Annotated in this window: 99 protein-coding genes (2 of these 99 cut by a window edge); 44 read left to right on the top strand and 55 right to left on the bottom strand. The window is 63.4% G+C overall.

Annotation, left to right across the window (positions count from 1 at the left end; all coding sequences use genetic code 11):
• Together JF545_RS16445 and JF545_RS16440 are read left to right on the top strand one after the other, a co-directional pair.
• Window positions 1–472, top strand: the 3' portion of a protein-coding gene (locus JF545_RS16445) for a branched-chain amino acid ABC transporter permease (RefSeq protein WP_206943855.1). Its footprint begins 533 nt before the window's first position; the window shows 472 of its 1,005 coding nt (coding positions 534–1,005); the start codon falls outside the window, past its left edge; the stop codon is at window positions 470–472.
• On the top strand, window positions 472–1,788 hold the full coding sequence (locus JF545_RS16440) for a branched-chain amino acid ABC transporter permease (RefSeq protein ID WP_206943854.1): 1,317 nt from the start codon (window positions 472–474) through the stop codon (window positions 1,786–1,788). The genes JF545_RS16445 and JF545_RS16440 overlap by 1 nt, the downstream gene beginning before the upstream one ends.
• A gap of 305 nt (window positions 1,789–2,093) precedes the next feature.
• Here the strand turns inward: JF545_RS16440 and JF545_RS16435 are convergent, their stop codons facing one another.
• Complete coding sequence (locus JF545_RS16435) at window positions 2,094–3,299, bottom strand: ABC transporter substrate-binding protein (protein ID WP_206943959.1); 1,206 nt, start codon at window positions 3,297–3,299, stop codon at window positions 2,094–2,096.
• Between the two features lie 273 nt (window positions 3,300–3,572).
• Here JF545_RS16435 and JF545_RS16430 point away from each other — a divergent pair, with 273 nt between their 5' ends.
• The 3 genes from JF545_RS16430 to JF545_RS16420 all read left to right on the top strand — a co-directional run bounded on the left by JF545_RS16430 (window position 3,573) and on the right by JF545_RS16420 (window position 6,989).
• Window positions 3,573–4,364, top strand: a complete 792-nt coding sequence (locus tag JF545_RS16430) for a dienelactone hydrolase family protein (protein WP_206943853.1) — start codon at window positions 3,573–3,575, stop codon at window positions 4,362–4,364.
• 242 nt (window positions 4,365–4,606) lie between these two features.
• The gene (locus tag JF545_RS16425; protein ID WP_206943851.1) at window positions 4,607–5,860 is read left to right on the top strand and encodes a dicarboxylate/amino acid:cation symporter; all 1,254 of its coding nucleotides are present in this window, start codon (window positions 4,607–4,609) and stop codon (window positions 5,858–5,860) included.
• Window positions 5,861–5,915: 55 nt separating this feature from the next.
• A complete protein-coding gene (locus JF545_RS16420; protein ID WP_206943849.1) occupies window positions 5,916–6,989 on the top strand; it encodes a C45 family autoproteolytic acyltransferase/hydolase in 1,074 nt (357 codons plus the stop codon).
• Window positions 6,990–7,035: 46 nt separating this feature from the next.
• On the opposite strand, the gene JF545_RS16415 is transcribed toward JF545_RS16420, so the two are convergent.
• The gene (locus tag JF545_RS16415) at window positions 7,036–7,281 is read right to left on the bottom strand and encodes a hypothetical protein (protein WP_206943848.1); all 246 of its coding nucleotides are present in this window, start codon (window positions 7,279–7,281) and stop codon (window positions 7,036–7,038) included.
• Between the two features lie 360 nt (window positions 7,282–7,641).
• Between JF545_RS16415 and hemP the strand changes: the two genes are divergently transcribed.
• The 6 genes from hemP (at window position 7,642) to JF545_RS16385 (ending at window position 13,803) form a co-directional block, all read left to right on the top strand.
• Window positions 7,642–7,830: a hemin uptake protein HemP gene (gene hemP / locus JF545_RS16410; RefSeq protein WP_206943846.1), complete on the top strand. Its 189-nt coding sequence runs from the start codon at window positions 7,642–7,644 to the stop codon at window positions 7,828–7,830.
• 116 nt (window positions 7,831–7,946) lie between these two features.
• Window positions 7,947–10,004 (top strand): TonB-dependent receptor domain-containing protein, encoded by a 2,058-nt coding sequence (locus JF545_RS16405; protein ID WP_242520922.1) that lies wholly within the window; start codon window positions 7,947–7,949, stop codon window positions 10,002–10,004.
• 10 nt (window positions 10,005–10,014) lie between these two features.
• Window positions 10,015–11,055 (top strand): ChuX/HutX family heme-like substrate-binding protein, encoded by a 1,041-nt coding sequence (locus JF545_RS16400; protein WP_206943844.1) that lies wholly within the window; start codon window positions 10,015–10,017, stop codon window positions 11,053–11,055.
• A gap of 11 nt (window positions 11,056–11,066) precedes the next feature.
• Complete coding sequence (locus JF545_RS16395) at window positions 11,067–11,945, top strand: heme/hemin ABC transporter substrate-binding protein (protein ID WP_206943842.1); 879 nt, start codon at window positions 11,067–11,069, stop codon at window positions 11,943–11,945.
• On the top strand, window positions 11,942–13,066 hold the full coding sequence (locus JF545_RS16390; protein ID WP_206943841.1) for a FecCD family ABC transporter permease: 1,125 nt from the start codon (window positions 11,942–11,944) through the stop codon (window positions 13,064–13,066). Before JF545_RS16395 ends, JF545_RS16390 begins: the two co-directional genes overlap by 4 nt.
• Entirely contained in the window at window positions 13,060–13,803 is a 744-nt protein-coding gene (locus JF545_RS16385) for an ABC transporter ATP-binding protein (protein WP_206943840.1), read from the top strand. Before JF545_RS16390 ends, JF545_RS16385 begins: the two co-directional genes overlap by 7 nt.
• Before the next feature lie 15 nt (window positions 13,804–13,818).
• Here JF545_RS16385 and JF545_RS16380 read toward each other — a convergent pair whose 3' ends face one another.
• From JF545_RS16380 to JF545_RS16355, 6 genes are all read right to left on the bottom strand, one after another.
• Window positions 13,819–14,526 (bottom strand): GntR family transcriptional regulator, encoded by a 708-nt coding sequence (locus JF545_RS16380; RefSeq protein ID WP_206943839.1) that lies wholly within the window; start codon window positions 14,524–14,526, stop codon window positions 13,819–13,821.
• Window positions 14,527–14,663: 137 nt separating this feature from the next.
• Window positions 14,664–15,422 carry an aspartate/glutamate racemase family protein gene (locus tag JF545_RS16375; RefSeq protein ID WP_206943838.1) on the bottom strand — a complete coding sequence of 253 codons (759 nt, stop codon included), beginning with the start codon at window positions 15,420–15,422 and terminating at the stop codon, window positions 14,664–14,666.
• Between the two features lie 80 nt (window positions 15,423–15,502).
• Window positions 15,503–16,783, bottom strand: a complete 1,281-nt coding sequence (locus tag JF545_RS16370; RefSeq protein WP_206943837.1) for a TRAP transporter large permease — start codon at window positions 16,781–16,783, stop codon at window positions 15,503–15,505.
• Window positions 16,780–17,388, bottom strand: a complete 609-nt coding sequence (locus JF545_RS16365) for a TRAP transporter small permease (protein WP_206943836.1) — start codon at window positions 17,386–17,388, stop codon at window positions 16,780–16,782. Before JF545_RS16365 ends, JF545_RS16370 begins: the two co-directional genes overlap by 4 nt.
• Complete coding sequence (locus tag JF545_RS16360; RefSeq protein ID WP_206943835.1) at window positions 17,385–18,380, bottom strand: TRAP transporter substrate-binding protein; 996 nt, start codon at window positions 18,378–18,380, stop codon at window positions 17,385–17,387. Before JF545_RS16360 ends, JF545_RS16365 begins: the two co-directional genes overlap by 4 nt.
• A 407-nt stretch (window positions 18,381–18,787) precedes the next feature.
• Window positions 18,788–19,486 carry a GntR family transcriptional regulator gene (locus tag JF545_RS16355; protein WP_206943834.1) on the bottom strand — a complete coding sequence of 233 codons (699 nt, stop codon included), beginning with the start codon at window positions 19,484–19,486 and terminating at the stop codon, window positions 18,788–18,790.
• Between the two features lie 254 nt (window positions 19,487–19,740).
• On the opposite strand from JF545_RS16355, the gene JF545_RS16350 reads away from it, so the two are divergent.
• From JF545_RS16350 to hydA, 5 genes are all read left to right on the top strand, one after another.
• Window positions 19,741–20,475: a maleate cis-trans isomerase family protein gene (locus JF545_RS16350; RefSeq protein WP_206943833.1), complete on the top strand. Its 735-nt coding sequence runs from the start codon at window positions 19,741–19,743 to the stop codon at window positions 20,473–20,475.
• A 56-nt stretch (window positions 20,476–20,531) separates the two neighbouring features.
• A complete protein-coding gene (locus tag JF545_RS16345) occupies window positions 20,532–21,605 on the top strand; it encodes a TRAP transporter substrate-binding protein (RefSeq protein WP_206943831.1) in 1,074 nt (357 codons plus the stop codon).
• Between the two features lie 62 nt (window positions 21,606–21,667).
• On the top strand, window positions 21,668–22,369 hold the full coding sequence (locus JF545_RS16340) for a TRAP transporter small permease subunit (protein WP_206943830.1): 702 nt from the start codon (window positions 21,668–21,670) through the stop codon (window positions 22,367–22,369).
• Window positions 22,366–23,667 (top strand): TRAP transporter large permease, encoded by a 1,302-nt coding sequence (locus JF545_RS16335; RefSeq protein ID WP_206943828.1) that lies wholly within the window; start codon window positions 22,366–22,368, stop codon window positions 23,665–23,667. Before JF545_RS16340 ends, JF545_RS16335 begins: the two co-directional genes overlap by 4 nt.
• Before the next feature lie 58 nt (window positions 23,668–23,725).
• Complete coding sequence (gene hydA, locus JF545_RS16330; protein WP_206943826.1) at window positions 23,726–25,168, top strand: dihydropyrimidinase; 1,443 nt, start codon at window positions 23,726–23,728, stop codon at window positions 25,166–25,168.
• Window positions 25,169–25,256: 88 nt separating this feature from the next.
• On the opposite strand, the gene JF545_RS16325 is transcribed toward hydA, so the two are convergent.
• The 3 genes from JF545_RS16325 to JF545_RS16315 all read right to left on the bottom strand — a co-directional run bounded on the left by JF545_RS16325 (window position 25,257) and on the right by JF545_RS16315 (window position 27,073).
• Window positions 25,257–25,841 carry a DUF4202 domain-containing protein gene (locus tag JF545_RS16325; RefSeq protein WP_206943824.1) on the bottom strand — a complete coding sequence of 195 codons (585 nt, stop codon included), beginning with the start codon at window positions 25,839–25,841 and terminating at the stop codon, window positions 25,257–25,259.
• Window positions 25,842–25,897: 56 nt separating this feature from the next.
• Window positions 25,898–26,269, bottom strand: coding sequence for a hypothetical protein (locus tag JF545_RS16320; protein WP_206943822.1), 372 nt, complete (start codon window positions 26,267–26,269; stop codon window positions 25,898–25,900).
• 255 nt (window positions 26,270–26,524) lie between these two features.
• Window positions 26,525–27,073 carry a porin family protein gene (locus JF545_RS16315; RefSeq protein ID WP_206943820.1) on the bottom strand — a complete coding sequence of 183 codons (549 nt, stop codon included), beginning with the start codon at window positions 27,071–27,073 and terminating at the stop codon, window positions 26,525–26,527.
• 287 nt (window positions 27,074–27,360) lie between these two features.
• Here JF545_RS16315 and JF545_RS16310 point away from each other — a divergent pair, with 287 nt between their 5' ends.
• The 4 genes from JF545_RS16310 to JF545_RS16295 are packed head-to-tail and all read left to right on the top strand — an operon-like array spanning window position 27,361 to window position 30,409.
• Window positions 27,361–27,501, top strand: coding sequence for a hypothetical protein (locus JF545_RS16310; protein ID WP_206943818.1), 141 nt, complete (start codon window positions 27,361–27,363; stop codon window positions 27,499–27,501).
• Window positions 27,501–28,220, top strand: a complete 720-nt coding sequence (locus tag JF545_RS16305; RefSeq protein WP_206943816.1) for a metal ABC transporter ATP-binding protein — start codon at window positions 27,501–27,503, stop codon at window positions 28,218–28,220. Before JF545_RS16310 ends, JF545_RS16305 begins: the two co-directional genes overlap by 1 nt.
• Window positions 28,221–29,123, top strand: a complete 903-nt coding sequence (locus tag JF545_RS16300) for a metal ABC transporter permease (protein ID WP_206943814.1) — start codon at window positions 28,221–28,223, stop codon at window positions 29,121–29,123. It begins immediately after the preceding gene.
• Between the two features lie 41 nt (window positions 29,124–29,164).
• Window positions 29,165–30,409: a metal ABC transporter solute-binding protein, Zn/Mn family gene (locus JF545_RS16295; protein ID WP_206943812.1), complete on the top strand. Its 1,245-nt coding sequence runs from the start codon at window positions 29,165–29,167 to the stop codon at window positions 30,407–30,409.
• A gap of 139 nt (window positions 30,410–30,548) precedes the next feature.
• On the opposite strand, the gene JF545_RS16290 is transcribed toward JF545_RS16295, so the two are convergent.
• Window positions 30,549–31,526, bottom strand: a complete 978-nt coding sequence (locus JF545_RS16290; protein ID WP_206943810.1) for an ABC transporter substrate-binding protein — start codon at window positions 31,524–31,526, stop codon at window positions 30,549–30,551.
• 205 nt (window positions 31,527–31,731) lie between these two features.
• Between JF545_RS16290 and JF545_RS16285 the strand changes: the two genes are divergently transcribed.
• The 5 genes from JF545_RS16285 to thiE all read left to right on the top strand — a co-directional run bounded on the left by JF545_RS16285 (window position 31,732) and on the right by thiE (window position 34,986).
• A complete protein-coding gene (locus JF545_RS16285; RefSeq protein ID WP_206943808.1) occupies window positions 31,732–32,076 on the top strand; it encodes a hypothetical protein in 345 nt (114 codons plus the stop codon).
• Between the two features lie 215 nt (window positions 32,077–32,291).
• Window positions 32,292–32,777, top strand: a complete 486-nt coding sequence (locus JF545_RS16280; protein ID WP_206943806.1) for a C40 family peptidase — start codon at window positions 32,292–32,294, stop codon at window positions 32,775–32,777.
• Window positions 32,778–33,026: 249 nt separating this feature from the next.
• Window positions 33,027–33,341 (top strand): hypothetical protein, encoded by a 315-nt coding sequence (locus JF545_RS16275; RefSeq protein ID WP_206943804.1) that lies wholly within the window; start codon window positions 33,027–33,029, stop codon window positions 33,339–33,341.
• A 132-nt stretch (window positions 33,342–33,473) separates the two neighbouring features.
• On the top strand, window positions 33,474–34,292 hold the full coding sequence (gene thiM, locus JF545_RS16270) for a hydroxyethylthiazole kinase (protein ID WP_206943802.1): 819 nt from the start codon (window positions 33,474–33,476) through the stop codon (window positions 34,290–34,292).
• Between the two features lie 46 nt (window positions 34,293–34,338).
• Entirely contained in the window at window positions 34,339–34,986 is a 648-nt protein-coding gene (gene thiE, locus JF545_RS16265; RefSeq protein ID WP_224907971.1) for a thiamine phosphate synthase, read from the top strand.
• 30 nt (window positions 34,987–35,016) lie between these two features.
• Here thiE and JF545_RS16260 read toward each other — a convergent pair whose 3' ends face one another.
• The 7 genes from JF545_RS16260 to hglS all read right to left on the bottom strand — a co-directional run bounded on the left by JF545_RS16260 (window position 35,017) and on the right by hglS (window position 47,045).
• Entirely contained in the window at window positions 35,017–35,550 is a 534-nt protein-coding gene (locus JF545_RS16260) for a cytochrome b/b6 domain-containing protein (protein WP_206943800.1), read from the bottom strand.
• Between the two features lie 122 nt (window positions 35,551–35,672).
• Window positions 35,673–36,548 (bottom strand): DMT family transporter, encoded by an 876-nt coding sequence (locus tag JF545_RS16255; RefSeq protein ID WP_206943799.1) that lies wholly within the window; start codon window positions 36,546–36,548, stop codon window positions 35,673–35,675.
• Between the two features lie 402 nt (window positions 36,549–36,950).
• A complete protein-coding gene (locus JF545_RS16250; protein WP_206943798.1) occupies window positions 36,951–38,411 on the bottom strand; it encodes a serine hydrolase in 1,461 nt (486 codons plus the stop codon).
• Between the two features lie 142 nt (window positions 38,412–38,553).
• Window positions 38,554–41,592, bottom strand: coding sequence for an HD domain-containing phosphohydrolase (locus tag JF545_RS19995; protein ID WP_242520921.1), 3,039 nt, complete (start codon window positions 41,590–41,592; stop codon window positions 38,554–38,556).
• Between the two features lie 135 nt (window positions 41,593–41,727).
• The gene (locus JF545_RS16240; protein ID WP_206943797.1) at window positions 41,728–44,625 is read right to left on the bottom strand and encodes an HD domain-containing phosphohydrolase; all 2,898 of its coding nucleotides are present in this window, start codon (window positions 44,623–44,625) and stop codon (window positions 41,728–41,730) included.
• 172 nt (window positions 44,626–44,797) lie between these two features.
• Window positions 44,798–45,559, bottom strand: coding sequence for a sulfite exporter TauE/SafE family protein (locus JF545_RS16235; RefSeq protein ID WP_206943796.1), 762 nt, complete (start codon window positions 45,557–45,559; stop codon window positions 44,798–44,800).
• 148 nt (window positions 45,560–45,707) lie between these two features.
• A complete protein-coding gene (gene hglS, locus JF545_RS16230; protein ID WP_206943795.1) occupies window positions 45,708–47,045 on the bottom strand; it encodes a 2-oxoadipate dioxygenase/decarboxylase HglS in 1,338 nt (445 codons plus the stop codon).
• Window positions 47,046–47,239: 194 nt separating this feature from the next.
• Here hglS and JF545_RS16225 point away from each other — a divergent pair, with 194 nt between their 5' ends.
• Window positions 47,240–48,163, top strand: a complete 924-nt coding sequence (locus tag JF545_RS16225) for a LysR substrate-binding domain-containing protein (protein WP_206943794.1) — start codon at window positions 47,240–47,242, stop codon at window positions 48,161–48,163.
• Here JF545_RS16225 and JF545_RS16220 read toward each other — a convergent pair.
• The 12 genes from JF545_RS16220 to JF545_RS16165 form a co-directional block, all read right to left on the bottom strand.
• Window positions 48,141–48,869, bottom strand: coding sequence for an amino acid ABC transporter ATP-binding protein (locus JF545_RS16220; RefSeq protein WP_206943953.1), 729 nt, complete (start codon window positions 48,867–48,869; stop codon window positions 48,141–48,143). The two genes, JF545_RS16225 and JF545_RS16220, sit on opposite strands and share 23 nt — an antisense overlap.
• Window positions 48,870–48,983: 114 nt before the next feature.
• A complete protein-coding gene (locus JF545_RS16215; protein WP_206943951.1) occupies window positions 48,984–50,060 on the bottom strand; it encodes an amino acid ABC transporter permease in 1,077 nt (358 codons plus the stop codon).
• A 94-nt stretch (window positions 50,061–50,154) separates the two neighbouring features.
• Entirely contained in the window at window positions 50,155–51,330 is a 1,176-nt protein-coding gene (locus tag JF545_RS16210; protein ID WP_206943792.1) for an amino acid ABC transporter permease, read from the bottom strand.
• A gap of 153 nt (window positions 51,331–51,483) precedes the next feature.
• A complete protein-coding gene (locus JF545_RS16205; protein ID WP_206943790.1) occupies window positions 51,484–52,521 on the bottom strand; it encodes an amino acid ABC transporter substrate-binding protein in 1,038 nt (345 codons plus the stop codon).
• A gap of 237 nt (window positions 52,522–52,758) precedes the next feature.
• Entirely contained in the window at window positions 52,759–54,327 is a 1,569-nt protein-coding gene (locus JF545_RS16200) for a nitrite reductase (protein WP_206943788.1), read from the bottom strand.
• The gene (gene cobA / locus JF545_RS16195) at window positions 54,324–55,127 is read right to left on the bottom strand and encodes a uroporphyrinogen-III C-methyltransferase (RefSeq protein ID WP_206943786.1); all 804 of its coding nucleotides are present in this window, start codon (window positions 55,125–55,127) and stop codon (window positions 54,324–54,326) included. Before cobA ends, JF545_RS16200 begins: the two co-directional genes overlap by 4 nt.
• 13 nt (window positions 55,128–55,140) lie before the next feature.
• Window positions 55,141–56,316 carry a heme d1 biosynthesis radical SAM protein NirJ gene (nirJ, locus tag JF545_RS16190; RefSeq protein WP_206943785.1) on the bottom strand — a complete coding sequence of 392 codons (1,176 nt, stop codon included), beginning with the start codon at window positions 56,314–56,316 and terminating at the stop codon, window positions 55,141–55,143.
• Window positions 56,304–56,861, bottom strand: coding sequence for a siroheme decarboxylase subunit beta (gene ahbB / locus JF545_RS16185; RefSeq protein ID WP_206943784.1), 558 nt, complete (start codon window positions 56,859–56,861; stop codon window positions 56,304–56,306). Before ahbB (JF545_RS16185) ends, nirJ begins: the two co-directional genes overlap by 13 nt.
• Entirely contained in the window at window positions 56,836–57,345 is a 510-nt protein-coding gene (locus JF545_RS16180) for an Lrp/AsnC family transcriptional regulator (protein ID WP_242520920.1), read from the bottom strand. The genes ahbB (JF545_RS16185) and JF545_RS16180 overlap by 26 nt, the downstream gene beginning before the upstream one ends.
• 38 nt (window positions 57,346–57,383) lie before the next feature.
• Entirely contained in the window at window positions 57,384–57,992 is a 609-nt protein-coding gene (gene ahbB / locus JF545_RS16175; protein ID WP_206943783.1) for a siroheme decarboxylase subunit beta, read from the bottom strand.
• Complete coding sequence (locus tag JF545_RS16170; protein WP_242520919.1) at window positions 57,989–58,480, bottom strand: Lrp/AsnC family transcriptional regulator; 492 nt, start codon at window positions 58,478–58,480, stop codon at window positions 57,989–57,991. Before JF545_RS16170 ends, ahbB (JF545_RS16175) begins: the two co-directional genes overlap by 4 nt.
• A gap of 62 nt (window positions 58,481–58,542) precedes the next feature.
• Complete coding sequence (locus tag JF545_RS16165) at window positions 58,543–60,267, bottom strand: nitrite reductase (RefSeq protein WP_206943782.1); 1,725 nt, start codon at window positions 60,265–60,267, stop codon at window positions 58,543–58,545.
• 688 nt (window positions 60,268–60,955) lie between these two features.
• Between JF545_RS16165 and JF545_RS16160 the strand changes: the two genes are divergently transcribed.
• The 6 genes from JF545_RS16160 (at window position 60,956) to JF545_RS16135 (ending at window position 64,711) form a co-directional block, all read left to right on the top strand.
• Entirely contained in the window at window positions 60,956–61,312 is a 357-nt protein-coding gene (locus tag JF545_RS16160; protein WP_224851948.1) for a c-type cytochrome, read from the top strand.
• Window positions 61,309–62,775, top strand: a complete 1,467-nt coding sequence (locus JF545_RS16155) for a cytochrome D1 domain-containing protein (RefSeq protein WP_277987400.1) — start codon at window positions 61,309–61,311, stop codon at window positions 62,773–62,775. Before JF545_RS16160 ends, JF545_RS16155 begins: the two co-directional genes overlap by 4 nt.
• A gap of 16 nt (window positions 62,776–62,791) precedes the next feature.
• A complete protein-coding gene (locus tag JF545_RS16150) occupies window positions 62,792–63,271 on the top strand; it encodes a hypothetical protein (RefSeq protein ID WP_206943781.1) in 480 nt (159 codons plus the stop codon).
• Between the two features lie 6 nt (window positions 63,272–63,277).
• Window positions 63,278–63,931: a cytochrome c oxidase subunit 3 gene (locus tag JF545_RS16145; RefSeq protein WP_242520918.1), complete on the top strand. Its 654-nt coding sequence runs from the start codon at window positions 63,278–63,280 to the stop codon at window positions 63,929–63,931.
• Window positions 63,932–63,965: 34 nt separating this feature from the next.
• Window positions 63,966–64,253, top strand: a complete 288-nt coding sequence (locus JF545_RS16140) for a cytochrome C oxidase subunit IV family protein (RefSeq protein ID WP_206943780.1) — start codon at window positions 63,966–63,968, stop codon at window positions 64,251–64,253.
• Between the two features lie 110 nt (window positions 64,254–64,363).
• Window positions 64,364–64,711: a hypothetical protein gene (locus tag JF545_RS16135; RefSeq protein ID WP_206943778.1), complete on the top strand. Its 348-nt coding sequence runs from the start codon at window positions 64,364–64,366 to the stop codon at window positions 64,709–64,711.
• On the opposite strand, the gene JF545_RS16130 is transcribed toward JF545_RS16135, so the two are convergent.
• The 8 genes from JF545_RS16130 to norR all read right to left on the bottom strand — a co-directional run bounded on the left by JF545_RS16130 (window position 64,708) and on the right by norR (window position 73,262).
• The gene (locus tag JF545_RS16130; RefSeq protein ID WP_206943776.1) at window positions 64,708–64,944 is read right to left on the bottom strand and encodes a hypothetical protein; all 237 of its coding nucleotides are present in this window, start codon (window positions 64,942–64,944) and stop codon (window positions 64,708–64,710) included. The genes JF545_RS16135 and JF545_RS16130 overlap by 4 nt on opposite strands.
• Window positions 64,941–66,890: a nitric oxide reductase activation protein NorD gene (locus JF545_RS16125; protein ID WP_206943774.1), complete on the bottom strand. Its 1,950-nt coding sequence runs from the start codon at window positions 66,888–66,890 to the stop codon at window positions 64,941–64,943. Before JF545_RS16125 ends, JF545_RS16130 begins: the two co-directional genes overlap by 4 nt.
• An 8-nt stretch (window positions 66,891–66,898) precedes the next feature.
• Complete coding sequence (locus tag JF545_RS16120; protein WP_206943772.1) at window positions 66,899–67,744, bottom strand: CbbQ/NirQ/NorQ/GpvN family protein; 846 nt, start codon at window positions 67,742–67,744, stop codon at window positions 66,899–66,901.
• Between the two features lie 52 nt (window positions 67,745–67,796).
• Window positions 67,797–69,137 carry a cbb3-type cytochrome c oxidase subunit I gene (locus tag JF545_RS16115; protein ID WP_206943770.1) on the bottom strand — a complete coding sequence of 447 codons (1,341 nt, stop codon included), beginning with the start codon at window positions 69,135–69,137 and terminating at the stop codon, window positions 67,797–67,799.
• An 80-nt stretch (window positions 69,138–69,217) separates the two neighbouring features.
• A complete protein-coding gene (locus JF545_RS16110; RefSeq protein WP_206943768.1) occupies window positions 69,218–69,670 on the bottom strand; it encodes a c-type cytochrome in 453 nt (150 codons plus the stop codon).
• Window positions 69,671–69,955: 285 nt separating this feature from the next.
• Entirely contained in the window at window positions 69,956–70,357 is a 402-nt protein-coding gene (locus tag JF545_RS16105; RefSeq protein WP_206943766.1) for a SirB2 family protein, read from the bottom strand.
• A 4-nt stretch (window positions 70,358–70,361) separates the two neighbouring features.
• Window positions 70,362–71,546 (bottom strand): NnrS family protein, encoded by a 1,185-nt coding sequence (locus tag JF545_RS16100; RefSeq protein ID WP_206943764.1) that lies wholly within the window; start codon window positions 71,544–71,546, stop codon window positions 70,362–70,364.
• A 156-nt stretch (window positions 71,547–71,702) separates the two neighbouring features.
• Entirely contained in the window at window positions 71,703–73,262 is a 1,560-nt protein-coding gene (norR, locus tag JF545_RS16095) for a nitric oxide reductase transcriptional regulator NorR (RefSeq protein ID WP_206943760.1), read from the bottom strand.
• Window positions 73,263–73,733: 471 nt separating this feature from the next.
• On the opposite strand from norR, the gene hmpA reads away from it, so the two are divergent.
• Window positions 73,734–74,906, top strand: a complete 1,173-nt coding sequence (hmpA, locus tag JF545_RS16090) for an NO-inducible flavohemoprotein (RefSeq protein WP_206943758.1) — start codon at window positions 73,734–73,736, stop codon at window positions 74,904–74,906.
• A gap of 167 nt (window positions 74,907–75,073) precedes the next feature.
• On the opposite strand, the gene JF545_RS16085 is transcribed toward hmpA, so the two are convergent.
• From JF545_RS16085 to yiaK, 4 genes are all read right to left on the bottom strand, one after another.
• A complete protein-coding gene (locus JF545_RS16085) occupies window positions 75,074–76,588 on the bottom strand; it encodes a tripartite tricarboxylate transporter permease (protein ID WP_206943756.1) in 1,515 nt (504 codons plus the stop codon).
• A 4-nt stretch (window positions 76,589–76,592) separates the two neighbouring features.
• Window positions 76,593–77,153: a tripartite tricarboxylate transporter TctB family protein gene (locus JF545_RS16080; protein WP_206943754.1), complete on the bottom strand. Its 561-nt coding sequence runs from the start codon at window positions 77,151–77,153 to the stop codon at window positions 76,593–76,595.
• Between the two features lie 49 nt (window positions 77,154–77,202).
• Entirely contained in the window at window positions 77,203–78,174 is a 972-nt protein-coding gene (locus tag JF545_RS16075; RefSeq protein ID WP_206943752.1) for a Bug family tripartite tricarboxylate transporter substrate binding protein, read from the bottom strand.
• Window positions 78,175–78,358: 184 nt separating this feature from the next.
• Entirely contained in the window at window positions 78,359–79,372 is a 1,014-nt protein-coding gene (gene yiaK, locus JF545_RS16070; protein WP_206943750.1) for a 3-dehydro-L-gulonate 2-dehydrogenase, read from the bottom strand.
• Between the two features lie 383 nt (window positions 79,373–79,755).
• Here yiaK and JF545_RS16065 point away from each other — a divergent pair, with 383 nt between their 5' ends.
• On the top strand, window positions 79,756–80,073 hold the full coding sequence (locus tag JF545_RS16065) for an NIPSNAP family protein (protein ID WP_206943748.1): 318 nt from the start codon (window positions 79,756–79,758) through the stop codon (window positions 80,071–80,073).
• Between the two features lie 13 nt (window positions 80,074–80,086).
• On the top strand, window positions 80,087–81,745 hold the full coding sequence (locus JF545_RS16060; RefSeq protein WP_206943746.1) for a thiamine pyrophosphate-binding protein: 1,659 nt from the start codon (window positions 80,087–80,089) through the stop codon (window positions 81,743–81,745).
• 198 nt (window positions 81,746–81,943) lie between these two features.
• Here the strand turns inward: JF545_RS16060 and JF545_RS16055 are convergent, their stop codons facing one another.
• From JF545_RS16055 to JF545_RS16020, 8 genes are all read right to left on the bottom strand, one after another.
• Window positions 81,944–83,371: an amidase gene (locus JF545_RS16055; protein ID WP_206943744.1), complete on the bottom strand. Its 1,428-nt coding sequence runs from the start codon at window positions 83,369–83,371 to the stop codon at window positions 81,944–81,946.
• The gene (locus JF545_RS16050; protein WP_206943742.1) at window positions 83,368–84,669 is read right to left on the bottom strand and encodes a Zn-dependent hydrolase; all 1,302 of its coding nucleotides are present in this window, start codon (window positions 84,667–84,669) and stop codon (window positions 83,368–83,370) included. The genes JF545_RS16055 and JF545_RS16050 overlap by 4 nt, the downstream gene beginning before the upstream one ends.
• 110 nt (window positions 84,670–84,779) lie before the next feature.
• Complete coding sequence (locus JF545_RS16045; protein ID WP_206943740.1) at window positions 84,780–85,475, bottom strand: ABC transporter ATP-binding protein; 696 nt, start codon at window positions 85,473–85,475, stop codon at window positions 84,780–84,782.
• Window positions 85,475–86,251 carry an ABC transporter ATP-binding protein gene (locus JF545_RS16040; protein ID WP_206943738.1) on the bottom strand — a complete coding sequence of 259 codons (777 nt, stop codon included), beginning with the start codon at window positions 86,249–86,251 and terminating at the stop codon, window positions 85,475–85,477. The genes JF545_RS16045 and JF545_RS16040 overlap by 1 nt, the downstream gene beginning before the upstream one ends.
• Window positions 86,248–87,273, bottom strand: a complete 1,026-nt coding sequence (locus tag JF545_RS16035; RefSeq protein WP_224851947.1) for a branched-chain amino acid ABC transporter permease — start codon at window positions 87,271–87,273, stop codon at window positions 86,248–86,250. Before JF545_RS16035 ends, JF545_RS16040 begins: the two co-directional genes overlap by 4 nt.
• Window position 87,274: 1 nt before the next feature.
• Complete coding sequence (locus tag JF545_RS16030; RefSeq protein ID WP_206943736.1) at window positions 87,275–88,135, bottom strand: branched-chain amino acid ABC transporter permease; 861 nt, start codon at window positions 88,133–88,135, stop codon at window positions 87,275–87,277.
• 57 nt (window positions 88,136–88,192) lie between these two features.
• Window positions 88,193–89,386: an ABC transporter substrate-binding protein gene (locus tag JF545_RS16025; RefSeq protein ID WP_206943734.1), complete on the bottom strand. Its 1,194-nt coding sequence runs from the start codon at window positions 89,384–89,386 to the stop codon at window positions 88,193–88,195.
• A 131-nt stretch (window positions 89,387–89,517) separates the two neighbouring features.
• Window positions 89,518–90,294, bottom strand: a complete 777-nt coding sequence (locus JF545_RS16020; protein WP_409995511.1) for a FadR/GntR family transcriptional regulator — start codon at window positions 90,292–90,294, stop codon at window positions 89,518–89,520.
• A gap of 428 nt (window positions 90,295–90,722) precedes the next feature.
• Here JF545_RS16020 and JF545_RS16015 point away from each other — a divergent pair, with 428 nt between their 5' ends.
• Window positions 90,723–92,003 (top strand): aminotransferase class III-fold pyridoxal phosphate-dependent enzyme, encoded by a 1,281-nt coding sequence (locus JF545_RS16015; protein ID WP_277987401.1) that lies wholly within the window; start codon window positions 90,723–90,725, stop codon window positions 92,001–92,003.
• Window positions 92,004–92,220: 217 nt separating this feature from the next.
• On the top strand, window positions 92,221–93,717 hold the full coding sequence (locus tag JF545_RS16010; protein WP_206943728.1) for a CoA-acylating methylmalonate-semialdehyde dehydrogenase: 1,497 nt from the start codon (window positions 92,221–92,223) through the stop codon (window positions 93,715–93,717).
• Window positions 93,718–94,067: 350 nt separating this feature from the next.
• On the opposite strand, the gene JF545_RS16005 is transcribed toward JF545_RS16010, so the two are convergent.
• The 3 genes from JF545_RS16005 to hemN all read right to left on the bottom strand — a co-directional run bounded on the left by JF545_RS16005 (window position 94,068) and on the right by hemN (window position 98,666).
• A complete protein-coding gene (locus tag JF545_RS16005) occupies window positions 94,068–94,853 on the bottom strand; it encodes a ribonucleoside-diphosphate reductase (RefSeq protein ID WP_206943727.1) in 786 nt (261 codons plus the stop codon).
• A gap of 81 nt (window positions 94,854–94,934) precedes the next feature.
• Window positions 94,935–97,046, bottom strand: coding sequence for an adenosylcobalamin-dependent ribonucleoside-diphosphate reductase (locus tag JF545_RS16000; RefSeq protein WP_206943725.1), 2,112 nt, complete (start codon window positions 97,044–97,046; stop codon window positions 94,935–94,937).
• A 234-nt stretch (window positions 97,047–97,280) separates the two neighbouring features.
• Window positions 97,281–98,666: an oxygen-independent coproporphyrinogen III oxidase gene (gene hemN / locus JF545_RS15995; RefSeq protein WP_206943723.1), complete on the bottom strand. Its 1,386-nt coding sequence runs from the start codon at window positions 98,664–98,666 to the stop codon at window positions 97,281–97,283.
• Window positions 98,667–99,083: 417 nt separating this feature from the next.
• Here hemN and JF545_RS15990 point away from each other — a divergent pair, with 417 nt between their 5' ends.
• The 3 genes from JF545_RS15990 (at window position 99,084) to JF545_RS15980 (ending at window position 101,761) form a co-directional block, all read left to right on the top strand.
• A complete protein-coding gene (locus JF545_RS15990; protein WP_206943721.1) occupies window positions 99,084–99,401 on the top strand; it encodes a c-type cytochrome in 318 nt (105 codons plus the stop codon).
• A gap of 1,181 nt (window positions 99,402–100,582) precedes the next feature.
• The gene (locus tag JF545_RS15985) at window positions 100,583–101,044 is read left to right on the top strand and encodes an Rrf2 family transcriptional regulator (RefSeq protein WP_206943719.1); all 462 of its coding nucleotides are present in this window, start codon (window positions 100,583–100,585) and stop codon (window positions 101,042–101,044) included.
• Between the two features lie 81 nt (window positions 101,045–101,125).
• A complete protein-coding gene (locus JF545_RS15980; protein WP_242520917.1) occupies window positions 101,126–101,761 on the top strand; it encodes a hypothetical protein in 636 nt (211 codons plus the stop codon).
• A 32-nt stretch (window positions 101,762–101,793) separates the two neighbouring features.
• Here the strand turns inward: JF545_RS15980 and JF545_RS15975 are convergent, their stop codons facing one another.
• On the bottom strand, window positions 101,794–104,682 hold the full coding sequence (locus JF545_RS15975; RefSeq protein WP_206943717.1) for a sensor domain-containing phosphodiesterase: 2,889 nt from the start codon (window positions 104,680–104,682) through the stop codon (window positions 101,794–101,796).
• A gap of 226 nt (window positions 104,683–104,908) precedes the next feature.
• Between JF545_RS15975 and JF545_RS15970 the strand changes: the two genes are divergently transcribed.
• The 4 genes from JF545_RS15970 to JF545_RS15955 form a co-directional block, all read left to right on the top strand.
• Window positions 104,909–105,532, top strand: a complete 624-nt coding sequence (locus JF545_RS15970; RefSeq protein WP_242520916.1) for a histidine phosphatase family protein — start codon at window positions 104,909–104,911, stop codon at window positions 105,530–105,532.
• A gap of 587 nt (window positions 105,533–106,119) precedes the next feature.
• Window positions 106,120–107,382, top strand: coding sequence for a capsule biosynthesis protein (locus JF545_RS15965; protein WP_206943715.1), 1,263 nt, complete (start codon window positions 106,120–106,122; stop codon window positions 107,380–107,382).
• Between the two features lie 49 nt (window positions 107,383–107,431).
• The gene (locus JF545_RS15960) at window positions 107,432–109,138 is read left to right on the top strand and encodes an LTA synthase family protein (RefSeq protein ID WP_206943713.1); all 1,707 of its coding nucleotides are present in this window, start codon (window positions 107,432–107,434) and stop codon (window positions 109,136–109,138) included.
• On the top strand, window positions 109,135–115,343 hold the 5' portion of the coding sequence (locus JF545_RS15955; RefSeq protein WP_206943711.1) for a type I polyketide synthase. 1,462 nt of this gene lie beyond the right edge of the window; the window shows 6,209 of its 7,671 coding nt (coding positions 1–6,209); the start codon lies at window positions 109,135–109,137; the stop codon falls past the right edge of the window. The genes JF545_RS15960 and JF545_RS15955 overlap by 4 nt, the downstream gene beginning before the upstream one ends.

Below are 115,343 nucleotides of genomic sequence, written 5' to 3'. Positions count from 1 at the left end.
GCTGTTTCTGTCGCGTACTCGCCTGGGCAAGGCCATGCGCGCGATGTCAGACAACCCCGACCTGGCCCGCGCCTCTGGCATCAATACCAACACCATCGTGGCCGTGACCTGGGTCATCGCCGGTGGTCTGGCGGCCATCGCCGGCACGCTTTTGTCGATGGACGTCACCTTCAAGCCTGATCTGAGTTTCCATCTGCTGCTGCCCATCTTTGCCGCAGCCATCGTCGGCGGCGTGGGCCACCCCTTCGGCGCGATCGCAGGCGGTTTCGTGGTGGGGTTCGCCGAAACCCTGGCGGTATTCAACTGGAACGTGCTGCTCAGACCCTTCCGCGACAGCCTTCCCGAGTGGCTGGAGTTGCCGAACAACCTGGCCTTCGTCGGCACTGAATACAAGATCGTGGTGCCCTTCTTCATCCTCGTTGCCATCCTGGTATGGCGTCCTACCGGCATCTTCAAGGGCAAGGTGATCTGATGACGACCAACGACTTTCATCATCGTGATGACACCAATAGCGCGCCCCAGAGCCGCTTTCCGGTACGCGAGCTCAGCCTGCTGGTGGTGCTGGCCATTGCCGTGAGCGCGGTGTTCATGGTCATGGGCTCCGCTTACTCGACACGCATGCTGGTCGAGGCCAGCTGCTATGCCATCCTGGCCCTGGGGCTGACCATTCAGTGGGGCTACGCGGGCCAGTTCAACGCTGGCGTGATGGGTTTCGTGGCTCTTGGCGGCTTCTGCGCAATGACCTTCAGCGTGCCGGTCAATCCCGCCTTCTGGGACAGCTCCCTGCCGGGAGAACTGGCGCGAGTACTGGCCTATGTGGTCGCCGGCATTGCCCTGGTGTTCGGCCTGTCGCGCCTGACCCGACTGGGCTTGCCCTCCTGGCTCAGGACCGTGATCACCCTGGTGGTCGGTATGGTCGTCTACATGGTGGTCATCAGCGAATTCCGCGAGGTCACCGACGCCATCGAGAGCCAGATGGGCTTTGTCGGCGGACTGGGCCTGCCGGTCTGGGTCGGCTGGATCGTCGGCGGCGCGCTGGCCGGTGGGGTGGGCTATTTCATTGGCCACGTCTGCCTCGGCCTGCGCAGTGACTACCTGGCCATCGCGACGCTAGGGATCGCCGAGATCATCAAGGCATTCCTGAAGAACTCCGACTGGCTGACCCGAGGCACCGCCACTGTGTCGCCGCTGCCCTGGCCGGTGCCTGCCCCAGGCGAGGTCGGCTTCACCCTGGCCAGGGCGATGTACCTGTCGGTCACCGCGGTGATGATCCTGGCCATCTTCTTTCTGCTCAACCGCGCCTACAACGCCCCCTGGGGCCGCATGATCCGCGCCATCCGGGACAACGAGGTATCGTCTGCGGCCATGGGCAAGGACATCAACCGCCGCCGCCTCGAGATCTTCGTGCTCGGCTGTGTGCTGATGGGTATCGGGGGGGCGGCGCTGGGCAGCTTCAACAGCATCTTTGACCCCAACGGCTACCTGCCGCTCAACCATACCTTCCTGGTGCTGGTCATGGTCATTCTTGGTGGGCCGGGCAACAACCTGGGAACGCTGTTTGGGGCGGTGGCGGTCTACATCATCTGGATCATGTCGGAGCCGCTGGCGCTCTACGTGATGGAGCTTGCCGCGCATTTCGGTCAGGCCAGCTTCGGCTGGGAGGTCCCCAGTAGCCTCGAAAGTCGCGCCCTGCAGGCACGAGTGTTCGTCATCGGGCTGCTTATCACCATCGTGCTGCGGGTGGCCCCGAAAGGCCTGCTGCCCGAGAAGGTCAAGCACCACGACTGATAGCGCCACGACGACAGCTTGGCGTTACAGCACCTGACATGGGCGGCCTGCGGGCCGCCCTTGTCGTGTTATCTGTTTCGCTGGCAGGTGACGGTCCCTGAAGGAGGAGGCTCCCACCACACTGCTACAGGAGACCATGCAGGCCCAGGAGGCTAACGCCCCATAATGATAAAGCCCCCAACCAGATGGCCGGGGGCTTTCCTTAAGCGCCTCAGTTGCGAGCATTGGCGCGGTCATAGGGCGGAGGCGACCGCCCGGATGCAGCGTCGTCCGTCGACGACTCGCCTTACTTTACGTCAAGGCGGCTACTGAACAAAGCCCTTGCCGGTGAAAGTCCCGTTTTCCACGGTCATTTCCTGGACCACGCCAGGCACGTCACCGTTATCGTCAAAGTCCTGGGTGCCAGAAGCACCTTCATAGTTAATCTCGGTGCCGGCGGCGATCAGCTCCACCGCTTTCTCCCACTCACCCGGCAGGATGACTTCGCCTGGAGGCGACGACACGCTGCGCAGCGCGGCCGATACGCCCTCGCGCTCGGCGCTGCCATTCTGCTGAATCGCAAGCCCCAGCAGGAAGGCGGCGTCGTAGGCCTGGGCGGCAAATACCGCGGTGGGGTCAATGCCGGCGTTATTGGCCAATTCGGTGAAGATCTCGGTGCCAGGCAGGTCAGGACTTCCTGGCCGCGTCGCGATCATACCGTCGAGTACATCGGCACCGATGGCCTCGACCAGGCTGTCGCCCACCATGCCGTCGGCCCCGACGTACTGTGTGAACATGCCGCTCTCGTAGGCCTGACGCACCACGGTCTGACCCGACGTATCGGCGTAGGCCAGCACGACCAGAGTCTGTGCACCTGTCGCCGACAGCGTGCCCAGTTCGCTGCGATAGTCTGCCCGGTTGTCTTCATGGGCCAGGTTTTCCAGCACGCTGCCGCCGCCATCTTCAAATGCGGAGCTGAACGCATCGGAAAGACCACGACCGTAGTCGTTGTTGACGTAGGTGACCGCTACTTCCTCGATTCCCTTGTCGAGCAGCAGCTTGGCCAGCATTTCTCCCTGGAAGGCGTCGGACGGCACGGTGCGGAACACCAGGTCGTTGTCGTCCAGGTCGGTGACTGCTGGCGCCGTGGAGGCCGGCGATACCATGGTCACCCCGCCGGGGATACCGGCATTATTGGCCGCGGCAATCGTCGCCCCGGTGCACAGAGCACCGACAATGGCGGTCACCTGCTCGGTGTTGACCATGCGGTCCGCTGCGTTGGAGGCGGCCGATGCATCACCACAGGTGGTATCACCGGTCGGCATGACCACTTCCTGGCCATCGAGGATGCCGCCCTGGTTGTTGATGTGGTCCACGGCGAGCTGGGCACCGTCATAGATGGGGGGCGTCAGACTCTCGATACCGCCGGTGAAACCACCGAGAAATCCGATCTTGACCTCTGCGTGGGCCATGGAACCGACCGCCAGGGTGGTAGCGGCCACCGCGGTCGCCAGTACGCGCTTTTTCATGATTGTTGGTCTCGCTCTGGTTGTCCTGAGATGAAGCTGGAAGCGCAGCGACATGGATTGCACGCCTGGCCCCAGAGTCTTCATACCTCCAATCTGGAAGGAAGGCATTAAAAACTCAAGTCTGCCTTGCCAACGCTGTGGATGGATGACGACCCAGCCAGCGTCACCACACTGGCATCTTGGCGATCACTTCTATACTCATGAGTCGTGCGCCCTAGGCTCGACAGGCACCAAGCACGCAGCCAGGCGCGCTATTCCGACCACAAGGAGTCCGTCATGCCTCGAATTTCCCGTCTCACCCCACCCTTGATCAGCGTTTCCATGCTCCTGGCGGCGACGTCAGTTGTCGCGGGGGAAAACGTTGACTATCAGGTCGACGGAGAGTCCTTTCAGGGGTACTTCGCCCCCGCCAGCCCTGACTCGTCCAGCGCCAAGGGCAGCGTGCTGATCATCCACGACTGGGATGGCCTGACCGACTATGAGAAGCGCCGCGCCGACATGCTGGCCGAGGACGGCTATGACGCCTTCGCCATCGACCTTTACGGCAAGGGCAACCGTCCCGCCGAGATCGACGCCCGCAAGGCCGAGATGGCAGCGCTGTATGACGACCGCGAGCGCATGCGGGGCCTGACCCTGGCGGGGCTGGCCAAGGCGCGGGACGAAGGTGCGGCAACCGATACCGTGGTCATGGGCTACTGCTTCGGTGGTGCCGTGGTGCTCGAGATGGCCCGCGCTAATCCCGATGACGCCATTCACGGTTTTGCCAGCTTTCATGGCGGTCTCGACACCCCCGAGGGCCAGGGCTACTCCGCCGACACCCCGCCGCTGCTGATCGCCCATGGCGGCGCCGATGCCTCCATCAGCATGGATCAGGTGGCCGCCCTATCGCAGGAACTGGAAGCCGCCGGCGCCCCTTACGAGATTCAGGTGTATTCCGGTGCACCCCATGCCTTCACCGTGTTCGACAGCGAGCGTTACCAGCAGCGGGCTGACGAGGCATCCTGGGCCGCCTTCCACGACCTGCTCTCGCGGACATTGAGCAATGGCCAAGGCAACAGCGAAGGGTAAGGCGCACAGGGTAAGGTTCAGCAGCGAAAAACGGGGCTGCCCAATTCACGTCGCCGAGCGCTTGGGGTCCCAGGGATGAAAACGCGGCAGACGTTTTTTCGATAGAATCCGCATCCATCATGTCGATCGCCTGATAGGAACGGCCCAACGAGACTATCTTGCTAGGCCGTTCCGGGCGCCGATGCTCGATTCACCTTGAGGAGGCAGGCGGGTGTAGCCTCCCCCTTCCCTGGAGACGTTTCATGTCCCACACCAGCAGCTCCCCCGGCCTCTGGCGGCGCATTCCGCTGTGGCAGAAGATCCTTGTTGGTCTCGCCCTGGGCGTCCTCGTCGGCACCCTGATGGGCGAAAGTGCCAGCGTGTTCAAGCCCATCGGCGATATCTTCATCAGCGCCATCAAGATGCTGATCGTTCCGCTGGTGTTCTCCACCCTGGTGGTCGGGATCACCGCCATGCGTGATCCCCAGAAGATGGGACGCATTGGCGCCCGGACCATTGGCCTGTATCTGCTGACGACAGCCTTCGCCATCGCCATCGGCCTGGCTGCCTCCTGGCTGTTCGAGCCTGGGGTCGGCCTGGACATGTCCTTCGAGGCGAACCCTGAAGCGGCCAAGGAAGCGCCCAGCCTGATCCAGATTCTGGTCGGTCTGGTGCCCCAGAATCCCGTTGACGCCCTGGCCAGCGGCAATATTCTGCAGATCATCGTATTTGCCATCGGCCTCGGTGTGTCGCTGACCCTGATAGGGGAAAAAGGCGAGCCGGTGGTCAAGGTGTTCGAAAGCTTCGCCGAGGCCATGGTCAAGCTGACCAGCCTGGTGATGGCGCTGGCGCCCTTCGGCGTGTTCGGCCTGATCGCCCACGTCGCCGGCAGCTACGGCGCTGAGGTCCTGCTGCCGCTGGTCAAGGTGATCGGCGTGGCTTACCTTGCCAGCGTGGTCCATGTGCTGGTGGTCTACTCGGGACTGCTGTCGCTGCTGGGCCGTCTCAACCCGATGCGCTATCTGCAGGGCATACTCGACGCCCTGGTGGTGGCCTATTCCTCGGCGTCTTCTTCCGGCACGCTGCCGGTGTCGCTGCGCTGTGCGACCAAGAACCTGGGGGTCTCGGAGGGGGTTGCCGGCTTCGTACTGCCGGTGGGCGCGACCATCAACATGGACGGTACCGCCATCTATCAAGGGGTGGTCGCGGTGTTCATCGCTCAGCTGATCGGCGTGGACTTGAGCCTGGCAGACTACGGCATGATCATCGTCACCGGCACCCTGGCCTCCATTGGCACCGCCGGCGTGCCTGGCGCTGGCCTGGTCATGCTGTCCATCGTCATGGCCCAGATCGGCCTGCCCCTAGAGGCTCTGGCAGTGGTGGCAGGCGTCGACCGAATCCTCGACATGGCCCGTACCAGCGTCAATGTGGCGGGGGACCTGATGGTCACCACCCTGGTCGGCAAGAGCGAAGGCGAGCTCGACGAGGACGTCTACAACGCCGCCAACAAGACCTGAGCGTCGCCATAACCTGCTACGCTGACAGTAACCACACAGCGTCAGGACAGGGACGATGCAGCTCACTCGACTATCCGGCAGTCGGCTCGAGATCGGGCGAGAACATGGCCGTCAGCATCGCGAGGCGATCCTCGCCAGTATCGATGTGTATGATCGCCTGTTCCACGATCTGGCAGGACTGAGATGGCATGAAGCCCGGCGCGATGCCGAGCGCTTCATGCCGATGATCGAGTCACGCTTTCCCGCGATCCTCGAGGAAATGGATGGCATTGCCCAGGGGATCGGGGGAGAGCTGACAGATGTCCTGACCCTCAACTGTCGCAGCGAGATTTCGCTGACCCGTGCCAGCGGCGGCTGTTCGGCCTTCAGCCTGGCCCGGGGGGGACATCAATGGCTGGCCCAGAACTGGGACTGGCGCGCTGACCAACTCGACCACCTGGTCGTGCTGGATGTTCAGGCGCCGGGGGTACCTGCCTTCATCAGCATTGGTGAAGCTGGCATGGTCGCCAAGATCGGTCTCAACACTCAGGGCATCGGCGTCGGCCTCAATGCCATTCGCTCAGCCACCTGTGGCGAGGGACTGCCCATCCACCTGGCGCTGCGCAAGATGCTCGAGAGCGAAGACTTCGACAATGCCCTGGCCGTGGCCCAGGACGGCGTCTGCGCCCCGGCTCACCTGCTGCTGGCCGACGGCGATGGTCGCGCCCTGGGGCTTGAAGTTCATCCGGGCCCGCCGGGGCAGCTGTCTCCTCGCCGCGGTGCCATCACCCACACCAATCACCTGGTCAGCGATGCCGCGACCCACTGGGTCGAGGACTTTCCCAAGCCCGACTCCTGGTCCCGCTTGACCCGCCTTGATCAGCAGATCGACCACCTGGTAGCAGCGCAGCCGTCTGCCGATGACGATGCGCCAGGGCTCGATCCCGATCGTCTGTTTGACCTGCTGGGCGACCACTCCCCGGGGGAAGAAAGCCTGTGTCGCCACTTCGACCCCAGCGTGCCCGAGGCCGAGCGAATGGAAACCCTGTTCAGCGTGGTCATGGACCTGACCGACAAGGTGCTGTGGCTTCGTCATGGCAAGCCATGTCAGCCGCTGGCGTCCATGCAGTTGGCACCCCGTTCGCACTGAGCCGCTGCGATACTGCGCCGGGCAGACACTTCACGAAACAGATGCCTCACTTACCAGAAGCCCCCTTGCCAAGCTCACCCTTCAGATACTGTTCGGTGGTCAGCAGAAACAGTCGCCGAAATAGCTCGTGAATGGCCTCTTCGCGGCGCATGGCGGCGAGCTCTGGATCGGTGTCTGCGTTCGCCATCTCCTTAGGGTACTCCCAGGCCATACGCATGGAGCCGGAGCTGACGTCGAAGATTTCCAGCGTCGGATTGGCGCCGTGAAGTGCAGTCTTGATGCGATAGGACATGACGACCTCCTGCAGACGGACAACTCAAAACAATGAGAATCATTACCGTTTGCAATATGGTCGTGTTCTCAAAGACTGTCAAGAAAGCCATGATCTCCGTCCTGCCCACCGCCAGCAGTGAGCGATCACAACCCCCTCGCTGCTGATGGCCCCGCCATCCAAAGTCAACGCCATCCAAGGACAACGTCATCTAACGCCGCCATCCTGGGTCTCTCCCCCGGCTCTGCCATCGCCCACTCCAGCTGTGCTGAACCCACTGCCAGCTAACAGGCAAGGGAGATAGGCTTGTGCAAGGGAATGAGCATTGATATCTTATGCGAAGAATTATCATTTACAACGTATGAGATGATGAAACACCCCTTGAGACCCAGTACCACGCCCAGCCCCGCCCGGGAGTCTGCCGCCACGTCACGTCAGGTGACCGTGACCGACGACTATGTCTCGGCTGAGCGCCTGCTTGGTGCTGATGGTCGGTTGTTTATCGTTCTGGACGGGCGCCACTACCAGCTCACCAGGACACGTAACAACAAGTTGATCCTGACCTTGTAACGACCGAAGCCGCCAAGGCGGCGTAGTACCGTTCACACATCGACTCACCCATTTCTCTATCCGCTATCTGCCAGCCAGGGCCATCGCCCAAGCCAGCAAACTGACCAGGAAAGCCCATGAAACTTGTCTCGACGGGCGCTGGCTGGCTCCCCGTGCTCTTGCTGGCACCTACGCTTGCCCTCGCCGACAGCGCCGACGCGCCCACGCCGACCCGATCACCGCTATCGGCTCAGCCTCTCGTTTCCCCAACGAGTGGCAACGGGGAGGATCACCCTGCCTTCGATCCCATGGTAGTCACCGGTACGCGCCTGCCTGGCGACGTCCACCGGGCGCCGATGATCATTGACGTGATCGAGCGCGATGACCCGGCACTGTCGACGGCAACCCGCTGGGAAGACGTCATTGCACAGCAGCCGGGCGTTCATGTTGCCGGGAGCGGCCGCCGCAACGGCCAGTTCCTGACCATGCGAGGCTTCGATGAAAACGGCGTTCAGATCCGGCTGGATGGGGTGCGCCAGGACATCGATACCGGCCATATTGGCAACGTCTTTCTCGATCCCGGGCTGATCCAGCAGGTACAGATTGCCCGTGGCTCACTGTCCAGCCTGTATGGGGGCAACGCCATGGGGGGTGTGGTCAGCGTCACCACCGTCGACGCCGAGGACCTGCTCGCACCAGGGGAGGACAGCGGCGCTCGGCTGTCGGTCTCCGGCGCCACGGCCTCCCATGAGCTGGGCTCTCAGCTAACCCTGTTTGGACGGCAGGGTAGTGGTACAGGAGCGCGTCAGGGGCTGGTAGCCATCGGCTATTCCGACTCTGGCGACATTCGCCGTGCCGGCGGCCAGCAGGCAGAAGAAGATGCCGACTTGACCAGCCTGTTGGCCAAGGGCAGTTGGCAGTTTGCCGACCACCAGGAGCTGTCCGCCAGCTGGCAGCATTACGACGAGGACAGCCGCCAGCCATCGAATCCGCAGGTCATCGATCCTGACCCCAGCAATCCACTGATCGACCGTGAGGTCACCAGTGACAACGCCCAGCTGGCCCACCGCTGGACACCCAGCGAGACAAGCTTCCTCGAAACACGCCTCAGCCTCAGCCGCCAGGACATCGATGACGAAAGTGATCGTACCCTTGAGCGCTATGGCATCCAGAGCGATGGCGTGCACCACCTGAGCCATGGATGGCTCGATCAAACCCTGGCCTTTGGCATCGAGTTCGAGCGCGCCGAACAGGACCCGTCAGGCGGTGCGACGGGCTTCCCCGATGCCGATATCGATACGTCGGCGGTCTATCTCGACGATACCTTGACGGTCGGGCGCTATGTGCACGACGGCGGCATAGGACAGTTCGATCTGGGCCTGGGCCTGCGCTACGACAGCTATGACGCCGAGGATAATGCTGGCCGAGATAGCGACGAAGACGAGCTTTCCCCCAAGGTTCGTCTGTCCTGGCGTCCGACCGACGCCTGGGTGATCTATACCGGCTATGCCGAGGCCTTCCGCGCCCCGACACTCAATGAGCTATATGCCAACGATCGCCACTTCGCGGGCTTTTGCGGTGGTCCTTTCTTCTGCGTACCCGACAATTTCTGGATTCCCAACCCCGACCTGGACCCTGAGACCAGCGATACCTGGGAGACCGGCTTTGGCTGGCAGCAGGGTGACTGGTCGGTGCGCGGCAGCTATTTCGATATCAAGGCCGACGACTTCATCGATACCAGCGTCGACCTGTTCGCCGGGACTACCCAGGCCGTCAACGTCTCCCGCGCGCACCTGTGGGGCTACGACCTGAGACTGGGCTATCAGCCCAGCGCCCTGCCGCCCCTGGACACCTTTGTGTCGGTATCACGCGTTTCGGGCAAGGACCGTGATAGCGGCGAAGACCTGGAGCGCCAGACGCCGCTGGAGGCCACCCTCGGCGCCGACTGGCACTTTTCCGATGCTGACCTGACGGTCGGCTGGCGAGGCCGCTTTGCCCGCGACTTCGATGACACCGGAGACGGCAGTCGCCTGCCTGGCTATGGACTCAACGACCTGCAGCTGGCCTGGCAGCCAAGTCACGCGATATCGACCTCGCTGCGTCTGGCCAACGTCGCCGACCAGCAGTGGTATCGCCCCGACGGCAGTCTCGGCGACGGCCGCAGCCTGCTCGCCAATATCAGCTATCAGTGGTAGGAGATGCGAAATGAGTGATGATCAACGCAACGCCATTCTCGATGCCTTCCGCGCACTGCGAGAGACCAACCCACGCACCCCGGCGATCAGTATGGCGGAGTGTATCGGCGTCAGCGAAGGCGCCCTGCAAGCCTCGCGTTTGGGCGAGGACGTCATGACCCTGCCCTACGCTGCGACCACCGTCGCCGGAATGCTGCACACCCTGGGCCCGGTCAAGGCGTTGACCCGCTCCCGTCTCGCGGTACTGGAACAGACCGGCGAGTACCCCCGCTTGCAGGGCGGCCCCCATGCGGGACTGCTGTTGGCGCCGCGTGGCCTCGACCTGCGCTTGATCTTCTCCCGCTGGCACTGGGCCTGCCTGATTCGTGATGAACTGCCGGAGGGTGAGCGCTGGAGCCTGCAGGTATTCGACCAATCCGGCCACGCCGTGCACAAGGCCTTCTCGGTCAGCGAACGTCATCTCTCGCGCTGGCAGGAGATATGGGAAGAAGGCACCAGCGACGCTCCCTGCTTCGTCGACGAAGCGACACCCAGCGCGAGCGAGATCCCGGCGGCCGCGCGCGAGGGCCTCAAGCAGGACTGGGGCAGCATGACCGATGTGCACCAGTTCTTTGCCTTGTTGCGTCGTCACCACCTCAGCCGCCTTGATGCCAACCGCCTGATGGAAGGGGAATTTACCCAGGCGCTGCCAACATCCAGCGTCGCTAGCCTGCTCGACCTGGCAGCGGCTGAAGCGCTGCCGCTCATGCTGTTCGTCAGCAGCCGTGGCTGTGTGCAGATTCGCACCGGCGATATTGTGCCCCCCCAACGCATGCGAGGCTGGCTGAACCTGTTCATGGATGACGCCACCCTGCACCTGAACGACACCTGCATCGACCAGGTCTGGACGGTGCACAAGCCCAACCGGGACGGCGGTGTGACGAGTCTCGAAGCCTTTGACCAGCACGGTGAGCTGGCCCTGCAGATCTACGCCGAGCGCAGTGAAGGTGAGCCCGAATCTCGCCTGTGGCGCACCCTGCTCGATCGCCTTGTCCATCACCAGGCCGCCTGAAGGAGCGCATCATGTTGACGCTTGTCCTGCCCCGGCGATTCTGCACCCTGTTGAGCGCAGCCCTGGTGTGTTGGCTTGGCGCCTTCAGCCAGGCCAAGGCGGAGGCCCCCGCCACCTTGGTGCTGGGAGGTGATGTGGCGGAGATCGTGGCGGCGCTGGGTGCCGGGGCGTCGATCATCGCTCGGGACGACACTGTCAGCTACCCACCCGCCCTCGCCGACCTGCCATCGGTGGGCTACCTGCGCAGGCTATCGGCGGAGAGCGTGCTCGGTCTTGGCGCCCAGCGCATCATCGCGGCACATGCCGCCGGCCCCGAGCAGGCCCTGGCTCAGCTCGACGCCAGCGGTGTCGAACTGATCCGCGTACCCGGCGAGCAGGGACTTGCCGGTATCGCCCACAAGGTAGACACCATCGCCACGGCGCTGTCCCGGGAGGAGCAGGGTCAACAGCTGACCCAGCAACTCGACAAGGACCTTGAACAACTGGCGGCGCTGCCGCCATTAAGTGGTCTCAAGGTGATGTTTGTACTGCATCACGGCGGCATGACACCCATGGTCGGTGGCCACGATACCCTGGCCCAGACACTGATCGAGGCGCTCGGCGCCACCAATGCCTTCGCCGCCATGTCCGGCTACAAGCCGGTCTCGGCGGAAGGCATCATCCCTGCCGCGCCGGATGTGGTCATCGTGCCCCAGGCGGGGCTCGATGCGCTGGGCGGCGACGAAGGACTATGGCAACTGCCGGGGCTCGCACAGACACCGGCCGGGCGTCAGCACCACCTCGTCGCCATCGACAGCAGTGCGCTGCTGTCGATGGGGCCGCGCACCCCTGCGGCGCTAGTGCAACTGCACGGCGCGCTTGAGTCACTCACGCCAGACCACCAGCCATGAGATCCATACCCTGGCGTACCGTCACCGGTGGTCATCGCAAGTCAGCGGTGACATCGGCCAGGAGCACCGCTGCCGTCACCCCGGCCCCGGCCGCCAGCGCGCCTCAACCAGGACCCCATAGAAACCCGCACCGGGCCATCACCGGCCTGGCCCTGGCCGTGCTGCTGGCCTTGGTGATCTTCTCCTGTACCGGCCCACTGGGGCTGTCACTGGACCAGCTGATACCTGCCGTCGATCAGCAGGCCCTGACCATCTGGTGGCAGCTACGGCTACCCCGGCTGCTGCTCGGGCTGGGGGTGGGCATGCTGCTGGCGGGAAGCGGCGCGGCGATGCAGGGCCTGTTTCGCAACCCCTTGGCAGATCCGACATTGCTCGGCATGGCCAGCGGCGCGGGGCTGGCGGTGTCGCTATGGATCGTGTTGCTGGAGGCTGAAGGCTCGCCCTTTGGCCTCTATAGCCATTGCATCGCGGGCTTTGTCGGTGCCTTCACCGTCGGCCTTCTGGTCTTCGCCATCAGTCAGCGTGGGTTGATGGGCGCGGCCTCCAGCAGTGCCCTGTTCACCCTGCTGCTGGCGGGCCTGGCGATCAACACCCTGGCCGCCGCCGGAGGCGGCGTGCTGGCCTTTATCGCCAACGATGAACAGCTTCGGCAGTTGAGCCTGTGGGGCATGGGCAGTCTGGCCAATGCCCTGTGGCCAGCGGTCATTGGCCTGTGGCTGGTGGCGCCGGTCGTCATCATCATACTTCTCAGAAGCGCCCGTGATCTGGACCTGTTGCAGCTGGGGGATATCACCGCCCACGCCGCTGGACTCGACAGTTCGCGCCTGCGTCGGCGGGTGGTGGTGGCCACCGCGCTGGGCGTCGGAGCCAGCGTGGCGCTGGCCGGCATCATCGGCTTCATCGGCCTGTTGATCCCCCACTGCCTGCGGCTGTGGCTGGGCCCAGGCCACCGGCTGTTGATTCCGGCCTCGATGCTGGGGGGCGCGCTGCTGCTTATCGTGTCCGACGGACTCGCGCGGGGACTGGCCAATCCGGCCGAAATTCCGGTAGGCCTGCTGACCAGCCTGATCGGCGGCCCTTACTTTCTCTGGCTACTGATCCGGGAGCGCCCCTCATGCTGACACTGCATGCTGCCAGCCTGACCACACCGCCACTGGTGGAACGCCTCAGTGACAGCGTCGCCAGCGGTGACTTTCTGGCCATTCTTGGGCCCAATGGCGCGGGCAAGAGTACCCTGCTGGGGCTGTTAAGCGGTTTTCGCAAGCCTGCCCAGGGCAGCGTGACACTGGATCAGCGCCCGCTAGATGACTGGCACCCCCACGACTTGGCCCAGCGTCGCGCCCTGGTGGCCCAGCAGGAAAGCCCGGTGTTTGCCTGGCGGGTGGATCAGCTGGCCGGCCTTGGCGCCCAATGTGACGAAGATGAGGTCGCGCGATGGCTCGAACGACTCGAGCTGAGCGACCTGGCACAGCGCAATGTGCAGACGCTGTCTGGCGGGGAGCGGCAGAGAGTGATGATTGCCCGCGCCCTGTGCCAGTTGGCGGGCCCCAGTCAGGGCACTCGCTACCTGCTGCTGGATGAACCCACCAGCGCATTGGACATTGGCCAGAGCCAGGCGCTGATGCGCTGCCTGGAGCGGCTGACGCAACAGCAGGACCTGGCAGTGATCTGCGTGCTGCACGACCTCAACCTGGCCAATGCCTACGCCGACCGGGTGTGGCTGATGGACAGGGGCACTCGCATTGCCGGTGGCGCACCGTCGGAGGTGTTGCGGGCAGACGCCCTGTCAGAGCTCTACCACGCCGAGCTGGATGAACTGGACCATAGTGGGGGCCACTGGCTGGCGCTCAAGCACTGACGTTGCACCCGGCACTCAGGGAGCCAGCAGGGCGCTGATGGCCACCCCGGTATGCATCACGTGATCGTGCATGCGCCGTCGCGCAAGATCCGGATCACGTGCGTGAAGCGCGTCGAGGATCGCGCGGTGCTCGTCGGTGGATTCCTGCCAGCGGCCAAGCTTATCCAGGGCGAGGTAGCGCGCCCGCTCCAGGCGACCGAGCAGGCGCTGATGGGTCTCCACCAGCACCGGGTTACGCGCCGCCGCGACCAGCAGTGCATGGATGCGGGTGTTGGTCGCGAAGTAGCCGTCCCGGTCCCCCTTGGCATGCTGCTTTTCGAGACGCTCCTGCAGGTTGGTCAGGCGCTTGAGCTCGGTCGCCGTCATCCGCAGGGCGGCCAGCTCGACGGCCATGGCTTCAAGCCCGGCTTCGACCTCGAACAGATGACGTAACTCGGCGCCGTCCAGCCGGGTCACCAGCGCATTACGATTACGCCGCAAGGTCACCAGTCCCTCACCGGCCAGCTGGTTCAAGGCATCGCGCAGCGGCGTGCGCGAGATACCCAGGCGACGGCACAGCGCAGGCTCCAGCAGGCGCTCACCCGGCGCCAGCTCGCCCTGAACAATCATCCCCTTGAGCAGTTCGTAGGCTTCATCCGCCAACGATGGCGCCTGTATCCTGCGCCGGTGAAGCGCGCTTGAGCGTGCTGGCGCGGTGGAGCTGTCATCCTGGGTCGCATCCATTGACCGATGTCCGAAGCAGGTGGAGAGATTGGCCGAGCGAGGAGTATAGCGAGCGACCCGACGCCAAGGCGAATGACGTCAGGACGCCCGAGGGGCTGCTGGAAGGCAGCCGCAGTGCTGCGCGCCCAGTCGGGCTGTCACGTCGGCTGCCGTCCGATCAGAGCCGTCATCGCGTCACCGAGCCCGAGGCTCGCCTTGCTCGGCGGCGGGGCATAGCTACCTGCCTTGGCGACACCACCCTTGCCCCGACCAAGCTCGACCAGCGCCTGGGCCTGGACGATGGCACAGCTCACTCCATCCAGGGCCGGCACAGGCAGTCGGTCGGCGACGTCGCGGGCCAGTCCGGCCAGCGGGGCGCCCGCCAGTATCAGGACATCGGCACCGTCGTCCCTGACCGCCCGTTCTGCCAGCTCGATCAGGCGCGTGCCCTGATCCAGCTGCACGTTGCCGATATCCGGCAGCGGCTGGTCCAGGGCGCGGATGCTGGCCAGCCGCGAAGACAGGCCGTGGCTCTCCACGGTCTCGCGATACCAGGCCTGAATGCGCTGGGAAATGGCGATGATGGAGAAGCGTCCCCCCAGCTGGCAGGCGCTCATCAATGCCGCCTCGGTCAATCCCACCACGGGCACTGGCAGCGCTTCACGCAAGGCGGCAAGCCCCGGATCACCAAAGGCCGCCACCACCACGGCGTCGTGGCCAGGGTAGCGCTCGGCGGCAACTCCCAGGGTCGCATAGCCGCCAATCAAGGCCTCTGCACGGGTTTCGATATAGGCCACGCCGAAGGGCGCGGTGGCCATGCTGAGCTGGGCGCCAGCCCGCAGGCTGAGGCGTGCTTCTCGCTCGATCAGCGTCGTGACGCTTTCGGAGATGTTGGGGTTGATGACCAGCAGTTTCATAGCAGTCTCTTGTTGTTGTCACGCATGGCCATGGCCACAGCGATCACCGGCAAGGGTGACCCAGCGTGGCCGTAGGCCGGTCAATAGCCCAGCGTTCGCGGCAGCCAGGTCACCAGGGAGGGGAAGGCGATGCAGGCCACCAGGACGACGTATTGAAAGACGATGAAAGGCCAGGCGCTCTTCATCAGCTCGTGCAGACTGATCTTGGAAATGCCGCACATCACGAACAGCAGCACGCCCACCGGTGGCGTCATCATGCCTACCACCAGGTTCATCACGAACAGAAAGCCGAACAGCAGCGGGTCGATACCGTAGGACAGGGCGATGGGCGCCAGCAGCGGTACCAGCATGATGTAGGCGGCGTTGGACTCGACGAACATGCCGACCAGGATCAATAGCCCCATCACCAGCAGCAGGAACATCAGCGGGTCGCTAGTCAGCCCCTGCAGCGCGCTGGTCAGGCGCATCGGCACCAGATCAATGGTGAAGGCAAAGGTCATGGTCGAGGCAAAGGCGATCAGCGCTCCCACCATGGCTGCCGTTACCGCGGCGTTGAACATGGCCTTGGGCAGATGCGACAGGCGTAGCTGTCGGGTGACGAAGAAGCCGATGAGCAAGGCGTAGAGCACCGCGATGCCGGCCCCTTCGGTGGGAGTGAAGGCGCCGGCCACGATGCCGCCCACCACCACGATTGGCATCAACAGGATGGGCAGCGCCCGCCAGGTCTGCACCAGCACATGTCGCAGGCCGATGACTCCCCCCGCCAACGGATAGCCCCGTCGCATCGACAGCCAGCTGGCCAGGCCCATGAACCCCAGCGCCAGCACGACGCCAGGCACGATACCTGCCATGAACAGCCCGCCCACCGAGACGCTGGAGCCCGCCATCAAGGCGTAGACGATCATCGCGTTGCTGGGGGGAATGATGGCGCCGAGATTGGCCGCCGAGGCGACCACCGCACTGCTGTAGCCCGTGTCGTACTGCTGACGCATGGACGGCACCAGCGAGCTGCCCAGGGCGCTGGCACTGGCGACCGCGGCGCCACTGACCGCTGCCAGTACCATACCGGCCACGATGGCCACATGGGCCAGACCGCCGTGCACCCGGCCGATCAGGGAGTTGGCGAAATCGACCAGGCGCTGGAGGATGCCTGCAGCAACCATCAGCTCCCCTGCCAGCATGAACAGCGGAATCGCCATCAGCGGAAAGCTGTCCACCGAATGCATCATGCGCTGGGGCAGCACCGCCAGGTCCATACCGCCCACCAGCAGTCCCACCAGCGAGGCCAGCCCCAGGGCAAAGGCCAGCGGCATCCGCAGTAGCGCGAGCAGCGCAAAACTCACCAGAATCGCTGTCGTCATGGGCGCGTCTCCTGATTCGGATCAGCCGATGAGCGCTGCCCATCGATCACCTGCGAGGGCTGCTCCGGCGACTCCCCTGGCAGCGCCTGCAGGGGCGTCAGTTCCAGTACCTGAGCCAGCAGGTGCAAGGCACAGTGGATCGCCGAGACCAGCACCGCGACGTAGAACACGGCTGCCGTGACCGGCATGGTGGGCATCAGCTGAGGCCACTTGTCGATCACGGCTCCCAGACTGACCACCCCCAGCACCACCATCAGCAGCACGCCGAGGGCGGCCATAAGCCGGCCCAGCCGGCGCTGTGCGCCGGTGGGGAGGTGGCTGACCAGGGCATCGATGCCGACATGCACGCCGCGCGGGATTCCATGGGGTATGGCCAGAAAGATCGCCCAGACAAAACACAGTCGCGACAGTTCATCGGCGGAGTCGATACTGGTGCCCAGCAGGTAGCGTGCCACCACCTGGGCACACACCAGGATCGTCATCAGCCCCATGGTCAACAGGATGGCGTAGTAGGAGCCCCGATCCATCCAGGCCAGCAGTTGCAGCAAGTGGCGACGGCCGGATGCATGGGCGTGGGCCTCCGGACGTTGCCAGGCCCGTGTCATGCCCCCAGCTCCTCGATGACCTTGTCGACCAGCTCGGCGCCGATCTTGTCTCTCAACTCGTCGACTACGCCCTGGCTCGCTTCGCGCAATTGCTCACGGGTCTCGTCGCTGATGGGAGTGAACTGCATGCCCCGCTCGATCAAGGTCTCACGGGCCTGGTCGTCTTCTGCCGCGGCGGTTTCACGCTGCCAGGCGACCGCCTCGTCCATGGCGCTCATCAGCATCTCGCGCTGGTCGTCGCTGAGGCCCTCGACCTTGTCACGGTTGGCGACCACCACGATGTAGTCATAGAAGTGTCCGGTGTCGGACAGGTAGGACTGGACCTCGTCCAGACGCTTGGTCTCGATAATGCTGTAGGGGTTTTCCTGACCGTCGAGCACGCCCTGCTGCAGGGCACCGTAGACTTCCTTGATGTCCATCGACACCGGGTTGGCCCCGATAGCACGGAAGGTATCCAGATGCGTCTGATTGGGCTGCAGGCGAATCTTCAGCTCGGCAAAGTCATCGATAGAGGTCAGTGGGTGCGCGTTGTTGGTGACATGTCGAAAACCAAGCTCCATGTAACCCAGCGCCACGAATCCCGCCTCAGCCAACTTCTCGTTGAGCAGGTCTCCGACCTCACCGTCGATCAGGGCAAAGGCATCCTCGCGGCTGTCGAAGGCAAAGGGCAGGCTCAGAGCCTCAAGTTCCGGCACAGTCCGTGACAGATACGAGATACCGATCCAGCTGCCCATGATGGCGCCGGAGCTGACCTGATCAAGGTTCTCTCCGGCACCCCCTAGCTGCATGTTGGGAAACAGCTGGGCCGTCAATTCGCCATCGCTCTGCTCAGCCAGGTTTTCGGCAAAGCGCTCCATGGCGCGGCTACTGGAGTGGTCGGTGGCAAAGTTACCGCCGAAACGCAGGTTGTCGGCCTGGGCCAGCAAGGGTGTGCACAGTCCCAGCGCGAGTGCGCCAGCGGTCATCAGGGGGGAGCGGAAGATCATCGACATCAGGCAATCCTTTTTATTGGCGTTATTGGCGTTATTGGCGTCATGCAGAAGCACGCTAGCGAAGCAGAGCCACCAGGCAGGCCCACCATGGAGCCTCCCGAGCGACCATGCTTTGACCTTAGTCGAATGTTTTTGAAAATTCCAAATCTTGAATACTATTTTTTTATATTTCTATATTTTTCAATTAATTACTGTTTTAAAAAATTAACCACTACACAGAACGACCCGGTTCACGGACGCCAAAGGGCCGCCATCCCGCAGACCGAAGAGACTGTCTGCAGGAGGCAGGGCGAACGGAGGGGGCGAACGGAGCTGGCCGTGAGGAGCTGGCCGTGAGGAACCAGGAGAGGAACCAGGAAATAGGAGCAGAAAGAGACAAGAAAACAGCGGACGCGCGACGACCGCGCTCAGGGGCTGGCGGGCAGACCTTGCAGGATGGCCTGGCCTGTCTTGCGCATATGCAGGCTCAGCGCCTCCGACAGTGCCTGGGCGTCCCGCGCTTCAAGGGCCTCGACAAAGTAGGTGTGCTCCCTGGCGGATTCTTCCCAGCGGGCCGAATCCAGATTGGCCACGTAGCGTGCGCGGGTGATGCGCAGCGTCAGCGACTGCTCAAGATCCTTCAGCACGCGGTTACCCGACAGCTCGGCCAGGCGAGCGTGGATCTGCTGGTTCAGGGCAAAGTACTGCGGACGACGGTTGGCGTTGAAGTGTTCCATCATCTCATCATGCAGCGCACGCACCTGTGCGATGTCCGTATCGCTGGCGCGCACCACCAGCAGGTTGCCCGCCAGGGATTCCAGCGCCGCCATCACTTCGAACAGGTCCCTCACTTCCTCCCTGTCCACCGTGGTCACCCGGGCGCCTCGATGGGGCAGCATCTCGACCAGTCCTTCACTTGCCAGCACCTTGAGCGCCTGTCGCAGTGGGGTTGGTGACACCCCGAACGCCTCGCACAAGGACTTCTCGGCAATGCGACTGCCCGGCGCCAGCTCGCCTTCCATGACCATGTCACGCAGGCGTTCTGCAACGGCCTCGTACAGGCTGGAACGCTTGAGTGGTGCGGCTCTTGGCGCCGACAGCACCTCCTTTTTCGCGGGCTCGTTCATGCTTACTCCTTGCATTGACAGCGGTCGACGTCACACATCACTTACGCCAGGACATCGCAGTGTACTTGCAAAAACTTGGCGTTGTGCAATGCTGAAAAGGTCGTAGAAATTTGGAATTCCGAATTCCTTAATGACTCTGAGTGTAGCATGTCGCGTCCTGACGGGAGCGCAACGCCAGATGCCAGACCGCATCCGCTGCTGCACGACAATAACAACACCTGGCAATCGCCACTCCCGGCAAGGAACCACCGCCCATGCACCGCACACTCCTGGGGATGCTGACCCCGTCGTCGAATACCGTACTGGAACCCTATACCAGCGCGATTCTTCACGACCTGATGCCCCATGTCAGCGCGCACTTTCAGCGCTTCACGGTCAAGGAAATCTCGCTGAGCGAAGCGGCCCTCGCTCAGTTCGACCCACAGCCGCAGCTGGACGCCGCCCGCCTTCTGCATGACGCCCACATGGACGTCATCGCCTGGAACGGCACGTCATCGAGCTGGCTGGGCTTCGACGCCGATCGTCGGCTATGCGAGGCCATCACCCATGCCACCGGCGTTGCGGCAACGAGCAGCGTGCTGGCACTCAACGAGGTGCTCAAGCGCACCGGCGTCACGCGGCTAGGCCTCGTCACCCCCTACCTGGACGATATCCAGGCGGCGATCGTCGCCAACTATCAGCAGGAAGGCATCGAGGTGGTCGCCGAGCGCCACTTGAACGATCGCGGCAACTTCTCGTTTTCCGAGTACAGCGAAGACACCCTTGCCGACATGGTGCGCGACGTCGCCAGGGCCAAGCCCGATGCCATCACCATTCTCTGCACCAATCTGCGTGGTGCCGGCATTGTCGAAGCGCTGGAGGCCGAGATCGGCATTCCGATCTATGACTCGGTCAGCGTCACGGTATGGAAATGCCTGGCGCTGGCTGGCCGCAACCCCGCCGACATCCGCGGCTGGGGCCAGCTGTTCCACGACCCTCGACTGCGCTGACGCCCGTCCTGCGAACCACCCAACACCCTATCCAACAACAACATTGAGGTGCTCCGATGATGACATTTCCCCTGGCAACACGAACCGGCCGGTTGGCGCTTGGTGCGCTCGTCGCTGCCCCCCTATGGATCGCCACCAGTCAGGCTCAGGCTGACACCCTGCTGCGTGTCGCCGGCAACTTTTCCGGCAACAAGCTTCACGTCGACAGCGTGGAACGCCCCTTCTTCGCCGAGCTGGACGCGCGTGACGACCTGACGGTCAGCTACAACCCGATGGATGCCATCGGAGTGGAGGCCGCCGACGCCCTGCGCAACATCCGCTCAGGCGCCTTTGACGTGATGTCGGTGCAGATCGGTATGGCCTCACGAGACGAGCCTTTCTTCGAAGGTATCGACCTGGCCGGCGTCACCGCCGATCTGGACCAGCAACGCGAGGCGGTGGACGCCTTCCGTGCCGACTTCGACGCCCGCCTGCAGGAACGCTTCAACGCCAAGCTGATGACATTGTGGCCATTCGGCCCGCAGATGATGTTCTGCAATGGCGACATCGACAGCGCCGACGACCTGGCTGGCAAGAAGGTGCGGGTATTCACCCCGTCGATGTCACGCCTGGTGGAAGGGCTCGGCGCGGTGCCGGTGACGCTGCAATTCAGCGAGGTCTACCTGGCCCTCCAGCGCGGCGTGGCCGACTGTGGCGTCACCGCACCCTCCGCCGGGAGCAATGGCAAATGGCCAGAGGTGACCGACCACTTCGTGCCGCTGCCGCTGTCCTACTCGGTCCAGGGGCATTTCATGAACCTGGATACCTGGAACGGCTTCGACGCCGAGCAGCAGGCTTCCCTGACCGAGGCCTTCGCCCGCCTGGAGGACCAGATGTGGGAGCTGGCCTATAGCGTCAATGACGATGCCATCGCCTGCAACACCGGCCAGCCGAGCTGCGAGAATCACACCGCCTACGACATGACCCTGGTGGAGATCGACGAGGACTCCCGCACGCGTATCGAGCAGATCACCACCGAGGCGGTACTGCCGGTGTGGGCGGACACCTGTGATGCGCGCTACCCCGAATGTACTGCGCTCTGGAACGCAAGCGTTGGCGAGGTCACCGGACTGACCGCTGAAGCCCCCTGACGCCGTCTCGTCATTGTCCTTTCCTGGTGGTGGGGCCGCCTGGCGGCCCCCAAGGAGCTCCCATGCCTCACCTTCGTCATGCTGATGCGCCAGCGTCGGACAGGTCCCAGGGCCTCGATGCACGCCTTGCCCGCCTGTCTCGTGGTGCCGCCCTGGCGGCCGGATACGGTGCCTTGGTGTTATCCGGACTGATCACCTTCGAGGTGCTGGCCCGCAAGTTCTTCGCCTTCTCGCTACAAGGGGTCGATGAGATAGGCGGCTATGTGCTGGCCATCGGCGTCGCCGCCAGTTTCGCCTTTGCCCTGACCCAGCGTGCTCACACCCGGGTCGACGTGCTGTTGACCCGGCTGCCCCAGGGCATGCGGGCGCTGCTCAACGCCGTCGCGCAGCTACTGTTATGTGGCTTTTCGCTGTTCATGCTGTGGCGCGGGGCCGCTACCCTGGGCGAAACCATCGAGTTCTCGAGCCTCGCCAGTACACCGCTGCAGACGCCGCTGTGGATTCCGCAGTCGCTGTGGCTCATCGGGCTCTCGATCTTCGCCCTGGTCACGCTGCGAGCCGCCGGAAAGGCGCTGTCCCAGCTGTGTCGCGGACGCTTCTCTCAGCTGAATGCGGACTGCGACCCGCCCAGCGCCGATGACGAGCTCGACCAGGCAAAGCGCCACTACGTGGACGCTGGGTCCGCAAGCAGTGTCGCCGCAGCAGGACAGGCTCAGCACAAAGGGCATTCCCCCCAGATCCATGACCGGGGGACACCGTCATGATATCCATCAGCGAAGTGCTGCTGGGCTTTGCCCTGATGATCACCATGATGGCAGTAGGTATCCATGTCGCCGTGGCCATCTTTGTCACCGCTGCCCTCGGTGCCCTGCTCTACCTGGGCACCCCGCTCCTCTATTCCTTCGGCGATCTGCTCTGGGGCACCCTCAACGACTTTATTCTTACCGCGATTCCGCTGTTCATCCTGCTGGGAGAACTGTTGTTGCGTGCGGGCATTACCGAACGCATGTACTCGGCCTTGTCGGTATGGCTCAACCGTCTGCCCGGAGGCCTGCTCCACACCAATATCGGCGCCTCTTCCGTGTTTGCCGCGATGTCCGGCTCGTCGGTGGCGACCGCAGCCACCATCGGCACCGTGGCGCTACCGGCCTTCAATGAGCGCGGCTACAGCGAGCGACTAGCGCTGGGCACCCTGGCGGCCGGGGCAACGCTGGGCATCCTGATTCCTCCCAGCATCAACATGATCATCTACGGGGCCATCACCAATACCTCCATCGGCGCCCTGTTCATTGCCGGTATCGTGCCGGGACTCGCCCTGGCCGCCGCCTTCATGCTGGTGATCATGGCCATCAGCCTGCTGCGTCCTGGCGTGGCAGGCAGCCGCGAAGAACGGGTGCCGCTGGCCCAGCGGCTACGCTCGCTGGTCGACCTACTGCCGCCGGCCTTCGTCTTTGCCATCGTCATCGGCAGCATCTACAGCGGCTGGGCGACCCCTACCGAGGCGGCGGCCCTGGGGGTCATCGCGGCCCTCGTACTGGCAGCGATCAATCGCAAGCTATCGCTCACCATGCTGCACGAGTGCTTTCTCTCGATGGCCCGTACCACCGCCATGATCATGCTGATCATCGCTGCGGCCTTCTTTCTCAACTACATCGTCGGCATCCTGGGCATTCCCTTCGCCCTGACCCAATGGGTGTCTGAGCTAGGTCTGACCTCGCTGGGGCTGATCCTGGCCCTGGTGGTGTTCTACCTGGTACTGGGCTGCTTCCTCGAGACGCTATCGATGATGATCGCCACCGTGCCCATCGTGGTGCCCATGGTGGTGCAGTTCGGGATCGACCCGGTGTGGTTTGGCGTCTTTCTGGTGATCATGATGGAAATCTCGCTGATCACTCCGCCCATCGGCATGAACCTCTACGTGGTGCAGGGAGTGCGCGGGCGCGGCTCCATCGTCGACGTGATGCTGGGCAGCCTGCCTTTCCTGGCCGTCATGCTCTGCTTTGTTGCCCTGATCACCGCCTGGCCGGCCATCGTACTGTGGTTGCCAGGGGTAATGGGGTAGCGATTTACACCAACAACAATGACCTTTGCCGACCCCGTCGGCCTCGGGAGAACGCAAGATGCAACGCCTCGATACCTTGATCACCAATGCCAACGTGATCACCGCCGCCGACCGTTTCAGCGCCGATATCGGCATTCGCGACGGACGCATCGTCGCCCTGGGCGAAGGGCTCGCCGCCACCGCTGAGGTGACCGGTGACACCATCGATGCTGCCGGGCTGTGGGTCATGCCTGGCGGCATCGACGCCCACTGCCACCTGGCCCAGCCCCTGGGCGACGGCGCGGTAATGGCCGATGGCTTCGCGTCGGGAACTCGCTCGGCCGCGGCGGGCGGGACCACCACGGTGATTCCCTTCGCCGCCCAGTTCAAGGGCCAGTCGCTGCGTGCCGCGGTGGACGACTATCACCGAGAGAGCGATGGCCAGGCGATGATCGACTACGCCTTTCACATGATCGTCACCGACCCCAGCGAGACAGTACTGCGCGACGAGCTGCCGGCGCTGATCAAGGAAGGCTACAGCTCCTTCAAGATCTACCTGACCTACGATGATCTGAAGCTCAACGACCGCGAAGTGCTGGAAGTGCTGGCGCTGGCCCGTCGCGAGGGCGCCATGGTGATGGTGCATGCCGAGAATGCCGACTGCATCGCCTATCTGACCGAGCTGCTGGAGACCCAGGGCCACACCGCCCCGCGCTATCATGCCGAGGCCCACTCTTCCATTGCCGAGCGTGAGGCCACCCACCGTGCGATTTCCCTGGCGGAGCTGATCGACGTCCCGGTGCTGATCGTGCACGTCTCCGGCCCCCAGGCCATCGAGCAGATCCGCTGGGCCCAGAGCCGAGGCCTCAGGGTCTATGGCGAGACCTGCCCCCAGTATCTGATGTTGACCGCCGACGACCTGGACCAGGATGGCTTCGAGGGCGCCAAGTGCGTGTGCAGCCCACCACCGCGCGACCCAGCCGCACAGCAGGCGGTGTGGGAGGCGCTGGAAAGCGGGGTCTTTCAGGTCTTTTCCTCGGACCACGCGCCCTTCCGCTACGAAGACGACAAAGGCAAGAAGCTGAACGGCGAGGATGCCAGCTTTTCCTGCATCCCCAACGGTATTCCCGGGCTCGAGACGCGCCTGTCTATCCTGTTTTCCGAGGGCGTCATCAAGCAGCGCATCGACGCCACCCGCTTCGTCGCGCTGACCGCCACCAACCCGGCCAAGATCTATGGACTGTATCCGCGCAAGGGCACCATCGCCGTGGGCAGTGACGCCGACCTGACCCTGTGGGATCCCGATGCCCGCGTCACCGTTCGCAACGCCGACCTGCACCACGCCGTGGACTACACCCCTTACGAAGGGCTCGAGCTCACCGGCAAGGTCGTCATGACATTGAACCGAGGCCGGATCGTAGCCCGCGATGGCAAACCCTGCGGCCCACCGGATGGCGGCGAGTTCCTGCGCTGCGACACCCCCACCCCGGCGCGCCCCAGAGGCCAGGCCAAGGGGTTTTGAGGGGGACGCGAAGCAACAGCCCTGGGCGTGTAGATGCGCTCCCGGGGCCTGTCACCGCTGCCGCACGTCGGCACGAGTCATCCGCCTCTTAGCCTAGCGCTTCCTCGACGATGGCGCGGGCTTCGTCGCTCATGGGCAGGCCCAGCGCCAGCTGATGGGCGGCGGGGGACATCTTCTTCCAGGTCATCTGGACGATGCGGATCAGGTGGTCGTGGTCGACCTGGCGGGAAAAGTCTGCGAAGTAATTCTCGAGAAAGACCAGGCAGGCGCAGTCCTCTACTGCCTGGGTACCAGGATCACGTCCCAGCCCCTGCTTGCGGATCATCCGCGCCACTTCGTCGGCATCGGCGTCGCTGTAGCCACTGCTGCGCATAACCTCGGCCGCCAGCAGACCTGCACGCTTGCCCTGGTCGCGGCGCCAGGTCAGGTAGCCGATACGACCTTCTTCGTAGTCGCTGCGCGGGACTTCCCAGCGTTTGAGGTGCTGGTTGCGAACCGCTAGCCGGACCAGCTCGGGGGCTTTGGGATCGAGGCGCTCGAGCCACGCCGACATGCGACCGGCGTGCCACAGCTCCTGCGGCTGCTGCTGACCGTCGACCTCGATGCGGCGAGAATCATCGGCATGCATGGCATCGAGTCTGGAACAGGCTAGGTCAAAGGGTGCAGGGCTCATGGGCTACCTCGGGTGACGTCACGACATTGCCCTATGGTAACGACGATGTGCCGATCTCAGTAGCCCTTGTGGCAGGACTGACCGCGCAAGTGGCGGCAGGCCAGCGCCAGTGGCAGCAGGAAGATGGCAAATACCCACATGACCACGGCTACCATCACCGCCAGCAAGGTCCGTAGCCATGACCGTTCCGTCACCGCCGACGAGATACCCAGGCTCTCCAGCAACAGCCCCAGCACCGCATCCATGCCGAACAGCAGCATGGCATTGCAAATCCCTACCCAGATCGCCACATCGACGACCTCTCCATGGGGGATCAGACCGATGATCGCCAGCAGCAAGAGAGCGCCGAGAGCCACCCGCACACAGACGGCGCGCAGCCGAGGCGCCCCAGTAAAGGAAGAGGGTGAGACAAGAAGCAGGCTAGCCATAAGGACACCAAGTGTGACGAGATACACACTGTATACTGAACGCTACCTACCCCTTTTGACTTAGACATTTGTGCGCGATCACCTACGCGGCTGTCAGCTTGATCCAGATCAAGGTTTTTTGCTGCTTGCTGCTTCCCCAACGCTCTCGCTGCGCCGTACAAGGCCCCCAGTGACGACCAACTACGGCGAAGGGCCGACGCTTTCGCGCCGGCCCTTCGTCAATTTACCGCTCGCCAGGCAGACAAGATGTGTCTGTCAGAACGTGTAGACCACGCTTCCGGTCAGCGTATCCACATGCCCGATACGATCCGCGTCGATGCGTTCCACCTCGAGTCGACCGGTCACATCGAACAGTTGAACCCTGGCGCCAAACCCATACACAGGGTCAGTACCGGAGTAATCCTTGCTCACCCCGCGGCCATTACGGTCGGCATCCCAGTCGGCCATGCCTGCCTTGCCGTAGACGCCGAAGGGGCCAAAGCTGAAGCCTGCGATACCCATGGCCTGCAGGCTTTCAATATCCAACGTGGCGGAGGTGCCATCGACATCGCCGTCGAGCTCGCTGCCGTTCAGGTACGACAGCTCCGCACCAAGGTCCAGGAAAGGCAGCCAGCCAAAGTTGTAGCCCGCAAATACCTTTGCCGCTGACGCTTCATCGTCAAAATCATCGTCGCCCTGAATCTGGCCTGCACCTATCCCCACGTAGAGGCCTGTACTGCCGCCCGCTACACAGTGAGTCGATGCCATCAGTGCCAGTCCCATGACCACCCCTGCCAGCATCATTCGCCGCATGATCCGTGACATGTCATACACTCCCTGGAACCCTCGCCACCCCAGGAGCACAGCGCGTGCGTGCTCGACCAGGTCTGCAGTGCGTCCTTTGTGCGAGGTCTCTCGCACATGACACCTTGTACAAGTTTATCGTGAGACGACATTCTTTGCAGTATCGATTCAGGGAAAGTTCCCTGCGCGGGTGTCGTCGAGGTGCCGGCATCCGGCGATCCAACGCGGTGAAGTCATGGAAACCGCGGTAGTGTTATGTTATACCCTCCAGCCGATTCCGCACGCCCGTCACCACTCCGGAGTTCCGCATGTCCCATCGCCATCGTCCCGAGGGGCCTTGCCATTTCTCATTGATGTCGCTGTCCATGAAGCGTCGCCTCGGCCTGGTCGCCATCCCCTTGCTGCCGCTGTGGCTGGCCGTTAGCTGGTCAGCAGGGTGGTGGCACTGATGTCGCGCCTGACCCTCCATGACCTGCAGCTGGCACGCGGCGGCCGAACGGTGCTCGAGCACCTGGAAGGCCGCTTCCAAGACGGTGCCATCACCGCGCTGATAGGCGCCAACGGTGCCGGCAAGAGCACCCTGATTCAGGCCATCATGGGCACACTGACGCCGGTCGCCGGACGAGTGGAATGTGACGTGCCCGCCGCCCGGCGCGCCTGGCTGCCCCAGCAGCTGGCACTGGACCTCAGCTTCCCGATGAGTGTCGAAGAACTGATCATGACCGGCACCTGGCCGAGCCACGGGGCCTTCAAGGGCTACTGTGGTGCGCACTACCGCAGGGGCCGGGACATCATGGAGCGACTGGGCATCTCTCACCTCGCACACCGTCCCCTCGGCGAGCTATCCGGCGGTCAGCGCCAGCGCGCCTTGATCGGGCGCACGCTGATGCAGGAAGCCGAGCTGCTGCTGCTCGACGAGCCGTTTGCCAACGTCGACGTCGACACCGTGGAAATGCTGATGACGGTGCTTCGCGAAATGGCCGATGCGGGAGCCACGCTAGTCATCGTCCTGCACGACATGACGCAGCTATCGCGCCTGGCCGATGACGTGCTGGTGCTGACCGAGGGACATGGCCGCTGGGCCACCCCCGACGCTCTGGTCGAGCGCCACACCGGCCAGCTGACGCGCCCACCGCGCCTGCCCCTGACGTTTCCTGGATCTGTCTGAATGTTTGACGCACTTGTATCGACCCTGCACACCTGGCTGATTGCGCCGTTTGACTATGCCTTCATGGGCCGCGCCTTGGTCGCCAGCCTGGCCCTGTCGCTGGCCGCACCGCCACTGGGGGTCTTCCTGATGCTGCGGGGCATGAGCCTGATCGGCGACGCCATGTCCCACGCCATTCTTCCCGGCGTTGCCCTGGGCTTTCTCATGGCGGGTTTCTCGCTGCCGATCATGAGCCTTGGCGGCATGCTGTCAGGATTGTTGATAGCACTGCTGGCGGGCAGCGTGTCTCAATTGACCGGCCATCGCGAAGACTCAGCCATGGCCAGCTTCTTCCTTATCTCCCTGGCAGCAGGGGTCATGCTGGTCGCCATGGGCGGCAGCAGCGTCGACCTCACCCATGTCCTGTTCGGCTCCATCCTGGCGGTGGACACCACCGCTCTGGTGCTGATCGCCAGTATCAGTAGCCTGATCGTGATCACCCTGGCCGTCATCTTTCGTGCGCTGGTGGTGGAATGCCTCGACCCGCTGTTTCTTCGCAGCCAGGGAGTCAAGGGCGGCCTGGTGCACGGGATCTTCCTGGGCCTGGTGGTGCTCAATCTCACCGCCGGGTTCCAGACCCTGGGCACTCTGATGGCGGTTGGCCTGATGATGCTGCCGGCCACCACGGCGCGCTTCTGGAGCACTCGCCTGGAAGGCCTGATGGGCCTGTCGGTGATCATTGCACTGGCTGCAAGCCTTGGTGGATTGCTGCTGTCGTACCACCTCAGCCTACCTTCAGGCCCTGCCATCATACTGCTGGCGGGGGTCGCCTACCTGCTGTCTGCGGTGTTTGGACGCCAGCACAGCCTTGCCGCGCGACTGCGACGCCGCGCCATGCCGCTGGGTGCCGACGAACGCGCCTGACCTGACCACGCCCATCCAACCGCCACCGGAGAACGACACTCATGCCCCTGTCACTGCCTCACGCTCTCATCAAACGCCACGCCTGGATGGCGTTGGCGGGACTCGCCCTCGGCCCCCAGGCCTTGGCGGCCGAACCTACGCAGGTGGTCACCAGCTTCAGTGTACTGGCCGATATGGTTCGCAACGTCGGTGGTGACAGGGTTGAGGTCACCTCCCTGGTCGGGACAGATAGCGACCCCCACGTCTACTCTCCTCGCCCCACCGATGCCAGAGCCCTGGCAGAGGCCGACCTTGTGGTGCTCAACGGCCTGCAGTTCGAGGGTTGGATGACACGCCTGCTGGACGCCAGTGGCTACCAAGGCACAACCGTTGTCGCCACTGAGGGCGTACCAGTGCTGGCCTATGGCGGCCAGTCGCTGCATCAACAGAGCGACCACGGCGAACACCAGGGTCATGACGACCACGCTGAGCATGCAGGCCATGACGAGCATGACCACGCAGAGCACGCTGGCCATGACAACCACGACGAGCATGACCACGCGGATCACGACGACCACGCTGGCCATGACAGCCACGACGAGCATGACCACGCGGATCACGACGACCACGCTGGCCATGACAGCCACGACGAGCATGACCACGCGGATCATGACGGCCACGCTGGCCATGACCATGGACAGTATGATCCCCACGCCTGGCTCGACTTGTCGGCAGGGCTGATCTACGTCGCCAATATCCGCGATGGCCTGATCGCCGTAGATCCCGACAACAGCGCCCACTACACCGCCAGGGCCGATAGCTACATGGCGGACATCAAGGCGGCGCACCAACAGGTGCTGACGCTGCTGGACGACCTGCCAGACCATGCTCAGGTCATTGTCGGCCACGACGCCTTCGGTCACTTTTCGCGTGCCTACGGGATCGACTTCCTGTCGCCGGTGGGCCTTTCCACCGAAGCGGAACCATCAGCCGCCGATATCGCCCAGATGGTGGACATCATTCGCGAGCGCCAGATCCCCGCGCTGTTCATTGAAAACATGTCCAGCCCGGCGCTGATGGAACAGCTGTCCGAGGAAACAGGGGTGCCCATCGCCGGTACGCTGTATAACGGAGCGCTGTCGGAAGACGGCATGACCTCCCACTACGTGGGGATGATCCTGCACAACGCCGAGGTGCTGCACCAAGGCCTGCTGCACCAGGATGCCTCCGAATCATCAGACCATGACCATGACCATGACCATGACCACGATCATGATCATGCAGCGCATGACGACCATCAGCACTGATCACTCTTGCGCATCCGCCAGCATGCAAAGGACCGCCCGAGGGCGGTCCTTTAGCGAGGCACTGAACGCATCAGCGAAGCGCTGAACACATCAGCCGGGCTTGCCGAGACGCCAGGCGCCCGCAGTCCAGCCAGCGCTATCAGGCGTCAGGAATCTCCAGCGCCTGCTGAATCACCGGCCAGGCTTCTTCGCCATCTCGCGTGGTCACTCCCTCGACGAACGACCGGGTCTGCTCGGGATGTTGCTGTAGCCACTCCAGCGCCACCTGCTCCGGCTCACGCTCTTCGTAGCTGAATCCACGAATCATCGCGCTCTGGTCATCGGCGCTGAAGACCAGTTGGTCCAGCAGGCGTGTGGCATTGGGATGGCTCTGCGCGAACTCGCGACGGACCAGTGTCCGCACGTCGCTGCGACCGCCCTCCGGCCCCCACATGTCGTTCGGATCATCGAGGTAGCGAACGTCGAACTCAATGTTCATCCAGTGCGGCGTCCAGCCCGCGAACACAATCCACTCTTCACGATCGATGGCCGCATCCACGGCACTGAGCATGCCGGGGGTGGAGGTTTCCGACAGCTCCCAGTCGCCCAGACCATAGCTGTCGTCGTCCACTGCGGCATTCAGCGAGTCGCTCATGCCGGAGCCGACCTCGATGGAGTAGATCGTGCGATCCAGACGCTCGGCAAACTCTTCCTTGTCCAGGTCTTCTGCCGATGTCAGACCCGCGTCGTACACATACGCAGGAACGGCGAACCCCAGCCGGGCGCCATCAACGTTGTTGCCGAGATCCTCAAGGGTGGGCTCGTCGCCCTCGAAGCTGGCGTCGTACATCCCCTGCTGGGCAGGCAGCCAGGCCGCCAGAAAGGCATCCAGCTCGCCTTGGCGCAGGGCCTGGTAGGTAATGGTGGAGCCAAGCTCTTCCTGTACGGGTTGATAGCCGAGCGTCTCCAGCAGGGTGGATGCCAGGGCCGTCTTGACCGTCACTCCCGGCCAGGCGGGAACGGAAAAACGAACCTGGGCATCTTCCTGAGTCGAGCGCTCTGCTTCCGCCTGGGCGGCCAATGGTGTAGCGGCCATCAAGGCAGCCAGCACAGCAGCAGACATCGTGTAATACGGCATGAAGCACCTGTAGATTGCGATAGAGGTCTCTACCATACCCTCTCAGCGCTGTGCCTCAAGGCGGCGCCTTCAACGGCCCCTTTGCTGGAGTTTGCCAAGAATGCCGGGCTGATCCAGTCTTAAGAGGAAACGGCACACTGGTGAAACGCCCCTCACCAAGAGCCCCGCCGGTCCCCTATATCCCCCCGTGGGAGGAGGCAAGTAGATGGCTGATATCGACTACACTCTCGAGCGCCAGATCACCATCAAGGCGCTAGCCAGGGCGCTGGCCCACGGTTTTTCTCCGATCGTCGAAGTCGAGTCCATGGATGGCATCTACACGGTGCGCTTCCACCATGCCAACGGAGCATCGGAGCTGGCCGACGACAAGGGCCGCACACGCACCTTCCTCGGCACCGGAGAAATTCGTGAGCTGCTGGGCGGCGTCGGCCTTACCCACGGCGTGCTGACCTGGTCGGATCAATGCGGCGATGAAATGATCGGGGTGGAAGGCAAGGCCATGACACCGGATGAGATGCTGGCCAACGGCACTCGTATTGCCTTCCGCTGAGGCGAGGCGTTGTCCGAGACGTCGAAGAGCGACGGTGAGGCAAGGAAAAAATCGTTGAGAAATAGCAGCTTACGCTATGCCAATGAGCACGTTAAGCCGATATTAAACGCCGGATCACCAGGTGCAGGCCCTTTTCAGACCAGCCCTGGACTATTGGCCTGCACGTCATGACAGAGTACCGTAAGCCTCATCATGTCTGTGCAGAGCACGCCGCAATGAGCGCATTGACGCCTTACCTGGCCAGATGGTCCCTGATGTGCACGCTGCTGTTGATACTGGCCGGCTGTGCGTCGCCACAGCTGGATACCAGCGGCGGCAACAAGGGGCTGTCCATGGAGCGTGCCCTGATCCTGTCGGAAGCCAGGGGCTCCCTGGGCACCCCCTATCGCTTTGGCGGCAATGACCCTCGCGGACTCGACTGTTCCGGCCTGGTGCAGATGGCTTACTCCCGGGCCGGCATCAGTGTCCCCCGGTCCTCACGGGAGCAATATCACCAATTGCCGGCGATTGACCAGCCACGCCCGGGCGACCTGCTGTTCTTCGCCACCGGCAAGGGCTCCGAGGTCAGCCATGTCGGCATCTTCGCCGGTAACGACGTCATGATTCATGCGCCGGGCCGGGGCCGCCAGGTCACCACGACATCGCTGACCCTCGACTACTGGCAAGAGCGTTTCGTCGGCGCCGCCGCCGCCGCGCCTTGAACGGGGCGCTGCGCTGACCTCTCTCTTCCTCTCCTTCTCGCGTTCTCCCGTTCTGCGCCGTCCGCCGCTCTGTTGCATGCGCCACCGTCCGACTTTATCGACCAAGGTCGCATCAAGACGAATGAACGCTATGCTGTTTCGAGCATCAGAAGATGTCACATAGTCGTCAACAAAGCTTAAGCACTCGTTAAGGTGGCGCCGCTACGATGGCATCGATCCTTTACCCAGCAACGATAAGGAACCGTCTTTATGCCTTTCCTGCAACAGGTCAGCAGATCCCACGCCCGCCTCTCTCTGCGCGGATGGCTGTCGGTCAGCGTTGCCATACTCGGCGGCATGGCCCTGATGGCATTCTGGTCGCCGATCAGCCTGTCGCTTGGCACGCTCAGTCTGATTCTGGGCAGCATGGCGCTGTGGCCGCGTTCCAGCGCCGCCCACACAGAGGCAGACCTGGATCGTGAGGCTCACGTTGCCGAGACAGCCCACGCCAAGACGACATTCTCGCTGACGCACCTGGCCCTCGCGGCGGTGGGTGTACTGGTCGCCCTGCAACTGCTGGCCTGATGACACTCCATCCAGCGGCGTAAGAACATCGTGGCTTTACAGCTGCGCGCCATGCCCGGATCATGAGGCCCTGGTTATCTGATTGCCGCAGCGTGCCCTGCATGCGCTGCGCAGCCGAAACAAAGGCCTCACATGACATCCGCCCTTGCCGGCGCCGATATTGGCGCCACGCTGACGCGACTGCGCCAGTCCACGCCACTGGTACATAGCATTACCAACTACGTGGCCATGAACCCCGCCGCCAATGTGCTGCTGGCCCTGGGCGCATCGCCCGCCATGGTGCACGCCGCCGAAGAGGCGGCCGAGTTCGCGGCGCTCGCCGATGCTCTGGTCATCAACATCGGTACCCTTTCCGCCCCCTGGGTCGATGCCATGTTGAGCGCTGCCGAATCCGCTCAACAACAACAGACCCCCTGGGTGCTGGATCCTGTGGCGATTGGCGCTACACGCTTTCGACGTGACGCCTGTGCCCGCCTGCTCGAGTTTTCTCCGACCATCATCCGCGGCAACGCCTCAGAGATCATCGCCCTCGCCGGCGACGCCCTGGGCGGGCGAGGCGTCGATTCCACCGCAGCCAGTGACGAGGCGCTCACGGCGGCGGTGGCCCTGGCCAGACGTCAGCAGGCAGTGGTCGCCGTCACCGGCGAGGTCGACCTGGTCACGGATGGCCAGCGATGTGTCCGCATTGCGGGAGGTCATGCCCTGATGCCGCGAGTCACGGCCCTTGGCTGCGCTCTTTCCGGAGTGGTAGCGGCCTTCGCGGCCTGTGAGAAGGACCCACTATTGGCTACGGCCTGCGCCCTTACCTACTACGCTGAGGCGGGTGCTCAGGCCGGGCAGACGGCGCCGGGGCCTGGTAGTTTTGCGGTGGCCTTCATTGACGCGCTGCACCAACTGTCTGCCGATGCTCTGGCCAACCGCACGCCCCTGGAGATCAGCACTCTCCCATGACCCGCTTTTCCCGCCTGCCACTTCACTCTTTTCAAGGATGCTGCACGTGACGCGATCTCCCCGCCGATTCGACCGACAGGCCCTGCGCCTCTATCTGGTGACAGACCCCGAGCTGTGCGCTGAGAGGGGAATCGAGGACACCGTGATACAGGCCGTCAACGGCGGCGTGACCCTGGTCCAGCTGCGCGACAAGGGGGCCAGCGATGAGGAACTGGTGGCCCTGGCACTGCGCTTGAAACCTCTGCTTGCCGAGCACCGCATCCCCCTGGTCATCAATGATCGGGTTCAGGTCGCCGTGGACGCCGAGGTCGACGGCGTACACCTTGGCCAGGACGATGGCGACGTGAGCGAGGCTCGCCGCCTGCTGGGCGACGAGGCGATCATTGGGCTGTCGGTTCAGCGTCCCGAACAGCTGACACAGCTGGATTTGCGGGCGCTGGACTATCTCGGCCTGGGCCCGGTATTCGCTACCTCCACGAAGCGCGACCACGCGACCCCGCTAGGCGTTGATGGCCTGTCCTCGCTGGTGGCGGCCAGCCCGCTGCCCAGCGTGGCGATTGGAGGGCTGAAGCGAGAACATGCCGCCGCCATACGGGCAAGCGGTGCCGATGGCATGGCCGTGGTCTCCGCCATCTGCGGCCAACCCGACCCGAGCCAGGCCGCCCAGGACCTGCTGGCGGCCTGGCAAGGGTAAGTCGCCCAGGGATCCGGCACGCCGCAACCACTAAGGTTGCGGTCGCCGACGCCCATGGACCATCGCCGCGATCAGGTTATCGCCTTGTTTGCGGCCTTCCAGCACCGCACCAAGCACATGCACAGGCACCAGGCAGAGAACGGCGGTCGCCAGCCCTTCATGCAGCTCCTCCATCCAATGCAGGTCGTGGAAGCGTTCGGTGTGCACCATCAGCATGCCCGTCGTTCCCAGCCCCAACAGCAAGGCGAGCAGGCTGATCATCATCAGCGCCCCCAGCGGCGTGTGGGTGATGCGACCGCCTTCTGCCGCGTGACCGCGAATCGCTGCCTTGAGTCGCGCTGGCGTCGGCCAGAAACTCGTCCAGCGCACTGACCAGGGGCCCACCAGGCCCCACAGGATACGAAGGCCGATCAACCCCATCAGGGTATAGCCGATATAGCGGTGAGGGCCTATCTCTGCGTAGTTGAGCGCAAATCCGAGCACCAGCGCCCAATGAAAGACTCGCACCAGCGGATCCCACACCATGATGCGCTGTGGGGTCGGGGACCTTGCTGCCGTTGTCATCTCGCTACTCCCGTCGAAGGTACGCGACATCGCGCGGAAGTAGGCTGGCATTCAACCCTTAAGCCTCGCTTACGCGGTGCGCCCTCGCGCGAGTGGGAGCAGACGAGTCGCTACCGATCGTTTTATGCCGTTGGGCGGCGCTTGAGGCTGGTGCGTCCTTCCTGGTAGGCAATCGCCAGGCCGCTGGCGATGATCAAGGTGCCGCCGACCCATACGCCCCAATCCGGCAGCTCTCCCCAGAACAGCCAGCCCAGCAGCACCGCCCATAGCATGGCGGTGTAGTCGAAGGGCGCGGCGATGGCCGCAGGGGCGTGACGAAATGCCAGCGTGATGAACGCCGTGGCACCCACCCCAAGCACACCCGCCATCAGAAAGGCCGGCCAGTGCGCCGCTTCCGGCGCCTGCCAAACCAACGGCAATGCGAGCCCGGTGATCACAAAAGGCACCAGGGTCATGTAGAACACCATCGCCCAGAGATGCTCACGAGCGCCGTAGCGACGTGCGGTGATCATCATCAGGGCGTAGAACACCGCTGCCCCCAACATGGCCAGCGCGCCCAGAGAGATGCCGTCGCTACCTGGCCGGACCACCACCAGAACGCCGACAAAACCCACCAGAGAGGCACACAATACGGGCATGCTGACCTTCTCACCCAGCAGCGGCACCGACAGTAGACTCACGAACAGCGGAGCCGCGAAGGCAATGGCGGTACCTTCCGCCAGCGGCATCAGGGTGAGCCCCAGCACAAAGCAACCCATCGTGCCGGTATAGATCAGCCCTCGCACCAGGTGCACACCAGGGCGACGGGTGGCCAGCGTGCGAAGTCCGCTTCCCCTCCACGCCAGCAGCATGATCATCGGCAGCGATACCAGGGTTCGGAAGAAGATGATCTGGACCGGCGAATGCACCTCTCCCAGCCACTTCGAGATGGCATCCCCCAATGCCAGGCACAATACCCCCAGGCACATGAACCCGATTCCCTTCACTGACGATGCCATTCGACCTCCCTGCTGGACTGAAAATGCGACGCTTGGATACCCGCCTGGATAGCACCCGTCACTCGTCACAAGCCGCCGGTCAGTCATCGCCAGTCACTCGCTGTCCGTCACCAACTGTCCGGTGCTCACTTTCCGGTACTGGCTTTCCGGTGCTGACTTTTTGTTACTACGGCGGCCCCCGACCCGGTGGCCGGCGGAGTGCTTATGGAAGAACGGGTAGAAGAACGGACAACAGTACGTAACGCCGTTCAGGCAGTGCTCATTAACGTTAGGGGGATAACGCTTTTGAGGCAAGCATCTTGCACCATGACTGTGCAAGTGCGTAGACACCGGGGTCACGCGCCATGCAAAAGGCCCGCCGAAGCGGGCCTCACTGGACAGGCGGGGCTTACACCAAGGTGCTTACAGACTCGCCTGCACCACCATGCAGTCCATGCCCTGCTCCATCAGGCGACGGCAGGCCGAACGCGCCTGCCCCTCCTGAAGGTCCAGGACCTGCGCGCGATAGATGTTGGCGTTATCCGCCCTGGCGACAGCCACGCGAGCATGAGACATCTCGCTTGCCAGGCGATTGGCCGCCTGGCTGGCCTGGCTGCGGGCGCTGTCCATGTCGCTGAACGCGCCCACCTGAACCCCCCAGTCGCCGGTCTGCGCAACGCTGGGTGCCGACGACGCCGTTGCCCTGGGCTCTGGGCGAGTCGCGGTCGGCACCGAGGCGGCGACAGGAATGGACGCCACCGCAGGAGCCGAGCTAGGGGCATCATCCATCAGTCGACGCAGCGGGTCCGTCTGGGGCCGGGTGCCAGAGATCACCGGCGTCGACGACTCGAAGCGCACGGGCGTCCCTGCACTCTGGCGACTGGCAACCTGGGCAGGCGGCACGATGGTCTCGACCCGCGACGGCTGCACCGCATTGGACGAGGTCTGGGCCAGGCGTGATGACGTTGGCACAGGGGCTGAGATCAATCCGCGCTGACGTGGTGCCATCAACTCGCCGCCAGATACATCGGTGCTGGCAAGAAAGCCGCGGCCATCCGACAGGGAAGCACGCAGAAAGCCACGATCCAGCACGCTCATCATCTGTTCATCCCGGGACGCGGCGGTATACCCCCCCATGACCACGGCCACCATGCGGCGTCCGTTGCGGGTCGCCGACGTCGCCACATTGAAGCCTGACGCACGGATGAAACCGGTCTTCAGGCCATCGGTTCCGGGGTACTTGGTCAACAGCCGGTTATGGCCGGTATGCCGTGTGCCGCGCCAGGTAAATTCCGTCAGCGAGAAGTAGGGGTAGTACTGGGGGAAGTCCAGCATCAAGCGCCGGGCCAGGATCACCATGTCCCGGGCGGTAGTCACCTGCCCTGAATCCGGCAGGCCCGAGGCGTTGCGGAAGGTGGTGTTGTTCATCCCGAGACTACGCGCCTTGCGCGTCATCATTTCCGCAAAGTGGGACTCGGTGCCGCCCAGCGACTCCGCCACCACCACGGCCACGTCATTGGCCGAGCGCACGATCAGCGCCTGGATGGCCTTTTCCACGGGAATGGTATCCCCGGGCTTGAGCCATAGCTTGGTCGCTGGCATCGACGCCGCATGGGACGACACGGGCAGCGGTTGCCCCAGACTCATGGACCGCCCCTCGAGCGACTCGAACAGCATGTAGAGCGTCATCATCTTGGTCAGCGAGGCGGGGTAACGCGACTCGTCGGCATGTTCTGCATAGAGGATCTCATGCGTCTCGGCGTCTACCACGATACCGGCGTAGCGCGGATTGCCGGCGTGAGCCGACTGTACCATCAGGCACGTCACCACCAGCGCTATCAGCATGGTCAGCGACCGCCACACGGAATACCTTGTGGTCACCATTATCCAAAACCCCTGCGATTTATCCGACTGCACTGACGGCATTATGACCCACTTACACCGACTGTACAGGCCCAATTAACGTGGCTTTGCCATCAATAGCGGTATGACATTGCCGATTTTGTGCAGGCGCCTTCGCCAGCCCTCAATCCGCAGCGTCTCCCTCGAGGCCCGCACGCACCAGCAGCGCCTGTGGATCCACCTTGTCCCACTGCCCCGGCTTGAGGAAACGCTTGGCAAAATCCCGATAGACTCGCTGCTCCAGCAGCAGCCGGTACAGGTCGGGGTCCAGATGGCCATCGCGCACCATGTCCGCCAGCAGCGCCAACGCCCGCGACAGCGTCATGGCGGCCTTGTAGGGACGGTCTGCTGCGGTCAGCGCCTCGAACACATCGGCCATCACCATCACTTTTTCCTCGAGGCTCGCTTCCTTCAGCTTCAGGCGCCGAGGATACCCTGTACCATCCATGCGCTCATGATGATTGCCGGCAATCGAGGGCACCTGGCGCAGATGCGCCGGCCACGGCAGCGCCTCGAGCATCATGATCGTCTGGATCACATGCTCCTGAATGCGAAAGCGTTCGACATCATTGAGCGTACCGCGGCGAACCGACAGGTTGTAAAGCTCGCCGTGATGACCCGCCAGCGGACAGGGTGACATGTCAAACTGCCAACGATTGTCCGGATCGCCGCGTTCCACCGCGGGCCGCGAGCGATGCCAGGGAATCTCGTGGCGCGGCAGATCAGCAAGCAGGCGCTCCTCAGCGGGCAGACGACGTACGGGCTCCCGCGCCATGCGTGCCAGCTCATCCCGAGACAGGCCCAGGCGATCGTCAAAGTGGCGCCACCAGCGCCACTCGGCGATCGTGGCCAGTTGCTCGAGCAAGGCGTCACTGATGGCTTCGCCGCCACGATTGGCCTCGGCTACGCACTCGAAGGCGGCGGTAAGCTCTTGCTGGCGGGCATGCCGCCGACGTTCGAGAATGACCGGATCACCACCGTGAGCCCGGCCCTGCCAATAGGCCACGTCGGCATCTCGCCACAACACGTCGAAGCGAGTGCGGATTTCATGAATGCGATCATGTCGGGCTTCCAGCTTGGTGGCCTTTTCCATCACCTCATCGGGAATGGCCAGCTTGCCGCAATCATGCAGCCATGCGGCCAGATGAAAGGCACTGCGCTGGCGCTGATCAAAGTGGACCTCGGCAAAGGCCCCCGAATCCGCTCGCTCTATGGCATTGACGATCAACTCCGCCAGGGCGGGGACCCGCGAGCAATGACTGCCGGTATGCGGTGACTTGGCATCGATGGCACGGGCCACCAGCTTGACGATGCCGTCCAGTAGACGCGCCTCGCCCTGGAGCAACCTGCGCAGGTCGATGGCCACCGCCGCCGCGGACGACACCTCCTTCACAAAGGCGCGCCAGTGCAGGTCATCGTCGTCGGTCGAACGCAAGGCCACCGCCAGCAGTCCCAGAATCGCCCCCTCTCGATTGCACAGCGGCTGCAGCAGATAGCCGTGCCGATCAAAGTCAGCCTCAAGCCGCGCCAGGGCACCTTCGGGGGACCCTTCAAGTGCCAGTGCAGGTGCCCTGGGGTCGCTGTCCGGGTCACGGGCCTCACCCGACTGCGCCACGCGTTCAAAGTGCCTCTCGTTATGTTCATCGGCCAGATAGATGGCGCCGGAGCGGCTGCCAGCACCCTGCAGCAAGTCTTCGAGGATACTGGTCAGCATCGGTGCCAGCTGCGGCTCGCTGTTGAGTACGCGGGTGATGCGCCCAAACCCTTCCACGCCCCGGGACAAGCGCCCCAGGGCCAGACTCAGCCCCCTGACCTCCGACACTCGCGAGCTCACTCCGTGGCAACCGGCGAAGTCGTAGCGGCCCAGCGCTTCCACCTGCTCGGACAAGCGCTGCAGCGGCCGCCCAAGACGCCGTCCCAGGACCAGCCCCAGCGGCAGTAGCGCTAGCGTCACCATGCCGGCCAGTACCGAGCTTTCGATGATCATCTGCCCCGCACCGGCGGACAGCTCCTCCTCAGGCACCACCGCCAATAGCTGGGTGGGCTGGTTCCCCAGACGCGCAAACGGCAGCACCAGCCCCCACCAATGACGCCCTTCGTGCTCTAGTCGCACAGGGCTTTGCTCGCCCGACGGTAGGTGCTCTCTCGTGTGTTCCAGCGCTCTCAACTTTCGTAGCACGGGAAAATTCAGCTCGTCGATCGATGCCAGGCGGCCATCCGAGACCGCCCTGCTCGACCCTGGCTGATCGAGCGGGGCAATGCCAGGCGTCGCGATCAAGGGCGAGCTGGAGGTCGTGGATGCGCTGGAGGAGGAGTTGGCTGGGTTGCTGGCTGTGTTGCTGGCAGGGTTGCTGGCTGAGGCACTGAGAGTGTCGTCTTCAGCGCTGTGGGTGGTGGTCGCCAGCGCCTGCCCCGTGTCCGTCACGATCGCCATGCGGGTGCCCGGAGTCAGGCGCAGGCTGTCCATTCCCAGGCCGAGGTCCTGGGAAGCCACATCGAGCCCCACCACCACCTCGCCATGACGTCGTGCCATGCTGATGCCGATCTCGCCGGTGTAGTAGAACGCGTAGGGCGCCGTCAGGTAAGACGTGCCTTCCCTGCTGGCCCGCTGAAACCAGGGACGTGTACGCGGATCAAAGAAGTACTGAGCCAGAGGCTCTCGTCCAAGCGGACTCAGCCGCTGATCGTACAGTCGCCATTCGCTGGCGTCCGCGGCGCTGGCATCCCCCGGCACGACCAACGCCAGGTAAGCGGCGTCGGGGTGATGGGCAAGCTCCGGCCGCACGCTCTCCATCATCCGCTCCACGGACCGAAACATCACGAAGTCGCCGTCACCATTGGCCATGTAGACGGCGTCAATCAGGCGGTGGGCGGCCAGCGCAGACGCCATCAGCGGACGTTGCTCCAGCCAGTCGCTGGCGCTACCGGTGGCGCCACTTGCCAGCATGTCGATGGCGACCTGGGACGGCCTGACCAGCGCCTGGGTATGTGCCTCCAGGGTGCTGACCAGCTGATGCGACGTTTCTTCCAGGGTCGCGCCCAGGGTGCGCTGGGACTGATGCCAGGAAAACCACAGCAGCGCGACCGCCATGACCGTCATGACGGCCGCGATGACGACGCCGATCAGCCACTGCATCGAGACGACGAAACGCTGACGGTGCATGATCGAGCCTCGTATGTACGCCGGGGCGGCTGCCTAGGGGGGATCCTCGCGCGCAAGGGCGCAACGGGCTCCTACAACTATATGCAGCATCGATACTTTTTGCCTGCTTACACCGCCATGAAGGGGGGCTGGGGGTCAGCACCCCAGGTGGGAGGACGCCGGTCGTGTGGCACGCGCCTTGATCGCCGCCAGATCGACATCATCGCGCTGTCGGCTCGCGACAAAGCTGTCGGCGTAGCGACGCCATACGCCGCTATCCAGCAGCAGCAGGAAGAGCTGGGCATCCAGGTGTCCCTCGCTGACCATGTCCGCCAGGATCTCCAGCGCGCGGGACAGGGAGAGCCCGACCTTGTAGGGACGATCAGAGGCGGTCAGCGCCTCGAACACGTCGGCCAGCGCCATGACGCGCTCTTCAATGCTGGCCTCGCTGAGCTTGACCTGGCGCGGGTAGCCGCGGCCGTCCATGCGCTCATGATGATTGCCGGCGATTTCCGGCACCCGCCGCAGGTGGGCCGGCCACGGCAGCGACTCGAGCATGATGATGGTCTGGATCACATGCTCCTGCATGCGAAAGCGTTCGACATCATTGAGGGTGCCGCGAGGCACGCTCAGGTTGTACAGCTCGCCCTGGTGCTCGGCCAGGGCTGGGGGCTGCATGGCAAAGCCCCAGCGGTTGAGGGGATCTTCCGGGTGCACCGGCGGACAGGCGCGCTGCCAGGCCAGGCGATGACGGGGCTGATCAGCGAGCAGCTGCTCCTGGGCTGGCAGCGGGTGCACCGGCTCATCGACCAGCTGGGCCAGCTCGGCCTTGGACAGCCCCAGCCGATCATCGAAATGCCGCTGCCAGCACCAGCTGCCGATCTCCACCAGGCGCTGCTGCAACGCTTCTCCCATCGTCTCGCCGCCCTGGTTGGCCCTGGCGACACAGGCGAAGGCATCGCTAAGCTCCTGGCGGCGCTGTAAACGCGTCGCTGCCAGGGTTGTCGCATCACGGCCCTCGGCCAGCCCCCGCCAATAGTCCACATCGGCGTCCCGCCACAGCACTTCAAAGCGGGTCCGCACTTCATGAATCCGGTTATAGCGGGTCTCCAGCTTGGTGGCTTTTTCCATGATGTGGTCAGGGGTGGTCAGCTTGCCACAGTCATGCAGCCAGGCGGCCAGATGAAAGGTCGCCCGCTGGTCATCGCTCAGACTGATGGCGGCGAAAGGCCCCTGGGTGGCCTTGTCCACCTCGTCGATCAGCATCTCGGCCAGCTGCGGCACTCGTGAACAGTGGCCTCCCGTATGGGGAGACTTGGCATCCGTGGCCTTGGCCACCAGCTGGATCATCGCATCCAACAGGCGAGCCTCGGCTTCCAGCAGGCGCCGCATATCGATCGCCACCGCCGCTACCGAGGAGACTTCGGCGACAAAGTTGCGCCAGCGACCATCGTTGTGATCGCGCCGTGGGCGAGCCAGCAACAGCACGCCCAGGCGCTTGTCGGCACGATCACGCAGCGACTGCACCAGATACCCCCTCGCCTCCAGCTGTTCGCGCACCTCGGCCAGTGGGCCACTGGCAGTGGCAATCTCGAGGGCCTCGGGCAGCGGCTCCGATGCGTCAGCGCATCCTGCTTCGGCGGTGGCCACGAAGCGATCAGCCCGAACCTCGTCGGCCAGATAGATCATCCCATGGTGGCTACCGGTCACGCTGAGCAGCTCCCCGAGTATCGCTTCGAGCATGGCATCAAGGCCCTGCTCGCGCCCCAGTATCCGGTTGATCTGCTGAAACTTGCCGGCCCGGTGCACCAGGGTGTCCAGAGCCCGGGACAGGTGCGATACCTCACTCACCCATGACTCCACGCCACGATAGGCCTCCAGGTTGAAATCCGAGATAGTGCGCACCTGCTGGGCCAGGGCCCGTAGCGGTCGTCCCAGGCGATGAGCCAACAGGATGCCCATCGGCACCATCAGCGTGACCAGACCAAGAGACAGCAACAGGCGATGCCACAGTGATTCCCGCATGCTGGCCATCAGCTCGGCCTCTGGAGTGGCCACCAGCAGCCAGGCCAGGCGACTGCCCAGCATGTCGAATGACAGCGCCAGCCCCCACCATTGCTGGTCGCCGTGAGCAAAGCGCACTGGCCGCTCAATGACATTCAGCGATCTCAGCGTCACCAACGGGGTATCGCCAAGATCGCTGAGCGTGGTACCCGGCAGCGGCGCCTGGCCCTGGTCGATGTCATGCGCCAACAAGAGCCCATCCGGCGTGGTGATGGCCAGACGAGACCCGGGCTCGGTGGAAAATCGCTGAATCTCGTGGCCCAGGTCCTCTGAGGTCATGTCGATACCCAGCACGGCCCGGCCACTGTGGGAACGTTGCGACAGGGTGACTCCCTGCTCGCCGTTGGTGAAGAAGGTATAAGGGTCCGACAGGTGCGGCAGAAAATCGGTTTCCGCGTCGCGATACCAGGGGCGCGTCCTCGGGTCGAAGCCGTAGTCGACCACCGGATACCGACGCATCTCACGCAGCTGGCCATCCAGCACCTGCCAGTAGCCCTCCTCCTGCCGGCGACTGGCCAACCCCTGCGGGGCCCCGGAGTCGCCGTGCAGGACCAGGGTCAGGTAGATACCGCCGGTCAGGTCAACCTCGGCAGGAATGGCCGTGGGAGAAATACGCTCGATCAGCCGCACCATCAAGAAGTCGCCGGTGTCGCTGCCGATGTAGGCGCTGCCGAGTACCTCCTGGGCCCCTACCGCGGCCGCCAGCAGCTGCAGCATATTGGCGCCGCTGGTGCTGTGGAACTTGTCCACGTCCGCTTCGCTGACCAGCACCCCGAGCATGGCGCGAGCGGGCTCCAGCAGAGCCTGCGTTCGCACTTCCACCATCGTCGACAGCTGCTGACTGGTCCGCTCCAGCGACTGCACCAGCGAGGCTCTCGCCTGGTACCACGACTGCCACAGCAACAGCCCCGCCAGCACCAGCATCATGCCGACGATGGAGGCAGCGATCAGTAGCTGTATGGGCTGTTCTCGATGGAAAGGCAGGCGCATCAAGACGACTCGAAAGAGGCTGTGGCTGGGTGACAGGAATCTATCACTCTATGCCAATTCGCCGTCCTGGGGGCCTGGAGAGACTACCTACTAGGCGGTATATCGCTCGCTTCTTTTGTCCTTGCAGGCACTGGGACAGAGCGCCCCAAGGGCCCCTGGGCGCCTTCATCGCTCACGCCAGCAGGCGCGACAGACCTAACCACACCAGGCGCAGAGACAGCGCCGTCAGCACCAGTCGAAAGCCATGATCGAAGCGATGCTCAGAGAGGCGGTTGAGCAGGCGCAGTCCCAGCCAGGTACCGACCACGCCCATGGCAACCATCGCGACGATCAACGCCAGCCAATCGGCAAACAGAAAGCCGGCCGCCCCGAAGACGAATGCCTTGGTGAGATGCTGGAAGGTCATGCAGGCCGCAAAGGTGGCCACGGTGGTCTGGCGAGGATTGCCATGCTGCTTGATGAAGGCCGCCACCATGGGGCCGCTGGCGCCGACAAAGCTGGACAACAAGGTCGTAACAGCGCCAGCGATGCCGGTACCCCAGCGCCCTAGCGCCCGCTTGGGCAGGCCGGGCCCCCACAGGGTGTAAAGGACGAAGGCGGCGATGGTCAGTTCCAGCAGGCCTGTCGGCAAGCGAATCAGCAGCCAGCTCGCGACCAGGGCCCCCACCCCCGCACCCGGGAGAAACGCCAGCAGCAGCGGCCAGTGGAGGTGACGCCAGCTCATGACCAGGCGCCCCCCATTGGAACCGAGCTGGACCATGCCGTGGACGGGAATCAGCGCAGCTGCCGGCATCACCTGCGCCATGGTCACGATCAGCAGCGTGCCTCCGCCTACCCCGAGGGAGGCGCTGACCAGCGAAGTGAACCCTGACAGCAGAATCAGCCCCAGGCTGACGAGCGGCGGCAAGGGCGACAGGACGGCAAGCCAATCCATGGCAAGGGACTCCAGCAAGATGAGGCAGGGTCCCTTAGCCTACCTTATATCGCAGGGTCGTGGCGCACGCCTCGCGAGTCAGCTCACGGCACGCCCATACATCGAACAGACATCGTGCAGGCACATCAAACGGCCAGATATCGATCGCTCAGGCATCAACGCCCAGGGCAGCCAAGGACGCACGCTCCCGGCGAGCATACTGGTCGAGCTCATCGATGACCGATGCCCCCAGCGCCAACTCGAACGCCTCGCGATTGGCATTGCCCTGGGTCACGGCGCTAGCTTCACCGCCCAGGTTGGACTGGAAGATGCCGGCCGCCGACACCGGCAGGAAGTCCTCGTAGGTCAAGGGGTCGGCCATGACCTTGCCGGCAGCGATCCACTGCTCGAGACCGGCTCCGTCGTCAAGCTCCGCCACGGCACGGTAGTGAAAGTAGGCCAGCCCCTCCCGGCGCAGCACGCTGTCATCGTCGGGGAAGTCCGCAAAGACCTCGGCAAGGCGACGCTGGTGGGCCTCGTTGTCCAATCCCTTTGTGGCCTCGCGAGACTCGGCCAACAGCCGGTCGTAGAGCGCCCTGCCCTTTGGCGTCAGGGCAATGCCTCGCTGCTCGATCTCGCCAAACCGCGCCGTATGCGCCCCTTGATCAGCGCCGAGAAAGTGCGTGGTTTCCTCCAGCGCCTTGAAACTGGTCTGGCGCAGCAGGATCGGCACCTGGCGCCGAGGCGGTCCCTCGATCACCGCCTTGGGTGTCATGCCATGGGCGGGCATCCGCCGCTGCGCCTCATCGATATCCAGGGTGCGGGGCGTCAGATGGTTGATGTGCGGACCGCGGAAACACACGACGTCTGCGATCAGACGATGTGCCGCGTGCAGGCGATCATAGGTGGCACGATCCACCGTCGCGTCATGATGCCAACGAAACGTCTCCAGCGCCTCAGCCACGAAGCGGTCGGCCTGGGCATCGGTCAGCCCGCCCTCGGCCTCGTGGATGGCGATCAGCTCACGCACGGCGGGGGTGAAGATATCTCGCCGGCTGAGGATATCGCTGGCCAAGTCCCTCAGTTCGGCGTCTTCGATCAGATCCAGGCGCAGCAGCGAGGTGAACAAGCGAAACGGGTTGTGGCTCAGGGCGGACTCGTCAATCGGCCGGAAAGCGGTGGAATGGACCGGCACCCCGGCCTCGGACAGGTCGTAGTAGCCCACCGGGAACATGCCCATTACCGCGAAAAGCCGCCTCAACGTCGCCAGTTCCTCGGCGGTACCCACCCGAATGGCGCCATGCCGCTCCACGTCCAGGCGCGACAGCTCACCGCTGGCCTCAAGTCTTGCGGCCAGTGCCGGGTCGGCGGCCAGGGTGTCCCGGTTCACCTCGGCCACCAGGGTCAGCAGGGCGCCATACTGTGGTACCTCTGCCTGATACATGTCCGACATGGCGCTGGCAAAGCGCTGGCGAATCTCGTTGGCGGTCACGATATCGGCTGACATTCCGGCAAGTCTCCTGACTAGAGCGATGGACCCTGCGATGAGACCAGAGACAAATAGCCGCGACAAACGAAAAAAAACGCTGCTAGCATGAAAAAAAGGAATGCAAAGCACCGCACCGCCCCCCCGATAGGGCGGTTGGCGGGCCATATCGATCCCGGCCATCGTCATGCTCGGCCTTGTCAGTCCAGAAACTTATGAAACCCAGACACCTTCCCTCTACCACGACCCTACTGTGCTTTGAAGCGGCGGCCCGCCATCTGAGCTTTACCCGGGCAGCCCAGGAGCTGGCGATGACCCAGAGCGCCGTGAGCAAACAGGTCGCCCAGCTGGAAACCCTGTTACAGCACGCCCTGTTCCGCCGTCTGCGACGTCAGCTGGTGCTGACGCCGGAGGGCTCGCTGTACCTCTCAGAGGTGCGCAAGATCCTGGCGCAGATGGAAATGTCGACCAACACCATCCTGACCTACCACGGTGCCGGGGACGTGCTGAAAGTCGCGACCCTGCCCACCTTCGGAAGTCGCTGGCTGGCGCCGAGATTACCTGACTTTCTGCAGGCTCATCCCGACATCACCCTGCATCTGAGCGACCGTAGCGAAGCCTTCGACCTGACCGGCGACGGTATCGATGTGGCCGTGTTTCACGGCCACGGGCGCTGGCCGGGGCTGGACTGCCACTGGCTCTGCGATGAGGAGGTGGTAGCGGTTGGGGCACCTTCGCGCTTGCCGCGTACCCCACAGCTGGATCAGGCTCGGCTGTTGCATCTGACGACGCGGCCTGACGCCTGGCATCGCTGGTTCGCTGACCAGGGCATCCACCGTCAGCGCAGCTACCACGGCGTACGGGTCGACACCTTTCATACCTTGATTCGGTTGGCCATCGAGGGCGCTGGCCTGGCGCTTATTCCACGCCTGCTGATCGAGCCGGAGCTCGCCGATGGACGCCTCGCCCTCGCCTCGCCACGGGTCATGAGCAGTGCCGACGCCTACTACCTGGTGACGCCGGAACCACTGGGCGAACTGGCCCGCGTTCGGTGCTTCATCGAGCACCTGACGACCGCCGCCGACGGCCGTCAGGACCATGCGGTGGGCGACCCCGTCAGTGACCCAGAATCTGGCTGAGAAATAGCTGGGTGCGCTCCGACCGGGGGTTGTTGAAGAACTCCTCGGGAGGTGCCTGTTCGATGATCTGCCCCTGATCCATGAAGATGACCCGATCCGCCACGGTCTTGGCGAAGCCCATCTCGTGGGTCACGCAGAGCATGGTCATGCCCTCCCGGGCCAGCTCGATCATCACATCCAGCACTTCCTTGATCATCTCCGGGTCCAGCGCCGAGGTGGGCTCATCAAACAGCATCACCTCCGGGCGCAGGCACAGGGCACGGGCGATGGCAACGCGCTGCTGCTGGCCGCCGGACAGCTGGCCGGGATACTTGTGGGCCTGGTTGGCGATCTGCACCCGTTCGAGAAACTCCATCGCGGTCGCCTCGGCCTCGCGCCGGGGCTTCTTCTGTACCCAGGTCTGAGCGATGCAGCAGTTGTCGAGCACCGATAGATGGGGAAACAGGTTGAAGTGCTGGAACACCATACCCACGTGACGGCGAATCTGTTCGATACGCTTGACGTCCTGGGTCATGTGAACCCCACCCACCGTGATGCTGCCCTGCTGGTGCTCCTCCAGATGGTTGATACAGCGAATCAACGTTGACTTGCCGGACCCGGAAGGGCCGCAGATCACGATGCGCTCACCGGGTTTGACGCTCAGGTCGATATCCCTGAGCACGTGAAAATCTCCATACCACTTGTTGAGTCCGCTGATCTCGATCATCGGCGCATCATTGCTGGCTGCACTGGTCGCTTGGGCCGTCATGGCGGCGTCCCCCTGTCACTTGTCTTGGTATCGGCCAGGAGACACCCCATAGGTGCCTCCGGCCCGCTGTTGTCAGTGCCCGGTATGCAGGCGACGTTCGATGTACTGGCTGTACCTGGACATGCCGAAGCAGAAGATCCAGAACATCAACGCAGCGAACACATAGCCCTCGGTGGCAAAACCCAGCCAGTTGGTATCGGTGAGCCCGGCGCGAATGATCGCGAGCAGGTCGAACAAACCGATGATCAACACCAGGGACGTGTCCTTGAACAGTGCGATGAAGGTGTTGACGATGCCGGGAATCACCAGCTTCAGCGCCTGGGGCAGGATGATCAGCCCCATCCGCCGCCAGTAGCCAAGCCCCAGCGCCTTGGCCGCCTCTTCCTGGCCGCGTGGAATGGCCTGCAGACCACCTCGCACCACCTCGGCCATGTAGGCGCTCCAGAAGAACATGATGCCGATCAGCGCCCGCAGCAGCTTGTCGAACTCCACCTCGCTGGGCACGAACAGCGGCAACATCACCGAGGCCATGAACAGCACGGTGATCAACGGCACGCCTCGCCAGAACTCGATGAACACCACCGACAGGCTGCGCACCAGAGGCATCTGCGAGCGACGCCCAAGCGCCAGGATCACGCCCAGGGGCAAGGAGCCGACAATCCCCACGATGGCCACCGTCAAGGTCAGCATCAGGCCGCCCCACTGCCGGGTAGGGACGGCAGGCAAACCGAAGCTGCCGCCCAGCAGCAGCACCCAGGCGATCAACGGAAAGCCGACCAGGGCAAAGATCACGACCCAGCGCTTGGCCGGCATCCGCGGGATCACCAGCCAAGCAATGGTCGCCACCAGCAGCGCCAGGGTGATATCCACCCGATAACGTTCCGCCACGGGATAGAACCCATAGACGATGGTCTCGAAGCGAGCGCTGATGAAGACCCAGCAGGCGCCCTCACCGGTACAGGCGTCGCGGGTAGTGCCGATCCAGTCGGCGTCGATGATGGCCCACTGCACCAGCGGCGCCAGTGCCCACAGCATCACCACCAGGGTGATCAGCGAGACGACGGAATTCAGCGGCGTGGAGAACAGCCGACTGCGCAGCCAACCGCTGACACCGTGCCGCGACACGGGGGCTGGCCGGGCCGCGATCATGGTGTGCTCGGTGGAGAGCGCTCCCGGCACGAGCGAATCGTCGCTCGGCGGATGGATCGGCGACTGGGAAGGAGGCTTGGGGTGGTCCGTCATCTTAGCGCTCCTTCAACAGGGTGCGGGCGTTGTAGACGTTCATCAACGCCGACACCACCAGGCTGATGGTCAGGTAGACCGCCATGGTCATGGCAATGATCTCGATGGCCTGGCCGGTCTGGTTCAGGCTGGTCCCGGCGAACACTGCCACCAGGTCGGGATAGCCGATGGCGGTGGCCAGCGACGAGTTCTTGATCAGGTTCAGGTACTGACTGGTCAACTGCGGCACGATCACCCGCATGGCTTGGGGAATCACCACCTTGCGCAGGGTGATATTGCCTGGCAGGCCGATGGCCCGGGACGCCTCGACCTGCCCCTTGGGTACCGACTGGATGCCGGAACGCACGATTTCCGCGATGAACGATGCGGTGTAGATCGATAGTGCCAGCCACAGCGCCATCAACTCAGGAATGATGGTGACACCACCGGCGAAGTTGAAGCCCTTGAGGGCAGGCGTCTCCCAGCCGAGCGGCATACCGCTGGCGACAAATACCACCAGTGGCAGGCCGATGATCAGCCCGGCACCGAGCCAGTAGACGGGCAGAGCCTTGCCGGTGCGCTGCTGCAGGCGTTTGGCGTAGCGTCCCAGCACCACGACCGCAACCACTGCCACCAGCACAGCCAGCTGGGTCAGTCCAAAGCCCGGCTCCGGCACCGGTGCCGGCACGATCAGCCCTCTCACGTTGAGAAAGAAGGCCTCGAACAGCGACAGGCTTTGACGTGGGCTGGGCAAGGCCTGAAGCACCGCGAAGTACCAGAACAGGATCTGTACCAGCAGGGGGATGTTACGAAAGATCTCGACAAAGGCAGCGGCCAGACGGGCCAAAAGCCAATTGGGCGACAGCCTGGCGATGCCCACGGCAAAGCCGATAAGGGTGGCCGCAATGATCCCGAGCGCCGACACCAGCAGCGTATTCAAAAGCCCCACCACGAAGGTACGGGCATAGCTGCTGTCGCCGGAATAGTCGATCAGCGTCTGGGGAATCGAGAAGCCGGAGCGCTCGCCAAGAAACGCAAAGCCAGTGGTGATACCCCTGGCCTCTAGGTTGGTCAGGGCGTTGCCAATCATCATCGCGATCAGTGCCACAAGGCCTGCCAGCAGCAGCGCCTGAATGATCAGCGCACGAAAGGCGGGGCGCCGCCACAGCGGCGTCCGTTCAATAGGGGGGGTGGACATGGTGGCATCACTCGATCCGCAGGAACTCGGACGGCCCCGGCACTCGCCAGGGCCGCGTCGTACGGGGGGCTGAGCGAGGCCGTTCACCGCCCTCGCTCAGGGCGCTAGCAACCCCGCAGGGTCAAGACGGGCCTGGTCAGGCCCGCCCTGGTCTCAGCGGATCGGCGGCGCGTAGAGGATGCCACCCTCGTTCCACAGCGCATTCATGCCACGGCTGATGCCCAACGGAGAGTTCTCGCCGACGGTATCGGCAAACACTTCACCGTAGTTCCCGACCTGAGACACGATGTTGTAGGCCCAGTCATTGGACAGGCCAAGCTGCTCACCGTAGGTGCCATCAACGCCGAGCAGACGCGCCACCTGGGGGTTGGGCGGATCATTTTTCATTTGCTCGACGTTGTCGCGGGTGATCCCCAGCTCCTCGGCATTGACCATGGCGAAGACCGTCCACTTGACGATATCGAACCACTGATCGTCACCCTGGGCGACAACCGGGCCCAGCGGTTCCTTGGAAATCAGCTCGGTCAGGATTTCGACGCTGTCAGGCTCCGGCAGCTGCAGGCGCAGGGCGCTGAGCTGAGAGGTGTCCGAGGTGAGCACGTCACAGCGGCCGCTGGCGAAGCCCGACGCGGTCTGGTCCGGGGTATCGAAGGTCACGGTGTTGATGTCGATGCCCTTGGCCGGGAAGTAATCCGCCAGGTTGAGCTCGTGGGTGGTGCCGGACTGGATGCAGATAGAGGCGCCGTTCAGGTCCTCGAGGCTGCCGATACCCAGATCCTTGGCCACCATGAAGCCCTGACCGTCATAGAAGGTGGTGGTGGTGAAATTGAGTCCCAGCGAGTTGTCACGGGTCGCGGTCCAGGTGGTATTGCGCGAGAGCACATCGATTTCGCCGGACTGCAGCGCGGTAAAGCGCTCCTTGGCGGTCAGCGGGGTGTAGACCACCTTGTCGGCGTCACCGAATACCGCAGCGGAAATCGCTCGGCAGGTTTCTACGTCGAGACCCTGCCACTTGCCGTTTTCATCCGGCGAGGAAAAGCCCGACAGGCCCACGTTGACGCCACAGTGCAGCTCACCGCGAGAGGACACGTCGTCCAGGGTGGCCGCAGAGGCACTGCTGGCAGCGCCAAGCGCCATGGCAGCAGCTGCAGCAAGAGAGAGGTTCAGCAACGTCTTGTTATTGTGTCGCATGGATTCAGCTCCAGAGGTGTATGGAAGCCCGGCGTGAGCCGATGCACTGGTCACGCGGGGTCTCCGTGTGGGCGTAATGCACCTTTCCACTATCCGAGCCCGACCCTGGCGGGTCAATCCTGACTGCGACGATTGTTTTAAACGTTGGATTGAAGCAGGCACCTTTCGGCCAAGCCTGTCAGCCATCCGATCGCCGGCCCAGCGGCGCCGCCCGGCGCCGGCGGAGGGCCTGGCCAGTCAATGCGAGGTGCCCTCTTCGTAGTGGGTCTTGTTCCACACGTTGTACTTGCCCGATGGCTTGTCCATGGGAATGCGGGTGATTTCCTCCAGGGTGTCGGCGTCGTAGGCGATCACCGCGCCATCGCGCTCCCACAGGCTCAGCAGCAGCGTCTCGCCGTTGCGGTCGAATTCCACGTGGGCAGAAGTCTTGCCGGGCTCAGGGATCAGCGTCTCCACGATCTCGAGGCGATCCTTGTCGATCACGTGGACGCGGTCCCGGTTCGGGCCAAAGAAGACATCGGTCCAGGCGTAGCGGGAGTTGGCGTGACTGCGCATGAAAAAGCCGGGGCCGTCGGTATGCAGCGTCTTCACCAGGGAGTAGTCGTCCATATCAATGATCGACACTTCTGCCTTGGCCAGGTGGGGAATCGCCATCACCCGGCGACCGCCGGTCTCCCAGGTAATCCCGGAGCCCAGGTGCGGCATCCCTGACAGCGGCAGGTCGGCGAGCTTGGCGCCGCTGTTCAGATCGATGACCATGGCGCCGCTGCCGCCCCGGGAGGCACCGATCAGGCGCCGGTACTCAGGGTCAAAGAAGAAGTCGTCCAGGTAGTCCGGTACGGGAATCCGGCGCACCTCGAAGCTGTCCGTCGCGGGCAGGCCAGCATCACTGAGCGGTTCGGCCATATGGCCGGTAGCCACCACCGGCTCCGGAGCGACCGGCCAGGGGATTTCCCAGGCTTCCTTCACGTCCTTGAGCGCGGCGATGAAGCTATGACGAGGAGGCGCGGCATAGACGGCGCTGACCCGGGAGCCATGACCCTCGCTATCGACGGCGGGATAGACCCGCAACGGGTCAAGCTCGTGGGCATCGAACAGCACCAGATTGCCCGGCAGGGTGTTGGCGGCCATCACATAAAGGCCGTCGGCAGACACCGCGATATTGCGCATATTGATGCCTGCGCGCACTTCTGCCACTACCTCAAAGTGGTAGAGGTCGAACTTGGTGATCCAGCCATCGCGGGAGCCGAAATAGACATAGCGACCATCGGGGCTGTACTTGGGACCGCCGTGCAGGGCAAAGCGGGTAGGAAAGCGGGCCAAGCGCTCGAAGGTGTCACCGTCCAGCACGCTGGCATGGTGATCGCCGGTCTCCACCACCACAAACAGATTCTGGGGATCAGCGTCGAACTCGGGGCTGTCGTCGAGGCTCCCCAAGGGATGCGTCACCACCTGACTGGCACGGATGTCGTCCAGCGTCCAGTCCGGCGTTACCGGCGGATCACTGAGTACCCAGTCGCTCAGGGTATCGACCTGTGCGGCGTCCAGAACATCGGCAAACCCCGGCATCTGGGTGGCCGGGCGTCCCTCGGCAATCACCTGCCGCACTTCCTCGGGCTTGATCCGCCCCAGGTTCTGAGGCAATAGCGCCGGCCCCATGGCACCCAGGCGGTCGGCCCCATGGCAACTGGCACAGTGTTCCTGATAGAGCGGCGACGGTGCCGCACTGCCGGCGGTGGTCGCCGCCATGGCCAGCCCCGGCATCACACCCAGGAGCGCCGCACCGAGCAGCCCTGCGAGCTTCATGCCACCGCCTCCGCCAGACAGCCTGCGTCGAGGCGTGCAGCCAGTGACACCACTTCACCCACCACGATCAGCGTAGGCGGCGTCAGCGACTCGTCGCGGATGGTGTCCGGCAGGCGGTCCAGGGTCGTGATGATCCGTCGCTGCTGCGGCGTGGTGCCGCGTTCGATCAACGCCACCGGGAGCCGTGACGGCATGCCGTTGGCCAGCAGCTCTTGGCGAATCAGCTCGGCATTGGTCAGCCCCATATAGAACACCAGGGTGTGCCGACGACTGGCCAGCGCGGGCCAGTCCAGGTTCAGGCTGCCATCGGCACGGGCATGCCCAGTGACAAAGGTCACACCCTGCGCGTAGTCGCGATGGGTCAATGGAAAGCCCGCGTAGGCACTGCAGCCCTGGGCCGAAGTGATGCCCGGCACGACGCGAAACGGAATACCGTTGTCCACCAGCATCTCGGCCTCTTCACCGCCGCGACCGAAGATGAAGGGGTCGCCACCCTTGAGACGCACCACGCGCTTGCCGGTCACCGCCAGGCGTACCAGCAGCTGGTTGGTCTCGTCCTGGGTCAGGGCATGACAGCGCGACGCCTTGCCGACATAGAAGCGCTGGGCCGCCTGCGGCGCCAAGGCCATGACATCGGGTGACACCAGGCGGTCGTAGACGAGGCAGTCGGCCTGGTTGAGCAGGCAAAGAGCTCGCAGGGTGAGAAGCCCAGGGTCGCCGGGGCCTGCGCCCACGATAGCGACTTCTCCCGGGGAGAGTGGCGCTTCACCGAGTTGCTCCTTGAGGGCTTGGATAAACATGGTGGTCTCCCGTTCAGGCGGACGTCAGAATCATCGAGGAAGAGGCGTCAGCCACGCCGATCTCTTCGTTGCTGAGGTAGCAGCCCGGATCCTCGGCCCAGGCATCCCCCTGAGTCTTGAAGGCACGAACCCGCGTGTTGCCATTGCAGATGGCCAGGTAACGGCAAGCGCCGCAACGTCCCTTGAGCGGCCTTGGTCGGGTGCGGAACCCCAGCATCAAGGGGTCGTCGGCCTGGCGCCATATCTCGGAGAAGGGACGGCTGCGGACATTGCCGAGGTGGTGATCCCACCAGAAGGAGTCAGGATGAACGTTGCCGAGGTTGTCGATATTGGCGATGTATTCACCGCTGGCGTTGCCGCCCCAGGCGCGCAGGCGTGCCTCGAGATCGACCGCCCGATTCGGGTAGTGCTGGCTGGCCCAGCGCAGCAGGAAGGGCCCATCGGCATCGTTGTTGCCGGTGACGTACTCGCGGGTGATACCGGCGACCAGCTCATCCCGGCAGCGCTCGAACAGCCGCGTCATGGCATCCCGGGTCATGTCGTGCCAGGCATCGTGCTTGCGATGACGATGCCCGCGGCCCCCGTAGTTGAGGTGGGACAGGTAGAACTTGTCCACATCGTGATCGGCGGTCAGCGCCAGAATGTCATCGAACTGGGCATGGTTGTCCCGGGTCAGGGTGAAGCGCAGCCCCACCTTGATGCCGCGATCCTTGCACAGCCGCACCGCGGCCAGGGAATCGCGGAAGGCGCCCTTGCGCTGGCGAATCTGGTCGTGAGTCGCCTCAAGCCCATCGATGCTGATGCCGACGTAGTCGTAGCCGGCGTTCTGGATGGCGTCGATATTGTCTTCGGTGATCAGGGTGCCGTTGGTGGATAGCCCGATATAGAGCCCCAGCGCCTTGGCATGGCGGGACAGGGTGAAGATGTCCGGCCGCATCAACGGTTCGCCCCCGGACAGAATCAGCGCGGGCACATGGAACGCCTTGAGGTCATCGAGCACCCCCAGCGCCTCGTTGGTGGTCAGCTCGCCGGCGAAGTCGATATCCGCCGATACGGTGTAGCAGTGACGACATGTCAGGTTGCAGCGGCGAATCAGATTCCAGATCACCACCGGCCCCGGCGGCTGGCGCGCGGGAGGCAACGGTGCCGGATGCAGCAGGCTGTCGATGTAGCGGGTTACTCGGAACATGATGCCTCCCGTTGCCGACGCGTCAGCCTCAGTCCCGTCTTCTTGAGAATGCGGGTGCTGAACAGGATCTGATGGTCACGGCAGGCGTCTCCCATCAGCTCGCGCAGTTGCTCGGCCTGGCGCTCGACCTCCTCACGCTGATGGCCATGCAGCATCACGAACAGGTTGTAGGGCCAGTCGGGGCCGCGGCGGGGTCGACGGTAGCAGTGGCTGACGCCGGGCCATTGCGCCAGACGACGACCGATATCAGCTATCCGCGCGTCATCGATATCCCACACCGTCATGCCGTTGGCCAGGTAGCCCAGCCGGTAGTGGTTGGGCACCGCCGCCATGCGCCGCAGCACTCCCGTGAGCAGCAGTCGCTGGAAGCGCGCCAGCACTTCCTCGCCACACATGCCGATACGCTCCCCGACTGCGGTCCAGGGGTCGGCCACCAGAGGCAAGCCGTCCTGGGTCGCCTCGATCAGGGCAAGGTCAGCATCGTCCAGACGCCGGCCTGCGCTGGCCGCCGTGCGATCCTCAGACCGGTAGATGGAGATGGACATGGAACTCCTCCTCCTTGGGCAGATGAATGACCTCGTAACCGCTGGCACCTTCGATCTCCGTGATCACCTCGGCGGTACGCCCAGGCTCGTCACTGGCGATCACGAACCACAGGTTGAAGCGGTGTTCGCGCTGGTAGTTGTGCGCCACCTCGGAGCAGGCATTGACGATCGCTGCCACCCGCTCGACATCGTGCTCGGGCACCGCCATGGCGGCCAAGCTCAGCGCGCCGCCCATGCGTTCAGCCTGAAACATCGGCCCGAAACGACTGAGCACGCCGCGTTCGAGCAAGTCGCGCAGGCTGTCAAGCAGTTGCCGAGAGGTGATGCCAAGCTCCTGGGCCAGGTCACCGTAGGGGTCTGGCGTCAGCGGTACGCCCCGCTGCAGCCGGTTGATGATGTCGCGCTCTTGCTGGGTCAGCTTGGCCACCACATCAACGTGGGCACTGGTGGTTCCGTCCGTGGAGCCGTGATTCGAGGCAGTCATCTTCATGGCTCCTCCGGTAGTGGATGGGTCGATACCGCTCAGGGCATCTCTGGGGTGAAGCGACCGCCACGCTGGCAATAGGCGCGGCGGCTAAAAAGTATCTGGTGCTCGACGTGCTCAAGCGCGTGGCGCTGGATCAGAGCCGTAATCTGAGCCTCGACGCGCTCGCGTCGGACCCCGTGAATCATGCAGTACAGGTTGTAGGGCCAGTCCGGACGGCGCAGGCGCTGGTAGCACAGCGTGACCTGGGGCTCACTGGCCAGACGGCGACCTACCTCATCGACGCGTTCGTCCGGCAGATTCCACACCACCATGGCATTGGCGGTGAGGCCCAGGCTGCGGTGGCGTACCACCAGACCGACACGCTTGATCAGGCCACTGTGCTGCCAATAGCCGATCAGCGCGCGCACTTCCCCGACGCTCAGTCCCGTTTCCTCGGCCAGGGCCTTGAACGGCTCGGGCACCAGCGGCAGGCCCTGCTCCAGACAGGCTCGCAGCCTGGTGTGACGCCAGTCCTGCTCGTGTGGCGCCCCCGCCAGGGCATGTTCGCTCAGCCCTTCCAGCAGTTCTCGGGACAGCCCTTGGGACAGCCCTTGGGACAGCCCTTGAGACAGCCCCTGGAATCGCCCTGCGCTAGCCTCCGTCATGCGTCCTCCAGTTCTGTCCAGGGCAGTGCAAACGCCAGATCGATATGAAAGCTCTGCACCATGGGTAAGCGCAGCAGCGGCGTGTGCAGCTGGGCCTCGAGCCGCGTCAGTCTGAGCTCGAGGCTGGTGTCATCCGGTGCGGTGACCACGAACCACAGGTTGTAGCGGTGCTCGCGCCAGTAGTTGTGGTTGACCCCGGGGCAGGCGCTGATGATGGCGGCCACCGCCTCGCGGCGATGGTCTGGCACGGACACGGCCACCAGCTCACTGGCACCGGCCTGACGGTGATTGAACACCGCTCCTACGCGTCCGATGATGCCCATCTCGGTCAGCCGGGTCAGACGCTCGATCAGCGCCTGTTCCGTCACCCCCAAGGACTCGGCCATGGCCGCATAGGGTCGCTCCACCAGGGGCAGCCCGCGTTGATAACGATCAAGCAGTCGGCGATCGACGTCGTCCAGACATGCCACCAGGCCGTCGGATGTCATGGTCACCTCCCGAGCTAGGCTCAATGACAGGCGGGCCGCCATCACGGCGGCCCACCCTGACGTCAGTAGACGTCGTGCTGGGTGTTGTAGACGTTGAACTTGCCAGTCGGCGTGACCAGTCGCTCGTCCTTGATGACCGCCTCAAGCTCAAGCGTTTCATCGTCCACCACCACCAGGGCGGAGGTCTGATCGGCGGTGTTCCACACCGAGAACCAGACCTCGTCGCCAGCGCGGTTGTATTCCGGCTGAACCACCCGCTTGGGCCCCTCACCCAGATCGGCCCATTCGGCGATGGGCAGCACGCTAAAGCCCTCCTCCAGCGCATTGACGTCATACACGGCAACGCTCTGGCTGATCGCTTCGGCCGGGTTCAGCGCGGTGTCCACATACAGATGCTCGGACTCAGGATGGGTCTTGATGAACAGTGAACCACCGCCCTGTCCTTCCAGGGTGCGCACCACCTGCCAGGCCTGATCAGGGTGACCCTCCGGGTCGGTGCCGATCAGCGAGATGGTGTTGTCGCCCAGGTGGCTGGTCGCCCACACCGGCCCGAACTCGGGGTCGACAAAGTTGGCACCGCGTCCTGGATGCGGGGTCTTGCCCACGTCGACGATGGCTTCAAGCTCGCGCTCCTTGGCGTCGATCACCACGATCTGGTTGGATTGGTTGGCGGCGGTCAGGAAGTAACGACCGGTGCTGTCCCAGCCCCCATCGTGCAGGAAGCGAGAGGTCTCGATCTCGACACTGGAAAGGGCGTCCAGATTCTCGTAGTTGACCAGGCGAACCTTGCCGGTTTCCTTGACGTTGACGATGAACTCCGGGTGCTGATGGGAGGCGACGATGGCGGCAACACGAGGCTCCGGATGGTACTCCTGGGTACCCACGGTCATGCCCCGGGTACTGACGATCTTCATCGGTTCCAGGGTCTCGCCGTCCATGATCACGTACTGGGGCGGCCAGTAGGTGCCGGCGATGGCGTAGCGGTCTTCGAAGCCTTCGAACTTGGAGGTCTCGACCGACCGGGCTTCCAGGCCCACCTTGATTTCGGCAACGGTGGTGGGCTCTTCCATCCACAGGTCGATCATGTCGACCTTGGCATCCCGGCCGATCACGAACAGGTAGCGCCCCGAGGCAGAAATCCTGGAAATGTGCACCGCATAGCCGGTATCGATGACCTTGACGATCTCCTTGCTGTCACCGTCGATCAGGGCGATCTGGCCGGCATCACGCAGGGTGACCGAGAACAGATTTTCGAGGTTCAGGTCGTTCAGCTGCTCGGTGGGACGATCTTCCGGTGCGACGAATACCGTCCAGGTGTCCTTCATGTCCTGCAGGCCATACTCCGGGGGCACCGGTGGCTCGTGCATGACATAGCGGGCCATCATGTCGATCTCGCCGTCGCTGAGCTCGCCTGACGTGCCCCAGTTGGGCATGCCGGCGGGCGAGCCGTAGGTGATGAAGGTCTTGAGATAGTCGACGCCCCGTTCCCGGGTGATATCCGTCGTCAGCGGCTTGCCCGTGGCCCCCTTGCGCAAGACACCGTGGCAACCGGCACAGCGCTCGAAGTAGATCTCCTTGGCGTGTTCGAATTCCTCCCGCGACATGGCGGGGGCGCCCTCCTCGTCGGGCATCATCACCGCAGCAGGGTCGATACCCGATGGGCTGCCCTGATAAGCGGACTCCTCCGGGGACAGGGTCTTGTCGGCGCCGTAGGCGCTGCCCAGGCCGGCGATCACTATGGCGATCGCTGCGGCCAGGGGCTTGAGAGTCGTGACGCTGCTGGTCATCGTTTCACCTCGAGTCATGATCCACGTGTCTTTCACCCGGGGCCTCGGCTGAGCCACAAGGTGAAAATGTCGCCAGGTGTTTGCCACTCTTTTTGTGCGCGCTATTGCTCTTTTCTCGCAAAACTCTTGTCATCATTTGGTGCTATCAACACGCCGGACGATAGCCCTAAGGGCATCCGCCATCGGCGATGTTTCTCCTTGCCATTATGGAAACGTGCATTCCCGACAATTTCACTTGGTCTCTCGCTGACTCTTGATCCTCATCAACTATTTCCACCCCTTATGGCAGTCAGCCATATTTATATTTATTTTCAAAAGCTTATCGAAAAAATACCCCTCTATTTATTGTCGCAAAAAGATAGTTTCATGCCATTTCAAGCAAGATATTGACGCGTATCATCTAACCGTTTCCCTGGGCATCGACAGATCTTTAAAACTGGACTACTCAATACAACTTCTTTCCATCACTGACGCTTTCAATGGAAAAACAACGATCCATATCAATACATATTCTTGATGAATCAAGGACACTGGCGAACGCAACAGGTCCATCGCTGGAGGCAGTGTTTCCATGGCATTGCGATATGTTTTTCGCCACTTCACCCGGTTAGCGCCAGCTCGGTGCGGGGGGAGGGTAGTGCGACCCTATCCACATCAACGGTTGGTGAAGCACTGGGCGGCAAGTCGGATGTCAGCCCGCTTGGCGACAGCCGGTCTGATGGCAGCAGGCCTGCTGCTGAGCCCAACCTCCATGGTCGCGGCGGCGACGCCTGCGGCCGACGGTGTCGACCCCGCAGCCCTCGATAACCTGCTGCACCAGGACTGCGGGTCCTGCCACGGCATGACCTTGAAGGGAGGGCTTGGCCCCCCCCTCACCAGCGAGCGACTGTCTGCCTATGACACCGACACGCTGACCACGCTTATCCTCGATGGCCTGCCCGGCACCGCCATGCCGCCATGGCGTGGCGTGCTGTCCCCGCAGCAGGCCCACTGGATCGCTGAAGCCCTGAAGCATCAGCCTGCTGCTCCCCAGGAGTCTCCATGACCACCACGCTTTCCCGCTTCGGGCACGGCTCCCAACGTGACGCGAGCACCGTGACTGCGTCACCGGCGCCCACGTCACCCACCGCCCTGTCGCCCGCCTTATCCACCGCATGGCGGAGTTGTCGCGCCATGCTGTCGCTTGGTCTGATGCTTGGTCTGGTGCCTGGCCTGCTGCTGGGCTCGGGATTTGCCATGGGACAGGATCGTCCCGAGGACACCACGACGATCCACACGACCGACTCGCTTGGCACGTTACCTTCCCCCGCTGCACTGCCAGAAGACACCGACGCCTGCCAGCTGCGTGCCACCGGAGGACTCGGCGTAGTGGTGGAGCGGGCAGATGGCCGACTGGCGCTGGTGGACCGCCGCGCACACAAGGTGATTGGTCGCATCGAGGGGCTTGGGGATCTGTCCCATGCCTCGGTGAAGTTCTCAAGTGACGAGCGCTACGCCTATGTGTTCGGGCGTGATGGCGGGCTGACCAAGGTGGACCTGCTGTGCACTCGTATCGCCGCCCGGGTCATTCAGTCAGGCAACAGCATTGGCGGTGCGATATCCCAGGACGGGCGCATCGTGGCGGTGGCGAACTATGAGCCCGGCGGGGTCAAGCTGTTCGACTCGGATAGTCTGACGCTGCTGGCCGAGGTCCCGGCACGCTATCCATCAGGCGGTCAGCACAATGATCAGCACAACAGCGGTCAGCACAACAGCGGTCATGAAGCCCTGTCGAAGGTGGTCGGTCTGGTGGATGCGCCAGGACACCGCTTCGTCTACAGCCTGTGGGAGGCAGACGAGATTCAGATACTCGACACGACGCCCCTGGCCAGCGGAGACGCGCCCACCGTCACCCGCTTTACGCGGATCGGTGACCGACCCTACGACGCCTTGATCGACCCTATCGGCCGCTACTATGTGGCGGGACTGTTCGGCGAGGACCACCTGGCCCGACTCGACCTGTGGCATCCGGAGCGCGGGGTCGAGCCGGTGCTTTCCGGCTACCGTCAGGGCGACGAGTCACTGCCGGTCTACAAAATGCCGCACCTGGAAGGCTGGACCATCGCCAACGATCACGCCTGGTGGCCGGCGGTAGGCCGCCATGAGGTGCTGATGGCCAGTCTCGATGACTGGCAGCTCGAACGCCGTATCGCGGTACATGGCCAGCCAGTGTTTGTCATGAGTCGCCCGGACCAGCGACAGCTGTGGGTCAACTTCGCCTATCCGGATAACGACATGGTCCAGGTCCTCGACAGCGAGAGCGGAGATGTCATCAGGTCGCTGACGCCAGGCCAGGCCGTGCTGCATATGGAGTTCAGTCCCCGCGGCGAAGAGGTATGGATCTCGGCCCGTGACTCCGACCAGGTGGTGGTCTATGACACCGCCACCTTCGAGCTTCTAGCGACTCTCGATATCGCCTCACCGAGCGGCATCTTCTTCACCGACCGCGCCCACCGCATCGGCCTGTAGGCCCAGGAGACAAGGCATGCCGAGTCGCCCCCTGTCACAGGACAGCAACGATCACCACCCGCCGTCCGCCTCTCACTCGCAACAGCGTCGGGTTCTGCTGCTGTATGCCCTGATGCTGGGCAGCGTCATGGCGGTGGTGACGGCCCCTGTCTGTGCCCTCGTGGCGCATCTGTGGCTGCTGCTGCGACGCCCCGCCGCTGCCCTGCTCCTCAGTCATCTGCGCTTTCAGCTGGCGACCTTTTGGTATGGCGTCGCGGCTGGCCTGGTGGGGCTTGGCCTGTGGCAGCTGATCGGTACCGCCAGTGAGGCCCTGGCACTGAACGGACGTGTCGGCTGGGTCTATGGCTACGCGGGGATTACCCTGGCGCTGATCTGGATGGTGGGACGCTGCGCCCTCGGCATTCGCCGACTGTTGGCGCAGCAAGCGATTCCGTGCCCATGGTCGCCATGGCTTGGGGGCTGTCGCATTCGCTTCACCGACGCGCCGCCACACTGATACGTCATGGCGAACCTCAAGCGAAGGCGTGATATCGAAGGCCCCAGCGATAAGCGTCCCAGCGCTATGCCCAGCGATAAGAGTCCCAGCGCTATGCCCAATCCGGGCTGGGGCCCGCTGTCGGGCCTGCCTGGCAACCCGCTGATGTGGGTGTTGATCCTCAGCGAGCTGCTGGTCTTCGCGGCCTTCTTCGGTGTGTTTGCCTGGCACCGTGCGAACGCACCGCAGTCCTTCTTGCTCGGCCAACAGCATCTCGCGCCGCTGATCGGCGGTCTCAATACCCTGGTATTGCTCACCAGCGGCCTGGCCGCAGCGCTGGCCGTCGACGCCTCCCGACAACCACCCTCTGCGCGACAGCGACGCCGCACCCGTCAGCGGCTCTGGATCGCCATGGCGCTGGGTATCCTGTTCTGCGTGATCAAGGCTTTCGAATATCACCTCGAGTTCTTTACCAGCCCAATACCCAATAGCGTCACCTTCTTCACTTTCTATATCGGCCTGACCGGTTTTCATGCGGCACACGTCATATTTGGCCTATGCCTGCTGGCCATCGCCGCCTGGCGCCCACACCCCCATACGGTGGAGACCGTCGCTGCCTTCTGGCACATGGTGGACCTGGTCTGGGTGCTGCTTTATCCGCTGCTGTATCTGGTGAGATGACGCCAACGACACCCGTATCGTAGGGACCACGACCATGCACCACGACCTACAACGACGCCGCTGGCGGACCTGGGCGCTACTGATGCTGATGACGCTGCTGGCCATGGCCAGTGGCGCCCTGCATCGGGGCGAGTTGCCCTGGTGGGGCCTGACGCTGGTGATCGGCGCCAGCCTGATCAAGGCACAACAGATCCTGGCGAACTACCTCGACCTGCGTATTGCCCCTTCCGCCTGGCGCGGCGGACTCTTGATCATGGTCGGCGTGATGGGACTTTGCCTCGCGGCGGCGGGCTTGCTGCCGCGCTGGCTGGCAATGGACTGATGCGGCCTCGCTGCCAAGCCCCCCGCCAAAAACAGCCCCACTGAAACAGACCCGGCCGAAACAGACCTGCCCGAAACAGACAAAACACGACCAACACCCAAGGAGCCATGATGAACAAGGCCGTGGAAGTTGACATGACCTTCGAGGATGACCCGAGCGAGACCATCCGCCTGATCGCGGTGATCGACGAACACGGCGACCTGACCTCCGAGCAGGTCTACGGCTACGCTCGCGACCACGCAGAAGAGGCGCTGGTCACCTACCCCTTCGTGCTGGATCGCCAGAGCAATGACCACTACCAGATCCAGTGGGGTTACGGTGACTGCACCCAGAGTGCACTGAACTTTTCGTCCCCGGCGGTGCTGCTGGGACAGCGCGTGCTGAGAACCGACATCTATCGCCACGACAGCGCCCAGTTTGCCTACGAAATAGTGGGTATCCGGGACCTCGTCCGCTAGCCAGGGAATCGCTGCTCCAGATAACGCCACGCGTTAAGGGTCCACCAGATCACCACGGGGACCAGCGGCATCAGCAGCACTCCCCAGTCTCGGTGATGGATCAGCCAGGCCAGCGGCGTCAGCAACGCCACTGCCAGTGCCAGGCCGGCTACCAACGCCAGCCGATGGCGTAGTGAAGTCCCTCTGCGCTGGTTCCTGTCGTGGTGGCTGGCATCGCTGCGAACGTCACTCATTGCGCCACCAGCTGGCGATAGATGCCCGGCAGCGCAAGCGCCAGATGTTCCGGCCGCGGCACGATAGCGTAGCCCGAACGGCCGAAGATACGGCTCAGGTAGCGGCTCGCCTCGCGATCGATGGTCACCGCGAACACCCGTACCCCGTCGCGCATGGCCTCGCGCACGGCATGGCGGGTGTCCTCGATGGCGTATCGTCCCTCGTAATAGTCGGTATCGTTCGGCTTGCCGTCGGTCAGCACCAGCACCAGGCGGTGTCGACGAGGATGGTCCACCAGCCCCTTCGCCAGATGGCGGATTGCCGGTCCCATGCGGGTATAGTGACCCGGCGTCAGCGCCGAAATGCGGCGTTCGACACGCTCTCCCATGGGCTCATCAAAGCCCTTGAGCTGGCGCACCCAGACCCTGTGGCGGCGCTGGGAAGTAAAACTATGAATACTGACATCGTCGCCACAGTCGGCAATGCCATGTCCCAGCACCATCAGTGCTTCCTGGGCCACGTCGATGACCCGACGGCTATCGAGCCAGGCATCGGTGGAGAGCGATACGTCGATCAGGATCGACACCGCCAGATCCCGTCCCTGGGGCCTGGAATCGACGAACAGCCGATCGCTGGCCTGGCTCCCTGCCGCCAGGTCACAGCGACACCGCACCAGTGCGTCAAGATCCAGCTCGTCGCCCTCCGCCTGGCCTCTTAGCCACTCACGCCGCGGCCTGAGCGCCTCGAACTGTCGGCGCACCTTGCGCACCCGTCGAGACGCCTGCTGATCCCCTTGCCAGGGCTCGGCCTCGTCGGTGGCGGGCTCGACAATCACCCGGCAGTGGTCCGCTAGCAGGCACCCCTTGCGGTAGTTCCACTCGGGGTACAGCACCTCATCAGGCTGGCTCGCTACCAGCGCCTTGTCGGCAACGGCGTGGGGCGCCAGCTCAAGCGACATGTTCAAGCGTGACGCCGCGCGCCGCTGGTGGCGACTCAAGGTGATCTCGTCGAGCTGGTCGGCGGCTTCCCGCGCGGCCTCTTCGTCCTCATCCTCCAGCTGACGGTTGACGTTGACCATCTCCGCCCAGGACAGCATCTTCTCCGAGGCATTCAGCATCAGCGGATCGTCCCTCTCCGCCTGGTCCTGATAATGTCGCTCGGCCTTGCGCTTGGCACCTTCCACCTCGACCGCCTTGGGCAAGGCTGACGCATCGTCGCGGTCCTCATCGTCATCACTCGCCCCCGACAGGGTCATGGGGCTCAGTGCCTCGCCCCACAACGGCAGTGGCAGGTAGTGACGATAGCCCTTGGGTGCCCGCACCTCAGGGCATGTCCTTGCAGCGCCATCTTGGAGCCAGTCCCACCAGGGCGACGCCTCACCAGCGTCATCCCCCAGCAGGCGGCGAACCAGCGCCTCCACGGCGGCCTCTGCCGGTGGCAATCCACGGCGCTGAGGACGCGCCTTGAGCAGCGCCCGACAGAGTCGCGCGTGACGGGCGGCGAACCCCGGATAGCGCGCCAGGGTGGCCTCGGTACAGCGCCGGGCCTCAGCCAGCGACGCCAGGTCACGAACCAGAGGGTCGCTCGCGGCAGCGATGGGACGGGCCTCAGCCAGAAACATCACCAACCAGCGATACAGGTCCAGGTTCAGGGCACATTCGGGCAGCAGCGCCAGGCGCGGCGGCAGCAGCAGGTGTTCGCTATCTCGCCGCGCCACCTCCAGCGCTTCTTCATCGAAACCTAGCCGCTGTCGCCACGACAGCCGGTGGCGAGAGGCACGCTTGCCGATGGCCTCGATGGTCAGGCCCGGGTCTCCCCCGCTGGCGCGAAACAGCACCCCCAGCGGGCGAGACAGCTCATCGAGGTGAACCGCCGCCTCGGCATACTCCGGGTAGCTCGCCGCGCGGGACGCCCAGCGGTGCCAGCGACGGCCCACGAACTCCTCGACCTCAAGAAACTCCAGCATGACAGTGGCTACCCAAACGTGGCGGTGACGACATCCTCGATGCCCTTCAGCACATCAGGATCGTCACTGAGAGGTTCCAGCAGCGCTGCCCGGGCGGCGTCCAGCACCGGCATGCCGGCCTGGATCAAGCTGGCGCAGTAGATCAACAGGCGTGTCGAGACGCCCTCCTCCAGATCCTGGCCCTTCATCGTCCTGAGCCGGGCGGCCAGGCTGACCAGCGCCTCGCAGCGCTGACGGGGCAGGCCGCTCTCCCGGGCTACGATGTCGACTTCGATCGATGCCGCGGGAAAGTCCAGCGAGATGGCCACGAAGCGCTGGCGCGTGCTGGGCTTGAGGGTCTTGAGAATATGCTGGTAGCCCGGGTTGTAGGACACCACCAGCATGAAATCATCCGGGGCCAAAAGCTGCTCGCCGGTGCGCTCCAGCGGCAGCAGGCGCCGGTCATCGGTCAGCGGATGCAGCACCACGGTCACGTCCTTGCGTGCTTCCACCACCTCATCCAGATAACAGATCCCACCGCCGCGAACCGCCCGGGTCAGGGGGCCATCGGACCACTCGGTTTCCCCACCCTTGAGCAGATAGCGCCCGGTCAGATCTGACGCCGTCAGGTCATCATGACAGGCCACCGTATGCAGCGGCAGGCCAAGCCGCGCTGCCATGTGACGCACGAAACGCGTCTTGCCGCAGCCCGTGGGCCCCTTGAGCATCAGCGGCAGCCGCTGGCGATAGGCATGCTCGAACAGCGCGACTTCGTTACCCTGAGGTTGGTAGAACGGTACGCTGTCAGCGGCCAGGCTGCGCGGCTGTGGTGCGAGTAGTGGTGAGAGTAGTGGTGAGAGTGAAGCGTGAGTCATCAAGGGGGTCCTCCAGACATTCGAGGCCGCCCTAAGACGGCCTCGATGCGGGTCAGGCAGCAGACAGTGTCGAGCCCGCCGCCGTGCCACGGCGAATCGGCCCGAACAAGGCATAGAGCAGTAGCGCCGCGCCCACCACCACAGCGATACCGGTGCCCAGGCGCATGGCGTAGAACAGGCCGAGCTGGTCCTGCACCTCCATGTAGTTCATTCCCAGCACCCGCTGCAGATGGGTCTGCACCGCACCGGCAAAGGTCAGGGTGAAGGTCATGAAGCACATGGCCGACGTCAGAATCCAGAAGCCCCACATATTGAGCACCTGGTGGAAGGGCTGAGTCCGGCGCAGCTGCGGCATGGCATAGCTGATCACCCCGAGGATCAGCATCACGTAGGCGCCATAGAAGGCCAGATGGCCATGGGCTGCCGTCACCTGAGTGCCGTGGGAGTAGTAGTTGATGAAGGACAGGGTATGCATGAAGCCCCACACCCCGGCACCGAAGAAGGCCACCGTCGGGCATCCCATGGTCCACAGCATGGCCGCCTTGTTGGGGTGATTGCGCGAGCCCTTCCAGAACATCACAAAGGAGAACACCACCATGGCGAAGAACGGAATCACCTCAAGGGTCGAGAAGATGCTGCCGATGGGCTGCCAGTAGCTGGGGGTGCCGATCCAGTAGTAGTGGTGTCCGGTGCCGAGTAGCCCCGAGAACAGCGACAGACCGACGATGACGTACAGCCACTTCTCGATCACCTCGCGGTCCACCCCGGACATCTTGATCAGCAGATATCCCAGCAGCGACGCCATGATCAGCTCCCACACGCCTTCCACCCAGAGATGCACCACCCACCACCAGTAGACCTTGTCCACCGACAGGTTGCCCGGGTTGTAGAATGCGAACAGCCAGAACACCGCGGCCAGCCACAGGCCGAGCATCAACACCAGGTTGATGGTGGTCTTGCGGCCCTTGAGCAAGGTCATGCTGGTGTTATAGAGAAAGATCAGGAAGGACACCGTGATCAGCACCTTGACGAAGAACGGCTGCTCGAGAAATTCACGCCCCTCATGGATCCCCAGCTGGTAGCACGCCAGGGCGGCGACGCCCGCGACCACGAAGATGCCCAGCTGAAGATAGGCCAGCATCGGACTATGGATCTCCCGTTCAGCCTCTTCCGGCATCAGGTAGTAGGTACAGCCCATAAAGCCGATCAACAGCCACACGATCAGCAGGTTGGTATGGCTAACCCGGATCACGTTAAACGGCATGACCTGGGCCAGAAAATCAGGAAACACATAGACCACTGCGGCCATGATGCCAAACACGACCTGCAGGGCAAACAGCCCCATGGCGACCAGAAAGAAGGCGTAGGCCACCTTCTGCGTTTCATATTTCATGTTGCATATCCCTCCAGGATTATCCCTCTCTCGACCCCATCTCGTGACTGCCGACCACTGGCTGGCATAGCCAGAGGCTGCTACCCGGACTCATGGGGTGGCCAGTTCTGGTCATCGATGGCATCGGTCCATTGAAGGAAGTCGATCAACGACGTCATTTCTTCGTCGCTAAGGTCAAAGTGCGGCATCTTTCGACGACCGGGGATCGCTAGCGGCTGTGCGCGCATCCAGGCGGCCAGGCCTGCTCTAGCAGCCTCTGGGTTGTCACGTCCCTTGTAGCGTGTCCATACATTGGAAAGCTCTGGTGCGAAATAGGCCCCCTCACCCATAATGCTATGGCAGTTGATACACATGTTTTTCTCCCAGACATGCTTGCCTGCCCTTACCGAATCGGTGAGAGGGAGCGCACTGGTAGACTCCTTCACGATGTACCAGTGACTATGCGCCGTCAGAGCTACAAAGATCAGGAAGAAAAACAGTGAGCCACCATAGAAGATGTTGCGTGCTGCAGATTTTGTCAGACCCTCGGCCATGACGACGTCTCCTCATTTTTTTGGCCCATGGCGCCGAAAAGACAGACCTCCATGGCGCCGATATTCATTGTATGAAGAGGAGAGACTTCATACCTGACAAAAACACTCGGAATATGACGTGCATCACCCATTTTATTGATTGATTCGCCCTATCAACCACTTAATGGAGTGACGTTATTCACCCTTTTTTGGCAAAGAGATTTGCCCACTTCATGGAGACAATTCCGTCACCATAAACACTGAAAGAAAAGCATTGATACAGCTCAAAGACGAGCCGTCATCGGATCATGAAAATGACGAAAACCAGGAGAGCATGCTGTGGCGATGAGCCGCCCCCAGCATGTAGAGAAACACCACAAGAGCCAGTGAGGCAGCGACGCTGCGCGCCCAGTCAGGCAAGGAGGGACGCATGGCCAGCATTCCAAGCCCGATATAGGCCAGCAAGGCCGTCAGCTTGGCGGCAAGCCAGGGTGTCTGGTGAGGCCACTGGGATGTCGACACCATCAGCGCTACCCCTGCCGCCAGCAACAGGCTGTCCAGAACATGAGGGAGCTTTCTCATCGTGGGGGAGCCAACCGCTGGACCGGCCTGCATGGCGCGACACCAGCGCCAGGCGAAGAACAGCACGCTGAACACGGCCAGCGTCACATGCAGCGATTTCATGAACAGATAGAGGCTTGCCGACATGGTGCTAGCCCATCTGGCCGTCGAGGCGAGGTGCGCTCAGTATCGGCAGGTAGTGCAGAAGGAACAGTCCGTAGCCGGCGCACCAGCACACAATACTGGCGCTGTAGACCCAGTGGGTTACCGAAGGCCATAGCGCCAACAGCAGCGAGCGTGACAGTCCGGCGATGACCAGCAGCCCCAGGGCCACGCCGACCCCCGGCAGGCAGCGCATCGGACGGCCGGTATGTCCCAGCGACACGCGGCACATCATCGACAGCATCATGGTCCCCATGGCGCCCACCGTGATGGCGTGAATGCCCAGCTCCACGCGGCCGACACCGAACAGCCCGAACGCCCACAGCAGCAGTCCCAATGGGACAAAGGCATAGCTCAGGTGCAGACTCCACAACAGCGGCTCCCGCGCGGTGGCCACCCCTTGCCAGCGGATCAGACGCAGCGGGTGAAGCACTGCCGCCAACAACAGAATACTGGCCAGCAGGGCATCAGGCAGCTCAATGCCAAACGTCCGGGCCAGCTGCAGCAGCACCGCCACGGCCAGACTGCCCAGTGCCGCACCTTCCAGCCACCCCAGCGACGGTCGTCGCTTGAGTCCCATGCGGTTGGCGGTGAACATCGGGATGACCCTCCCCCCCAGCACGGCCATGATCAACGTGACCAGCATGACCGCCAGGTAGGAGGACTGACGTACCAGCTCCGGGTCTCCCCGAGCAACCCCCAGGTGACTGCCCAGATTGGCCCCGGCCAGAATCGCCAGCACCGGGATAAAGACCAGATTACGCCAGCGCCTGGCACGAATGACCATCACCGCCATCACTGCACAGACCAGCGCAAGAAAGCCGACGTCCAGCGCCACTACCAGGGGCTCGGGCAAGCCGGGAAACGCCAGCCCTAGCCTCGCCGCCAGCCACAGCGCTACAAGCCCGAGCAGTGGACCACCGTGCAGGCCACGCAGTCCCGTCCAGGTCTGCACCGCGGTCAACAGAAAACCCGAGACCACCGCGGCCACCACGCCAAACAGCATTTCGTGCTGGTGCCACCACAGCATGCCCGCCCGGGGCGACAGCAGGAACACGCCGTGCCAGTAGCCCAGCCACAGCAGCAGCGACAGCAGGCTGAATGCCGCCGCCAGCAAGAAGAAGGGACGAAAGGCAAGGCGTGCCAGCGGCAGGCGATCGGCAATGGAGGACATGACAAGTACCCGAGTAAAGCCGTTGGTCTTGTCCAGTCTGGCCCGCTTTGGCTATCGCCACCATGATGCACATCAAAGGCACTGCCGATGCCACGCCAACCTTCCCCCTGCTGGCCGCCTCCAGATAGCAGCCTCGCTAGTGCCTCCGGGCACCCCTCAGGCCTTCAGCCCCAGCCGCTTGGCCAGCCGGTGCAGGTTGCCCGGGTCCATGCCCAGCCGACGCGCCGTTCCGGCCCAGCTCTGCTCCATGGCCAGGGCCTGGCTGATGCAATCGCGCTGGAACTCGTCCGTCGCCTCCCTGAGCGGCAATAGGTCGTGTGCGGTCCCACGCTGAGCACTCACCTGCTCATCGAGGTGGGCGGCTGAGCGCGTCAGAGGAGGTGTCTTCAGTCCAAGGTGGACGGTATCGATACGCAGGCTTCTGCGTCGTGCATCCGGTGACGCCAGCCGGTCGACCTCGGCCATCGCCAGCAGCGACGCCCTGGCCAGCAGGGACTCCAGCTCACGCACGTTGCCCGGCCAGTGCCATGCAAGCAGTGCTGCCCGCGCCTGGTCGCTCAGACGCAGATTGCCGACGCCAAGTCGCACCCGGTTTTGCTCGAGAAAATGTCCGGCCAGCAACATCACGTCATCCAGGCGCTGGCGCAGCGGCGGGACCTCAAGGGGAAAGGCGCTGAGCCGATGATAGAGGTCTTCACGAAAGCGTCCCTGGGTCACCTCCTGGGCCAGATCCCGGTTGGTCACCGCTACCACCCTGACGTCGACATGGCGCAGCTGATCGCTGCCCAGGGGCTGAATCTCCCCTTCCTGCAGCACCCGCAGCAGCTTCGGCTGCAGCTCCAGAGGCAGTTCTCCCACTTCATCCAGCACGAGGGTGCCACCGTCGGCCATCTGGAAGTGGCCTTTGTGATCGCTCACCGCCCCGGAGAAGGCGCCGCGCCGGTGGCCGAACAGGGTACTTTCGATCAGTGACGCCGGTAACGCCGCACAGTTCACCACCACCAAGGGGCCCCCGGCGCGGCGCGAACCATGATGCAGGGCGTGAGCAATACGCTCCTTGCCGACACCGGTTTCCCCGTGCACCAGCACGCTCATGTCGGTGGCTGCCACCAGTTCGACCGACGCCATCAGCTTGCGCATGGTGGCGCTGCGCCAGCCCACCAGGCGCTGGTTGCGATGGCTCTCAGGAGCATGGTTCAGGGCCAGCTGCAAACGCGCACTGTCCAGACGCTGCGACAGGCGCAGGCAGGTGCCCAGTAGCTCGGCAGCGGCCAGCAGTCCCTCGTCATCCAAGTCGGCGAGGGCGCCCGGTGTCAGCGCGTCCAGGGTCAGCATGCCGATCAGCTCGCCACCATCGCGCAGCGGGACACCCAGGCAGTCATGCACCGGAGTCAGGCCGTCATCCAGCAGGCCATCATAGGGATCGGGTAACCCACAGTCGGCAGCAAAGCGACAGACCCCGGGCGCCTTGGCGATAGCGTCCAGGCGAGGATGGTCCTGGAGCACAAAGGTTCTGCCCGCGACCCCATCAGGCAGGCCCTGAATCGCCACGGGTCGAAGCCCTGGCCCGTGTACGACCAGCAAGGCACTGGCGTCCGCCGACGTTCTCGCCACCAGCGAGCGCAGCACGCCCTGCCAGGCCTCGGCGAGCTCAGGCCCCTGTTGGTCTCCCAGCCGCTGCAACAGTCCGCGCAGCTGTTGAAGAAAATCGACCACCCGCTTTGTCCTTTTGACATGACCAGTGTCAAAAAGATAGCAATAACCCTGTCGATATGACACTAGGCAACATTCACTCGCCCCTCGATCGCGCTCATCCTGCCCGCCCCAGCCTGCCCTAGCCCGCCCCAGCCCGCATCCTCGCTGGCGATCCTGCCAGGGCCGCGGCAAGTTGGCGCACCCATGACGCCTGGGCACGGCCCTTGCTCCTGAGACATCAGGCAGAGGGAGCCTGACGCGTCACCACGTTCTTGATCTTAAAACGCGCAGCGCTCTTGATCTTAAAACGCGCAGCGCTTCAGCACGGGCGCGAACGGCCACCCTCCGACCCGCTGCGACAGCCTGGCTGACCACCTCGCCAGGGCAACGAATAGTCCGCAGCGAGCCAAGCCTCCGATACGACAGCGCCAAGACGCCAAGATGAAGGATGCACGGCACCTTCGTCACCACCTTTCCCTGACAGGACCTACCATGACCACAGCTGCCCAAGACGCCATCATCGATGCTACCGCCCCGCTGGTCGCCGAGCATCTGGACGCCATTACTGCCCGCTTCTACCCGCTGATGTTCGAGCGCTACCCAGAGGTCAAGGCGGTGTTCAACCAGGCCCACCAGGCCGACGGCGGCCAGCCCAAGGCCCTGGCACGGGGAGTGCTCGCCTACGTGGGGCTGCGCCAGCAGCCCGAGGCGGTTCGCCAGCAGATGCAATCCGTCATCAGCAAGCATGTCTCGCTGGGCATCCAGCCCGAGCAGTACCCCATCGTCGGCGAGTGCCTGATGGCCGCCATCGGCGACGTCCTGGGCGATGCCGTCACCGCCGAGATCGCTGACGCCTGGGGAGCCCTGTATGGCGACCTGGCCGAGCTGCTGATCGCGGCAGAGGCCGAGCGCTATCAGGCCTTCGCTGGCCGCCCCGGTGGCTGGCAGGGCCTGCGCGAGTTTCGCATTGCCCATATCCAGCGCGAGTGTGAGGTCATTCGCTCCTTCATCCTGGCACCTTGCGATGGTCAGCCGGTCGCCGATGCGCTGCCGGGTCAGTACATCGGACTGCAACTGCGCATCGACGGCGAGACCGTCCACCGCCATTACAGCCTGTCCGGCAGCCCCAACGGCTGCGATTACCGCATCTCGGTCAAGCAGGAGCCAGGCGGACGGGTCAGCAACTATTTGCACCAGCAGATGCAGGTTGGCGACACCCTGGCGCTGTTGCCTCCCGCCGGAGAGTTGACGCTGGACAATAGTGATAGGCCGGTGATGCTGATCAGCGGTGGCGTGGGCCAGACGCCGATGCTGCCGCTGGCACGCCAGGCGCTCAGCCAGGGCCGCCGGCTGTGCTATGTCCATGCGGCAAGGGACATCCACCACCACGCCTTTCGCAGCGAAGTGGACGCCCTGGTGAGGGAGTACCCGACGCTGATGACGCGGATCTGTGCCTATGATCATGGAGACGACGGTGATATCACGGGACGCCTTGAACAGTCTCTGCTCGCCCGACTGCTGCCCGGTGCCGATACCCAGTGCTATTTTGTCGGCCCTGGGCCCTTCATGAGTGCCATCGACAGCCACCTGGCCGCCCTGGGTATTGCCCCTGAGCAGCGCCACTACGAGCACTTTGGTCCCTCGCGTCCACTGCACGCAGCCTGATCCCTGTTGATCTTCGTCACCGTCGCTTGAGCACCGTTGCTTTAGCGCCAAAGCGCTATCAACAAAGCTTCCTCTGCGACGCCGTCATCCGTAAAAAAGCCGCGCTCTGGGATCAGAGCGCGGCCTGCTGGCAGATGCAAGATGGCGATGGTGGCTGGACCAGCGCCTCAAGCGTGCTGACGAGCTTCCGGCTTTCTTATCACCATGAAGTAATAGAACACGCCGGTCAGTGCCAGGAAGAACAGACTGTCTGGACTGGTGAGGAAGATCAGCGGATTGCCGTCGGACAGCGACAGTGAGCGCCGACAATATTCCTCCAGGCTCGGCCCCAGCACAAAGCCCAGCAACAGGCAGGCCACCGGGTAGCCCTGGCGCCGCAGCAGGAACGCCAGCACGCCGAATACCAGGGCAAGGCCCATCTGGAACACCGAATAGGTCGCCACATAGCAGCCCACCAAGGCCACCACGGCAATACTGGCGTACAGCACATCGCGCCGGATGGAGACGATGCGCACGAAATACGGCCCCAGCACGTACAGGGTCAGGGGCACCAGCACCAGCGCAGATACCAGCAGGGCCATGAACATCGGTGCCACCAGCGCTAGCTGGCTGTCGAGGAACTGTGGCCCCGGCTGCAGGCCGTTGACCACCAGTACCCCCAGCACAATGGCGGTGGTCGGGTCACCGGGAATACCGAACGACAGCATCGGCACGAAGGCACCGCTGCACATCGCATTGTTGGCCCCTTCCGCGGCGGCGATACCTTCTACCGAGCCCTTGCCATACTTCTCCGGGTGGCGTGAGCTGCGCATGGACTCTGCGTAAGCCACGAAGGCCGCCATGGAGCCGCCCGCACCGGGCAATACACCGACGCTGTAGCCGATCATGGCCGACTTGAGATAGCGATAGAGACCGATCTCGCGCACCTCTTTCCACGGTGGAATAAAGTCACGGCGGCGAATGGCGCTGGCCTTGATCGCATCCCGCTCGACGGTACGCTTGGCACGATTCTGCGACTGTACCAACAGCTCGCTGACGGCAAAGGCACCGATGACCAGCGGCATGATGTCGATGCCCTGCATCAGTACCCCAGTACCAAAGGTGAAGCGGGTAATCGGCTGCATCACGTCGATGCCGACAGTGGCCACCATCACCCCCAGGGTGGTCGCGACCAGCCCCTTGGAGATGGCCCCGCGCTGAGAGATCACGATCACGATCAGCGCAAAGGCAATCAGCGAGAACTTGCCGGGGGTACGAATCAGCAGCGCGGCATCCGTTGCCAGGGGTGCCATGACCATCAGCAGCAGGGCCCCGATAGCGCCACCGATCATCGACGCCAGCGCCGCGTGCCCAAGCGCCTTGGCGCCCTGGCCGCGCTGCTGCAACGGATAGCCCTCGATCGCCGTCATCATCGAGGCCGGGGCGCCGGGAATATTGATGGTCGTCGCGGTGATGCTGCCGCTGCACATCCCGGCCATGAAGATGCCCGCACAGGCCACCAGCGCGGCGGTGATATCAAGGCTGTAGGTCAACGGCAGCAGCAGCGCAATGGCCAGCATCGAGGTCAGCCCCGGCACCGCACCAAAGAAGGTACCGATCAGGTAGCCACCGATCAGATAGGGCAGGATATCCGGCTGCATCAGCACCGCGAAGCCCTTGGACAGTTCGATCAGGTAGTCCATGCCGTCACCTCCACAGCGTCGGCAGACGCACCTGGAACACCAGCTCGAACAGGGCGTATCCCAGTAACGCGATGACCGCCGCCACCAGCGCCTTGAAGCCCAGGCTGCGAAGCGCAGGACGGCCCGCGCCAAAGATCAGCATCATGGCGAAGGCGTAGGCAAAGGTAGAAAGAAAGTAGCCGACGCTGGCAAACAGACTGATATAGAGACCGGTCGCCAGGGTCACCGCCAGGGCGCCCTGCCAGATTGATGCCGGTGCCTGCTCGCCCGCAGTAGCCGCTTGAGTCGCCTCTTGAGTCGCCTCCTGGTCAGACTCGCTCATCGGGGCCTCGTCCTCTGCGCTGTCACCGTCAGCGTGGCGGTCGGCACGCACGACGAAGGCCAGCGCCAGCAGCATGACAACGCCCAGAAGCACCGGAAAGAACGATGCGGTCAGGGCACCATTGTGCAGTGGTGGCGCAATCTTGAAGGCTTCTACCAGGTAGATCAGGGTCACTGCCAGCAGGCAGGCGACAACACCTCGCCGCCCACCCAGCCAACCTCCCGCCCGTAGCAGCAGTTTCATGGCAACATCCTCACAAGGGTTGCCGCCGGCGCCCGACGGCAACCGAGACTCACTGGCCAATCAGGCCGGCTTCCTTGAGCTCATCCATCCGCGCGAACAGCTCTGCCTGGGTATCTTCTGCCCAGCCCTCGACCTCGTCGGCACCCAGCCAGTTGGGGGTGACCCCTACGTCGACCAGCCAGGTCTGAAACTCTTCACTGTCATAGGCCTGCTGATAGGCCGCTTCCAGGGCCGTCAGGGCGTCTTCCGGCGTGTTGGCCGGCGCGGCCAGAATGACAAAGCTGCCCATCTGGATGTCGTAGCCCAGCTCACTGGCAGGGGGCACATCAGGGAAGCTCTCGCTCTGGACGTCGGTGAACTCCACCAGGCCCTTGGCGTTGCCGGCGGAAATCAACGACTCAAAATCGCCTAGGCTGGTCAGTGCAAAGTCCACCTCGCCGTTGAGCAGGGCTTCCTTCTGGGGCGCGGCACCGCCGGGATAGGACACGATCTTGAACGACACGTCGGCCTGGTCCTGCAGTTGCAGCAGGGTCAGGTGGGTACGGGAGCCCATGTTCTGAATACCCGCGCGCACCTCTCCGGGGGCCGCCTTGGCGGCGTCGATCAACGCCTCCAGGCTTGTATAGTCCGAGTCTGCAGGCACCACGATGGCATCGGGTTCACTGGTAATACGCGCGATCAGGTCGAGCTTGTCGATATCAAAGCCGGCCAGCATCCCCTGCCAGGGAATCGTCACCACGCTGTCGTAGGTCAGTGCCACCAGGGTGTAGCCGTCGGGCCGGGCTCCCAGCGTCTGGACCAGACCATTGGCACTCATCCCACCCTCGATGTTCTCGACATAGATGGTGCCATCGAGGGACGCCTCGGCAAGATTGGAGATCTTGCGGACGATGCCATCGGTGCCGCCGCCGGCGCCCCATGGCACGATCATGCGGATATCACGCTGGGGGTAGTCGGCCTGCGCGCTGGCACTGGCGACAACGATCAGGCCTCCCAGGGCCACGCTCATCAACTTGCGCATCTTGTTCACTCCTTGCCATTGTTGTTGGCGATTTGGGTCTGTTGGCATTGTGATTGCTGGCGGTGCGACTGCTGGCGTTACACTGATGGCCCTGCACCGAGGGCCGGTGGAAGCGGATACTGGCCTGCCCTGACAACATTGCCGCTTGGCGACGGCCGACTCATTGACCTCTTCTCAAGGCTCTTTATCTAGGAAGGGCGAGAACGGCCTGCCACAGGTCATCGGGCACGTCGAGCAGGCTGTCGTTGTCTGCGTGGCGCCTATTTCCGGTGGATTGTCCCGGCCAGCGGGGCGGCCGGCCCGCGTCCACCGGCACGGCGTCGGCCAGGTGGCTGGCAAGCCCTTCGACCAGCGCATTGCAGGCCTCGAGGCCGGCCAGCTTGCGCGGGTCGAAGACCAGAAAAACCTGGGAGGCGCCGCCACCGCTGCCGCGTCCCAAGGTATCGATATGATGGGTGGGGTTGCCCTGGGACAACAGCGCCGCCATCACGTCCAACAGCATCGCCAGGCCGGATCCCTTCCAGTAGCCCGCAGGCAGCAGGCGCCGCGACTCAGCGATGGCGCCAGGATCGCGACTGAGCTGTCCCGCCTGGTCGAAGCCACCGTCCACCGGCAAGGACTCGCCGGCCAGGGCCAGGCTGTTCAGCTTGCCGTAGGAGAACTGGGACATGGCCATGTCCAGCACCATGGGGCCCTGCTCGGCTGGCACCGCCATGACCAACGGGTTGTTGCCGATACTCTGGCTGGCGGCCCCCCAGGCGGGCATGCAGGATTCGGTGTTGGTCCACATGATCGCAGCATATCCCCGCTCGACCGCATGCCAGCCATAGCTGCCGCCGCGCATCCAGTGGGTGGTATTGCGCACGGCGACCAGCCCCATGCCATGCTCGGAGGCCAACTCCATGGCGCGCTTAGTGGCGTCGAGTGCGTGGCGAACGCCAATCCCAAAGTGGCCATCGAAGACTTCCAGGGCACCCAATCGTTGCACCAGGCTCAGCCGAGCAGCCGGATCGACCCACCCCTTGTTCAGGTAATCGACAAAACGCGGAATGCGGCCAATACCGTGGGAGACCACCCCGTCACGAGTACTTTCAGCATGAATGCGCGCGCACAGCTCGGCATCTTCCGGCGCCAGGCCCGCCGCATTCAGCACTGCGGCCAAACGCGAGCGCAGCTCGTCAAAGGTGACCTGAGTCATCGAACCTCTCCTTGAGGGTGGTGCCTCGCCGCTCAGGGCCAGCACCGCCGGCGAAAATTAAGTACTACATCATACAAAGTTGCTGTATGAGCAACATAGACGGGGCCACCGCACAACGAAATGCGACTTTAGTGAAGCAGCGACCAGCAACGACGTCCCTTCGGCAACCCCGCGCCCCGACCGGGCGGCGCTATTACCCCCTATCGCTACCAGATCGCTACCTTAACTCTGCTTTATCGCTAGCTTATCGCTGCTACGAAACACCCTTTCCTACCTTCGCTGCCTCCACCTTCCACCATGGTCGTACTCGCGCGAATTAATCATATGTACTACAAATATTGACAAATGAATGCCTCACCCATCGTGCCCCACCAGGAGATCCCATGATCGTCGACCACCGCACCTACACCATGGTCCCCGGCCGCTTGAACGCCTTTCTCGAGCTCTACGAACGCGAGGGTTTGCCCATCCAGCAGCGCCATTTGGGCAATCTGATCGGCTACTTCGTCACCGAGACCGGACCACAGAACCAGGTGGTGCACCTGTGGGGGTATGCCTCCGCGGCGGACCGGGAGCGCCGTCGCACGGCCATGGAACAGGACCCCGAATGGATCGCCTATCGCAAGAAAAGCGCCGAGGCCGGTAACGTCCAGCATCAGACCAACAAGCTGTTGCGCTCCACCCGCTTCTCACCGCTCTGAGCCAGGAGGTTTCATGACCCATCCTCACGGTGGACTTGCTCTGGTCAAGGCGCTGCAGCAGCAGCGGGTCGAGCGGGTATTCTGTGTGCCCGGCGAAAGCTATCTGGCAGCGCTGGATGCCCTCCACGACGCCGAGATCGAGACCATTGTCGCCCGCCAGGAAGGTGGGGCTGCGATGATGGCAGAGGCCGATGGCAAGCTGAGCGGGCGCCCTGGCATCGCCTTTGTCACCCGCGGCCCGGGCGCCACCAACGCCGCCAGCGGCGTGCACGTGGCCTATCAGGATTCCACGCCCATGGTACTGTTCGTCGGCCAGGTGGCGAGCGACCAGCGCGATCGCGAGGCCTTTCAGGAGGTCGACCTGGTCGCCATGTTCTCGCCCCTGGCCAAGTGGGTCGCCAATATCGATCGGGTCGACCGCCTGCCGGAATACATCAGTCACGCCTTCCACGTTGCCCAGAGCGGGAGGCCTGGCCCGGTGGTGCTGGGCCTGCCGGAAGACATGCTGTCGTCAGACTGTGATGCGGCGTCGGTGCCTGCCGCCACCCTGCCTAGCGGGCTCGCCGCGCAGCACGACGTGCAGGCAGTGATGCGCGCCATTGGCAGTGCCGAACGCCCACTGGTCATCGTCGGAGGCGGCGGCTGGTCGGCTCGCGCCGCCGAAGCGCTAGGCCACTTTGCACGCCTGTGCGAACTCCCCGTCGGCGCCTCCTTTCGCTGCCAGGACTACCTGGACAATCGCCACCCGAACTACGTCGGCGACGTGGGCATCGGCATCAACCCGGCGCTGGCCCAGCGGGTCCGTGATGCCGACCTGATTCTGGCCCTTGGGGCACGCCTGGGCGAGATGACCACCAGCGGCTACACCCTGCTGACGCCACCGCTGCCACGTCAGCGGCTGATCCACGTGCATGCCGATCCCAGTGAGCTTGGGCGGGTCTACCGTCCTGAGCTGGCGGTGGTCGCTTGTGCGGGGGCGATGATCGAGCAGCTGGCAGCAGCGGCCGAAGCGCCCAGCGTCGAGCGCGGCGCCTGGGTCCGCGCCGCCCGCGACGACTACGCCAGCTGGCAACAGCCGGAGCCCACGCCAGGCGCGCTACGTATGGAGAACGTCATTGCACGGCTCAATGAGGTGCTGGGTGATGACGCCATCCTGACCAATGGCGCCGGCAACTACTCCGCCTGGCTGCACCGCTACTACCGCTATCGCGGCTTTCGCACCCAGCTTGCCCCTACCTCGGGCTCCATGGGCTATGGCTTGCCCGCCGCCATTGCCGCCAAGTTGCGCCATCCCGAGCGGGATGCCATCTGCCTGGCCGGCGACGGCTGTTTCCAGATGGTCTCCCAGGAGCTGGGCACCGCCTGCCAGTATGGCGCTGCGGTGGTGATTCTGGTGATCAACAACGGCATGTACGGCACCATTCGCATGCATCAGCAGAAGCGCTACCCACGGCGGCCGTCCGCCACCGATCTGGTCAATCCAGACTTTGCTGCCCTGGCCCGCGCCTATGGCGCCTTCGGCGAAACAGTGGACCACGATGACGCCTTCGCGGACGCCCTGTCACGTGCCCTGGAGCATACCCGGCGAAATGCCACCCCGGCTCTGCTGGAGCTGCGCCAGGATCGCCAGGCACTGTCTCCCCGGCTGACCCTGGAACAGCTCAATCCCTGAGGCGAGCGTGCTGGCAAAGCCGACCGACGCGCTGACCCGCTGCGCGCCAACGGCTGGACAGCTAAGACCAAAGGCCCGGCCGTCGATCAGACGGCCGGGCCTTTGGCGTGCAAGGGACCCATCCAGCGCCGCCAACGCCCTGGAGGAAAAGGCGGTGGCTGAGGCAGGTCAAGCTCAATACCTGGATAAAGGCCTGGGTCAGGGACGCGGCGGTGTCAGGCGTGGCAGACGTGACTCCAGCAGCGCCGCCACCTGCATCACTCGGTCATCAGCGAACTTCGGCCCGACCAGGTGCAGCCCCATCGGCAGTCCCTGCTCGTCCAGCCCGCAGGGCAAGGAGGCGGCGGGCTGTTGGGTGAGGTTGAAGGGGTAGGTGAAGGGGGTCCAGTCCATCCACTCCCGGTAAGGCCCGCCCGGGGGTACGTTGTGTCCGGCGGCAAACGGCGAGATCGGCATGGTCGGAGTCACCAGCAGGTCATAGCGTTGATGGAACTCCCCCATGGCGGCGGTCAGCTCGCTGCGATGACGACGGGCGGCCAGATACTGCGACAGGGAAATTCCGGTGCCGCGTCGGGCGATCTCGAGGAAACCGGGATCCAGCATGGCCTGCTGCGACTCATCGAGTCTCTCCAGCACCTGGGAAGCCCCGGCAAACCACAGGGTATTGAAGGTCTCGATGGGATCGGCGAACCCCGGATCGACCCACTCGACACTGGCGCCCAGGTCCTGCAGCAGCGCTGCGGCGCGGATGACGCCCTGGCGAATGTCCGGCGCTACCTCGACATAGCCAAGGTCGAGACTGATCGCGACCCGAACGCCGCGCAGGTGATCAGGCCGCGGCGCCTGCCAGTCGATGGGGCAACGCGGCCCCGCATAGCCATCGCGGCTGTCCGGCTGTGCCAGCAAGCGCATCATCAGGGCACTGTCTTCCACAGAGCGGGTCATGGGCCCCAAGTGGGACAGGGTGCTCATGGCGCTGGAGGGCCACTGGGGCACCCAGCCAAAGGTAGGTTTGATGCCAAAGGTGCCGGTAAAGCTGCAGGGAATACGGATCGAGCCACCGGCATCGCTCCCCTGATGCAGCATGCCAAGGTTGAGCGCCGCCGCCGCCCCGGCTCCTCCCGACGAGCCCCCTGGGGTCAGACTGGTATCCCAGGGATTGCGACAGATGCCATGCAGCGGGTTATCGGTCACCCCCTTCCATCCAAATTCCGGCGACAAGGTCTTGCCGACGATGATGGCGCCGGCCTCGCGCAGAAAGCGCGATACCGGGGCATCGACAGCGGCAGGAGCATGGGCATCGCTGGTACGTGAGCCCAGCCGCGTCGGCATGCCCTGGGTCAACGTCAGGTCCTTGATGGTCACCGGCACGCCGTCCAATGGCCCGCACGGTCTGCCCTGTTGCCAGCGCAGGGTCGACGCCTCGGCGGCCGCCAGGGCATCGTCCCCAGCCACATGGGAGAAAGCGTTGACCCGTGGGTTGTCGCGGGCGATGCGCGACAGGCAATCTGCGATGACCTGGGTGGGCGTGCACTCGCCGCGGCGATAGGCCTCAAGCGCCTGGGTCGCTCCCAGATCAGCAAGCTCCGCCGCCAGGCCGGTCGTCACTGCAGCCTCATGGCTCATGCCTGGCCTCCCTGGTCAGCGGCAGCACTGCCATCACCGGCACTCTCGAGCATGGCGTGCAACAGCACATCGCAGCCGGCCTTGAGCTCCTCCGGCTTGGCATACTCGCTTTCGTTGTGACTGATACCATCCTTGCAGGGCACAAAAATCATCGCCGCCGGCGCCACCCGTCCCACGAAGATGGCGTCGTGGCCCGCGCCACTGACGATATCCATATGGCTGAGCCCGTGGGCCTTGGCACCGGCACGCACGGCCTCGATGCAGCTATCGTCGAAGGCCTCCGGCGGAAAGTCGGCGGTGGGCGTCAGTTCTGCCGCCAGACCATGACGCTGGCTGACCTCCTGCACCACCTCAGCCAGCTGGGTCGCCATCGTCTCAAGGGTCAGCGGGTCCAGGTGACGCAGGTCGACGGTCATCTTGACCTGCCCAGGAATGACGTTGCGCGACCCGGGATGGGGCTGCATCACACCGACCGTACCGCGCCCGTGGGGGGCCGCGTCGCGCGCCATGCGGTTGATCGCGATGGTAATCTCGGCGGCACCCACCAGCGCATCCTTGCGCAGATGCATGGGCGTCGGTCCGGCGTGGGCTTCGACGCCGGTCAGGGTCAGGTCAAACCATTTCTGGCCAAGTGAACCGATGACCACTCCCAGGGTGGTGTCGGTATCCTCGAGCAGGGGCCCTTGCTCGATATGCGCCTCGAAGTAGGCCTTGACCGCAGAGGGGTCCAGCCGATCGCTACCACGATAGCCGATGGCATCCAGGGCCTCGCCCACGCTGACGCCAGCGTCGTCCTGGCGAGACAGCATGTCGTCCAGACCCAGCTGGCCGGCATAGACTCCGGAACCCATCATGCAGGGCGGAAAGCGACAGCCTTCTTCGTTGGTCCAGGCGACCACGTCGATGGGCGCACGGGTGGTGATGGCATGCTGATTGAGGGTACGGACGACCTCAAGTCCCGCCAGCACGCCGAAGCAGCCATCGAACTTGCCACCGGTGGGCTGGGTATCAATATGGCTGCCGGTCATGACCGCCGGCAGGTCAGGTTCACTGCCCTCGCGACGCGCCACGATGTTGCCGATGGCGTCGATACGCACGCTCATGCCCTCCGCTTGGCACCAGCCGATAAACAGGTCACGGGCCTGGCGGTCGAGCTCGGTCAGGGCCTGGCGATTGACGCCGCCCTTGGGAGTGGCGCCCAGCTCTGCCAGGGACATCAGTGAGGCCCACAGGCGCTCGCCATCGCAGGCCAGGGTGGCAGTCGCTGCGGCTGCCGGGGAAGTGACGGTTGCTGTCATCAGAGTATCCTTGTCATTGTGCTGTTTCAGCGCCCCAGGGGAGCGGTGACGCTGGGTCCTGAGGGCGTAGCGTGGCCCCAGCCGAACGCAGCAGCCGGGGCGTCGCCAGGTCAGGCGCTGAGGGCCAGATAACGGTCACGTACCGCGGGATCGTCACGAAAATCATCGGCGCTGCCGGTGTAGACGATCTGGCCCTGTTCGAGGATGTAGTGGCGATCGGCCACCTCTTCGCAGACCCGCAGATTCTGTTCGACCAGCAGTACCGACAGTCCCTCGCCGCGAATGGCCTTGAGGATCTTGACGATCTCGTCGACGATGACTGGCGCCAGGCCCTCGGTGGGCTCGTCCAGCAGCAGGATCTGGGGATCGTTGAGCAGCGCCCGGGCAATCGCCAGCATCTGCTGCTCGCCGCCGGATAGAGCGTTGCCGCGATTGCGTCGCCGCTCCTCGAGGCGGGGGAACCAGCGAAAGATATCTTCCATCTGCCAGCGACTGCCGCGGCGAACGGCGATCTGCAGGTTCTCTTCGACGCTGAGAATGCTGAAGATGCCACGATGCTCCGGCACCAGCGCCACGCCCTGGCGAGCAATCTGGAACGGTGCCTGGCCAAGCAGCGGCGTGCCTCGCAGGCTGATGCTGCCGGTCGGCGTATCGACCAGACCCATGATGCTTTTCAAGGTCGTGGTCTTGCCTGCACCGTTACGTCCCAGCAGCGTCACCAGCTCGCCTTCACCGACCGTAAGCGATACCCCTTCCAGGACGTGGCTCTTGCCGTAATAGCTGTGAATATCCGTCAACTCGAGCATCAGGCGGCTTCTCCCAGATAGGCGTCTCTGACACGGGCATCATTGCGCACGCTGTGGGGGTCGCCCTCCACCAGCACCTGCCCCCGGTTCATGACGGTGATGGTGTCGCTGATCGACATCACGATGCTCATGTTGTGTTCGATCAACAGAATGCTGTGGTCTCGGCCCAGCTCGCCGATCAGCGTGGTCATGCTGGGGATATCGTCGATGCCCATCCCTGAGGTCGGCTCATCGAGCAACAGCAGGCGTGGTCGCGGGCAGATCGCCATGCCGACCTCGAGAATGCGCTGCTGGCCATGGGACAGCTCGCCCGCGGCCACCCCGGCACGGCCTGACAGACCAATGCGTTCGAGAATCTCGTCCGCTCGAGCCAGGTGCTCGCGACGCTTGTTCAGGCGTTGCCAGAAATTGAGGGCGCGCCAACCGTCGACCCCCTGGGCCGCCAGCCGCAGGTTCTCGTGCACGCTCAGCTCCTGAAACAGGCTGGTCACCTGAAACGAGCGCGACATGCCAAGCCCCACTCGGCCATGGGCTGGCTCGCGGGTGATGTCTCTCCCCTCCAGCAGGATCTTGCCAGCGCTGGGACGTCGCTCGCCGGTCAGGCAGTGGAACAGGCTGGTCTTGCCTGCCCCGTTGGGCCCGATCACGGTATGGATCTTGCCCTTGCCGATACGCAGGTTGACACCATCCACGGCGTGGAAGGCCCCGTAGGCGAGCACCAGGTCACGGGTTTCCAGCAGAGTGTCGGCGCCGGGACGCGAGGTTTGCGTGGTCATTGGTCGCCCTCCTTGCCATCGGTGCGCTTGCTACGACGTTCCAGCAGGCTGGAGAGGCCGCCCCACAAACCACCTCGCATAAAGATCACCACCGCGATCAGGGCCACCCCGAGCAGCAGCATCCAGCGCGGCCAGATCGATGACAGCAGATCACCCAGCAAGACGATCGCGCCGGCGCCCAGCAGTGAGCCGAACAGCGAGCCGGTGCCGCCGATGATGGTCATGATCAGGATCTGTTCGGACATCAACAGCTCGATGTTCGACAGCGGCACGAAGTTCAGCAGCATGCCGTAAAGGGCACCGGCGAGGGCGGTGATTCCCCCGGACAGCACGAACACCATGACCTTGAACAGCCGGGTGTCATACCCCAGCGCCGAGGCGCGCTGTTCGTTCTCGCGGATCGCCAGCAGGGTGCTGCCGAAGGGTGAGTCGGTGATGCGTCGTGCCACCACGTAGATGACCGCAAACAGCACCGCAACCAGCGCATAGAAGGCCAGCGGTGAGTCGAAGCTGATCAGGGTGGTGTCGCCCACTGCCAGGGGGGGACGTGGCACGTCGAGCAGGCCGTTGTCGCCACCGGTCCAGTCACTCAAGGTGTAGGCCAGGAAGTAGGCCATCTGGGTCAGGGCCAGGGTGAGCATCACAAAGTAGATGCCTTTGCGACGGATGCACAGCATGCCGACACCCAGCGCCAGCACGGCGCCCACCACCACCGCAATCAACAGGGCACCGACCAGCCCGGCATTGAGGTGGATCATCGCCAGGGCACTGATATAGGCCCCTGCACCGAAGAAGATGGCCTGGCCAAAGGACAGCAGACCGGTGAAGCCGAGCAGCAGATTGCAGGCCAGCGCGGCCATGGCAAAGATCAGAATCTCGGTCGCCAGGGTCGCCGACGGCAGCACCACCGGCAGCAGCACCATCACCGCCAGCATGGCCAACGTCGTCCCCGCTCCCAGGCGGCCCTTGAACCGGCTTGGGCGCGCGGCGGTGCTGGTAGGTTCCAGAGTCTTGGTCATCATCTCATGCTCTCCCGAACAGTCCGTGGGGACGCAGCAGAATCACCACCGCCATGGCGGCGTAGATCATCAGGCTTGCGCCTTGTGGCCACAGCGAGGTCATCAGGCTCTGCACCACGCCCACGATCAATCCCGCCACCAGGGCACCACTGAAGGAGCCCATGCCGCCAATCACCACCACCACGAACGCCAGCCCCAGAACCTCTGGGCCGATGAACGGATGGGCCCCGCGCAGGGGAGCCGACAGCACCCCGGCCAATCCCGCCAGGCCCACTCCCAAGGCAAAGGTGACCGAGAACAGACGAAAGATGTTGGAGCCCAGCAGCGACACCATCTCGGTGGACTCGCTGCCGGCCCGGACCAGGGCGCCGAAACGGGTCCGCTCCAGCAGCAGCCACAGCACGACGGCAACCAGGGCACTGAAGCCGATCAGGAACAGTCGGTAGTAGGGGTAGGCAAAGTTGCCGATGCGCACCACGCCCTGCAGGGCTTCCGGGGTGGGAATGCTCTTGCCCACTGGCCCCCAGATCATGATCGACAGTTCCTGAATGATCAGGGCGATGCCTAGCGTCACCAGGATCTGAAAGGTATGCGGCAAGTGGTAGATACGCTGGATCAGGCTACGCTCCAGCGCCCAGGCCAGCAGCGCGACCAACAGCGGTCCCGCCACCAGGGCCAGCCAGAAGTTGCCGGTCAGGCTGACCAGGGTGTAGCAGAGGTAGGAGCCGACCAGGAAGAAGGCTCCATGGGCGAAGTTGACGAAGTTCAACAGGCCGAAGATCAGCGTCAATCCCACCGAAATCAGAAAATAGATCATCCCGAGCCCCAGGCCGTTAAGGACCTGGAACAGATAGACATTAAGCATGGTCGCGGCTCCTGGAATGCCGAGGGCGGCGCCCCCGGCAGACGGACGAGGGCTGCCTTACAGCTGGCAGGGCGAATCTTCGGGGGCGACAAAGGACTGGCCGGCGCTGATCACGTCGGCATAGTCATCGTCATCGTCCATCTCGTCCTGAGCCTTGCCCTGGAGCAGGTAGTAATCCTTGATGACCTGATGGTCAGACGCTCGGATGGTTTCTTCGCCGGTCGGCCCTTGATAGGTGTACCCCTCCAGGGCTTCGATCAGTGCCGGACCTGTGCTGGCCCCGCTCTGGTCGGCGACCTCCAGCATCACCCGCGTCATGGTGTAGTCCGCTGCCAGCGGATAGGTGGGCGTGATGTCATAGGCGTCGCGCACCGCTGCCACCAGCTCGTTGTTGAAGGGTGTATCCACCTCGTGCCAGTACTGGGCGCCGAAGTAGATGCCTTCGACATTGGCGGCACCCAGCTCTTCGAACTGGTCCAGGCCCGCCGACCACACCATCAGAATATCCATCTGATCATTGAGGCCGAAGTTGCGTGCCTGGCGCAGGGCGTTGGAGGACTGGGCGCCAAAGTTGAGCAGCACCAGTACATCAGGAGAGGCCGCCATGGCGTTGGTCAGGTAGCCGGAGAATTCCTGCTCCTGCAGCGAGTGATAGCTGTTCCCCACGTGCTCGACACCGGCTTCCTCGAAGACGGCCTTGGCGTTGTCGAGCAGTGCCTCGCCGAACACATATTCCGGGGTGATGGTATAGAACCGCTTGGCCTCGGGCAGCGCTTCCATCAACGGCACCAGGGTTTCGCGAATGGCGCCGTAGGTCGGCACCGACCAGCGGAAGGTGGAGGCGTTGCACTCGGTGCCGGTCAGTTCGTCGGCGCCGGCAGGCGTCATGAACACCCCCTCGACGCCAGCCACTTCCTTGCCTACCGCCAATGCGGTGGAGGATAGGGTGGCGCCGTTGAACAAGCGGGCGCCATCCTGGTTGATGGCTTCCTGCACCTTGCGGATGGCCCGGCCGGCATTGCCTTCGGTGTCCAGGCTGACGTAGTCGATATCACGTCCCAGGGACGTTCTGGCTTCTTCCACTGCCAGGCGAGACCCCATTTCGGCGTACTTGCCATAGCTGGCGAAGGCGCCAGACAGCGACTTCACGCCGTAGAAGGTCAGTGGTTCCTGATCCTGGGCCAGCAACGGCTGGGCCACGAGTCCAAGGGCCAGGGCGGAAAGCAGAAGGGGTGTCTTGCGCACTGTCATTGTTATTCCTCTTGTCGACGTCATCGGAGTGGATGAGGGGTCGCTGACGTGGGTGGCTACATTGTTGTTATAAGGGACGCTGTTGTTGTTATAGGTCGCTGTGGGCCGTCGCCGGATCGGGCTAAACGGGATCAGCCGCTTTCGCCCAGCACCTCGGGCGACACCAGAAACTGGTTGGCCATCTCGCCTTCCAGGGCCGACATGTGGTGCTCGGCATCACACATGTGCTCGAACATAAGACGGCGCACCGCTTCACGGTCACCGTTGTCAAAGGCTTCCATCAGGGCGATGTGGTAGCGAATGTTGGACTCATCAAAGGCATGACGTTCCGGCCGATAGGCCTTCTTGATCACCACCAGGTCGCGCAGTAGATCGTTGAGAAAGGTGCTCATGAAACGCAGCAGCGGATTGGGGCAGTACTCCGCCAGAATGTTGTGGAACTCGAGCTCCAGCATGCGGTGCTGGCGCTGGCTCAGTTCATCTTCATGGGGCCGCTGGCAGTGGGCGATGTTGTCACGCAGCCGCTCACGTCCGGCCTCATCAAGATGATCCATGGCCGCTACCGCGACCTCCACTTCTACCATCCGACGCAGCTGATAGACCTGGCTGCCATCCACGTGCTGAAAGTGCAGAAAGTTGCGCAGGGCGCGGCAGGCCGGGTCGATGGTCACTTCTCGGATGATCGCGCCACCGCCTGGCCCCGTCTTCAGCACTACCAGCCCCTCCACCTCAAGCACCCTGAGGGCCTCACGAATCGTGCCCTTGGCGCATTCATAGCGCTCCATCAGGGCTTTTTCGTTGGGCAGCCGGTCCCCTGGCGACAGGTTCTCCATCACGATCTTCTGCTTGATGTCCTCGCAGATCAGGTCGGCGAGCTTCTGACGGCGCTGGGGAAAAGAAGTCGGCACGGGCATCTCGGTCATTTATTCGAATAAATATAAGGATTAGTCCCAATGCGCGAATTGGTCAAGTCAATTTATGCCAACGCCAGCAGACCCAATTACGTTTAGATTTACTTACCTAAGCGAAAACAGAGTGGTGTTTTATCAACTTTCTACAGACGCCATGCTGCCGTTATGTCACGACCATCCGGCTATCACCGCTCGGCGCTTAGCCTGACCTAGACAGTCCGGACAAGACAGCCCGGACAAGACAGCCCGGACAAGACAGACCAGATAAGACAGCTAGACCACGACAACGACAGGCCATGACAACCAGGCCCCGGCCCCAGGCGGCTGACAGGAGACCCACCATGCTGACCTTCGACACTCTGGAGACTCGCCCCGACGCCACCGCAGAGAAAGCGGATAACAGCGACCTGAACCATCACTACTGGATGCCGTTCACCGCCAACCGGGACTTCCACGCTCACCCTCGGCTGATCCACGGGGCCGAGGGTCGCTACTTCATCGACGATCGCGGGCGTCGGCTGTTTGATTCCCTGTCAGGCCTCTGGACCTGCGGCGCAGGTCACAACCGGGTCGAGATTCAACAGGCGGTGGCCCAGCAGCTAGGCAGCCTCGACTATGCGCCGAGCTTCCAGGTGTCCCACCCGCTGGCCTTCAAGCTGGCGGAAAAGGTCGCCAGTCTGACCCCCAAGGGGCTCGACCATGTGTTCTTCACTGACTCTGGCTCCGAGTCCGCCGATACCGCGTTGAAGATGGCCAAGGCCTACTGGCGCCTCAAGGGACGCCCGGAAAAGACCCGCATGATTGGCCGCGCCAAGGGCTACCACGGGGTCAATGTCGGCGGCACCAGCCTTGGCGGGATCGGCGGCAACCGCAAGCACTACGGCCAGCTGATGGACGCCAGCCACCTGCCCCATACCCTGCAACCGTCACTGGCCTTCACCCGCGGCCAGGCCGACACCGGGGCAGAGCTGGCCGACGCCCTGCTCGAGCAGATCGCCCTGCACGACGCCTCCAACATCGCGGCGGTGATCGTCGAACCGATGTCAGGCTCCGCCGGCGTCATCGTTCCGCCGAAGGGCTATCTGGATCGTCTGCGCGAGATCTGCTCGGCCCACGATATCCTGCTGATCTTCGACGAGGTCATCACCGCCTTCGGGCGCAGCGGTGCCCGTACCGGAGCCGAGGCCTTCGGGGTGACGCCAGACCTGATGACGGTGGCCAAGCAGATCACCAACGGTGCGGTGCCCATGGGCGCGGTGATTGCGTCCAGCGAGATCTTCGACACCTTCATGCACGCAGGCGGTGCCGAGCACGCCATCGAATTCACCCATGGCTACACCTACAGCGGACATCCGGTGGCCTGTGCCGCGGCCCTGGCGTCGCTGGAGCTGTTGGAGCGGGAAGACTTTCCCGGCCAGGTCAGGGCCATCGCCCCCGCATTCGAGGACCGTCTGCATGCCTTGAAGGGTCGCCCCCATGTGGTCGATATCCGCAACTATGGCCTGGCCGGAGCGATTCAGCTGGCACCAAGGGACGGAGACCCGAGCATTCGCCCAAGGGACGCACATCTGGCCCTGTGGGAAGCGGGTTTCTACGTGCGCTTTGGCGGCGATACCCTGCAGTTTGGTCCTCCTTTCGGCACCACAGAGGCTGAGCTCGAGCGACTGTTCGACGCCGTGGCCACCACCCTCGACCGCCTGGCGTAAGCACATTGAGCGCCCCAGGGGGCAAACATCAGCGCTGACGGGTGAGTGGTAAGAACGGTTATCCACGCCACATCGACAGCCTGTGGACAACCTTTACACCCATCATTCACAGCATTATCCACAGGCAGGTGTCATGCCTGCCTGTGGCCACTGTTCACACCGATATCGTCGCTGGACCCAGCGTCCAGACATCACCCTTCAAGACAAGAGGTCTTCAATGGAATACGTCAGTCACTGGATCAATGGCCAGGACCTGGAGTCCAGCCGCACCTTGCCGGTCACCAATCCCGCCACCGGCGCTACCATCCGCCAGGTGGCCGAGGGCGATGCCACCACCGTGCAGGCCGCCATCGAGGCAGCCAAGGCCGCCTTCCCGGCCTGGCGCGACACCCCGCCAGCCAAGCGCGCTCAGGTGATGTACCGGTTCAAGGCGCTGCTGGAGCGTGACGCCGAGCGTCTGGTCCAGCTGATCAGCGAGGAACACGGCAAGACCGTCGAAGACGCCATGGGCGAGCTCAAGCGCGGTATCGAGAACGTGGAATACGCCTGCGGCGTACCGGAACTGCTCAAGGGCGAATACTCCCACAACGTGGGCCCCTCCATTGACGCGTTCTCCAACTTTCAGCCGCTGGGGGTCGTCGCGGGCATCACGCCGTTCAACTTCCCGGCCATGGTGCCGCTGTGGATGTACCCGATGGCCATTGCCTGCGGCAACGCCTTTATCCTCAAGCCTTCCGAAAAGGACCCCTCCGCAGCGGTCGCGGTCGCCAAGCTGCTGGAAGAGGCGGGCCTGCCCCAGGGCATCATGAGCGTCGTGCAAGGTGGTCGTGAGACCGTGGAGGCGCTGCTGGATGCCCCCGACGTCAAGGCCATTTCCTTCGTTGGCTCCACTCCCATCGCCGAAACCATCTACCGCCGTGGCGCCGAAAGCGGCAAGCGCGTGCAGGCCCTCGGTGGCGCCAAGAACCACGCCATCGTGCTGCCCGACGCTGACATCGACAATGCCGCCAACACCCTGATGGGGGCTGCCTTCGGCAGCGCTGGCGAACGCTGCATGGCCATTTCCGTGGCGGTGTGTGTCGGCGATGACACCGCCGATCGCTTGATCGAGGCGATGACGCCGAAGATCGCCGCGCTGAAGATCGGCCCCGGCACCGACAAGGGCCTGGACATGGGTGCCCTGGTCACCGCCCAGCATCGTGACAAGGTGCTCGGCTATATCGAGAAGGGCATTCAGGAAGGCGCCGACCTGGTCGCCGATGGGCGCGACCTGGTGGTGCCAGGCCATGAAGACGGCTTCTTCGTCGGCGGCTGCCTGTTCGACCGGGTTACCCCGCAGATGACCATCTATGCAGAAGAAATCTTCGGCCCGGTGCTGTGCGTGGTGCGGGTATCGAGCCTGGATGAAGCCATCGACCTGACCAACGCCCACGAGTACGGCAACGGCACCTGCCTGTTCACCCGTGACGGTGAAGCGGCGCGCCGCTTCACCGATGCCATCGAGGTTGGCATGGTCGGCATCAACGTGCCGCTGCCGGTACCGGTGGCAAGCCACAGCTTCGGTGGCTGGAAGCGCTCGCTGTTTGGTGACCTGCACGCCTACGGCCCTGACGCAGTGCGCTTCTATACTCGCCGCAAGGCCGTGTCCCAGCGCTGGCCATCCTCCTTCGAGACCGCCAAGGCAGAGTTCAACTTTCCCTCCGGCGGACAGTAACCCCGGCATTCGATACAACAACGGGCCCTCAGGGGCCCGTTTTCTTTTGCCGTCACACGCTATTGTCACTCCACGCCGAGCGGCGAACAGATCCCTTGCACAGCCCTTCCACCGATTACCACACGCTTATTCACAGCCAGCCCGCACACTTATCCACACCCTTGTCGGCGCACTACCCTCTCGTCAGGCTTGCTGTTCGCTCGCGGAAAGCCACGTTCACCTGCTACCTGTCAGCGTCGCAACGGCGGCGACGGCCATGACGCCAAATGAGTCATGCCTGGTTTGGCTATAGTTGGGTCATCGTTTGGCCATACCTTGCTTTAGCCGCGCTTTGTTTAGCCGCACTTCGACTAGCCGCACTTTGACCAACCGCAGCCGGCGTAGCAGGTGGGGCAACCGTCCATCATGATCAGCTCGCCGCGACACTCGGGGCAGTGGCCAACCACCGCGGGGCCGGCGCCTTCACCTGCGCCATCCACGACGGGCTTGTCTTGCAGTGGCTCGACGGCGCCAGCAGCGACATCTTCTTCGACCTCGGCAGGGAACCAGCCGTGGCCAGAGGCCTGACGCTTGGCATAACGGCTGACCAGCTCCTCTACCGGAATCTGGTTGCCGTCGATATCGAGAAAGCCGCGGCGATAGAGGATCTGCTGGATCGACCAGGCAATCGCGGCAACCTCGGAGTCGTGGAACATCGGCTTGTTCCAGCGGTTCATGCCGCAACGCACCAGGCCCTTGTCCCAGGCCACCTTGCGCAGATCGGCCACCGCCTGGGTGACGTAGCCGCCGCGGGCGGCCAGCGACAGGCTGCGCATGGTGGCGGTGATCCACTGGTGTTCGCTGGACAGCTGACCGGAGGGAAAGAAGAACTCCACCGGGCGCTCGATGATCACGCGCTGTCCGTTCAGCACCCCTTCCACCGGCATGAACGACACCAGCAGGTAGACCTTCTTGCGGCCTTCGGCGCCGACGTAGGAAATCTTCTCGGACACCGCCTCAAGCGTCCCCTCGGGGCGCGAGGGAATGCGCATGGTCAGCGGGTTTTCTTCAGGCAGAGGGGGCGGCACCGGGGCCGCAGCGGCCTCTTCGCTCTTGACCCGGTAGCCCACGATCTTGGATGTGATTTCGACAGCCATCAGCAGGCTCCTCCACAAAGATGATTCAGACGCGATGCCCACAGGCGCCGGCCACTACGCAACGACCTTTCGCCCCAGGCGTTACCACTTGCCATAGGTCCCCTCCTTCAAGGCGTCGTAGAGGTTGGCGGCATTGTGCTCCTCGCCGTCGTAGATCACCGTCTCGTCGCCCTTGAGTTCGAGGGTCTCGCCGTTCTCCAGCTCGAACACGTAGGTGGTGTTCTTGAGGTCATCCTCGCGCACCAGCACGCCCTGGAAGGCCTCCGGATTGAAGCGGAAGGTGGTACAGCCCTTGAGGCGGCTCTGGTAGGCGTCCAGATACAGATCCTTGAACGCCTCGAAGGCAAAGTCGGTGGGCACGTTGACCGTCTTGGAGATCGCCGAGTCGACCCAAGCCTGGGCGGCGGCCTGCACCGCCACGTGCTGCTTGGGGGTCACCGCATCGGCGGTGATGAAGTAATCCGGCAGGTCGCTCTCTACCGCCTCGGCGTGCATGAAGTGACGATAGGCGGCCAGCTCGAAGGACACCACTTCGACCTGCTCCTTGGTCTTCTTGCCCGCCTGGATGACGTTACGGAAGTAGCGATGAGAGAACGACGGCTCGATACCGTTGGAGGCATTATTGCCCAGCGACAGGCTGATGGTGCCAGTGGGGGCAATCGAGGAGTGATGGGTGAAGCGCGCCCCATGCTCGGCCAGCTGCGCCACCAGTTCAGGCTCGACCTCGGCGATCTTCTGCATATAACGGCTGTAGCGGGCATGCAGGATGCGGCCTGGCACCTTGTCGCCGGCCTCGTAACCATCGCGGCTCAATTCTGGACGTTCACGCAGCATCCTGGGGGTCAGCTCGAACTCCTGTTCGAGAATCGGCGCCATGCCCTTCTCGCGGGACAGCTCCAGCGCCTGCTTCCAGCCCTCCACGGCCAACACCCGACTGACTTCCTCGGTAAAGACCAGCGATTCGGCGCTGCCATAGGGCATCTTGAGCATGGTCATGGTCGATCCCAGCCCCAGAAAGCCCATACCATGGCGGCGCTTGGCCTCGATCTCGCGACGCTGGCCGGACAGCGGCAGGCCGCTGATCTCGACCACGTTGTCGAGCATGCGGGTGAAAACGGCGACCACCTGGCGGTACTTGTCCCAGTCAAACCGCGGCGCCTCACCAAACGGGTCGATCACGAAGCGAGTCAGGTTGATCGAGCCCAGCAGGCAGGCCCCTTCCGGTGGCAACGGCTGCTCCCCACAGGGGTTGGTGGCGCGGATCTCTTCGCAGAACCAGTTGTTGTTCATGCGATTGACCTGGTCGATCAGGATGAAGCCAGGTTCGGCGTAGTCGTAGGTGGAACGCATGATGGTGTCCCACAGCTCGCGCGCCTTGATCACCTCGACCACGCGGCAGGCCACGCGGCCTTCGGCGTCCACCGTATAGCCGTCCTCGATCACCGGCCAGTCACGATAGATCAGGTCCTTGTCCTCGACATCGCCCTTCTCGCCTGAGTGCAGGGGGAAGGCCAACGGCCAGTCGGCGTCCTCTTTCACCGCCTCCATGAACTCGTCGGTAATCAGCAGGCTGAGGTTGAACTGGCGCAGTCGACCGGCTTCACGCTTGGCCTCGATAAACTCGCGCACATCGGGATGGCCAACGTCGAAGGTGCCCATCTGAGCGCCCCGGCGTCCCCCGGCGGAGGCTACGGTGAAACACATCTTGTCGTAGATATCCATGAACGCCAGGGGGCCATTGGTGCCGGCACCAGCACCGAACACGAAGGCTCCCTTGTGGCGCAGGGTGGAAAACTCGTAGCCGATGCCGCAGCCGGCCTTGAGGGTCATGCCGGCGTCCACCACGCTGTCGAGGATGTCATGCATGGAGTCGCGGATGGTGCGGGACACGGTGCAGTTGATCAGGCTGACGGCGGGCTTGTAGCCCTCGGCGCCGGCATTGGAGGTGATCCGGCCCGCCGGTACGGCACCGTTTTCCAAGGCCCAGCGAAACTTTGGCAACCAGGTGTCAGCGGCCTCGCCCTCTACAGCAGCCAGCGCCTTGGCCACGCGCTCCCAGGTGGCCTGGAGGTCGCCATCCACGGGCTGGCCGTGACGATCCTTCAAGCGGTACTTGGCATCCCAGATATCATACGAGGGACCCTGCATGGGGACCTCCTGCGACAGGGCCGCGGCCTTGGCGGATGTGGTCATGAACACATGTCTCCGATGAAATTGCCGGCAAAGAAACGAGGTAACAAGGGCGTCGACGCGCGTTACGGCCAAGGTCGAGCGCTCTACTAGATATAGTTAAATTTTTGGCCGGCGGCACAATATAAACGAAAAAACCGGACACGGAAGGCCCAGTTTTTAAATTGCCTTTGGCGCATAAACGGTCACGCCAGGACCGGCGAAGACCTGGCGGGGACGCCAACCGTCCGGCGCATCCTAGACGGTGCGGGAGAAGCGCCCACTTTCCGCCACCAGGTAGGCATCGAAGGCCATGGCCAGATTGCGCATCATCAGCCGGCCTGCCGGGCGTACCCTGAGTGCGTCCTGCTTGATCTCGATCAAGTCGTCTTCGCGCATCTCTTCCAGCTGGTTCAGCGCCGCCGCGAAGTGCTGCTGAAAGTGGATACCATGACGATCTTCAAACTCGGCAAAGCGCACCTCGCCGTGGCACATCAGGGCGGTAATCAGCTCTGCGCGCAGCTGGTCCTCCGCGGTCAAGCGGTACCCACGCAGCACCGGCAGCCGCCCGGCCTCAAGGTGCTCGGCGTATTCGGCGGTGGTCTTGACGTTCTGGCTGTAGGCATCGCCCACCTTGCCGATGGACGTCACCCCCAGGCCGATCATGTCGCACTGGGCATGGGTCGAGTAGCCCTGGAAATTGCGCTGCAGGGTGCCATTCTCACGGGCCAGACTGAGCTCATCCTCGGGCAAGGCAAAGTGATCCATGCCGATATAGACGTAGCCCGCCTGGGTCAGCCGCTCGATGGTCAGCTCGAGCAGTTCTAGTTTACGCCCAGGCGGCGGCATATCCTCGTCACGGATCAGCCGCTGCGCCTTGAACAGCGACGGCAGGTGAGCATAGCTGTAGGCGGCTATACGATCGGGCCTGAGCGCCACCACCTTGGCCAGCGTGGTATCGAAGCTGTCGCGGGTCTGTAGCGGCAGCCCGTAGATCAGATCCACCGACACCGAGGCGAAGCCCGCCTCCCGGGCGGCATCCATCAGCGCCGCTACCTGGGCCTCGCTCTGCAGCCGATTCACCGCCTTCTGTACCAGGGGGTCGAAGTCCTGAATGCCGAAGCTCAACCGATTGAAGCCCATGGCCCGCAATTCATGTATCTGCTGGGGCGTTACCGTGCGCGGGTCCACTTCCAGCGAAAATTCACGACGGGACACTGGGGCGAAGGAAAAGTGTTGCGCCAGGCTGTCGATCAGCCCAGCCAACTGAGCGTTAGTCAGAAAGGTAGGGGTCCCACCGCCCAGGTGCAGCTGAGCCAGTTCACGCTGGCCATCGAACAGTTCGGCCTGCAGGGCGATCTCGCGCTTGAGCAGCTCCAGATACTCGGCGGCACGCTCGCGATTGTGGGTAATGATCTTGGAGCAGGCGCAGTAGTAGCAGAGGCTTTCGCAGAAGGGCACGTGCACGTACACCGAGAGCGGCTTTGGCGTTCCTTGCTGGCTGCGTTGTACCGCCTGTCGGTAGTCATCGACACCGAAGTCCGCATGGAAATTCGGCGCGGTGGGGTAGGAAGTGTAGCGCGGGCCGGGGCGATCATACTTTTCGACCAGGCTGCGCTGAAACGGCAATACATCGGATGACATCGACAAGGCCTCTCGTGACACGACCGCCCGACGGCGGCATCTGTCGGCATTGTCTCACGTCATCTCGGCTTGGCTCCGATAGACGAAGCCAGACATGATCTGCATCAAATCAGTACCAGGACGTCACCCTCAAGCAGGTCGGTCTCTGGTGCTAGCGCATGACGGTCGCCACCGCAATGATGCCTGTCTCATTCCCTTGATCCCCATCAAGCATAGTGCGTAGCGACTACCTCTCCCTAGCGAAAGTTGACCAGCGTCATAGGGTATTGTCGCTGAGCGCTCCAATACTCGAGAGTCCCAAGGGTTGCCGGCAGCTCTGGCTTGCCGACACAACGACCCCGGACAGACTCGGCTGGCGGCGTGGCATGCTTTGCCCACGCTGCCCGTCCGCAGACCCAATCCCGAGGAGCGCTCATCATGAAATGGTTCCCCCTGGCCGCGCTTGGCGCCGCCTGTCTGTTCAGTGTTACTGCCCACGCCGCGGGCGACGCCGCCGCCGGTGAAACCAAGGTCGGGGCCTGCGCCGCCTGCCATGGCACCGATGGCAAGGCCACTGGCCCCATCTATCCCAACCTGGCAGGACAGAATGCGCCCTACCTGGAAGGCGCGCTGAAGGCCTACCGCGACGGCCAGCGCAGCGGCGGCATGTCCGCCATCATGGCCCCCCAGGCGGCTGCACTGTCCGATCAAGACATCGCCGATATTGCCGCCTACTACTCCTCACTGACGCCCTGACACCAGGTCTCTAGGCTGCTAGGCCACCCAGCGAAGCGTTCTCTCTAGCTTCCGGTGTCCTGCAGTACCGGCAACCCTCAGCCAGGCCGGGCTCTCGTGCCAGCACATGACGACCACCACCGCCATGATGCCTGCCTCACAATGGCGGCTATCACCCACGGCCTGCTGGCACATGGGCCTTTCGGGAGGCACGAGGCGGATAGCCATGCGGCGCAAGCCGCTGATGACCGTGTCGGGTGTCACAAAGAGACGTCATGACGCACGTAACATGCCCCCTGGCGCGTTATCTCCCCTGCTATGCCCGCGACGCTATGCTCACGACATGCTTCTGCGCCATTTATCAAGAGCCACGACTATCCAGACATACTTCAGCGAGATTTGCTCCATGGCGGCACGCCCGTCGATCCGCTTCCCAGGAGAGAGGCTTCCTTAAGCACTTTGCTAAAACACGCATTTCTGACCACACAATCATTGCTGGATATTCCAGAAAAATCATACATTTTTCTCGCTCTCGAGGTCTCTTCATCACATCCTGAAAATGTTACCTCGCCATCCCAATCTACCCCCTTTGATAGACACATTGCCGTCACGGTGGGTCAGTCAGATGTCGCGATTTAGTCATTTATCGACACCTAGGCGATGAAAAAAATAGTGACGCTTTACGCTGTATGGTAGTGAAATCCATCTGGAAAAGGCGAGACCACTGCGCCACAAGTGACTCATTCCCTTACCGACATCCCCCTTCGTACGGCGCCTCCAGCCCCTGCCTGTCCGGCTTTCTCTCTGCTCACTCGCTGATAGCCCAGTAGATTGGCCGGCCGAATAAAGTCTCAATCGTGGTAGCCACATCAGCAGACTTTCTTCCAAATACCCCGAACGAGGTATGAAAACTAAACCAATGCGGTCATCCGAACTCATTAATTCATGTTTCATCTATTTCAAGAAAAGTTCCATGCTACATTCAAATTATAGTGAGGTTTTGATGACATCAAAGATGATGAGAAATCTGCTCACGCTCGAGTAATTGATATAGGTCATGTGCTGTAGGTTTTTCCACGCATTACTTCACTTTCATGCTCCATACCTGCGTTAGTATTGCCCTCCCCTGATAGAGTCGAACCCGATAAAGATCTTCCTCTATCGCTTTCTAACTGCCGCCCTAGGGCGCCGGGATACGACCCATGCACCTCACACGTTTTACTGACTACTCTCTTCGCGTTCTCATGTACTTGGCAGAATCAGGTAATGAGCGCACCACCATCGCCGAAATTGCCTCGCGATTTGAGGTATCTCGCAACCATCTGATGAAGGTGGTCCAGGAACTCAGTCGCCTGGGCTATGTGTCCGCCGTCAGAGGAAAGCACGGAGGGCTGTCGCTCAAGCGTCAACCCGCCAGCATCCACCTGGGCACATTGGTAAAGGATACGGAGCACAGCCTGGCCTTGGTCGAGTGCGATGGGGACGACAGCGCCTGCTACATGGCACCCATCTGTCGCTTCAAGCAGATCGCCAACGAGGCCTTGGCAGCGTTCCTGGAAGTACTCGACCGCTATACGCTGGATGACCTGATGACCACTGACTGCCGCCAGCGACTGCACGCCTTGAAGCTGATTTCGCTGACACCGGAAGCCGAGAGCGCCTGATCGCACCGGCTAAGGCCGGGACAGAGACGCCCGTGAGTGCTAGCCTCCTGAGCTCTGTCTCGAGCGCTGTCAGGAGCTGTCATGCCGTTTTTGCTGTCCCATGCCTTTTCCGTTCACCGGGGTATTCGCCGTGGTGCCAGTCGTCTGCTTGGCATGGCGATCCTGGTAGGCGCGCTGACCAGCTCCCAAACCGTATTCGCCACCAGCTTCAATGTCGCCGACGGACAACGTCACCAACGCTGGCAGTCGCTGACGGCCTCTCTAGGCGGGGAGCGACATGTACGCGCCCTCGAAGACACCAGCTACAGCGATACGCTGCTCAGCATCAATGCCACGGCAGGGCGCTGTGCCATCCATTGGCTTGAGTTGAGGAGCAGCCTGGGTGAACGTCAGTCGCGCAGTGAAGTGGTCAACCGCGTGCCCGTCGATATTCTGGTGGATGAGCAGACCGCCCAGACCGGGACGGCAGTGCTCTCTACGCAGCGGGGCGATGATGGTCTGTATGTCCACGTCGAAGATCTGGACATGCCGCTGCTGGAGTCACGCCTGAGTACCGGCAGTACGCTGCATCTCCGACTGCGCATGACCGAGCAGGAAAGCGACTATTGGTTTTTACGCTTCTCACTGGCAGGCGCCGATGAGGCGCTGTCGCGCTTGAACCGGTTGTGCTCTCAGGAGGCAGGCGACTCCACCGGCTCGCCCTCTATCTCGCCATGACGACCTAGCCTGTACGATCTAGCCTGTACGATCTAGCCAGGACGATACCCTTCGGCGGACTCGGTCTCTGTCAGGGGTCCTCTGCTGGTCTCACCCATCAACCACTGCTGGGCGAACTCTTCGCTGCTCAGTGGACGCGACAGCAGGTAACCCTGGCCATGGTCGCACCCCAGCTCGCGCAGGGCCTTCAGCTGAGCGGCGGTCTCGATGCCTTCGGCGACCACGATCAATCCCAACTGCCGTGCCATGGCGATGATGGTCGCCACGATGGCGTGATCGTTGCTGTCTGTCAGCATATCGCTGACAAAGGACATGTCGATCTTGACCGCCTCCACCGCAAAACGCTTCAGGTAGGCAAGGGACGAATAGCCGGTGCCGAAGTCATCGATAGACAGCGAGAAGCCTCGCTGGCGGAGATCGTCGGTGATTCGCACGGCTTGCTCAGGGTCCTTCATGAAGCCGCTCTCCGTGATCTCAAGCCCAAGCTGTTGCGGCGAGATCCCATAGCGACTGGCAATGTCGGTCAACTGCTTGGCCAGGTCTGGGTCCTCAAACTGTGCGGCAGCCAAATTGACGTGCAGGCGATGCGGCAAGCGCGTCAGCGAAGCGTCCTGCCACTCTTTCAGCTGGCGACAGGCGCGCTCCATCACCCAGCTGCCCAAGGTCTCGATCATGCCACGCTCTTCGGCGATCGTGACGAACTCTGACGGGCTCACCCAACCCAGCTCGGCATCGAACCAGCGGCACAACACCTCGGCCCCAACGAGAGCCCCACTACCCAACGCCACGCAGGGCTGAAAACACAGTTCCAGCCGCTCTCCGGCCAGCGCATCATCGAGGCGCGCAGCCAGCACCAGGCGACGACGCAGGTCACGACCCATTTCCGGCGCGTAGAAACGGTAACCGCTGCGGCTTTCCTTGGCGTGATACATGGCAATATCGGTGTGTTTCAGCAGCTCTCTGGGCCCATCCCCATCCTCTGGGAAGAAGGCAACGCCGATACTCACCTCCACGTTGAAGCGATGACGGTCATGCACCACCGGAGCATTCAGCGCACTGAGCAGACGCCCCACGACCTGAGCCGTGCCGATTTCGTCAGCCCGCTCGACCATGACCACGAACTCATCGCCGCCCAGGCGAGCGAGGGTTCCCTGCTTGCCCAGGCAGGCGCTGAACCGTGCAGCCACTTCCTTGAGTACCTGGTCACCTACATCGTGGCCCTGACTGTCGTTGATTTCCTTGAACCGGTTGAGGTCCAGAAACATCAGCGCGACCCGGTATTGCTCGGTGCGCGCCAGGGCGATGGCACTCTGCAGACACTCCATGAAGTTAGCGCGGTTGGGCAATCCGGTACCGGGGTCAAAGAACGCCAGTCGGCGGATATGGGCGTCGCTGCGTCGCCGCTCCAGCTCCGCCGACGCGCCTGCGGCGAAGATGCGCAACAGGTGCGACACGGGCTCTGGGTCGTGCAAAGGCTCACGAAACAGCACGAATAATGTGCCAATGGCATCCCCGCTGGCGTCTTCCAGGCGGCGCCCTACGTAGGCCTCCACACGGAACCCGATCATCTCCTGGGCACGTGGGTAGCGGTCGCTTACCCCTCGCGCAATCACGTGCTCCAGATCACGAAAGGCATCGTCGCAAGGCAAGCCTTCAAAGCAGTAGTGAAACGGTGCCACCGGCTGACCATCCACCAATCCAGCCAACAAGGTAGCCTGTAGCGGGACACTTTCTTCCACCCGGGACACAAAGACACCGTCTGCTCCCAGAGCCTTGGCCAGCCGACGCACAAACTGAGAAAAAAAGGCGTCATCACTGCGGGCCGTGACCACTTCCGCCATATCCAGCACCGCCTGCTGTGTATGGCGTTGATGCTGGTGCGCACGCATGGCCTGCAGCCCAAACGACAGATTGCCCGCCAGCTCCCTCAATAGCGCCAGCTCACCGTCGCTGGCGCGATAGGGCGTGTCCATCAACAGCACCATCACCCCCCGGCGCCCACTCCCCAGATGCAGCGGCAAGGCGATTTCAGCCCTCACCCCGAAGCGCTGGACCCAGTTGGGGCGGTCTTCCATGTCGGCGTAATCGGCCACCAGGTGCTCTACGTCCTCGCGAAGGGCTCTCCCGCTCGGTCCCTGTCCGTGGCGTCCGTCAGCATCCCAGCTGAAGCTGGCATGGCGCAGCAGCTCATCGGCACCGCCGGCACTGGCCAGCGGCAGAATGCGATGGTCGGGTGCGTCCTGGGCCAACCCTGCCCAGGCATAGCGATAGCTCCCCTGATCAACAGCCAGTCGACAGACCTCTTCAAGTACGGCCATTTCGTCCGTCAACCGGATCACGGCACGGTTAACCAGACGCAGCAGTGTCAGGGCGCGATGGGTTCGCTGCAGCTGACGATTGGTGGCTTCCAGTTGAATCGCGGTAGATGCCAGCTTGCGCTCGGTGCGTTGATGGGAGAGTTCAGCGCCGCAGCGGGCACCGGCAATTCTCAGCACCTCCTCCACCAGATGTTGCTGGCGCAGAGGATGGCGGTACAGCGCCACCAGCACCCCGTGCAACTCTCCATCCGGCCCATGCATGGGAACGCCGGAGTAGGCCTGGGCCTTGAACTCACGCAACCATTGGTCGTCGGGAAAGGCATGACAGACGTCTTCGGTATAGCTGCAGGCGCCACTGACCATGGCGCCATGGCAGGGAGTCCCCGCCGACACGTATTCGATATTCGGCAGGCATTCGCCATCCACATACAACACCAGCGTGCGCAGCCTCGTGCCGTCCCCGACGGGCACCGCCACCACCAGTGCATCTGCGTTAAGAATCACCGCCAGGCGTTCTACCAGATGAACAAAGAAGTCTCCCCCCACTTCGCGAGAGAGGCTGTCGGCAAGGCGCTGAAAGGCTCGGCGGGCGTCCATCTTCATCGGCTGAGCGACCCATCCCTGAATCAGGCATTCGATGTATCGAGAATAGCTGAATTGGGGCAGACATCGCAGTGCGGGTTTCCACGCTATAGGCCATGGTGATGAAAGCTGACGATGCATCCTGTTCTGCCAGCGCCTATGCTGTTGGGTGACACGGCGATGTCACAGACGCTCGCCTACCCCACGCCGTTTCGAGGCAACGCCTCATGCAGCGGGAGCTACGCCCATGGCAGACGCCACTACAGTGGCTCTTCCTCACTGCCACAACCACTATCTGGTGATGCGCCATGGACATAGCCAGGCCAATGCCAGAGGACTGATCGTGTCTTCCCCCACCCACGGCTGCGAGGGCTATGGCCTGTCTGCCAAGGGCGAGGAGCAGCTGCAGCACCGACTCGACAGCTGGCATCTAGCGACACCGACACATATCGTGCACTCCGACTTTCTGCGTACCACCCAGACCGCCGAGCACGTCGGCGCGTATTTCTCGCTCACGCCCACGCCCGACCAACGGCTTAGAGAGCGTTTTTTCGGTGATCTCGACCAGGGTCCGGATAGCGCCTACGCCTCTATCTGGAGCCACGATGCCGAGAACCCCCATCACCACCTTCAAGGCTGCGAGAGTGTCGCGGACGTTGTCCAGCGTATGTTCGCGCTGATCATCGACCTGGAGGCCCGCTTTCACCACCAGACCATCCTGCTTGTCAGCCACGGCGATCCACTGCACATCCTGCTGACAGCCGCCAGCGGGCAGCCACTGTCGGCACATCGTGACCAGCCGCCACTGGCCCCGGCAGATATCCGTCCTCTGATCGTGGGCGCCGATGCCGCTGGCACCACCTCCTCCTGACGCCGTTTCCACGGGTCCCTGACGGGCGGGCGGCCCTCGCCGGTACGTCTCCCACGTGACCAGCACCCTCCCCGACCGGCAGCCCTGTCAGGCTCCTGCCTGTGCACAACACTGTGGACGACACAGAGATGTCCTGTGGAAAAGTCCCAGAAGCGCGATCAACGCCTATCCTGGCCGACAAAAGCTGTGCAGCCATCGGATAGAAGCAGCGACTGTCATGGATCTCGTACTTTTAGCGCCCGATTCTGCGAAGTTCGTACCAAATCGTCACTCGCCCGCATGATATGTTGCGAACCACACCTCTATCACACTCAGAGGCATCGCTCTCAGAGGCATCGTTCTCAGATGCCTCAGCCTCGGCGCAGCCAGCCAAGGCGTTGTGGTCGCTGCCAGGCGTTTCACTGACACAGGACTTTATTGGCTCGCATGATGGAACCCACGTCTCAGCACCGCGGCTTAGCGGTGGATGGCCAATCATCGCGCGCCTTGCTGTTGTCGACGAGTCACTGCCAGGACACGAGCGATCATCTCGCCCTCGGGCTGCGCCACCGATTAGAGCGGCCCGGCAGGTTAGGGGTGCCCAACCAATGACGCTGCTCAGGACTCGCCAGTTCCTGCTGCTACAGGGCCCCTGCTCACCGTTCTTCACACAGCTCAGTCGTGAACTGCTGGAACGTGGGCACGGCGTGCATCTGATAGACCTGTGCGGCGGTGACCTGGTCTACCGCTGGCGGCTGGGCAGTCGTCGGTTTCGCGGCGGGATAACGGACTTCACGTCACAGATTGCCACCTGGATGAGCCAATGGCGGATCACCGACCTTGTGGTGTTTGGTGATCAGCGCCCTCACCATCGAGCAGCGATCCAGGCTGCCCGGCAGCTTGCACTTCGCGTCCAGGTGTTTGAAGAAGGCTACCTTAGACCCCACTGGATCACCTTGGAGCCGGATGGCGTCAACGGCTGCTCCCGGCTCCCCAAGGACCCAGACTGGTTTGTGGAAGCCGCTGCCAGGCTCGGCCCACCGCCCCCTGCACAACACAGCCTCAGTCCCTTCAGGGTGCGTGCCACCCATGACGTCCTCTACCACCTGGCAGGGCTCTCCAATCCACTGCTGTTTCCCGGCTACCGCGGCCACGCTCCTGTCAGTGCACCGCGCGAATACGCCGGCTATCTACGGCAATTGACGCGCAAGCGTCTTGGCCGCGCCAGCGAAGCTCGTCGCCTGAGGGAGTTTCTTGGCCATCCTGGGCCTTACTTTGTGTTGCTGCTGCAGCTGGACAGCGATGCGCAGATTCGCTGTCACTCAGACTATCCCGACATGGTCAGGGTACTGCGCGAGGTACTGCTTTCCTTTGCTCAGTTTGCTCCTCCCGACGCTCGCTTACTGGTCAAGAATCATCCTCTCGATCCGGGGTTGAGTGGCCTTCGTCGGCATACCCAGAGCATGGCAAGGGAGTGGCAGATCGATCATCGCCTGCTGTTCATCGAGGGCGGCGACCTCAATCACCTGCTGCCTGCCGCCCAGGGAGCCATTACCGTCAACAGCACCTCGGGCTTTGTGGCGCTGGAAAATAACTGCCCTCTACTTTCCCTCGGGAATGCCATCTACAACCTGCCGGGCCTGACGCTATCTCGACGTCGGGTACCAGCAGACTTCTGGCATGCACCGCCCCGCCCAGACGGCAAGCTATTCCAGGCACTGAAAACAACATTGCTCCATACCGTTCAGCTCAACGGCAGTTTCTACTGCCGCCCAGGCATCGCACTGGCGGTCCACCACAGCACCCGTCGCCTGTGTACCGAACGCTCTCGACTAGAGGAGTTGCTGTCATGCGTGCCATGCGCTGCGTAGGCCTTGGGTCAGCCGCCGGGAACCGAGGGTTCGGCCAGGATGTCCTGTCATGATGACCTCCGGGCTGGATACACAGATAGCGAGAACAGCACTGTGCCTGGGGCTGCTTGGTCTTCCCCTCGGCACGCTGCTCAGCCTCGCCCTCGAGGCTTCCGATGAACGCGCGCCATCGCGCCAACGCCCTGCGTCCGCCTGGCTGGTCCACATGGGCTCATGGGGTCTTGTCTATTTGCTCTGGCTGGCCTTGGTACAGCGCGGCATGCTGGCCATGGTCATCACCCTTACCCTGCAGTGGGTCGTGCATCGCAGCCACCAGGCCAAATGGCAGAGCCTGAAGGAACCCTTCCTGCTGCAGGATTTCGAGTACTTCCTGGACGCGGTGCGTCATCCGCGACTGTATTTGCCCTTCTTCGGCATCACGCTGGCCATATCAGCGACCCTGGCAGGCCTCTTGGCCATCGCGGCGTTCTGGTGGCTGGAGCCCAGCCTGGTGTCCATGCTTGGCCCTCAGCAGAGCGTGCTGTGGTGGCTTTTCCTGGCCCTGGCGCCGTCAGCAGCTCTGGCGCTGGGCCTGACGCGTTTGCCAGGGGCCAGCCTGGATCCTGTTGCCCATCACCGCAGACTGGGGCTATGGGCAGGCTTCTGGGCCTTCGCGCGCTATCCAGACACACCGATCGATGTCTCTCGCGCCCCCATCTCATTGCGCCAACCTCGACGGATGCACTTCAACCAGCCATCGATCCCGCTGTCTCAGCACACGCCCCCCTTCAGGCCCTCGGTGGACAACCTGCCTCACCTGGTCATCGTCCAGGGGGAGTCGCTGTTCGACCCTCGTCCCTGGTATTCGCGGGTGCCTGCTGAGGTGCTCTCCCACTGGGACCACCTTTGCGCCAGCGCCTTGGCCCATGGGCGCCTTAGCGTGCCCGCCTGGGGCGCCAATACCGTGCGCAGCGAGACCGCCTTTCTCTGTGGGCTGAGCGCTGACGCCCTCGGCATGCATCGCTTCAATCCTTACCACCAGCTGGCTCGCCAACAGGTCCCCAGCCTGGCCAGCGCCTGCTCCCAACTCGGCTACCGGACCCTGGTGCTTCACCCCTATCCGGCCAGCTTCTATCAGCGAGACAAGGTGATGCCGAGGCTAGGCTTTGATGTCTTTGAAGATCTCGACAACTTCCGGCACGAGCGTCGCGACGGCCCCTACGTGGCCGATGCGGTACTGGCAGAGCGTGTCGAACGGGCGCTCCAGGATCCCGATCCCCGGCCGTTGATGGTGTTGGTGATCACCATGGAAAGCCATGGGCCCTTTCTGCTCGAACCTATGCCATCGCCGCTACGTTGGCTGACTCCAGACGCCCGGCGTCCGGACAAGGTAAGTCACGAGCTGGACATCTATCTGCACCATCTGGCGAACATCGACGCCATGATCGGCCACCTCGCCGAGGCACTGACAGGCCAGTCGCGCCCGGGACTGCTCTGTGCCTACGGTGATCACGTGCCTATCTTGAGCGCCAGCTATGACTGGCTCGGCGATCCAGATGGCAAAACACCCTTTCTGCTATGGAGCCCCCAGGGCGCCAGTATTGACCCACAGCCACCGGTGACGGAGCTCACCGAGCTGGCCGATGGCGTGCTGGATGCCGCCTCGGCCCTGGCATATCAAGATGCCGAACGACGATCGTCCGCATCGCCGCACTTCTCGCACGGCATTTCTCCCAACGTGTCTGGCCGCGTACGTCGGCAGAAGGAGTCGCCATGACCCGGCGTGTCGCCATTATCGGAAACGCAGTCCGCTTTCCACAACAGCCCGGCGAGTCTCTATGGCAGAGCCTGCTGGCCGGGCGTGACCTGGTCACGCAGGTGCATCCCTCGCGCTGGGATGCTCGTCGTTTCTATCATCCGCAGCGAGGCTCGCTGGGGACCAGCGTCAGCATGGCCGCCGGGACCCTCGGGGATATCAGCGGTTTTGATGCCGACTTCTTCGGCATTTCTCCCAGAGAAGCTGCCACCATGGACCCGCAGCAGCGTGTTCTGCTGGAATTGACCTGGGAAGCCCTTGAGCACGCCGCTATTCCGGTATCGACACTGAGAGGAACGCGCTGCGGGGTTTACGTGGGGATTTCCAGCCCTGATTTCGCCTATCGGCACACCGGTGACCTGGCGTCACTGGACAGCCTGTCCGCTACCGGAAATACCTTCAGCATCGCCGCCAATCGGCTGTCTTACCTGCTGGACGTCACGGGCCCCAGCATGGCCATCGACACCGCCTGTTCGTCATCACTGGTGGCGTTTCACCAGGCGTGCCAGGCCATTCGCAGCGGTGAGTGCGACACCGCCTTGGCTGGCGGAGTCTGTCTACATCTCCATCCCTTCGGTTTCATCGCCTTCTCGCGTGCGGGCATGCTGTCCCCACGCGGCCGTTGCCGCGTCTTCAGTGACGAGGCGGACGGCTATGTGCGCGCGGAAGGCGCCGGGGTCGTCGTGCTCAAGGCGCTCGACCGGGCGCTGGCCGACGGCGACCCGATCCTGGCAGAGGTGGCGGCGACCGGCGTCAATACCGATGGCCACAAGAGCGCACTTACGGTGCCGAGCGCCGACGCTCAGTCGCGTCTGTTGACCGAGGTCTATGCGCGCGCCGGAATCGCGCCGGCCCAACTCGACTACCTGGAAGCGCATGGTACCGGCACCCCCGTGGGCGATCCCATCGAGGTGTCTGCCATCGGCGAAGCACTCGGCAGGCATCGCTCAACGCCCCTGCCTATCGGCTCGATCAAGAGCAACATCGGTCATGCCGAGACCGCCGCGGGCATGGCTGGACTCTACAAGGCCCTGGGCTGCCTAAGCGCCCGCCGGGTTCCGGCCACGATCGGCATTGAACGCTTGAATCCTGCCTTGCGCCTGGATGACCACAATCTGGAGGTCGTTCGTCATACCCGAACGCTGGCTGCCAGTGGCCCGCTGACCATCGGCATCAACAGCTTCGGCTTTGGCGGAGCCAACGCCCACGTCGTGCTGACCTCACCACCACGCCAGACAGCGCCTACCCAGGTTGCCGTGGCAACTCATCCAATGCCCAACGCACAGCGCTGGCCGCTGGTACTGTCCGCCCATGACGAGCAGGCCCTGGCGGCGCGGGCCGCTCAGCTTGCCGACCACCTTGAGCACCATCAACCAGCGCTGGAGGCCCTGGCCTGGACCCTCACCCAGCATCGTGAACGGCTAAGCCACCAGGCCATCGCGTTGGTCAGTGATCACGAGCAGGCCATGACGGCGCTGCGCCAGCTGGCGGCTACGCCAGCATCAGGGGGCGACGACTCCCCCGATGTAGCGCACAGCGCTGCCGGCCAGCCGCCAGCGGTGTGGCGGCAGCCGCGTCTCGCGGCCCCCCTCGGGCCCGTCTTTGTCTACACCGGCAACGGCTGCCAATGGCTAGGCATGGGACGAGAGCTTTTTACCAGCAGTGGCGTCTTCCGGGATGCCATCGCCAAGGTCAGTGACTGCTTTGCACCACGCGGTGGGTTTTCGCTGTTCACCTTGCTGGCGGAAGGCGACGATGCTGAGCTGCTGAATGACACCCTGGTGGCACAGCCAGCTCTCTTTGCGCTACAGGTTGGCGTGACCGAATGGCTGCGTGCGGCGGGCATAGTACCGACGGCGGTGACCGGCCACAGCGTAGGCGAAGTGGCCGCGGCCTGGGCCTGTGGGGCCCTGTCACTCAGCGATGCGGTAGAGGTGGTATTCCAGCGCAGTCGCCTGCAGAGTCTGCTTCGCTACCGGGGCGGCATGACGGCCATCGCCTGTCAGTTGGACGATATAGCGCCCTGGTTGGAACAGCCTCGCTTCGCTGCCCTTGATCTGGCGGGGGACAATAGCCACGGCAATATCACTCTGGCAGGACCACTGGCAGCGCTGACGGAGCTGGAACATGAGCTTGCCGCCGCCGGTATTCGTCATCTTCGCCTGCCGCTGGACTATCCGTTTCACAGTGCCTTACTGGACGAACTGGAACCCTCGCTGCGGGATGCACTGGGGGACCTGGCCCCTACCCCACCCCAGTTGCCGATGATCTCGAGTGTCAGCGGAACGCTGATCGACGCTCCGCTGGATGCTGGCTACTGGTGGCGTAATCTGCGCGCCCCGGTAAGGTTTCGCGAGGTCCTCGATGTTCTGGTGGAGCGCGGCGACTCGGTGCTGCTGGAAGTTGGTGGGCATCCGCTGTTGAAACGCTATATCGAGGCCCAGTACCGGCTGCATGGTCAACCGGTCCTGCATGTCACTACCCTGGCGCGCACCAAAGATGCCTCGGCGACGCTCGAAGAAGCCTCCGCGAGGCTGTGGCTCAGTGGCGTGCAGGGCAGCTTCGCCGCCTGGTTTGATCGACGCCATGCCCCCGTGGAGCTGCCGCCCTACCCCTGGCAACGTCGCCACCACTGGCCCCGCCCAAGCGGCTGGGGCGACCACTCGCTGATCGCTCGAGAAGAGCATGTGCTGCTGGGCTACCGCCCAGATCCTACGCTGGCCGTGTGGCATCAACGCCTGAGCACTGCCACGCTGCCGTCGCTTGCAGACCACCGTGTCGGTGGCACGCCGGTACTCGCTGCCGCGGCTCAGGTCGAGATGGTGCTGGCCGCCGCTGCCGCACTCGAGGATTCCGCCTGTCTCGAGATCAACGACCTGGAGATCCTCGCTCCGCTGGTACTGGAGGACCCATTGGGACGTCTGACCCGGCTTGAAGTGGATGCCCAGCGTCGTGTCAGCCTGCAGACCCGAGGACTCGACGAGGCAGATCGGTGGACGCCACAACTGACGGCACGCCTGGCACCAAGCTGCCTGGGGCGCACGCTGCAGGAGCCAACTCCCGAGCTACCCGACTCCCCTTCCCAGCTTAGCGGCGAGCAGCATACCGAGCTCACCCAGACCATGGGACTGGACTACCACGGTGACTATCGCTGCCTCGAGCATATCTGGTGTCAAGGTGAGGAGGCCGTGGCCACGCTGGCCATGGTAGAGGACGACACCAACTGGGAGTTGCCTCCCGGTCTACTCGACGGCGCCCTGCAGCTGTGTCTTCCCTTGCTGGGAGAACCCCAGAAACGTGGCTATCTACCCGTGCGACTGTCGCGACTTCAGTTTCGTCGCGGCTCAGGCCAGCCGACACTGGCCAGAGCCGTCATACGTCGGCGCTCCCCCCATTCGTTCACCGCCGACCTATGGCTCTACAACGCCGGTGGCTGTGTTGCCGCCCTTGAGGCGGTGCGTTTTGCCGCCACGCCCTTGCCACGCGGAGTCTCTTCTAACGACACAGGCAGTGTGGAACGACTGACGTCGACCCTGGTCCCCGCGCCACTCTCGCCGCAACCGATCGGCCAGCACGGCAGCCGTCTAGCCGCTAAGCTCGAGGAGGTGATCAACGGCCGCCACGGGCTTGTGCTGGAGGAACTCAGCGTGCTGCTGAATCACCTCTGCGATCGCTGGCTTGCACAGGCCGCCGGCCAGGCTGCAGCCAGCGAGCCGAGGACAGAGCAAAGCGTCGGTATCACAGAAGACAGCGTGGCACACCGGCTCGAGGCCTTGCTCCCGACCACACGCCCCGTCTCAGGGGGTGACTCGCCAGAGCCCCTTTGTCAGGACAAAGCGCAGCTTTCGACCACCGCGGCTAGCGAAGATGGGCAACCTGCGCCCGTCGCGCTGTGGCGGCTACTGCTGGCGGAATATCCTCAGCAACTGGCGTTGCTAGGCCCGCTTGGACGCCTTGGCCAGCACCTGCCGTCGCTGCTGGTCGGGACGCACCAGGTCATCGACGACCTGACTCTGGAACAGCTCCAGCCTGCCGCGGCCAGTCTGATGGATGACGCTCTATGGGAGGTACTGCATCAGCAGGTCCGTGGGCTGGTCGACACGCTGCACCAGGAGCTTCCCTCGTCTCAGCCTGTACGCCTGGTGGAGGCGGGGATGGCGGCCCCACGCCTGGCGGAGGCGCTGCTGCCTGTGCTTCAGCCTAGCCGCATCACGCTGCAGATCTGCGTCTCGGACGAGCTTTCGCGCCAGCGCGCCCAACGTCTGACCGACGCCAACAGCGCCATATCGTTGGCGACATCCACGGCCGGGCCTCCGGCTCAACTGGCTTGGGTGGTCACCACACCCCTCGATCTCGATGCCAGCTTGAAGGCCATCGATCAGGCCAGGGCCCGTCTGGCCGAACAGGGACAGCTGATCATCCTGGCGCCCCCTCCCACCCGCTGGTGGCAAGCCCTGGGTGCACTGTACCCAACCGCTCGTCCGGCCCGACACGACGCCATATGTCGGTATCTCATCGACCATGGCTTTGACATTCTCAGCCCACCATCACGTACGGGTGCTCATCAACCGGCGATCATTCACGCCGTACTGGCAGAGCCCAACACGGCAGAGGCCGCTGCCAACTCCTCACCGGCACTCTGGCTCATCACCGATCAGCGTAGCCAACAAGCAGCGCAGCGCCTGCTGCCGCAGCTAGGGCAAGGAGAAGGGGAAAGGGAAGGAGCAAACCAAGCACACTGCCTGATGCCACGTTGCCTAATGGATAGTGACCTGGCGGCTGAGCTTGAACATCTGACCAGTGACGAGCGCACACGCATTCATCTCGTCGACCTGCGCGGCCTGGCCACAGGCGATCACCCAGCGCCTCTTGCGCCTGCTCCAGCCACTGGCGCTACAGCCACCAGTGCGCAGCAAGAGCCAAGCCTCCCCCTCGATACCCACCGTCGCTGTCTCGATCGGTTGGAACAGCTTAGCCAGCTCGCTCGATTGCCTGAGGTCGCAGCCATGACGCTGGTCACCTGCCAGCTGGCACCGTTGCTGAACGGCGCCACGCCAAGGTCGGCGGACGCGATGTGGTGCACGGCGGCTGATGAGATTGAGCAGGCCGCCGCCTGGGGACTGTGGCGCAGCCTGGCAAATGAACGGCCGAAGGTTCGCTGTCGCGCCGTCGATATTGTCCTGACCGATGAGGCGCTGGAGACGCTTGGCCGGGCACTTGAGCAGGACGATGGCGAAGAGGAAACCGTGATCACTGCCCAGGGAGATCGCTACGCGGTTCGCGTGCGCCGATGGCCAGAGCTCCCCCCGGCTTGCGGCAGGCCAGTGTCCGCGCCTGTGGCGACCGGCGCGAACGACCAGCGCCTGGCCATCAGCCATCCGGGACAGCTATCACGACTGACCTGGCAACCAGCGCTCACCAGCGGCCATGCGCCTGATGCCCTCGACGCCGATCAGGTCAGGGTCAAGGTGCTGGCCACGGGACTGAATTTCCGCGATGTCATGTATGCCCTCGGCATGCTGAGCGACGAGGCCCTGGAACAAGGGTTCTCGGGCGCAGGCCTGGGGCTGGAGTTCTCAGGCATCGTTGAAGCCGCGGGCAGCGGTGTCGAGGAACTGGCGCCGGGAGACCTCGTCATGGGGCTCGGCTCAAACGCTTTCTCCTCCCGCCTGGTCACTGGTGCTAGCGCGTTGACGCGGATTCCTCCTGGCGTCGACCCCATCGCTGCCGCCGGAGTACCCACCGCCTTTCTGACCGCGTTCTACGCGCTGGAACATCTGGCTCGGCTCTCTCCGGGCGAGCGAATACTGATCCATGGTGCCGCCGGAGGCGTCGGCCTTGCTGCCATACAGATCGCCCAGTGGAAGGGAGCAGAGGTCTTTGCGACGGTAGGCAGCCCGGCGAAGCACGATATGCTAAGCCTGCTTGGCGTCACCCACCTGTACGATTCGCGCAGCCTGCATTTCGCTGAACAGATCCTCGACGATACCCAAGGTGATGGCGTTGATGTTGTGCTCAACTCCCTGTCTGGCGAGGCGATTCACCAAAGCCTGCGGGTACTGGCGCCGTTCGGTCGTTTCCTGGAACTCGGCAAACGCGACTTCTACCAGGATACGCCGATGGGGCTGAGACCCTTTCGCCAAAATCTGAGCTACTTCGGCATCGA

The organism is Halomonas litopenaei, from assembly GCF_017303055.1.
Lineage (GTDB): Bacteria > Pseudomonadota > Gammaproteobacteria > Pseudomonadales > Halomonadaceae > Halomonas > Halomonas litopenaei_A.
Note: the sequence above shows the minus strand (reverse complement) of the source record. Positions and strands in the feature narration are given on the sequence as shown.

Excerpts from the sequence above, each read along its gene's own strand:
- JF545_RS16315 (WP_206943820.1), bottom strand. The coding sequence starts at position 27,073 with ATGTCACGGATCATGCGGCGAATGATGCTGGCAGGGGTGGTCATGGGA.
- JF545_RS16380 (WP_206943839.1), bottom strand. The coding sequence starts at position 14,526 with ATGGATGCGACCCAGGATGACAGCTCCACCGCGCCAGCACGCTCAAGC.
- JF545_RS16370 (WP_206943837.1), bottom strand. The coding sequence starts at position 16,783 with ATGACGACAGCGATTCTGGTGAGTTTTGCGCTGCTCGCGCTACTGCGG.
- JF545_RS16395 (WP_206943842.1), top strand. The coding sequence starts at position 11,067 with ATGTTGACGCTTGTCCTGCCCCGGCGATTCTGCACCCTGTTGAGCGCA.
- JF545_RS16255 (WP_206943799.1), bottom strand. The coding sequence starts at position 36,548 with ATGGCATCGTCAGTGAAGGGAATCGGGTTCATGTGCCTGGGGGTATTG.
- JF545_RS16160 (WP_224851948.1), top strand. The coding sequence starts at position 60,956 with ATGTCAGCCCGCTTGGCGACAGCCGGTCTGATGGCAGCAGGCCTGCTG.
- JF545_RS16220 (WP_206943953.1), bottom strand. The coding sequence starts at position 48,869 with ATGATCGAGATCAGCGGACTCAACAAGTGGTATGGAGATTTTCACGTG.
- JF545_RS15960 (WP_206943713.1), top strand. The coding sequence starts at position 107,432 with ATGATGACCTCCGGGCTGGATACACAGATAGCGAGAACAGCACTGTGC.
- JF545_RS16030 (WP_206943736.1), bottom strand. The coding sequence starts at position 88,135 with ATGCTTAATGTCTATCTGTTCCAGGTCCTTAACGGCCTGGGGCTCGGG.
- JF545_RS16290 (WP_206943810.1), bottom strand. The coding sequence starts at position 31,526 with ATGCCGTATTACACGATGTCTGCTGCTGTGCTGGCTGCCTTGATGGCC.
- cobA (WP_206943786.1), bottom strand. The coding sequence starts at position 55,127 with ATGTTTATCCAAGCCCTCAAGGAGCAACTCGGTGAAGCGCCACTCTCC.
- JF545_RS16440 (WP_206943854.1), top strand. The coding sequence starts at position 472 with ATGACGACCAACGACTTTCATCATCGTGATGACACCAATAGCGCGCCC.
- JF545_RS15965 (WP_206943715.1), top strand. The coding sequence starts at position 106,120 with ATGACGCTGCTCAGGACTCGCCAGTTCCTGCTGCTACAGGGCCCCTGC.
- JF545_RS16400 (WP_206943844.1), top strand. The coding sequence starts at position 10,015 with ATGAGTGATGATCAACGCAACGCCATTCTCGATGCCTTCCGCGCACTG.
- JF545_RS16240 (WP_206943797.1), bottom strand. The coding sequence starts at position 44,625 with ATGCGCCTGCCTTTCCATCGAGAACAGCCCATACAGCTACTGATCGCT.
- JF545_RS16200 (WP_206943788.1), bottom strand. The coding sequence starts at position 54,327 with ATGAAGCTCGCAGGGCTGCTCGGTGCGGCGCTCCTGGGTGTGATGCCG.
- JF545_RS16375 (WP_206943838.1), bottom strand. The coding sequence starts at position 15,422 with ATGAAACTGCTGGTCATCAACCCCAACATCTCCGAAAGCGTCACGACG.
- JF545_RS16040 (WP_206943738.1), bottom strand. The coding sequence starts at position 86,251 with ATGACCACGCAAACCTCGCGTCCCGGCGCCGACACTCTGCTGGAAACC.
- JF545_RS16420 (WP_206943849.1), top strand. The coding sequence starts at position 5,916 with ATGCAGCTCACTCGACTATCCGGCAGTCGGCTCGAGATCGGGCGAGAA.
- JF545_RS16080 (WP_206943754.1), bottom strand. The coding sequence starts at position 77,153 with ATGAAACTGCTGCTACGGGCGGGAGGTTGGCTGGGTGGGCGGCGAGGT.
- JF545_RS16110 (WP_206943768.1), bottom strand. The coding sequence starts at position 69,670 with ATGGCCGAGGGTCTGACAAAATCTGCAGCACGCAACATCTTCTATGGT.
- JF545_RS16305 (WP_206943816.1), top strand. The coding sequence starts at position 27,501 with ATGTCGCGCCTGACCCTCCATGACCTGCAGCTGGCACGCGGCGGCCGA.
- JF545_RS16100 (WP_206943764.1), bottom strand. The coding sequence starts at position 71,546 with ATGTCCTCCATTGCCGATCGCCTGCCGCTGGCACGCCTTGCCTTTCGT.
- JF545_RS16280 (WP_206943806.1), top strand. The coding sequence starts at position 32,292 with ATGAGCGCATTGACGCCTTACCTGGCCAGATGGTCCCTGATGTGCACG.
- nirJ (WP_206943785.1), bottom strand. The coding sequence starts at position 56,316 with ATGTTCCGAGTAACCCGCTACATCGACAGCCTGCTGCATCCGGCACCG.
- JF545_RS15985 (WP_206943719.1), top strand. The coding sequence starts at position 100,583 with ATGCACCTCACACGTTTTACTGACTACTCTCTTCGCGTTCTCATGTAC.
- JF545_RS15990 (WP_206943721.1), top strand. The coding sequence starts at position 99,084 with ATGAAATGGTTCCCCCTGGCCGCGCTTGGCGCCGCCTGTCTGTTCAGT.
- JF545_RS16000 (WP_206943725.1), bottom strand. The coding sequence starts at position 97,046 with ATGACCACATCCGCCAAGGCCGCGGCCCTGTCGCAGGAGGTCCCCATG.
- JF545_RS16145 (WP_242520918.1), top strand. The coding sequence starts at position 63,278 with ATGGCGAACCTCAAGCGAAGGCGTGATATCGAAGGCCCCAGCGATAAG.
- JF545_RS16035 (WP_224851947.1), bottom strand. The coding sequence starts at position 87,273 with ATGATGACCAAGACTCTGGAACCTACCAGCACCGCCGCGCGCCCAAGC.
- JF545_RS16300 (WP_206943814.1), top strand. The coding sequence starts at position 28,221 with ATGTTTGACGCACTTGTATCGACCCTGCACACCTGGCTGATTGCGCCG.
- JF545_RS15970 (WP_242520916.1), top strand. The coding sequence starts at position 104,909 with ATGGCAGACGCCACTACAGTGGCTCTTCCTCACTGCCACAACCACTAT.
- JF545_RS16215 (WP_206943951.1), bottom strand. The coding sequence starts at position 50,060 with ATGATCGCGGCCCGGCCAGCCCCCGTGTCGCGGCACGGTGTCAGCGGT.
- JF545_RS16365 (WP_206943836.1), bottom strand. The coding sequence starts at position 17,388 with ATGACACGGGCCTGGCAACGTCCGGAGGCCCACGCCCATGCATCCGGC.
- JF545_RS16025 (WP_206943734.1), bottom strand. The coding sequence starts at position 89,386 with ATGACAGTGCGCAAGACACCCCTTCTGCTTTCCGCCCTGGCCCTTGGA.
- JF545_RS16140 (WP_206943780.1), top strand. The coding sequence starts at position 63,966 with ATGCACCACGACCTACAACGACGCCGCTGGCGGACCTGGGCGCTACTG.
- hemN (WP_206943723.1), bottom strand. The coding sequence starts at position 98,666 with ATGTCATCCGATGTATTGCCGTTTCAGCGCAGCCTGGTCGAAAAGTAT.
- JF545_RS16320 (WP_206943822.1), bottom strand. The coding sequence starts at position 26,269 with ATGGCTAGCCTGCTTCTTGTCTCACCCTCTTCCTTTACTGGGGCGCCT.
- JF545_RS16135 (WP_206943778.1), top strand. The coding sequence starts at position 64,364 with ATGAACAAGGCCGTGGAAGTTGACATGACCTTCGAGGATGACCCGAGC.
- JF545_RS16325 (WP_206943824.1), bottom strand. The coding sequence starts at position 25,841 with ATGAGCCCTGCACCCTTTGACCTAGCCTGTTCCAGACTCGATGCCATG.
- JF545_RS16130 (WP_206943776.1), bottom strand. The coding sequence starts at position 64,944 with ATGAGTGACGTTCGCAGCGATGCCAGCCACCACGACAGGAACCAGCGC.
- JF545_RS16225 (WP_206943794.1), top strand. The coding sequence starts at position 47,240 with ATGAAACCCAGACACCTTCCCTCTACCACGACCCTACTGTGCTTTGAA.
- JF545_RS16350 (WP_206943833.1), top strand. The coding sequence starts at position 19,741 with ATGCACCGCACACTCCTGGGGATGCTGACCCCGTCGTCGAATACCGTA.
- JF545_RS16385 (WP_206943840.1), top strand. The coding sequence starts at position 13,060 with ATGCTGACACTGCATGCTGCCAGCCTGACCACACCGCCACTGGTGGAA.
- JF545_RS16390 (WP_206943841.1), top strand. The coding sequence starts at position 11,942 with ATGAGATCCATACCCTGGCGTACCGTCACCGGTGGTCATCGCAAGTCA.
- JF545_RS16210 (WP_206943792.1), bottom strand. The coding sequence starts at position 51,330 with ATGTCCACCCCCCCTATTGAACGGACGCCGCTGTGGCGGCGCCCCGCC.
- JF545_RS16260 (WP_206943800.1), bottom strand. The coding sequence starts at position 35,550 with ATGACAACGGCAGCAAGGTCCCCGACCCCACAGCGCATCATGGTGTGG.
- JF545_RS19995 (WP_242520921.1), bottom strand. The coding sequence starts at position 41,592 with ATGCACCGTCAGCGTTTCGTCGTCTCGATGCAGTGGCTGATCGGCGTC.
- JF545_RS16055 (WP_206943744.1), bottom strand. The coding sequence starts at position 83,371 with ATGAGCCATGAGGCTGCAGTGACGACCGGCCTGGCGGCGGAGCTTGCT.
- JF545_RS16155 (WP_277987400.1), top strand. The coding sequence starts at position 61,309 with ATGACCACCACGCTTTCCCGCTTCGGGCACGGCTCCCAACGTGACGCG.
- JF545_RS16335 (WP_206943828.1), top strand. The coding sequence starts at position 22,366 with ATGATATCCATCAGCGAAGTGCTGCTGGGCTTTGCCCTGATGATCACC.
- JF545_RS16250 (WP_206943798.1), bottom strand. The coding sequence starts at position 38,411 with ATGGTGACCACAAGGTATTCCGTGTGGCGGTCGCTGACCATGCTGATA.
- ahbB (WP_206943784.1), bottom strand. The coding sequence starts at position 56,861 with ATGTCCATCTCCATCTACCGGTCTGAGGATCGCACGGCGGCCAGCGCA.
- JF545_RS16015 (WP_277987401.1), top strand. The coding sequence starts at position 90,723 with ATGCCGTTCACCGCCAACCGGGACTTCCACGCTCACCCTCGGCTGATC.
- JF545_RS16115 (WP_206943770.1), bottom strand. The coding sequence starts at position 69,137 with ATGAAATATGAAACGCAGAAGGTGGCCTACGCCTTCTTTCTGGTCGCC.
- JF545_RS16065 (WP_206943748.1), top strand. The coding sequence starts at position 79,756 with ATGATCGTCGACCACCGCACCTACACCATGGTCCCCGGCCGCTTGAAC.
- JF545_RS16360 (WP_206943835.1), bottom strand. The coding sequence starts at position 18,380 with ATGTCGATGATCTTCCGCTCCCCCCTGATGACCGCTGGCGCACTCGCG.
- JF545_RS16085 (WP_206943756.1), bottom strand. The coding sequence starts at position 76,588 with ATGGACTACCTGATCGAACTGTCCAAGGGCTTCGCGGTGCTGATGCAG.
- JF545_RS16060 (WP_206943746.1), top strand. The coding sequence starts at position 80,087 with ATGACCCATCCTCACGGTGGACTTGCTCTGGTCAAGGCGCTGCAGCAG.
- hydA (WP_206943826.1), top strand. The coding sequence starts at position 23,726 with ATGCAACGCCTCGATACCTTGATCACCAATGCCAACGTGATCACCGCC.
- JF545_RS16010 (WP_206943728.1), top strand. The coding sequence starts at position 92,221 with ATGGAATACGTCAGTCACTGGATCAATGGCCAGGACCTGGAGTCCAGC.
- JF545_RS15975 (WP_206943717.1), bottom strand. The coding sequence starts at position 104,682 with ATGAAGATGGACGCCCGCCGAGCCTTTCAGCGCCTTGCCGACAGCCTC.
- JF545_RS16165 (WP_206943782.1), bottom strand. The coding sequence starts at position 60,267 with ATGACCAGCAGCGTCACGACTCTCAAGCCCCTGGCCGCAGCGATCGCC.
- JF545_RS16295 (WP_206943812.1), top strand. The coding sequence starts at position 29,165 with ATGCCCCTGTCACTGCCTCACGCTCTCATCAAACGCCACGCCTGGATG.
- JF545_RS16125 (WP_206943774.1), bottom strand. The coding sequence starts at position 66,890 with ATGCTGGAGTTTCTTGAGGTCGAGGAGTTCGTGGGCCGTCGCTGGCAC.
- JF545_RS16340 (WP_206943830.1), top strand. The coding sequence starts at position 21,668 with ATGCCTCACCTTCGTCATGCTGATGCGCCAGCGTCGGACAGGTCCCAG.
- JF545_RS16150 (WP_206943781.1), top strand. The coding sequence starts at position 62,792 with ATGCCGAGTCGCCCCCTGTCACAGGACAGCAACGATCACCACCCGCCG.
- hmpA (WP_206943758.1), top strand. The coding sequence starts at position 73,734 with ATGACCACAGCTGCCCAAGACGCCATCATCGATGCTACCGCCCCGCTG.
- yiaK (WP_206943750.1), bottom strand. The coding sequence starts at position 79,372 with ATGACTCAGGTCACCTTTGACGAGCTGCGCTCGCGTTTGGCCGCAGTG.
- hglS (WP_206943795.1), bottom strand. The coding sequence starts at position 47,045 with ATGTCAGCCGATATCGTGACCGCCAACGAGATTCGCCAGCGCTTTGCC.
- JF545_RS16405 (WP_242520922.1), top strand. The coding sequence starts at position 7,947 with ATGAAACTTGTCTCGACGGGCGCTGGCTGGCTCCCCGTGCTCTTGCTG.
- JF545_RS16180 (WP_242520920.1), bottom strand. The coding sequence starts at position 57,345 with ATGACTGCCTCGAATCACGGCTCCACGGACGGAACCACCAGTGCCCAC.
- JF545_RS16310 (WP_206943818.1), top strand. The coding sequence starts at position 27,361 with ATGTCCCATCGCCATCGTCCCGAGGGGCCTTGCCATTTCTCATTGATG.
- JF545_RS16105 (WP_206943766.1), bottom strand. The coding sequence starts at position 70,357 with ATGTCGGCAAGCCTCTATCTGTTCATGAAATCGCTGCATGTGACGCTG.
- JF545_RS16005 (WP_206943727.1), bottom strand. The coding sequence starts at position 94,853 with ATGGCTGTCGAAATCACATCCAAGATCGTGGGCTACCGGGTCAAGAGC.
- JF545_RS16120 (WP_206943772.1), bottom strand. The coding sequence starts at position 67,744 with ATGACTCACGCTTCACTCTCACCACTACTCTCACCACTACTCGCACCA.
- ahbB (WP_206943783.1), bottom strand. The coding sequence starts at position 57,992 with ATGACGGAGGCTAGCGCAGGGCGATTCCAGGGGCTGTCTCAAGGGCTG.
- thiM (WP_206943802.1), top strand. The coding sequence starts at position 33,474 with ATGACATCCGCCCTTGCCGGCGCCGATATTGGCGCCACGCTGACGCGA.
- JF545_RS16075 (WP_206943752.1), bottom strand. The coding sequence starts at position 78,174 with ATGCGCAAGTTGATGAGCGTGGCCCTGGGAGGCCTGATCGTTGTCGCC.
- JF545_RS16045 (WP_206943740.1), bottom strand. The coding sequence starts at position 85,475 with ATGCTCGAGTTGACGGATATTCACAGCTATTACGGCAAGAGCCACGTC.
- JF545_RS16415 (WP_206943848.1), bottom strand. The coding sequence starts at position 7,281 with ATGTCCTATCGCATCAAGACTGCACTTCACGGCGCCAATCCGACGCTG.
- JF545_RS16170 (WP_242520919.1), bottom strand. The coding sequence starts at position 58,480 with ATGACATCCGACGGCCTGGTGGCATGTCTGGACGACGTCGATCGCCGA.
- JF545_RS16430 (WP_206943853.1), top strand. The coding sequence starts at position 3,573 with ATGCCTCGAATTTCCCGTCTCACCCCACCCTTGATCAGCGTTTCCATG.
- JF545_RS15980 (WP_242520917.1), top strand. The coding sequence starts at position 101,126 with ATGCCGTTTTTGCTGTCCCATGCCTTTTCCGTTCACCGGGGTATTCGC.
- JF545_RS16275 (WP_206943804.1), top strand. The coding sequence starts at position 33,027 with ATGCCTTTCCTGCAACAGGTCAGCAGATCCCACGCCCGCCTCTCTCTG.
- JF545_RS16355 (WP_206943834.1), bottom strand. The coding sequence starts at position 19,486 with ATGAACGAGCCCGCGAAAAAGGAGGTGCTGTCGGCGCCAAGAGCCGCA.
- JF545_RS16205 (WP_206943790.1), bottom strand. The coding sequence starts at position 52,521 with ATGCGACACAATAACAAGACGTTGCTGAACCTCTCTCTTGCTGCAGCT.
- JF545_RS16425 (WP_206943851.1), top strand. The coding sequence starts at position 4,607 with ATGTCCCACACCAGCAGCTCCCCCGGCCTCTGGCGGCGCATTCCGCTG.
- JF545_RS16345 (WP_206943831.1), top strand. The coding sequence starts at position 20,532 with ATGATGACATTTCCCCTGGCAACACGAACCGGCCGGTTGGCGCTTGGT.
- JF545_RS16285 (WP_206943808.1), top strand. The coding sequence starts at position 31,732 with ATGGCTGATATCGACTACACTCTCGAGCGCCAGATCACCATCAAGGCG.
- JF545_RS16235 (WP_206943796.1), bottom strand. The coding sequence starts at position 45,559 with ATGGATTGGCTTGCCGTCCTGTCGCCCTTGCCGCCGCTCGTCAGCCTG.
- JF545_RS16050 (WP_206943742.1), bottom strand. The coding sequence starts at position 84,669 with ATGACAGCAACCGTCACTTCCCCGGCAGCCGCAGCGACTGCCACCCTG.